The sequence below is a fragment of the Bacteroides sp. genome (genome assembly GCF_052357945.1).
GTDB lineage: Bacteria > Bacteroidota > Bacteroidia > Bacteroidales > Bacteroidaceae > Bacteroides.
In genome coordinates this window covers 1-115,343 of sequence record NZ_DAWCXD010000001.1, presented here as the reverse complement: position 1 = coordinate 115,343, position 115,343 = coordinate 1, and the positions used below count along the sequence as shown (strand labels likewise).

82 protein-coding genes, 3 tRNA genes and 1 pseudogene (1 of these 86 running past the window's edge) are annotated in these 115,343 nt (G+C 41.4%); 16 read left to right on the top strand and 70 right to left on the bottom strand.

Annotated elements, in window-relative coordinates:
• Both ACT8YW_RS00430 and ACT8YW_RS00425 read right to left on the bottom strand, forming a co-directional pair.
• Positions 1-1,939 carry the 5' portion of a glycoside hydrolase family 97 catalytic domain-containing protein gene (locus tag ACT8YW_RS00430; protein WP_444103633.1) on the bottom strand. Its footprint begins 29 nt before the window's first position, so the window shows 1,939 of its 1,968 coding nt (coding positions 1-1,939); it begins with the start codon at positions 1,937-1,939; its stop codon lies beyond the left edge, outside the window.
• Positions 1,940-2,009: 70 nt separating this feature from the next.
• Positions 2,010-2,891 carry an AraC family transcriptional regulator gene (locus tag ACT8YW_RS00425; protein ID WP_444103632.1) on the bottom strand — a complete coding sequence of 294 codons (882 nt, stop codon included), beginning with the start codon at positions 2,889-2,891 and terminating at the stop codon, positions 2,010-2,012.
• 120 nt (positions 2,892-3,011) lie between these two features.
• Between ACT8YW_RS00425 and ACT8YW_RS00420 the strand changes: the two genes are divergently transcribed.
• The 3 genes from ACT8YW_RS00420 to ACT8YW_RS00410 all read left to right on the top strand — a co-directional run bounded on the left by ACT8YW_RS00420 (position 3,012) and on the right by ACT8YW_RS00410 (position 5,967).
• A complete protein-coding gene (locus ACT8YW_RS00420; RefSeq protein WP_444103631.1) occupies positions 3,012-3,827 on the top strand; it encodes an SDR family oxidoreductase in 816 nt (271 codons plus the stop codon).
• Positions 3,828-3,856: 29 nt separating this feature from the next.
• Positions 3,857-5,044 carry a mannonate dehydratase gene (gene uxuA / locus ACT8YW_RS00415; RefSeq protein WP_444103630.1) on the top strand — a complete coding sequence of 396 codons (1,188 nt, stop codon included), beginning with the start codon at positions 3,857-3,859 and terminating at the stop codon, positions 5,042-5,044.
• Positions 5,045-5,121: 77 nt separating this feature from the next.
• The gene (locus tag ACT8YW_RS00410) at positions 5,122-5,967 is read left to right on the top strand and encodes a hypothetical protein (protein ID WP_444103629.1); all 846 of its coding nucleotides are present in this window, start codon (positions 5,122-5,124) and stop codon (positions 5,965-5,967) included.
• A 211-nt stretch (positions 5,968-6,178) separates the two neighbouring features.
• Here ACT8YW_RS00410 and ACT8YW_RS00405 read toward each other — a convergent pair whose 3' ends face one another.
• The 18 genes and pseudogenes from ACT8YW_RS00405 to ACT8YW_RS00320 form a co-directional block, all read right to left on the bottom strand.
• A complete protein-coding gene (locus tag ACT8YW_RS00405) occupies positions 6,179-7,585 on the bottom strand; it encodes a glycosyl hydrolase family 28 protein (protein WP_444103628.1) in 1,407 nt (468 codons plus the stop codon).
• A gap of 14 nt (positions 7,586-7,599) precedes the next feature.
• Complete coding sequence (locus ACT8YW_RS00400; protein ID WP_444103627.1) at positions 7,600-8,898, bottom strand: alginate lyase family protein; 1,299 nt, start codon at positions 8,896-8,898, stop codon at positions 7,600-7,602.
• 58 nt (positions 8,899-8,956) lie between these two features.
• A complete protein-coding gene (locus ACT8YW_RS00395) occupies positions 8,957-10,996 on the bottom strand; it encodes an IPT/TIG domain-containing protein (protein WP_444103626.1) in 2,040 nt (679 codons plus the stop codon).
• A 49-nt stretch (positions 10,997-11,045) separates the two neighbouring features.
• Entirely contained in the window at positions 11,046-12,239 is a 1,194-nt protein-coding gene (locus tag ACT8YW_RS00390) for a DUF5013 domain-containing protein (RefSeq protein ID WP_444103625.1), read from the bottom strand.
• A 36-nt stretch (positions 12,240-12,275) separates the two neighbouring features.
• Positions 12,276-14,072 carry a RagB/SusD family nutrient uptake outer membrane protein gene (locus ACT8YW_RS00385; RefSeq protein WP_444103624.1) on the bottom strand — a complete coding sequence of 599 codons (1,797 nt, stop codon included), beginning with the start codon at positions 14,070-14,072 and terminating at the stop codon, positions 12,276-12,278.
• A gap of 33 nt (positions 14,073-14,105) precedes the next feature.
• Positions 14,106-17,354, bottom strand: a complete 3,249-nt coding sequence (locus tag ACT8YW_RS00380) for a SusC/RagA family TonB-linked outer membrane protein (protein WP_444103623.1) — start codon at positions 17,352-17,354, stop codon at positions 14,106-14,108.
• A gap of 49 nt (positions 17,355-17,403) precedes the next feature.
• Positions 17,404-17,934 carry a sigma-70 family RNA polymerase sigma factor gene (locus ACT8YW_RS00375; protein ID WP_008774962.1) on the bottom strand — a complete coding sequence of 177 codons (531 nt, stop codon included), beginning with the start codon at positions 17,932-17,934 and terminating at the stop codon, positions 17,404-17,406.
• A gap of 237 nt (positions 17,935-18,171) precedes the next feature.
• Positions 18,172-18,546 carry a hypothetical protein gene (locus ACT8YW_RS00370; RefSeq protein ID WP_004305864.1) on the bottom strand — a complete coding sequence of 125 codons (375 nt, stop codon included), beginning with the start codon at positions 18,544-18,546 and terminating at the stop codon, positions 18,172-18,174.
• 114 nt (positions 18,547-18,660) lie between these two features.
• Positions 18,661-22,743, bottom strand: a complete 4,083-nt coding sequence (locus tag ACT8YW_RS00365; protein WP_444103622.1) for an ATP-binding protein — start codon at positions 22,741-22,743, stop codon at positions 18,661-18,663.
• Between the two features lie 59 nt (positions 22,744-22,802).
• Positions 22,803-22,940, bottom strand: a complete 138-nt coding sequence (locus ACT8YW_RS00360) for a hypothetical protein (RefSeq protein ID WP_444103621.1) — start codon at positions 22,938-22,940, stop codon at positions 22,803-22,805.
• 88 nt (positions 22,941-23,028) lie between these two features.
• Positions 23,029-23,550 (bottom strand): annotated as a pseudogene (locus ACT8YW_RS00355) (alginate lyase family protein); the annotation flags it as partial.
• Between the two features lie 447 nt (positions 23,551-23,997).
• On the bottom strand, positions 23,998-25,410 hold the full coding sequence (locus ACT8YW_RS00350; RefSeq protein ID WP_444103620.1) for a glycosyl hydrolase family 28 protein: 1,413 nt from the start codon (positions 25,408-25,410) through the stop codon (positions 23,998-24,000).
• Between the two features lie 336 nt (positions 25,411-25,746).
• Complete coding sequence (locus tag ACT8YW_RS00345) at positions 25,747-26,892, bottom strand: OprO/OprP family phosphate-selective porin (RefSeq protein WP_444103619.1); 1,146 nt, start codon at positions 26,890-26,892, stop codon at positions 25,747-25,749.
• A gap of 13 nt (positions 26,893-26,905) precedes the next feature.
• A complete protein-coding gene (locus ACT8YW_RS00340; RefSeq protein WP_444103618.1) occupies positions 26,906-28,276 on the bottom strand; it encodes a DUF5690 family protein in 1,371 nt (456 codons plus the stop codon).
• A 219-nt stretch (positions 28,277-28,495) separates the two neighbouring features.
• On the bottom strand, positions 28,496-30,862 hold the full coding sequence (locus ACT8YW_RS00335) for a hypothetical protein (protein WP_444103617.1): 2,367 nt from the start codon (positions 30,860-30,862) through the stop codon (positions 28,496-28,498).
• Between the two features lie 24 nt (positions 30,863-30,886).
• Entirely contained in the window at positions 30,887-32,920 is a 2,034-nt protein-coding gene (locus ACT8YW_RS00330; RefSeq protein ID WP_444103616.1) for a carboxypeptidase-like regulatory domain-containing protein, read from the bottom strand.
• 26 nt (positions 32,921-32,946) lie between these two features.
• Entirely contained in the window at positions 32,947-33,492 is a 546-nt protein-coding gene (locus tag ACT8YW_RS00325; RefSeq protein ID WP_004305849.1) for a DUF3575 domain-containing protein, read from the bottom strand.
• A 241-nt stretch (positions 33,493-33,733) separates the two neighbouring features.
• A complete protein-coding gene (locus ACT8YW_RS00320; RefSeq protein ID WP_444103615.1) occupies positions 33,734-36,487 on the bottom strand; it encodes a six-hairpin glycosidase in 2,754 nt (917 codons plus the stop codon).
• A gap of 163 nt (positions 36,488-36,650) precedes the next feature.
• On the opposite strand from ACT8YW_RS00320, the gene ACT8YW_RS00315 reads away from it, so the two are divergent.
• The 3 genes from ACT8YW_RS00315 to nuoE are packed head-to-tail and all read left to right on the top strand — an operon-like array spanning position 36,651 to position 40,831.
• Positions 36,651-38,558, top strand: a complete 1,908-nt coding sequence (locus ACT8YW_RS00315; RefSeq protein ID WP_087318456.1) for an NADH-quinone oxidoreductase subunit NuoF — start codon at positions 36,651-36,653, stop codon at positions 38,556-38,558.
• Between the two features lie 11 nt (positions 38,559-38,569).
• Positions 38,570-40,336, top strand: coding sequence for an NADH-dependent [FeFe] hydrogenase, group A6 (locus ACT8YW_RS00310; RefSeq protein ID WP_444103614.1), 1,767 nt, complete (start codon positions 38,570-38,572; stop codon positions 40,334-40,336).
• 18 nt (positions 40,337-40,354) lie between these two features.
• Positions 40,355-40,831, top strand: coding sequence for an NADH-quinone oxidoreductase subunit NuoE (nuoE, locus tag ACT8YW_RS00305; RefSeq protein ID WP_008021615.1), 477 nt, complete (start codon positions 40,355-40,357; stop codon positions 40,829-40,831).
• A gap of 80 nt (positions 40,832-40,911) precedes the next feature.
• Here the strand turns inward: nuoE and ACT8YW_RS00300 are convergent.
• Both ACT8YW_RS00300 and ACT8YW_RS00295 read right to left on the bottom strand, forming a co-directional pair.
• Positions 40,912-40,999: transfer RNA gene (locus ACT8YW_RS00300), tRNA-Ser, on the bottom strand.
• A gap of 78 nt (positions 41,000-41,077) precedes the next feature.
• Positions 41,078-41,162, bottom strand: a tRNA-Ser gene (locus ACT8YW_RS00295).
• 239 nt (positions 41,163-41,401) lie between these two features.
• Here ACT8YW_RS00295 and pflB point away from each other — a divergent pair.
• Positions 41,402-43,630: a formate C-acetyltransferase gene (pflB, locus tag ACT8YW_RS00290; RefSeq protein ID WP_004302311.1), complete on the top strand. Its 2,229-nt coding sequence runs from the start codon at positions 41,402-41,404 to the stop codon at positions 43,628-43,630.
• A 15-nt stretch (positions 43,631-43,645) separates the two neighbouring features.
• Positions 43,646-44,374, top strand: a complete 729-nt coding sequence (gene pflA / locus ACT8YW_RS00285; protein WP_004308786.1) for a pyruvate formate-lyase-activating protein — start codon at positions 43,646-43,648, stop codon at positions 44,372-44,374.
• Positions 44,375-44,401: 27 nt separating this feature from the next.
• On the opposite strand, the gene ACT8YW_RS00280 is transcribed toward pflA, so the two are convergent.
• Genes ACT8YW_RS00280 through ACT8YW_RS00270 form a run of 3 tightly spaced genes read right to left on the bottom strand, consistent with a single transcriptional unit; the run spans position 44,402 to position 45,523 of the window.
• Positions 44,402-44,845, bottom strand: coding sequence for an N-acetylmuramoyl-L-alanine amidase (locus tag ACT8YW_RS00280; protein WP_444103613.1), 444 nt, complete (start codon positions 44,843-44,845; stop codon positions 44,402-44,404).
• Positions 44,832-45,023, bottom strand: a complete 192-nt coding sequence (locus ACT8YW_RS00275; protein ID WP_004302306.1) for a hypothetical protein — start codon at positions 45,021-45,023, stop codon at positions 44,832-44,834. Before ACT8YW_RS00275 ends, ACT8YW_RS00280 begins: the two co-directional genes overlap by 14 nt.
• A complete protein-coding gene (locus ACT8YW_RS00270) occupies positions 45,020-45,523 on the bottom strand; it encodes an HU family DNA-binding protein (protein ID WP_004305836.1) in 504 nt (167 codons plus the stop codon). The genes ACT8YW_RS00275 and ACT8YW_RS00270 overlap by 4 nt, the downstream gene beginning before the upstream one ends.
• A gap of 193 nt (positions 45,524-45,716) precedes the next feature.
• On the opposite strand from ACT8YW_RS00270, the gene ACT8YW_RS00265 reads away from it, so the two are divergent.
• Both ACT8YW_RS00265 and ACT8YW_RS00260 read left to right on the top strand, forming a co-directional pair.
• Complete coding sequence (locus ACT8YW_RS00265) at positions 45,717-45,947, top strand: DUF4248 domain-containing protein (protein ID WP_004305834.1); 231 nt, start codon at positions 45,717-45,719, stop codon at positions 45,945-45,947.
• Positions 45,948-46,034: 87 nt separating this feature from the next.
• Positions 46,035-48,152: a BT4734/BF3469 family protein gene (locus tag ACT8YW_RS00260; protein ID WP_444103612.1), complete on the top strand. Its 2,118-nt coding sequence runs from the start codon at positions 46,035-46,037 to the stop codon at positions 48,150-48,152.
• 238 nt (positions 48,153-48,390) lie between these two features.
• Here ACT8YW_RS00260 and ACT8YW_RS00255 read toward each other — a convergent pair whose 3' ends face one another.
• From ACT8YW_RS00255 to ACT8YW_RS00180, 16 genes are all read right to left on the bottom strand, one after another.
• A complete protein-coding gene (locus ACT8YW_RS00255; RefSeq protein ID WP_004302297.1) occupies positions 48,391-48,693 on the bottom strand; it encodes a helix-turn-helix domain-containing protein in 303 nt (100 codons plus the stop codon).
• Between the two features lie 120 nt (positions 48,694-48,813).
• Complete coding sequence (locus ACT8YW_RS00250; protein WP_074556323.1) at positions 48,814-49,059, bottom strand: hypothetical protein; 246 nt, start codon at positions 49,057-49,059, stop codon at positions 48,814-48,816.
• Positions 49,060-49,067: 8 nt separating this feature from the next.
• The gene (locus ACT8YW_RS00245) at positions 49,068-49,202 is read right to left on the bottom strand and encodes a hypothetical protein (protein WP_262894169.1); all 135 of its coding nucleotides are present in this window, start codon (positions 49,200-49,202) and stop codon (positions 49,068-49,070) included.
• A 126-nt stretch (positions 49,203-49,328) separates the two neighbouring features.
• Positions 49,329-51,623 carry a leucine-rich repeat protein gene (locus ACT8YW_RS00240; protein ID WP_444103611.1) on the bottom strand — a complete coding sequence of 765 codons (2,295 nt, stop codon included), beginning with the start codon at positions 51,621-51,623 and terminating at the stop codon, positions 49,329-49,331.
• A gap of 404 nt (positions 51,624-52,027) precedes the next feature.
• On the bottom strand, positions 52,028-53,005 hold the full coding sequence (locus tag ACT8YW_RS00235; RefSeq protein ID WP_444103610.1) for a tyrosine-type recombinase/integrase: 978 nt from the start codon (positions 53,003-53,005) through the stop codon (positions 52,028-52,030).
• A 252-nt stretch (positions 53,006-53,257) separates the two neighbouring features.
• Positions 53,258-54,613: an MFS transporter gene (locus tag ACT8YW_RS00230; RefSeq protein ID WP_444103609.1), complete on the bottom strand. Its 1,356-nt coding sequence runs from the start codon at positions 54,611-54,613 to the stop codon at positions 53,258-53,260.
• 13 nt (positions 54,614-54,626) lie between these two features.
• Positions 54,627-56,141, bottom strand: coding sequence for a sulfatase (locus ACT8YW_RS00225; protein ID WP_444103608.1), 1,515 nt, complete (start codon positions 56,139-56,141; stop codon positions 54,627-54,629).
• Positions 56,142-56,229: 88 nt separating this feature from the next.
• Complete coding sequence (locus ACT8YW_RS00220) at positions 56,230-57,126, bottom strand: glycerophosphodiester phosphodiesterase family protein (RefSeq protein ID WP_302827284.1); 897 nt, start codon at positions 57,124-57,126, stop codon at positions 56,230-56,232.
• Positions 57,127-57,143: 17 nt separating this feature from the next.
• Positions 57,144-58,049, bottom strand: coding sequence for a glycerophosphodiester phosphodiesterase family protein (locus ACT8YW_RS00215; RefSeq protein ID WP_081352730.1), 906 nt, complete (start codon positions 58,047-58,049; stop codon positions 57,144-57,146).
• 12 nt (positions 58,050-58,061) lie between these two features.
• Positions 58,062-59,603: a SusD/RagB family nutrient-binding outer membrane lipoprotein gene (locus tag ACT8YW_RS00210; protein ID WP_444103607.1), complete on the bottom strand. Its 1,542-nt coding sequence runs from the start codon at positions 59,601-59,603 to the stop codon at positions 58,062-58,064.
• A gap of 18 nt (positions 59,604-59,621) precedes the next feature.
• Entirely contained in the window at positions 59,622-63,044 is a 3,423-nt protein-coding gene (locus ACT8YW_RS00205; protein ID WP_444103606.1) for a SusC/RagA family TonB-linked outer membrane protein, read from the bottom strand.
• A gap of 170 nt (positions 63,045-63,214) precedes the next feature.
• On the bottom strand, positions 63,215-64,774 hold the full coding sequence (locus ACT8YW_RS00200; RefSeq protein WP_444103605.1) for an ATP-binding protein: 1,560 nt from the start codon (positions 64,772-64,774) through the stop codon (positions 63,215-63,217).
• Positions 64,775-64,850: 76 nt separating this feature from the next.
• Complete coding sequence (locus tag ACT8YW_RS00195; RefSeq protein ID WP_444103604.1) at positions 64,851-65,810, bottom strand: FecR family protein; 960 nt, start codon at positions 65,808-65,810, stop codon at positions 64,851-64,853.
• Between the two features lie 63 nt (positions 65,811-65,873).
• On the bottom strand, positions 65,874-66,470 hold the full coding sequence (locus ACT8YW_RS00190; RefSeq protein ID WP_444103603.1) for an RNA polymerase sigma-70 factor: 597 nt from the start codon (positions 66,468-66,470) through the stop codon (positions 65,874-65,876).
• Positions 66,471-66,682: 212 nt separating this feature from the next.
• Positions 66,683-67,987: an outer membrane beta-barrel protein gene (locus ACT8YW_RS00185; protein ID WP_444103602.1), complete on the bottom strand. Its 1,305-nt coding sequence runs from the start codon at positions 67,985-67,987 to the stop codon at positions 66,683-66,685.
• Positions 67,988-67,993: 6 nt separating this feature from the next.
• Positions 67,994-68,542, bottom strand: coding sequence for an RNA polymerase sigma factor (locus ACT8YW_RS00180; protein ID WP_122138357.1), 549 nt, complete (start codon positions 68,540-68,542; stop codon positions 67,994-67,996).
• 175 nt (positions 68,543-68,717) lie between these two features.
• Between ACT8YW_RS00180 and ACT8YW_RS00175 the strand changes: the two genes are divergently transcribed.
• Complete coding sequence (locus tag ACT8YW_RS00175) at positions 68,718-69,440, top strand: NigD1/NigD2 family lipoprotein (RefSeq protein ID WP_004325420.1); 723 nt, start codon at positions 68,718-68,720, stop codon at positions 69,438-69,440.
• Positions 69,441-69,571: 131 nt separating this feature from the next.
• Here the strand turns inward: ACT8YW_RS00175 and ACT8YW_RS00170 are convergent, their stop codons facing one another.
• Complete coding sequence (locus tag ACT8YW_RS00170) at positions 69,572-70,252, bottom strand: MIP family channel protein (protein ID WP_004302280.1); 681 nt, start codon at positions 70,250-70,252, stop codon at positions 69,572-69,574.
• Positions 70,253-70,398: 146 nt separating this feature from the next.
• Positions 70,399-71,325 carry a hydrogen peroxide-inducible genes activator gene (locus tag ACT8YW_RS00165; protein ID WP_149944621.1) on the bottom strand — a complete coding sequence of 309 codons (927 nt, stop codon included), beginning with the start codon at positions 71,323-71,325 and terminating at the stop codon, positions 70,399-70,401.
• A gap of 136 nt (positions 71,326-71,461) precedes the next feature.
• Here ACT8YW_RS00165 and ACT8YW_RS00160 point away from each other — a divergent pair, with 136 nt between their 5' ends.
• Positions 71,462-71,938 carry a Dps family protein gene (locus ACT8YW_RS00160; RefSeq protein ID WP_004305814.1) on the top strand — a complete coding sequence of 159 codons (477 nt, stop codon included), beginning with the start codon at positions 71,462-71,464 and terminating at the stop codon, positions 71,936-71,938.
• 122 nt (positions 71,939-72,060) lie between these two features.
• Here ACT8YW_RS00160 and ACT8YW_RS00155 read toward each other — a convergent pair whose 3' ends face one another.
• From ACT8YW_RS00155 to ACT8YW_RS00115, 9 genes are all read right to left on the bottom strand, one after another.
• The gene (locus tag ACT8YW_RS00155) at positions 72,061-74,409 is read right to left on the bottom strand and encodes a glycoside hydrolase family 3 N-terminal domain-containing protein (protein WP_444103601.1); all 2,349 of its coding nucleotides are present in this window, start codon (positions 74,407-74,409) and stop codon (positions 72,061-72,063) included.
• A gap of 73 nt (positions 74,410-74,482) precedes the next feature.
• The gene (locus tag ACT8YW_RS00150) at positions 74,483-75,559 is read right to left on the bottom strand and encodes a DUF1573 domain-containing protein (protein ID WP_444103666.1); all 1,077 of its coding nucleotides are present in this window, start codon (positions 75,557-75,559) and stop codon (positions 74,483-74,485) included.
• 65 nt (positions 75,560-75,624) lie between these two features.
• Positions 75,625-76,899, bottom strand: coding sequence for a BT_3987 domain-containing protein (locus ACT8YW_RS00145; RefSeq protein WP_444103600.1), 1,275 nt, complete (start codon positions 76,897-76,899; stop codon positions 75,625-75,627).
• Positions 76,900-76,929: 30 nt separating this feature from the next.
• Positions 76,930-78,144, bottom strand: a complete 1,215-nt coding sequence (locus ACT8YW_RS00140) for a DUF1735 and LamG domain-containing protein (RefSeq protein WP_004325414.1) — start codon at positions 78,142-78,144, stop codon at positions 76,930-76,932.
• Positions 78,145-78,166: 22 nt separating this feature from the next.
• Positions 78,167-79,252, bottom strand: a complete 1,086-nt coding sequence (locus tag ACT8YW_RS00135) for an endo-beta-N-acetylglucosaminidase family protein (protein ID WP_008021551.1) — start codon at positions 79,250-79,252, stop codon at positions 78,167-78,169.
• Between the two features lie 24 nt (positions 79,253-79,276).
• The gene (locus ACT8YW_RS00130; protein WP_444103599.1) at positions 79,277-80,890 is read right to left on the bottom strand and encodes a SusD/RagB family nutrient-binding outer membrane lipoprotein; all 1,614 of its coding nucleotides are present in this window, start codon (positions 80,888-80,890) and stop codon (positions 79,277-79,279) included.
• Between the two features lie 24 nt (positions 80,891-80,914).
• Positions 80,915-84,208, bottom strand: a complete 3,294-nt coding sequence (locus tag ACT8YW_RS00125) for a SusC/RagA family TonB-linked outer membrane protein (RefSeq protein ID WP_444103598.1) — start codon at positions 84,206-84,208, stop codon at positions 80,915-80,917.
• Positions 84,209-84,459: 251 nt separating this feature from the next.
• Positions 84,460-85,380: a FecR family protein gene (locus ACT8YW_RS00120; protein WP_444103665.1), complete on the bottom strand. Its 921-nt coding sequence runs from the start codon at positions 85,378-85,380 to the stop codon at positions 84,460-84,462.
• Between the two features lie 94 nt (positions 85,381-85,474).
• Positions 85,475-87,466, bottom strand: coding sequence for an SUMF1/EgtB/PvdO family nonheme iron enzyme (locus ACT8YW_RS00115; protein WP_444103597.1), 1,992 nt, complete (start codon positions 87,464-87,466; stop codon positions 85,475-85,477).
• Positions 87,467-87,639: 173 nt separating this feature from the next.
• Here ACT8YW_RS00115 and ACT8YW_RS00110 point away from each other — a divergent pair, with 173 nt between their 5' ends.
• Positions 87,640-88,203, top strand: a complete 564-nt coding sequence (locus ACT8YW_RS00110; RefSeq protein ID WP_009000801.1) for an RNA polymerase sigma-70 factor — start codon at positions 87,640-87,642, stop codon at positions 88,201-88,203.
• Positions 88,204-88,786: 583 nt separating this feature from the next.
• On the opposite strand, the gene ACT8YW_RS00105 is transcribed toward ACT8YW_RS00110, so the two are convergent.
• From ACT8YW_RS00105 to ACT8YW_RS00035, 15 genes are all read right to left on the bottom strand, one after another.
• Complete coding sequence (locus tag ACT8YW_RS00105) at positions 88,787-89,923, bottom strand: AMP-binding protein (protein WP_444103596.1); 1,137 nt, start codon at positions 89,921-89,923, stop codon at positions 88,787-88,789.
• Positions 89,924-89,954: 31 nt separating this feature from the next.
• Entirely contained in the window at positions 89,955-90,980 is a 1,026-nt protein-coding gene (locus ACT8YW_RS00100) for an o-succinylbenzoate synthase (protein ID WP_008648531.1), read from the bottom strand.
• A 60-nt stretch (positions 90,981-91,040) separates the two neighbouring features.
• Entirely contained in the window at positions 91,041-91,865 is an 825-nt protein-coding gene (menB, locus tag ACT8YW_RS00095) for a 1,4-dihydroxy-2-naphthoyl-CoA synthase (RefSeq protein WP_004302264.1), read from the bottom strand.
• A gap of 3 nt (positions 91,866-91,868) precedes the next feature.
• Complete coding sequence (gene menD / locus ACT8YW_RS00090) at positions 91,869-93,536, bottom strand: 2-succinyl-5-enolpyruvyl-6-hydroxy-3-cyclohexene-1-carboxylic-acid synthase (RefSeq protein ID WP_444103595.1); 1,668 nt, start codon at positions 93,534-93,536, stop codon at positions 91,869-91,871.
• Positions 93,537-93,555: 19 nt separating this feature from the next.
• On the bottom strand, positions 93,556-94,671 hold the full coding sequence (locus ACT8YW_RS00085) for an isochorismate synthase (RefSeq protein WP_444103594.1): 1,116 nt from the start codon (positions 94,669-94,671) through the stop codon (positions 93,556-93,558).
• Positions 94,668-95,900, bottom strand: a complete 1,233-nt coding sequence (locus ACT8YW_RS00080; protein ID WP_074557721.1) for a Cof-type HAD-IIB family hydrolase — start codon at positions 95,898-95,900, stop codon at positions 94,668-94,670. The genes ACT8YW_RS00085 and ACT8YW_RS00080 overlap by 4 nt, the downstream gene beginning before the upstream one ends.
• Positions 95,901-95,984: 84 nt before the next feature.
• Entirely contained in the window at positions 95,985-96,347 is a 363-nt protein-coding gene (locus ACT8YW_RS00075; RefSeq protein WP_074638805.1) for a DUF488 domain-containing protein, read from the bottom strand.
• Between the two features lie 64 nt (positions 96,348-96,411).
• Positions 96,412-98,169, bottom strand: coding sequence for a helix-turn-helix domain-containing protein (locus ACT8YW_RS00070; protein ID WP_444103593.1), 1,758 nt, complete (start codon positions 98,167-98,169; stop codon positions 96,412-96,414).
• A gap of 154 nt (positions 98,170-98,323) precedes the next feature.
• Positions 98,324-99,091: a GNAT family N-acetyltransferase gene (locus ACT8YW_RS00065; protein ID WP_444103592.1), complete on the bottom strand. Its 768-nt coding sequence runs from the start codon at positions 99,089-99,091 to the stop codon at positions 98,324-98,326.
• A gap of 55 nt (positions 99,092-99,146) precedes the next feature.
• Positions 99,147-100,076 carry a 23S rRNA (adenine(1618)-N(6))-methyltransferase RlmF gene (gene rlmF / locus ACT8YW_RS00060; protein ID WP_074638804.1) on the bottom strand — a complete coding sequence of 310 codons (930 nt, stop codon included), beginning with the start codon at positions 100,074-100,076 and terminating at the stop codon, positions 99,147-99,149.
• 72 nt (positions 100,077-100,148) lie between these two features.
• Positions 100,149-100,799, bottom strand: coding sequence for a response regulator transcription factor (locus ACT8YW_RS00055; protein ID WP_004302256.1), 651 nt, complete (start codon positions 100,797-100,799; stop codon positions 100,149-100,151).
• A gap of 69 nt (positions 100,800-100,868) precedes the next feature.
• Positions 100,869-102,317: a SusD/RagB family nutrient-binding outer membrane lipoprotein gene (locus tag ACT8YW_RS00050; RefSeq protein WP_009000793.1), complete on the bottom strand. Its 1,449-nt coding sequence runs from the start codon at positions 102,315-102,317 to the stop codon at positions 100,869-100,871.
• 27 nt (positions 102,318-102,344) lie between these two features.
• On the bottom strand, positions 102,345-105,584 hold the full coding sequence (locus ACT8YW_RS00045) for a SusC/RagA family TonB-linked outer membrane protein (RefSeq protein ID WP_444103591.1): 3,240 nt from the start codon (positions 105,582-105,584) through the stop codon (positions 102,345-102,347).
• A gap of 134 nt (positions 105,585-105,718) precedes the next feature.
• On the bottom strand, positions 105,719-106,903 hold the full coding sequence (locus ACT8YW_RS00040; protein WP_004325403.1) for a PLP-dependent transferase: 1,185 nt from the start codon (positions 106,901-106,903) through the stop codon (positions 105,719-105,721).
• A gap of 306 nt (positions 106,904-107,209) precedes the next feature.
• Positions 107,210-107,294 (bottom strand) — tRNA-Ser (locus tag ACT8YW_RS00035).
• Between the two features lie 133 nt (positions 107,295-107,427).
• Between ACT8YW_RS00035 and ACT8YW_RS00030 the strand changes: the two genes are divergently transcribed.
• From ACT8YW_RS00030 to ACT8YW_RS00020, 3 genes are all read left to right on the top strand, one after another.
• Positions 107,428-109,929 carry an endonuclease MutS2 gene (locus tag ACT8YW_RS00030; RefSeq protein ID WP_444103590.1) on the top strand — a complete coding sequence of 834 codons (2,502 nt, stop codon included), beginning with the start codon at positions 107,428-107,430 and terminating at the stop codon, positions 109,927-109,929.
• Between the two features lie 86 nt (positions 109,930-110,015).
• Entirely contained in the window at positions 110,016-111,068 is a 1,053-nt protein-coding gene (corA, locus tag ACT8YW_RS00025) for a magnesium/cobalt transporter CorA (protein WP_004315191.1), read from the top strand.
• 19 nt (positions 111,069-111,087) lie between these two features.
• The gene (locus tag ACT8YW_RS00020) at positions 111,088-112,296 is read left to right on the top strand and encodes an L-serine ammonia-lyase (protein ID WP_444103589.1); all 1,209 of its coding nucleotides are present in this window, start codon (positions 111,088-111,090) and stop codon (positions 112,294-112,296) included.
• A gap of 64 nt (positions 112,297-112,360) precedes the next feature.
• Here ACT8YW_RS00020 and ACT8YW_RS00015 read toward each other — a convergent pair whose 3' ends face one another.
• The 3 genes from ACT8YW_RS00015 to ACT8YW_RS00005 form a co-directional block, all read right to left on the bottom strand.
• A complete protein-coding gene (locus ACT8YW_RS00015; protein WP_004315193.1) occupies positions 112,361-112,861 on the bottom strand; it encodes a PepSY-like domain-containing protein in 501 nt (166 codons plus the stop codon).
• A 37-nt stretch (positions 112,862-112,898) separates the two neighbouring features.
• Entirely contained in the window at positions 112,899-113,345 is a 447-nt protein-coding gene (locus ACT8YW_RS00010; protein ID WP_444103588.1) for a PepSY-like domain-containing protein, read from the bottom strand.
• A gap of 346 nt (positions 113,346-113,691) precedes the next feature.
• Complete coding sequence (locus tag ACT8YW_RS00005; protein ID WP_008021509.1) at positions 113,692-114,048, bottom strand: hypothetical protein; 357 nt, start codon at positions 114,046-114,048, stop codon at positions 113,692-113,694.
• Between the last annotated feature and the right edge of the window lie 1,295 nt (positions 114,049-115,343).

Sequence of the window (115,343 nt, the reverse complement as noted above, 5' to 3'; positions counted from 1 at the left end):
GAGTAAAATGCAATGCGGCTCCGCCACTTGCTTTTAGCTTCAAAACAAGCTTATCTCCGGCTTTTATCTTCTTATGAGTACTGCGTACTTTCGTTCGTGTATTCAGCTTGTCATCATCTTCGTACAGATGAAGCATATACTTCTTACCCGGTTCCAGAAAATCCGTAGTCAATGTAATTGTGCGGGCTTCCGTATTCGTCATTGCTCCTACAAACCAGTCATTCCCCGAACGACGTGCCTGAACGATATATTCACCAATCTCTCCATCTAACGCGCGGCTGTCATCCCATACACTCGGAATTGCTTTCCAAAATTCCAGTTCTTCTTCTCCCTGGTAGAATTCCGGTCTGTCATACCAAAACATAAATTGCAAAGGACTGTAATACACAGCTGCCATCGCCAACTGATGTGCTTTCGTATTCTTCACCCGGTTATTGAAATAGCAAAGCGTATAGTCTCCTGCACCTGCCAGATAGCGGGTAAAAGGAAGAGTCGTATTGTGTGTGGCATCCGGCATTTCTTCATTTCCACGAATACCCTCCTGCGTCATCAGGTTAGGATAAGTACGGCTGAAACCTGTCGGACGATATTCGTCATGAATATCTACCATCAAACCATATTCTCCACATTTACGAACTGCATCATGCAGCCAAGTACTCCAACGTTGATTACCTATCTGTACAAAACCGAACTTGATACCTTTCAATCCCCATTTTTTATACAAAGGCAACAGAGTATCCAACTGCTGCACTAATGCACGCTGATTGACATACACCATAAGTCCGATTCTTTTCGATTCGGCATATTTACACAAAGCGGGTATATCAAGGTCTTTATCAGGAGAAACAGTAGTAGCGTCCGAACTCATTTTCATTTCAGGTCCGTACCATCCTGCATCCATGTGCACATACTGAATACCACGTTCTGTCGCAAAGTCAATGGCTGCTTTTACTCTATCATATTTCAAGTCGCCCGAACGGAATACCTTCCCGGGTTTGATCCAAGAAGTATCAGCCAGCTTACAAGCCGGATTCAGATTCAAGACAATATCATTATTATTAATTAAATCAACCGGACGTTCGGCAGCCATGATTACACGCCACGGAGTGCTGTAAGGAGATATAATATCGACGCTACTATACAGGCTTGTCTCCAAAGTGGAAGGTTTCTCTGCCGATAAACGGAATTTACCACGAACATAATCCACCATTTCCGCTTCCAACAAAGCTACAGATAATCCATCAGGCAGTTTCAAGGTCAAAGGACGCTCACTCTCCTCTTTGCCCCATCCTTCCAACGGACGAAGTACACAAGGTCCTTGTGCCCAACGTTCGTAATATGCCATCGTTCCTTCAGGCATTGTGAAGCTAGTCTGCTCACCGACGATATGTAAGAAAAGTCCATTTGTCGTTTCCGGAAAATGATAGCGAAAAGCAATTCCTTCATTATAGGCACGAACAATAATGTTCATAAAGTAATTCTTACGCTTATCATAACCACCGTCCTGATTGCCATTCCCTTCTCCCTTCTTGAATTTCAAAGTCATCTCATTGTAGCAATCACGAACCTCCGCGCGTTCGCCGTATACGGGCTTCCATGTTTCATCCGCCTTTCGTTGTTCAGTCCCTGTCAACTTCAGATTTTCACACCAAAAATGACAAGTATCATTCGGAACTCCCAACGCCGATTCAAACAACTGATTTTCAATCAGAACCCCCAGTTTACTTTCTTCAATCACCGGACGATTTTTATAAGTCAAGGTATAATACATTTGTGCATTATCCTCTCTCACCGCACGTTGATAAAAGGTAAAACGATAAGCTCCATCAGGAGACGTCAGTTCCTGACGAGTTTCTGTCATCACATCTTGCGCTTTTACCAATGCTGGTATCACCAACAACAAAAGCAGAATTCTTTTCTTCATTCTATTTACGTTCATGTTTATTCATCTTTCCTATTATATACGAACGAGAAAGAAATTATACTCAAATGTTTATTGCCTGAAAAGCTCATTCCATCTGCTCTCTATATAAAGTCGGTGTCATTCCTGTCACCCTTTTAAAGATGCGGTTAAAATGTACAGGTGATTCAAATCCGCAAGTAGCACTGATTTGAGATATATTCATCATACTACTATTCAATAGTTTACAAGCATATCCGATACGCATATCAAGTACATACTCTTTAAATGTCTTTCCTGTGTTTTCTTTAAAGTATCGGCAGAAAGCGGCAGGGTTCATCGCTGTATAAGAAGCAATTTCATCCAGACCGATGGACTCGGTATAATGTTTATTCAAATAGGCAATCACCTTTTCCATTCTTTCATTACGCATAATCGAAGGGGACGGAGTATAATGAGAAGTAGTCAGATATTTCTTATGATTGCTGATAGCCATCATCTGTAGAAGTGAAAGCAACAGGATAATTTGATCTGCTCCTTTAGCAGAAGGAATCTGTTTCAATAACTTAATGATTTTCCCCGAACGGGTAATTGTGAATTTGATTCCTCTGCAAGCATCCTCCAATAAATTCCTGATAGGAATAAACTGGGAGTATTGAGAAATTGAATAATGCATAAAATCTTTCTCAAACTGAATATTGACTCCTCTTACTTTCGGTTCAGATTTTTCTTCGTTATCAGATTCTTCCCCGTCGTCCGGCGGGCTTTGCATACTATGAGGCAGTTCGGAACCGAAAAGAATCAAATCACCTTTTGAATAGGAGATAATGCTGTCACCCACCAGACAATCCCCCTCTCCCTGCTCCACATAAATAATTTCATACTCACTATGAAAATGCCACGGATACGTGAAACGCGGATATTCATAAAAGCGGGCACGGACGGGATTGGAAGTCGTAATAGTCAACTTCTCATTCATTATCTTCTTCATAAATCTCCTTTCTAAACTGCTTTTGCAAAGATAGGTAAATATCTTGCAAAAATACGCATCATAGCATGTATAAAAACCCGCTATTTTTGCATCCATTCATAAAAACATTTGATAGAAACCATGAACGAATTATTTAGTATTGCCGGTAAAGTTGCTGTTATTACCGGAGCAGGTGGTGTACTGGGCGGAAATATTGCCCAACACTTTATACAGCAGGGAGCAAAAGTTGTAGCTATTGACATTCGTCAGGAGCAACTGGACAACCGTGTGGCTGAACTTAAGCAATATGGTAACGATGTAATCGGCATCATCGGTAATGTACTTGACATCGCCAGCCTGGAGAAAGTAGCCGAAGAAGTCGTAGCCAAATGGGGAAAGATCGATATTCTATTGAACATTGCCGGTGGCAATATGCCGGGAGCCACTCTCGAACCGGATCAGCACTTCTATGATATGGACATCTCCTGCTGGGAAAAAGTGACTAACCTGAATATGAACGGTACGGTTTATCCGTCTATGATATTCGGTAAGGTAATGGCAAAACAGAAGAAAGGATGCATCATCAATGTATCTTCTATGGCTGCTTATAGCGCTATCACCCGTGTACCGGGATATTCGGCTGCAAAAACTGCAGTAGCCAACTTCACCCAATGGCTGGCAAGCGAAATGGCACTAAAATACGGTGATGGTATCCGTATAAATGCTATCGCTCCGGGATTCTTTATCGGTGACCAAAACCGTCGTGTACTAATCAACCCGGATGGTTCATTGACCGACAGAAGTAAAAAGGTGTTAGCCAAAACTCCGATGAATCGTTTCGGTAACATCAAAGAATTGAATGGTGCTGTACAATTTCTGTGCAGTGAAGCCGCTAGTTTCATAACGGGAGCTATGTTGCCTATCGATGGTGGTTTCAGTGCATTCAGCGGCGTTTAATATTTAATCTTTTAATTTATTCAAACGCTATGATGGAAAAAACATGGAGATGGTTCGGCAAGAAAGATAAAATCACCTTGCCAATGCTCCGTCAGATAGGTGTTGAAGGAATCGTCACTGCATTACACGAGGTACCAAACGGAGAGATTTGGACAGTAGAATCCATCAACGATTTAAAATCGTATATTGAATCGTATGGGTTGCGCTGGTCGGTCGTGGAAAGCCTTCCGGTTTGTGAGGCAATCAAGTATGCGGGTACGGAACGTGAACAGTTGATTGAAAATTATAAAGTAAGTCTTGCCAACCTGGGTAAATGCGGAGTGAAAACAGTCTGTTACAACTTCATGCCGGTAATCGACTGGATACGTACGGATTTACAGTACCCTTGGCCGGACGGTACCAGTTCGCTTTACTACGACCGTATTCGTTTCGCTTACTTCGACATCAAAATACTGGAACGTGAAGGAGCTGAAAAAGACTATACAGAAGAAGAACTGCATAAAGTTGCCGAACTGGACAAAGTGATTACAGATACCGAAAAGGACAATTTGATTGATACTATTATCGTCAAGACACAAGGATTTGTGAACGGTAATATCAAAGAAGGAGATAAAAACCCGGTTGCTATATTCAAACGTCTGTTAGGTTTATATAAAGACATAGACCGGGATGCTTTACGAGAGAATATGTGTTACTTCCTTTCTGCAATTATGCCTGTATGCGATGAATATGGTATCAATATGTGTGTACACCCGGATGATCCTCCATTCCAGGTTCTCGGCCTACCCCGTATTGTCACCAATGAAGAAGATATAGCCTGGTTCCTGAATGCCGTAGACAATCCGCATAATGGGCTGACTTTCTGTGCAGGCTCTCTTAGTGCAGGCGCACATAATGACACTCGTGAATTGGCGAAGAAGTTTGCAGGAAGAACCCATTTCGTTCATCTACGCAGTACAGAGGCCATGCCGGGTGGAAACTTCATCGAAAGTTCTCATCTATCAGGAAGAGGACATCTGATTGATCTCATTCGTATTTTTGAAAATGAGAATCCGGGACTTCCCATGCGCGTAGATCATGGACGAATGATGCTCGGAGATGAAGATAAAGGCTACAATGCCGGTTATTCTTTCCACGGACGTATGCTGGCTTTAGCACAGGTAGAAGGAATGATGGCTGTGGTGGATGATGAGAAACAACATAAGATAGAGTTTTAATCTTATTTTTCATCAATATACTTTGAAATACAGGAAAGGAGCTTTACTTTTGTGAAGAAATAAAAAAGAAGAATATCATGAAAGCAAAAATGACGAAGCTCTGTCTACTATTTATTCTATTATGCTCCCTTCCTGTATTTTATTCATGCAGCGACGAAGCTGACGTTTTTTACCTATATGAATACTGGGAAGTAATGCTCGACCCGGAACCTCCCATTAGTGAAACCAGTTTGTCAATCACGGGAGGAACAAAGTTGGGAATTAAGGGTGGCGTAGCTCCTTATACAGCAGAAATAGCCGATGGGCAAATTGCTACAGCTTATGTGGATGAAAACAATGATATTCAAATCAGCTCTATAAAACTGGGCAGCACGTCATTGATGGTAAAAGACGCTGATGGAAGAATCATAAAAATAGGGCTAAAGGTCGTCAACGGCAAACAATCTTTTTCAGTGAATTCTGTGGAAGCAAAAATCACAGGAATAGATGAAAGTCTGTTGGATGAACAACAAAAAGAAAAACTAGAAGCGGTCATAAAAAAGATAAAGGAGGAAGCGGGTATACAAGCTACAGGAGGAATAGCTTTCTCTTATGACCAAAAAAGTAGTGGCAAAGTGACAATTGTTACTAGTAAAGATAATACTCCGAAAATAGAAGGAAGCTTCTCCCGCTCCACATCAGAGTCAGGCACTACATTCCAAATTACAATCAATGGTAAAGAGTATGACTGCAAATTTAAACTTCCCGAACGTCCCGATACTTCAAAGAGTATCACCACACGAGAACTTGGTCCAATTCCTTATTGGTTAGTGGAAGATGTGACGGAAGATTATAAATCAGAAGTGACAGGGTTATTCGGAACGAATACCACTTCCCTGAAAATAGAACGTATTTATATAGGTTCATTCACTCCGTTACGATAGGTTTATTCCTCTTTCTATAAAATAGATGCGGCAAAAAGCACGAATAACTGTTTTTTGTCGCATCTTCCATTTAATTAAAAACGCTATACACAATAGTTTTATTAGACTTACTCTCACACTCTCACCTTTTTCTTATATCCCTTTATTCATCGTGCTTTCAAGGGTGAGAGTAAAGGTGAGAGTAAAATCAACACAATCTTTTATTTGTTAGCTACTTTATTCGTATCTTCTCTACAAAATCTTTTTTGTCTATATTCAGTTCTTTCAAAGAAGTGATCCGTTTACCGTTCAACACAATGTTTTCAAACAAAACATTCTCGATTTTCCGATTCTTATCGTAACCTTCTATCAAAGAAGGATTGATATACTTCCCCGTACATGAAATATTACGAAATGTTATGTTCTTGACACCTCTGCCGGGACCTGTATTGTATTTTTGGTTATACATCACCCGTAGATGAAACAATTGTCCTTCCTGGATATGTTCCACACGAATATCCTCAAAAGTAATATTTCGCGCAAGGTTATGGTCACCTACGTTGATAGCCATACATCCTTGATAATCACGATCGTCCTCATCATGTTCCAAGATATCGATATTCTTGAACAATATATCTTCTAAAACCTCATCTCCTGTTTTCGTATTTCCATGCGTACCGATATTGATAGGGTGAGCAATATCCGCCCATAGTGTAGAATTAAGTACACGGATATTACGAGAATCTCCATAATAATTCCAACGATGCGTATAGATGGCTATACAGTCGTCTGAATTACGAAGAAAAACATCATCAATCACTACATCCGAGCAAGACATAAAATCCAATCCATCACTCCAACCCTGATAACTGAATGATTTCAGATTCTTGATAGTAATTCCCTGTGATTGTCCACCGGAAACTGTATAGTGACGGGAGTTGACAACTGTAATTCCATCAATCAGTACATTCTTGGAGTATGCCACCGATATTCCCTGCTGTGGTTCAAGCAACATACCGTGTCCGAGAATCTTTACATTCTCTACACTGTCGCAAGTCAGGCAACCTTTCAGCACCGCTCCACCTTCCAGATAGACAGTCGTGTTGGAAGGAATACGGAAGCATTTGCCTGCCACATCTGTGGGTTCATGTATACCGGACTCAAAATACATCACATTCGGATCATTCTTATCAGGCACATTCTCAATGATCGGATTGGCAAACACATGCAGATTATTCAAACGGTCACCGTTGAACTCTACAGAGAGTTTTTGTGGTTTATCCAATGTGAACAGCAGAAAATTTCCGTCTATCTCCGGATGAATGCCTTTAGATAGTGGACGCACTACTGCTGAACGGAGTTCCCCGTTATTCTTTTGCACCAGCACTTCCACTTTACCGGAAAAATCAAACTGTACCATGGTTGCATCCGACTTGGTATCCATATCCACCTTTACATTATATTCATAAAGGTCTACCCAATCTTTTTCACCCACTTGCCGTACTTTTACTGTATAATCGTCATTGTGACGGGCATAGTAGATGCCTTGTGGCACCGGATAGATAACAATTTCTGCCTGTATAACTCCTGAAGTCATTACAAGTAAAAATGTAAGCGCTATTCTTATCAGTCTATTCATTTTAAGTTATTCATTTATTGTGCATACATCAATGTACCGAGTCCAAGTACATCATACCCGCCGGAGTTAGCATCATAATAACCGCCTCCTCCTTCTATTCCTACATATTCGGTAGCAATCTTAGTGTATTTGAGATTATCATCCGAGATGTTTTTTACCCCTTTGTAATGATAGTAAGGCAACGCCCATATTGCACGTTTTATCCATTTACCGCCACCAAGTGTTGTTTGCTCTTCCGGAATCGGATATCCCCATTGACTCTGTTTTTGCCATATATAAGTAGTATATGGTACAGTCTCATTAGTGTAATTACAACAAGCAGCATATTCGCAAGCCCGCATGAACAGATTGTCATCATAAGCAAAGAAATCGTCTCCCTGACTCCATGCCAACTGACAAATAACTCCCATCAATCCGACACACATCAACGTGTGTCCTTGGTCACGTCCACTTTCCTGCCATTGAGCAAAGTTATAGTCCGGTGCATAATCGTGATAGATAGCACGACGTAAACGTCCGTTTGTATCACCTGTCTGCAAATGGGCGATACCTTCATTATAAATATCACGACGATCGGTTACAATGCCGATAGCCATTTTAGCCGCTATATTACAAAGACACCAGTTAGCCCAATAATGTAACGCATTCGTATCGTGATGACGTTTCAGGAAATCATCATTAGCAGGATAGAACACTTTAAGCAACCAATTCTGGAACGCTGCGAAGTCCGCACGATCCCATCCTTCATAATCCCTCAATAATTCACCGGCAATAGCAAATTCATAACCATAAAGTCCTGCGGCAAGCGATAAATTCGTATTACCTGTTACACCTACACAAGTCTGTACCCACTTATTCAGATTCTCCACTGCTTTTGCCGCATATTCATCATCTTGTTCAATCTTCCAACGAAGCGCCTGCTGATATACAATAGTGGCCCCTCTGGCTGCATTCATATAATTTTCATCACCGGAAACTCCACGTTTAATCCATTCTGTAGGATAAGTATCTGCCGTCTTCTGCGAAAACTGACTTTCTACTAATAATTGATAAGCGCTAACCCAAGGCTCTTCTCCGGCAGCTTTTTTATCCTGGATACGCTGGAAGTCTTCCTCTGTATGCAACCCTTCATGCAGCATGGGTTCCGTTGACGGTTTAAGTTCAACCTGTTCCAAATTTACGTTATTATCAGGAAGAGGAATTTTATTCAAATCAGTTTCCACATTGACACCCGGAAGGTCAATGCCGTCACCACATCCTACCAAAAACAGGGTAGCGAATACCACGGCTATATAATATATCTTTTTCATCATATTTTGGGTTTAATGGTACACCGCATCTACCATTGATTATGGTGCACCCAATTATAGTTTATTGCTCTACTAACTCTAATTTGAAATTATCTATCTTAGCCCGTCCTTGTTTTACTGTAATTGTACATACAAAACCAATGACAACATCGGTAGGCTCTTCAACAGAAATATCAACTACTACATCACCCGTACCCGAAATAGAAGCGTTTGCCAGACTCTTACTTGGTATATCACTCGTATTTGCCATCTCGTTACCTTTACAAACTGCAACATAACCGGTAAAACCTCTGCCGTCATATTCATAAACGTGTGCCGTCAATTTATATTTTCCTTTTTGAAGATGAGAAGTCTGATATACCTTACCATCATTTTTAGGATTGTCAAATCCCCAATCTGTTTGTAAAGCCAAACCAGCATCACTTCCATCACCATATTTCGTTTTAAATGCCAAATCAACAGCAGCACCTCCTTCACCAGCAGTCAAGTTAGAGTTCTGAACTATCCAATAAGCAGCTTTTGCCCACTCTCCTTTTTTATGGAATCCTTTATCCCCACCTTCTTTTACATATTCAAAAGGCTGTTTATAGTTCATGAGTACATATTGAGAAATATCTCCATCCACCGGCAGAGGTTGCAATATATCACTCTCTACGGGTTGTGCAATACCTTCAAACACCATTGTTACTTTTCCACCATTGAAACCTTGCGGAACCGTTACAGTAATAGAAGTCGTAGTAATCTCTTTAACCGTAACGGGTACGGATATTCCCTCAAATGTAACTGTAACAGAATTCTTATCCGTTCCAAAACCTTTTCCTGTAAATGTTATTTCCTGTCCGGCTTTTACTAATGTGCCATAAGGATAAATATACGGTGTTTCAACAGAAGTGATTTCCGGAGTTGCCCAAACCTCAAATGTGCCTGATTCGCCCATCTCTATTTCCTTACCCTGAATGATCAGTTTAATCTTCACCGGAGCTTCAGATGAAACTCCTTTGGGAACATTCACTACGATATTACCTTTATCATTCAGTGTCACTTTATCACAAACTGTTTCTCCGAAAAAGACCTGAATATTTTCAGCTTTCGTACCAAAGTTCTGACCAATGATCGTTACTTCCGCATTAATATATCCGGCTTTCGTTGAAATGCCTGTTACTGTAGGCATCGGTAATACCGTATATTTCAACTGTGTCCCGATAGTTTCAAACGGAGTAATGACAGTAATTGTATAATCTCCGGCTTCCAACGAAGCAGGTACAGTGAGTGGAATACTCTTATCCGTCAAATTATCTGTATCTATTGCAGCTTCTACAGGTTCTCCGCCAGCTTTAGAGAAAGTTACTTTCAAAGGCTCCAACCCTTCAACAGACTTATCCAGCAATTCTTGCACAAGATTGGTTCCTGTTATTGCAAATTTACTGCCAGCAAAACCTGATGGAACCGGTTCGTCTTCCTTAGGAGTATCAAGCGTTGCATGCTTCAACACAGTGAAAGGATAAGAAGCCAAATCAATCGTTTGTTCTGCCATAATAAGTGTCATAACTCCACTGACAGCTGTCTCGGGAATTTTGGCCGTAAATTCGGTATCAGTAGGTGTACCCACAATCTCTGCCTTGTCTGTGGAAGTCCCGAAAGTCAAAGTATACAGTGTTTTAGAAGAAACAAATTCTTGTCCTTCGAAAACGATACTGGCACCCGGAAAACCATAAGAAGGTTTCACTACGCTGACACCCGGCTTACCAAGTACACGATAAACTAGATCAGTCTCCACACGTTGCCCGAAAACCTCAACGGTTATCTTTCCGTTTGTTGCCGATTCCGGCACTTTCGCAAGGATAGCATCATCGGCGCAGGAGACTACTACTGCCTCCTGGGAACCGATAAATACTTTCACATCTTCTGTTATGATACCAAAATCACTGCCACTAACGGTAAACTCATTCCCAACATATCCTTCTACGGGATCTATCTTTGTTACAGTCGCCACAGGATCAGTGTAACTCATTGGAACAATTTCTTCATTATCCTCGTCACAAGCAGCTAATGCGAAAAGCGAGAGAAAAACGGGAAACAGATAGTTATATATTTTCTTCATAATCTTAATTATATTATCACGATGAATTACTCTTTTTTCTTTTTCCACATCATTCAAGAATCAATTTCAATTCTGTCACCTTAAAGTATGAATTACCTTTAGCCAGAGAAGTCAGGAATCCAATGACAACATCCGTTGTCTCCGTCACTTCAAATGAAGGTGTTACCAACGTACCCGAATCATTCGCTGTTCCCATTTTATCATAGGCCACATAAACTCCATTTAGTTGCTCAAGATCAGCGACATTTGGTATATCACTTTCACTATCTCCTTTAGCTATCAATACGGAAATAAAGTTCCCCGCATCAGTAACTACCAATGTATATGCATAAGTAACTTCCAGTCTGTATTTACCAGGACGAAGTGTAGCAACTTGCCACATTTTCCCATTCGTATAAGCTTCTTTATCCCATCCATTCTGGAATGCTAACGTTAAGCCTTCTTCTGATTTATATTGCATTCCGGAAACAGTCGTATTGCCTTTTGCATTGAACGATGCTGCATTTTGATTCCACACTGCCGGAGTCCACCATTCACCGTTCTTCCAACTTTCATCATTTGCCTTGGCAAACGGCTGCTTATAGTTTTGAAGATAAAGCACTGTCACATCACCCTTCGAGTTAGGATTGAACATTGCACCACCTGTCATTGTATATCCGTGAATAGTCACAGTCACACTACCTGTCTGATAATCAGCAGGAGTTGTCGCAACAATAGTAGACTCATCCACCAGCTCAAATTCGGCCAGCGTTCCATTGAAACTAACAGAAATACCGGATGGATCCGTACCAAAGTTTTCACCTGTTATAGTGACCTTGTCTCCCGTATCGGCTACCCCTTCACCGTCTTCACTATCAGAAGTCACTGTAATGACACGTGGCGTAGGCAGTACTGTATAATGACCGATATTCTCCACCTTTTTATTATAAATCTGTAAAGACAGATTGCCTGTTACTGCAGTTTCCGGCACTTCCACTACCAAACGGTTATTTTTGCAATCGAGTACTTTATTGGATTGGGCTTCACCGAAGAAAACTTTCACTGCTTCAGCACGGTCACCAAAATTGGTTCCCGTAATAACTACCTGTGTAGTGACATATCCGTCCGTAGGATAAATGCTCTCCACTACTGGCACAGGATAATCATAAACTCTATACTTGGGGTCTTGCTCACAACCGGAGAAAAGTGCGGAAACACAAGCGAGTATTGCCAAGTGAAATGTATATTTGAATAAAAACTTCATATAATCTATGGTATTATACGTTAAACGATTGAATGATTAATATCCCGGATTTTGTACCAGATTTGAATTCAGGTTGATTTGATTTCTTGGAATCGCCCACAAATAATCTCCCTTAGTAAATGCGCAGTCGGATGATTTGAGGAGCACTACACAAGGTAATTTGCCTTTACCTGTTTCCACTTCTTCCGTCCCCTTCGTAAAAATAGCCGGATTGAAAGCACTGGTAGCGTTTCCGTTTTCGTCTATAAATGCCGTCGGATAGCTGGCATTACCTACTACCGCACCGCAACGAGACTCATTCAGATTCTCTTCCGCAATGCCCCAACGTTTCAGGTCGTCACAACGGAAACCTTCCATATAAAGTTCCAAAGCACGTTCACGGCGGATCTCATCCAACATTACCTGATTGACTGTCTTAGTCGCATTTGCCGGCACTCCTTCCTGAATTCGCTTTGCCAATGCATTTGTTAGGTTGGCAATTCCCGCACGGGCACGGATTTTATTTATCGACTTATTCAACTGGTCATCTGATATTTCACCATAGCGTTCCATCACAGCTTCAGCATAATTCAAGTATACTTCTGCCAACCGAAGTACCGGATAATTGGCCGATTCATCTTTACTTTGGCGTTGAATATCAGTAATAGCAAACTTGGAAACACCATACCCACAGTTCTCAACTGTCAGGCTCGTAGCATATGAACCTACATAAGAAGTCAAACGGAAATCCCGATTCTGAAATTCGTCCCCCGGATTCTTATATCCCTGAAACTTATCAGACATGCTGACCGGAAGCCCGTCAGTGCATAAAAACATATCAATCAATTTCCGGCTGGGACGCATATCCGTATAAATCACCTGATTCAAATCTACCTGTCCTTTACGCGTTTCCTGACTATATACAGAAGCGATGATAAATTCCTTGTTCGTCGCTCTTCCGGCACCGGCAGGATTACTGGCTTCTTCTTCAATATTAAACAGGTAACGATTGCTCATATTTCTCATAGCTGCAACATTGTTATAATTCCAAAGGGAATAAGCAGCATCTCCCATCACTGTTTCGGATAATTGAACGGATTCTTCCAGAAAAGCATTTACCTGATCGGAAGCCGGACCGGCAGAACCTTCAAAATCAGTAGAAGTACCATTGTACTTACGCCAGGTAGCTTCATAAAGTAACACGCGAGCCTTAAATGCCTGTGCAGCCTGTTTGCTGATTTTACCTTTGTCGGCAGAGGTTATATTCTGTTCCAACGGCAACCCTGCGATAGCCTCATCCAAATCGGAGAGAATCAAGTTGACAACCTCATAACGGCTGTTACGTTTTCCATATAACTCCGGTGAAGTCACGTCGAGAACTTTCGTAACGACAGGCACTCCGCCAAAAAACTTCAATAAGTAAAAATAATTATAGGCACGGAAGAAATGACCTTCGGCTAATTCTTTTCTAATGTCCGCTAAATTACCCGTATAGGAAGAAACAGCTCTTTCAAACATGTGATTAGTGGCACGAATATTGCCATAGCAATTACCCCAACGACTATCGTCATTAGGAATTCCCATCACACCGGTCCCCACACCATACGAATATCTGAAACAAGTAGAAAGATCGGATGCCGCATCCATGTGATCGAATATACTTCCATAGGAAGACTGCCATCCCAATAATTGCCCGTAAAGCCCGTTAGCATATTCACGGAAATGTTCCGGTGTCTTGAAATAAATCACATCTGTCTTGGCATCTAGGGGTTCCAAATCAAGGAACGTATTCACGCATGAAGAAAATCCCAATGCGCAGGTACAAATTAATATATAGTTCGTTATCTTTTTCATATCTTCTGTTCTGTATTTAATTTTCCATAGCTACTATAAAGTGATGTTCAGACCGAACGACCAAGTACGTGCAAACGGGTATCCACTGTTGTTGGAGGCTGCTCCCATTTCCGGGTCGAAACCGTCTCGAATACTGGTAGCTTCCCATAAATCATTACCAGAGAAGTAAACACGCACTTTTTCCAGTTTCACCTTGCGCGTCCATATCTGCGGCAATGTGTAGCCGACTATTAATGTTTTCAAACGGATATAGCGATTATTCTGCATCATAAAATCGTTATTCTGATAATTCCAGCGTGCGAGATTCGCATTGGTAGTCAAGCGAGGGAATTCAGCATTCGGATTGCTCTCTGTCCATGTCTTTCCCAAATATGTCGGGTTCTGATTGGCAGTACGTGTTTGAAAAGGATAAGCCATCCAGTCATTACGGATAACATACTGCTTGCCGACACCTTGGAACATTGCGTTCACATCAATACCTTTCCATGATCCTCCCAATGTGAAACCGAAAACAAAATGTGGATTGGAGTCACCGAGATATTGCAAATCGCTATTCTCATTCCCTGCACCGGAAATCTTATAATCACCATTCAAATCCAAACGTTTGGTATCACCCGGACGTAACCGGCTTGCACTTCCCGCTCCTACCCCAGTCAAATCTTCTTTACCCTCTCCATAGAGTGCATAATAGCGGTCTACTTCTGCCTGATCTTTAAAGTAACCATCTGTGCGATAAAGAAAGTACGAATTCAACGGATACCCATTCACGGCTGCATTCCAACCAGCCCCATAAGAATCTGCTCCTTCCATCTCTTTCAACAGACTCTTTGTATCACCAATATTAAAGTTGGCATAGTAAGAAAAGTCTTTAATCTGATCGCGCCATCCAATAGTGAATTCCCAACCTTTTACATTCAAATGACCACTATTCGTTTTAGGAGCTTTACCTCCTAATACACCCGGATAGGTGACATTTACCAACATACCGGTATTATCTTTTATAAAATAATCGAATGTAGCTTTCAAACGATTATCGAAAAAGTTAAGATCGATACCAAAGTTTTTCTGTGAAACTTTCTCCCAAGTACGGTCATAAGAAATTAAACCGCCAAAACCTGAAGATACCTGATTAGCAGGTATAGTTCCAAAACCGGCTGTTCCAAGAGAGACAGTAGACACATAATCGTAATCACCCAGCCCGACATCATTACCCGAACTACCGTAACTTAAACGCAACTTACCAAAAGAAAGAACAGGTTTTAAAAATTCTACAAATTGTTCTTCCGAGAATGCCCATCCCAAAGAAACGGAACCAAAGCTTTTGAAACGATAACCGGGAGCAAACTTGGAGTTTCCGTCACGACGTCCCATCAATTCAACCATATATTTTTCCGCATAGTTATAATTCAAACGGGCAATATATGAATAGGTACCATTATGAGTCTTTCCTCCACCGTTACCCTGTGTACCCGTAGCCAAATTCAAATCGTAAATTCCGACATCCTCAAACTTTTCACGGGCAGTAACAACTTTCTTAGTCACCCATTTCTCGGCATTGATGCCGAACATCGCATCTATATTATGTACTTCGGCAAATGTACGCTTATATTTCAATAACCCTGAATAGTACTGATACCGGGCATTATTTGCCTGTACCAAATATCCCGGCTGATGAGAGTCTTTAAAATTCATCACATCTTGCGGAGTACTAAGGGTTTGTGTTGTTTCATATACTAACTTCGCCGTCTGCTCGCCGAACCAATTGTAACACTGTACCGGAAGCGAATAGCGTTCTCTGCGATATTCCTCATTTTGAAATGAAGCAGTACCCTCGAAAGTGATTCCCCTCCAAATATCCACCAATGCTTTAAAATCGACACGAGTAGTCAACTTCTCTCTCTCGTCACGTCCACCATCCGTTGTAGCTGCTGCCGCATTGCGATCACCTACATTACCGAAGTTAGCGTACCATTGTCCATAGGGATTTTTTGCCGGGAAAAACGGAGCATCGTTTCCGTAAAGTGTACGGTCGATACCATGTGTGGGTGTTTCGGTATTTGTTTTAATCATACTGGCTGAAGTCTCCAGTTTGAACCAATCAGTCAATTTGATTCCGTAGTTCAAGCGCAAGTTCAACTGTTTCTGCCCGTCATAAGCAGTGGCCAGATTGGCCTGGTTATCAGCATAAGCTAATGAGATGCGGTAATCAGATTTATCCGTAGAACCTGCTACACTCAAGTTATGCTGGTAAGAATAACGGCGGGCAAACAATTCATCCAGGCGATTGGCATTACCAACGAACATCGTACCCCAATCGGCTACAGTCGACTCATAAATACCTTCAATGCCTTGAGCCATCTTCTTCAGGTTTTCTTCTCCCCAGCCCCACCAGTCATGTTCCGGCATTTCTTTATTGGCTTCCAGCCACATGGAAGCATATTCCTGCATACTGGGAGAGAAAGCCATAATACCATTGGTAGTGAAACGCATATTGAAGCCATAATCAACCGTTGTCTTGCCTTTACCTTTTTTGGTAGTTACCAAGATAACGCCATTAGCTGCTTTCGCCCCATAAATGGAAGCTGAACCGTCTTTCAAAACACTAATATTCTCAATATCATCTGAGTTTAGATTTTGGAATGACTCTGAATTCAATACAGGTACCCCATCTACAATAATCAACGGACTACCTCCATTGACAGATGTCAGACCACGAATCTGGAAATTTAAACCTTCATTACCCGGACGTGAGGAAGAACGAGTGACTACCAAACCCGGAGTGGCTCCTTGCAGAGCAGCACCGACATTGGTAATGGCACGACTTTCCAATACCTGGCTACCAATTTGTTCTACCGCCCCTGTCAACGTCGCTTTTTTCTGCGTGCCATAACCCACTACAACAACCTCGTCCAGTGCATTATTATCTTCCTTTAATACCACTTTAAAATCAGAGCGGTCATGAAGGTTAATAATCTGATCTACATATCCGATATAGCTAACTTTTATCTGTTTGGCATCAGCAGGAATATTCAGCGTAAACCGACCGTCAATATCGGTAATTACTCCTGCATTGCTTCCTACGACCACTACATTACAACCAATCAGTGGTTCACCATTCGCATCTGTCACAAGTCCTTTGATGGTGCGGCCCGTCTGGACTACCATCAAACTCTCTTCTACAGAATCATTTGCATAGAGCAATACACCGGGCGAACCACCCAGCAGCATGGCGAAAGCCAATGCGACTCCTTTTGAACATAAGAATTTGGATTTAATTTCCATAATACTATTAAATTGTTAAAGTTAATATGTGTTTTTCCGAATCTGGTATTTAACCGACTTTGGAGAATTCATTTTTCAAATAAGTACGAACCGTTTTACGAGCCAGTAATAATTGACATTCTACTGTACGGGGAGATAAGGACAGCTTTCCTGCAATGGCAGGACAAGAGAGTTCATGATTGAAACTAAGTTCATAAATCTGACGGCGTTTAACAGGAAGAGTTTCCATAACCTGGTCATGCATCTTCTTTAGTTCACGAAAATGAATGGTATCTTCTGTGGTATTCCGACTGGTGTCTTCCATCCTATTATATACATAAGCGACGAAATCTTCCTGTTTATAATAACGACGGATTTTATCGGTTACTATATTGCGAGCGATGGTAAAAAGCAAAGACCAGACTGTATCTTTGTTCACGAATGCCCTGTGTTCCCATAAGCGGACAAAGACATCCTGTGCCAAATCTTCCGCTTCATGCGGATGGCAAATGCGGATAGCGATATAGTTCTTGATATACTCCTTATATTTAAGATAGCATTCAGAGAAGAAGTCGTCAAATGTAGCTTGCTGTTTATTCATGGCATTAAATTTATCCGTTTAACGATGATACAAAAGTAGGAACAAGTTTCAAATTCAAATATCACAAAAGTAACAGATAACAAAACTATCGTAACAAGCGTGTATTTTTGCAAAAACTTCCCATTTCATCGGGATAAATCTAACCGTCACACCAATAAAAAAGGGGATGTCGTTACATTTGACGACTCCCCTGTTCTTATATTTGCATGGATGAAAGCTTTCATCCGGAAGGATTCATTATTTATTTTCCTGTGATGCCTGGAAATCCGGTATACGTTTTACGTTCGCACCTTTCATCACACCTCTTTTGATCGCTTCATTCGTATCGGTGATTTCTTTCTTCACACGTTTATAGTATTCTTTTGTCAGTCCTTTCTCTACTGCTTCCGATTCTGTTACTGCCCAAAGATACTGATAATCCATCAACATCAAATCCGGTGCCACTATTTTAAAGAAAACACTATCATTTGCAAATTTTTCACGTAAGTCTCCCAAATAGATGGTATCTGCAGGATTTACCTCCTTAACATTTGCATTATTTTTTGAACTGCTACCTCCGCAAGAAGATAACATCAAACCTCCTACCAATGAAATTAAAACTAATACTTTCATATCAACATATATTATAAAATAAAACTTTTTCTGCTCCAATGTGAACAAGATCTTACAATGATCTCACTTATTCAGCGCAAATGTAATAATTAAACTACAAACACAAACACAATGTCATTCTTTTCTTCCCGATTCCTCGGCATATTGCTTGGGAAGCATACCGAACATTTCTCTAAAACACTTCGAGAAATAGCTGGGTGAACTGAATCCTACCCGGTTCGCTATTTCAACAATCGGCAACTGACTTCCTTGTAATAATTGTGCCGCCCGTTTCAAACGGATGCTGCGAATAAAGTCTGTCGGTGTGTGTCCGGTGATGGATTGCAGCTTGCGGTAAAGGCTCATACGCACCATCCCCAGATCACCGCTCAACTCTTCTACGCCATATTCCGGATTATCCATGTTCTTCTCTATGTATTCCAGACACTTCTGTATGAGCTGTTCGTCTACTGAAGTGATGGTGATAGCACTCGGATTTACTTCTATGTTCTTACGGAATTCTTGTTTTCTCTTTTCCTGCTGCTCTATCAGCTTTTCAATGCGTACCATCAGCATATCAAAGTTGAAAGGTTTCGACATATAAGAGTCTGCTCCTACTTCATAGCTGTTAATCTTGATATCATCGGCAGTACGGGCTGTCAATAATATCACAGGTATATGGGAAGTCTGCACGTTCGTCTTGATCCGACGGCAAAGTTCGATACCGTCTACTTTCGGCATCATAATATCGCTGATAATCAGGTTCGGATTTTCCTCTATCGCTTTTCGCTCTCCTTCCTCGCCGTCTGCCGCTTCAATGATTTGATAAAAATCTTCTAACTGTTCTTTCAGGAAAGTACGGAATTCCTGATTGTCCTCCACTAACAACAGTTTCTTCAGGTTATCATCGACTGTAGATGTAGTGGTTTCTTTCTCTTTAACATCTGATGCTTCCGTTCCGATGATTTCTTCCGGCAGTTCGTCCGGTTCCGGTTTCAGGTCCATCGGCAACCAAACGGTGAATACTGATCCACGATCTATCTGACTGTCCACTTTAATACGGCCACCATGTATATTTACATATTCCCTTACCAAATGAAGTCCGATGCCACTGCCTATTTTTTCGTCCCCTTCATTTCCTACCTGATAGAAACGGTCAAAGATATAAGGAAGGTCTGATTCGGATATTCCGATTCCAGTATCAGATACGGATATTCTCACGTAGTTTCTTTCTTCTATCTCTTCTGTCGCGAGCTGTAAGTTCACTGTGCCTCCCTGCGGTGTATATTTGAAGGCGTTGGACAAGAGATTATTCACAATCTTATATACCTTATCCCGGTCGAAGAACATATAAAGCGCTCTATGTTCCGATTGGTTCACAAAGTTAAGGTGCTTCTCTACTGCCATTGGCATGAAGTTGTTATAGGCCGAAACAATAAACTCCTCCATATCGCCGTTCATCAGATGCAACCTCTCTCCTTTCATTTCCAGTTTGCGGAAATCGAGTAGCTGATTCACCAATGACAATAGGTTTTGAGCATTCTTATAGATGGTATTCAGTTGTTTTTTCATCGCATCGTCTGTCAATCGACGTATCATCATATCCAATGGTGTGATAATCAGCGTCAGCGGAGTACGGAGTTCATGGCTTATATTTGTGAAGAAACGGAATTTCATCTGATCCAGTTCTTCTTTCTGCTTCAACGCTTCCTCTTCTTGCATACGAATCATCTTCTGCCGGTTGCGGCGGTTTATTACGTAGATCAACCCGAAAATTAAGAGAATAACTAAAATTGCATAGAAAATACGAGCGGCCAGTGTATCCCAGAACGGGGGATGAATTACAATTTTGAATGCAGACTCCGGTCCCCATATCCGGTCGTTTCCGGCAGCGGACACACGGAAGATGTATTCGCCCGAAGGGAGATTATTATAGACCACACGTCCTTGTCCATTCTCAAAAAGGGTTTCCGTCCATTCTTTGTCAAATCCTTCCAGTTGGTAACGGAAAGAGGTTTGAGAAGGATTAGGGAAGTTCAGACCAGAAAACTCAAGTGTGATATAGTTCTCATCATATTTTAATTGTACTTCGTCCGAATAACTTAATGCTTTGTCAAATAAGACACGTCCGTTATATATTTCGCCCGAAACAACCGGAACATTAAACAAGCGGAATGAGGTAAACAGAGGACGATTGAGGCACTGATTATCTATCATGTTTTCTGGTGAGAAAGCGATAAAGCCGTTCATCAGCCCCAGGAAAAGCTGATTGTCCCTGGTCATTAACGAAGGGAAACTATATAAATCATCCTGACGGATTTCATCTTCCGACAGACAGCTGATTACATGAAAACTGTATTTATCTGCTCTTCTGTCTACTTTTATCTTATAAATAGAAGTGACTGTCGAAATCCATATATCATGGTTCTTATCTTCCACTACGTTCAGGATAGCTTTAGACAGACCTTCTTCTTTCCCTAATGTGTAGCTTTGCCCATTGTAAGTCAAAACGCTCAAGCCATATTGTGTAGCAAACCATAAAGTTCCCTCATGGTCTTTGAGTATCTGATTATACTTGATACTTCCCTGATTGAAAATAGAATTAGCCTGCCCGTCTTCCTCCGGTATCCATATTTTATTCGTTGCAGGATCGTAAATGTAGAGTCCGTTATCACTGCCTACGACCAACCGCGATTGATTATCTATAGCCAATGCATTGGCAACTTTATATTTCTTCAATTCCGGGAACTGTTCGGACAGCAAACTTATTTGTCCGGTCTCCGGATTAAACATCCCTACGCCACCACCGCCATATATACTAATCCACAACCTTCCCGAAGGGTCTTCAACCATGAAGCGTATATTACTATAATCCAATTCATTTTGATAATCCGTATCGGGATAATCATACGATCGTACCTTCCCATGCTCGATACAGTATAGTCCGTCGTGATATGTCCCTACCCAAATCCGTTTCTTGCTGTCTTCAAAAAGTACACGGCAATTCTTCTGACTGAATTCATGATAGAATCTGTTCATGCTTTTAGTCTCCGGTTCATAGCGATAGACACCCTGCGTAGTACCCATCAGAATTTCTCCTTTAGATGTTTCAAGCATACAACGGATTTCCTCTCCTTTCCAGTCGCCATTTATCATCTTCTTATTGTACAGCACTATTTTATTCATGCTGGGATGATAGTAACACATTCCCTGATTATAAAGTCCTATCCAAACGGAATTATTTTCCCGGTCGCAATAGATGCTTTGAATACCGTTTCGTACTGTATTACCTGATAATAAAGGAATATCCAGTGTCCGGGTTACAGAGAAATTGTGCATATCAATGACATAGAATCCATCAATAACGGTTCCTACCCATGCATTTCCACCTTTATCCACGTCCATAGAAGTAAACCATGAATAATGCCCGAGTTGGATACCCGAAATTTGATTCCATTTTTTATTATAGACATCATAATAGCCTACTCCACGATCCCACATCAGCCAAAAGTCACCATTATCGAGTATCTTCAAAACCACACGGTCATCCGGTTTCAGTTGGTCTTTCAGGAAATCAAGTTGATGCACGAAACGTTTCTTTTCTAAATCGTAGCAACGGATAGCCCCTTTCTGATGAACCATCCAACTGTATTTTCCATGACTTTCTACTCCGAGTAATCCTCCATAGTATTCCATAAACTCATCATTCCTACAAACCTGTTCGATTGACTTTGTCTCTGCATCGTACATATAGACAGAGGAACCCGGCGTCAGAAACCAACAATGTTTCTCTGAATCAATAATCAGGTCCGCCACTTTATCCTTTAAGCCGAATTGTTGAAATAAAGAATCTACATTATAGATGTACTGTTCGGTAGTCAAATCGAAGACGCGTAGGCTCTTGCGTTCTTTCATCCACAAACGTTTGTCGGCATCAATATATTGTTCGGGAATAATATGATTATATGCTATCGAATATTCGCCATGAATATTGAAAGGAAAATTTGAATAGTTCGCACCATCATACAGGCTTAATAACACAGTACTTCGCACACCGATACGGCCGTCGGGAATGGGAAAAACGCTTTTTACATAGTTATCCGGTAATCCTTCGACAACTCCAATCTGGCGGAATACATAAGGGGATTCTTGCGAGCTAATATAACCCGGATACAATAATCCCATTAGTATGATTAACAAACATATTCTAATTTTCATGGCCATCTTTTTTTGTAGTACTATTATTAAGTACGAACGAAGAATCAAATCCCCTTATCCTACTTTACTATTATTTTCTGAATTTCGAGTTTATCTCCGGCTTGCTCTATCTGTAAACGAAGTACACAAGCTCCTGCGGGAAGAGTGAGTTTTCCTATTTCTCTTTCCGTCCATTGTACGGAGCTGGGTAATTGCATGGGTTCTGTCTTTACTTCTGAATCAGAAGCTACGGACAATAAGAATTTCCTTTTGATTGATAAACAAGATAAACGGTATAATCTCCCTATATCCGGGATAGACCAACATATTTTTAAAACGTTGCTGGTCTTCTACTTTCCAACCGGAATAATCACGCATTAATTCGGCGGCATCAATTAAAAGGTAAATCTTTCCGTTATCTAATGGTCCTGTTCCACGACTACTTGTATTGGTATAATAAGAATTAGCATTCAGATATTCGACCGCTTTACGGGCATAAGCCTCATCGCCCGTCAGATGCCAAAGCAAAGCTAAGTCATGTGCCCGCCTGCCATCTACTCCGATAGTAGCATTAAAACGTCCTTCTCTGATTTGTTTTCCCCGATTGATAACTTGCGTATTGAGTGAAGAATAGGGAGATTCCTTTAATTTCAGGAAAGTAGAATAATAAGGCTCGTGTTTCGCCTTGACCATAGCTTTCATCCGGTCTAAATCACCTTGGGTATAGGTGATTCCGGGATGGATAAAGTTACGTCGTTGCGCTCGCACTCCATTTTGAATATTCCCAATCCATACAATCCCAATAATCCATATAATTTTGTTAATCATAGTGCGATTCGTTTTTTATACAAGTGATAAGCAAAGATAGTATTTAGTAATAGAAAGGAGTTCAAAGTGAATGAAACATTTACTTTGATTAGCATAAACCCGGGAATAAAACTCTTGTATTTATACTCATGGTTCTCTTCCAGACTCCTTAATTCTGATTCCAGTGCAGCTTTGCTCTCATCTATTAATAGATAAGTTATTATCTTCCTATTGCAAAGTTCTTTCCTTCTAATACTAAAGTTACTCTTATCTAATAGAAATCTATAATTGCAAGCTTTGATTATAAAAATGAAAGTTTCATTTATATAATTGCAAGTTCTAATTATATAAATGAAACTTGCATTTATAGTTTATGTTTAACCTAAAGAAAGTTTGATATTAGAAGAAAAGAAGTTTGCACCTAATACAAAGAGATTTTTCCATTCATACTTCATATACCAGATTATGCTATTTGACTGTGATATTCTTTATGTATTCATTCGTGATAAAATCATCTATATTTTTCATCTTCATGCCGTTGATAATCACATTATCGAAGATGATATTCTTGACGGAACGTTCTTTATCAAACCCTTTCAATAGAGATGGATTCTCCCCTACTCCATTATAAATGATATTCCGAAAAATAATATCTTCAATTCCCCGGCCGGGTTGCTTATCATACTTTGAATTGAAACGAACATTAATATGAAACAATCTTCCCTCCTGAATATTCTCTACACGGATATCCTCAAATAATACTTTGCGTACCAAGTTTTTATCACCGCAATCCACTGCCATACAGCCCTGATAAAGAAGATCATCTTCATCATGTTCCAGAATATCGACATTACGGACAGTTATATTCTCAAGAATCTCTCCAACCTTATCGTCCGGGTTACCGTGTCCTCCAATGTTGATCGGATGAGCAATATCCGCCCAAAGGATTGAATTCTGTAAAGTCACGTTACGACTTCCTCCGTAATAGTTCCAGCGATGGGCATAGATGGCAATACAATCATCACTGTTCCGCATAAAAACATTGTCTATTAATACGTCACTGCAACACATCAGATCTATGCCATCACTCCATCCTTTACAACTAAAAGACTTTAAATTATTGATGGTCAACCCTGTAGACTCACCACCAAATACTGTATAGTGATCTGGATTTATAACTGTAATACCGTCAATCCATATATTTTTAGAATGGGTAACTTCTATTCCACGGATCGGATGGTCGAGAATACCACGCCCGACAATGCGTACATTTTCAGCTTTGTCAATCACTAATTTAGCTTTTACAACAGCTCCGGGAGCTAAATAAACAGTAGTATTGGAAGGAATCTGTATCTGTGTATTCGGCAAATCTTTCGGACGATGGACACCCGGTCCGAAATACATTACTTTGTCACTGCTTTCAGTATAAGTTTCTGTTTCCAGAGGATTAGCAAATAAATGAAGATTATGCAAACGATCACCGTTAAACTCAATCGACAGGTATTGAGGTCTAGTGAGTGTAAAAAAGATAGCATTGTGGTTTACCGTATGTTGTATACCTATTGCTAACGGACGGATTTTCACATCCTGAATGGTGCCATTGTTCTTTTTCACCATCACTTCTACGGGACTGCCTATATCAAACTGTACCATTGAAGCAGATTGTACCCGATCCATATCTACTTGGACTTCATATTCGAATACATCTTTCCATTCACCGCCTGCTTCACGTACTTTGACTGTATAATCATCATTATGTGGCATACCAGTGTTCAATCCTTCCGGATAGGTTACTAATTGGGCATTCCCGAATGTCGAAAATGCAATAGCTATTGCTAACAAACATTTTCTTTTACCTGATAAAACTCCTACTATATTCATATCACTAAACTATGTTATATTTTAATTATTCTGTTTATTGAAGTTCTTTCTAAAACTATACTTTCTATTCCACCCAGGTTGGCAAACTGGTAACAGAAACTATAGAAAAAATAACCAATGCAAAAAATCTCCTTTATTGTCTATTACGAACAATAAAGGAGATTTACCTAGAACATTCCAGTTTTTTCTGTCTTCTTATTTTTTACTTTTTACATACGGTTCTGCATATTGAGTCGGCAGTGCTCTCGATATGTCTTTGAAACATTTAGTAAAACTAGTATACAATACACCTTCCTATTCTTTATTATAGCTTTATTCGAACGGAACTGCCAAGTACTAGAATATGAATTGAAAACGTCCCTGTACTACACTAAAGTTTGTGCTTTCGATCTCTTTGATATGCGAGCCGGGGATGAAGTAGCTATAATTCAATTTGACAGCAATGTGTTTATTGATATAGTAATTCAATCCGAAGGAGAGGTCTTTCTGTGTTCCGCCTTTTATTCCGGCATCATTCAGAGAGAGATAATTGAAACGGGCACATAGTTCGAGTGCTTTTCCTTCCGGTCTTCCGGGACAGGCTACTTCTTCGTCATACAGATAATTCTGTCCCAACAATAGCCAGGAACATTGCAGATAAGCTCCTTGTGCCGTATAGTTCTCAAAACCCTTTTCCCGTTTTACATGGGCGCGGATGTATTCACCCTGAAGAAAGAATTTATGATAGTAAATTAGCAGTTCGGTTCCTATTTTAAATTGGGATGCTGCATGATCTACATCTGCTTGTATTAATGTACGATTATCAATCGTGCTCACGCCCGGAGATTTATAAGTAAACGTATTCCTGTTCTCATCTTCGGGAAGCGTGCCGTCCGGTGTACGATGGATAGCTGCTAATCCTATATGTATCAGTTTCGCTTGCTCATAAAGTGGACGGTAAACCAAACGTCCGTCAATGGCATATCCTTGTGATGCGTTTTTCAGGTTGCTCAAATCATTATCGGTAAAGAATCCGCCACACAGATAGTAATGTTTGGTACAATAGGAATAGGCTACTCCCATACGTCGGCTATTTGTCAATGCCAGCACAGCTCCCGGAGATTGGTTGAAGCGAAGATCAAATGTACTACAAAGCATATCGAGACTGAATGGCTCATAGAATTGTCCTATCTGAATGGAACTATTCTTATAGGAATAGGTGGCAAAAGCATCTTTGATGGCTACTTTGTTTCCGGCATATCCCATTTCCAGTTTCATTCCCCAGTTCTGATAGGTAGCTTTTACACCGATGCGAAGGTCATTAAATTCCGTGCCGTTGCCAAAGTTATTCGGATTCTTCAGATACACTCCTCCATCCATTAATAGACGCCCGGTGATTTTATATTGTATGCCATCGGGCAGATTCTGTGCCGTTATCCGGGAAGTCGTTAGTATTAGAGATAGAAGGAAGGAGAATTTCAAATATAGTCCTATTATTTTCATCGTCCACCTTTTATCAAATTTGTGAAAAAGTAGTTGGCTCCATACCTTCTCCCGTAAATTTTATCCTGTTGCTCATTTCGGCTTCTTTCGCTTTCTTCAGTTGTTTCTCTTTTTTATAGCGCTGTATCAGGTAAATCATGGAGCAGGTGAAAGCAACCGTACAGATCAGTCCTACGTAACCGGATAATATATTATAAAATTCCAACCAGTTTATGTCTGCATGGGCAAATTCTTTGAACATCAAGACAAGTACAGTTCCCGTATATCCGATAAAATCAATGGTCACAATGAAGAAACCGACATTTCCTTTTATCTTGAAACAAGCGATGAAGCGGTCGAAAAAAATGCTTTGAAAACAGAGGTAGGCAATATACAGACAGAGACTTTGGACAAACAGCCAGGTGATTGCATCCAATTGCAGAGAATCATAATTGAAAGATATAAAACTCATGGTGGCTGTCCCAAGTACGACCAATCCCAGCAGGGCAACCAAAACTTTTATGTTACTTTTCACAAAGACCATCGCTCCGAATAACGCCAGAATTATTAATGTAACGACTGTATCTACCTGCGCAAACATCCATGAGGACTGTCCGTTCATATCAATAATCTTCACCAGGAAATCTTCCTTAATATCTCTAAGCACTACCAACATTAGGTTAGCTACAAACAATAATACAAGAAATGGCATAAAGTCGATGAACAGTTCTTTCCGTTGCTTGCCATTCAGAGTTACACGACTACTTTTTTGTTCTATATCTTGTGCCGTAGGTTGTGGCAAACGGGTTAAGCTATATCCCAAAAGAGCCAATAAAGGAAGTGCAAAAGCACCGATAAGTGCCGGCATCCAAAATTCGCTGACGTTCAATGTATTCATAACGAACAATCCGATGGATTTTGCCGTTCCCGAACTGATAACAATACTGATTCCTAAAAGACTGGCCAAAATATCCGTAGTGCGGCGACCTTCGATAAAACTGAAAATAACTCCCCACATACAGCCCAATGACAATCCATTGAAGAACATGGCAAACATATTATAAGGAGTGGGAAGTGCTCCGAACGCAACCAATGACAATTCCGCTACGGCAATGGAAACGAGTATAAACTTCAGGCGATTCTCTCTCTTCAATTCGGAAATCAACTTGATACCTATAAACTTGGCTATCAGATAACCTGCTATCTGAATGATAGTAACCAGTACTTTATAATCAAAGCCGAATGCTTCTATCCCGTCAAAAGTAGCAGCTGTGAAAGGTTTGCGCAATGTATAAACCAGTGAGTAAGAAAGAAGGGCTGCTCCACCTGCCCATAGAATAAAGAGGAAATCGGCTAATCTTCTGTTTGAACTTAGTTTCGATATTGCTTCAGTAATCGTTTTCATACGTTTTCGTTTTAATTTCTGGAGCAAAAGTAGAGGAGAATAGCAAGGGAGAAAATGAATTCTAAAGATTCATTTTATTCATTATCAGGTAGAAATGGAAGTAATATTAATGTAACGTTTATGTAACCGTAATTTCTTGGAAATGGAATACAAAAAGGGTTGCACAATCACTAATCCGGTATTGCGCAACCCTTTTTATTCGATTTCTTATTTTTCTTCTTATTGGAAAGTAGGCATCTTGAATCTGTACAATAATCCACCTACCATGGAAGCTACGCGGTCAGGTCTTCCCTGTTCGGAGCCATCGTATGTATCGGTACGGATACCGACTTTAGGTTCGGCATACAGATACAAAGAAGAAGCCACTTTCAGCTTTACCTGCACACCGGCATCCAGTCCCGGCACTGCTCGGAACTTACCGTAACGGCGTACCAGTCCGGCCGTAACTCCCACAAAAGGAACAACATCTATCACATGATCGGGGCTGTATCCTTTTGCCAATGTGGCCAGACTCATCATATAATCCATACCCAAACCAGCATAATGAAGATTCATCTTCGACGACGTTTTGGCCTTGTACATAATTGTTCCATTTACCCGCCATGCAGATAACGGAGTGTACCATTTACCTATGCTTCCTTTTGCTTCTACACCTGCATTCTTCACCAAATCTTTGTTGGCTACGAGCAAGCTACCCAATCCAAGTGCACCGGAGATGAAGTAACGCTTGTCATCCTGACCAAACACGCTACGATTGGCTGCTTTTGAATAAGGAACAAAGCGATAGTGGAAACCTGCATTGACTCCTACCATTACGTCTTTCTGCATAAAGCCCAGATTACCTTCAATGAATTTATCTCCATACAAGCGAATCTGCGGTTCAATGTACAAACCAAGAAAATCATTCACATGCCATAATCCCTGTATGCCTGCATTAACACCCGGTTGGAATTTATGGTCTGATTTGGAAGTATAAGCAAGATTGACACCTACCGAACCTATTAAATCAAAGGTACGATCGGGATTGTATCCACTCATGGTAGACGTTATGTTCCACAAATAATCAAGACCACCACTGACGCTGGCATGTCTAAGTTTGCCCGCTTTAACACTTCCCGGAACTACATAGTTCGTAAAGAATCCACCCGTACCCACCAGGCGCAAACCGGAATAAGGGCTCAACCACTTACCGATAGAGACAGAAGCCTGCGGACCTAAAGAACCAAGGTTTTCAAGATTCGTCTTATTCAGGAACATTTGCACACCGATTCCCGAAGTCATAAACAGATTGTCTGCGATGTGATTGCTTGAGAATCCGTTCTTCGGACGTGCCGCACGGTCAATCGTATGATAAGTCAAACCAAAATTCAACTCTCCGAGCTGATCCGTATTGCCACCTACTCCGCGACCTCCTGCATATTTCTTATTATACACATTGAAGCGAGGTTCTATAAATAAATCCACAGAACGGTTGATACGGAAACTTCCTTGCACACCGACTCCTATTCCCGGAGCATACTTGGCGGTTTTATCCACTCCTTTCGTACCTGCCAGGTTAACTCCGGCAATACCGATCAGACTAAATATTCTGTCTTCATCATATCCCCAAAGAACATTATTGATATTCAACAGATAGTCCGCATGCAGATCGACATGTTTAAAGTAGCCGCTTGCACTGCCCGAAGGGGTGTCCGAAAGTCCAACCGTCCCGGACAAACGCAGACCGGAAGAAGGACTGAACCATTTACCGATTCCGGCAGAGAACTGGGGACCTAATCCTTTAATCGTATTCTTGATTCCCGGAACTTTCAGTGTACTGATACCACCAGATAAAGAGATAAACATATGATTCAGGAAGGAACTTTTATCGAAATCATCGAAATGAATCTTAGTTCCCATCGGAGCAGCAGGCATATAGGTCAGACCTACCAGAACCGAACCAGCCATTTTATAGTTTCTCCAACTTTCCGTATACGCAAAACCGTCATTATACCATCCGATCCGCGGTTCTACAAACAAATCCAATGTAGAAGAAAGACGTACATTTCCCTGTAAACCGAGATGAGCACCGTAATAAAGCTGACCGCCGCCTTTCAAATCCGGATACTTTTCGGAACGATCGCTATTGTCGCCCACCTTAGAATAACCGGCTTCTATACCTGCAATCCCTACTAACTCAAAACAACGGTTTGCATTGTATCCGTATGCCAGGGAGGACATATTCAACAGATAGTCCAGGCTGCCGCCACCCATTTTTATTTTAGAATCGTAGATACTCGACGGCAGATAACCTAAATTCACCCCTATCCGAAGTCCATGAACCGGAGTAATCCACTTTCCCATAAAGAGATGGGCGGTCATTCCCATTCCATCCTGACTATCTCCACTTGTTAACAAGCTGTATGGCCCTATTCCGGCAGAGAAAAAGAGATGTTCATTGAATTTATTGCTCTCGAACTTTTCATTTGCAGGCCGTTTCTGTAACATATATTGCAATGCACCATAATCCTGTGCCTGTAAGGTAACAGCAAGCATCAGGAAGATTGCCACTGCTACATATTTATTGTTGATTCTGAAGATATTCATCGTTTACTCTTGTTGTATATATCATTATTTAATTTTCTGCTCTTCCGGCAGCAAGTCAATAATATCACCGTCCACCTTCGCTACTTCCAATAAGGAAGGATCAAGTTCAAGGGCCTTCTCAATGCTCATAATCGCATCACCTATTTTCTCCAGGCGGTTGGCGGCAATCGCTTTTATATAATATTCGCGGGCGGTCTCTACATCTATGGTAGAAATCTTATCCCATGCTTCCTGATTCTTCTTCATTGCCAGCAGCATCACCACCTCATTGAAAGGGCTGGTAGCCGCCACCTTTTCGAAAGCATCATTATAATAACCGGCCAATGCCTGAACAATGGCCTGCAAATCTTCAGAAACCGCTTCTTCGGGAACCAAGGTCAAGACTGAATCTGCTTTTGTATATTTCCCTTCATGCAGCAAGGCAATAGCCTGATTGGACAATAACTCCGCCGGTGCCGATTTACTGACAAACGGTTCGAGAATACGTGAATCCGGAGTATCTTTCTGTATCGTTGCCACTGCCAGTTCATTGGCTGCATACGTAAAGTTATCATAAAGTTCAAGAGCTTCCCTGCAATACTTTTCCCTTTCGTCGGGAGTTTTTGCTGTCGTAATCATACGGTAATATTCGAAACGGGTCAGTTGCTTCGGATTCTTTCTGTAAAGTTCTCTAATCTCGTCGTCCGTCAAAGAACGGAAGATTGAATAACCATACGTATATTGCACCTTTCTCAATTTAGGCAGATAAGTAGCCGCAAGTTCCTTGTAGAAAGGTTTCGATTTCAAGACCCCATTCAACCGGTAAGGAGTAGCTGCGTATTGTTTGATTAAGTCCTCTACTTCTTTAGCCAGTTCCGGCTTGGAGTTTTTTTTCAGCAATTCAGCTACCTCCTTCCAGGAGGCAACCGATGCATCCGATTTCACCTCCAACAGTTTACGTGTTTCCGGGTCCAGTTGTGCCAGTATACGTTCCAGGGCTTTATCCGTACGCAATTTTGCCAGACGAAGATTCGTCTCGTAAGAACCGTCCGGCGAAGCCACCCCCGTAATATGGAAACTCTTCAAAGAGGCATCCGGGTTCGTCTCAATACCACGTAATTCCTGATTCAATCGGTTCAGTTCCACCTGATTTTGTGGATTCTTATCATCCAGGTCGGCTTTACCTACCAGGAAGGTTAAGTTTACCTCACCTTTCGTATCCCGCAACTGCATCACGGGTTTCGGAAGGTATTTCTCGTCCGTCAGGCTGAAAGCGGAGAATTTATACTCCAAGAAGCGAAGCGGGTTGACCGTTCCGCGTGCAATGGAGAAAGAGTCACGATAAATGATATTCCGGTAATTTTCCATCGCCAGATGCACATCTGCACGGTAGTCATGTTGCAGATATTCTATATAGATAGAATCATGGTAAGCAATAATATCCCCCTTGCGTGAAGAAGTAGTTTTCACACGGATGTAATCGTGCAAAGGATCTTTATCCATATCATAATCGTACATTCGATTTTGCGTTGTATTATAAGTATCCCCGTCGAATACAACAGGACGCATCAACAGACGCTTTTTCAGTGTCACATCATAAATGGAAGGCTGCAATACCAAGCGACGATGTGAGTTAAACATCTCCTTAGGCACCGGGACACGAGTTTTCAGATGGAAATAATTACCTTTGATTTCGATGTCCGTAGGTTCCGGAATCACTTTGTCCTTCACTTTGGAAGTAATTGTAACTTCGTCCAGTTCGATGACGGCATCTTTCAATACTACATTCAGAATCTGCTTTCCTGCCACCTTCACTGTTTTGTCTTCATAACCGACACATGTAAACTTCAACGAGCCGTTTTTCTCAACCAAGACACTGTAACGACCATCCTCGTCGGACATTTCTATACGTTCGTCATTGACCGGATTCAACACATTTACATTCGGAACACTTTTTCCCTGCGGGTTTGTGATATGCCCCTGCACGCGGATCCGTTGGGCGGATACATTCATACCGACGAACATCATCGCCACGAGAAGTATACCTGTTAATCTATCACGTTTCAAATTGATTTTCATTCTCTTTTCTGACTAGCTAATGTTCGTTATCGAATAATATAAACAAAGGATACCCCCAGTTTGACAGGTGCAATGGTGGTCTTACTATCGTTGACCGCACCCGGTTTCGGAGTACCCTTATCATACTTAAACTGACGGTAGCGCAACACACCCACTCCGGCAGTTGCTTCGATGTTCCAATGATCGCCCAGCACCCATGCGTATCCATAGGTCAAACCAGCGGCGTATGCATCGCCTTTGTGATGCACATCTTTTACCATCATATCAAAATTATTCACGAAAGCGGTGATTCCAAGAAAATGACTCACCATCGGACGATTTAGCCAGTAACGAACTTCAGGCTGAAAATGCGTGAAAGTCGTTTTAAAGTTGTCTGTACTGATTGGGTTCGCAGCAATCCCCATGTTCAAGGAGACATGACTACCCAATACAAATTCTGCTTCTACATTCGGACTGGCGGTCAGCCAACCCAATGCATTTGTCTTTACAGCCACCCGTTGTGCGTGCACATGTACACCACAACATAATAACAGAAATGATAACGCAGCTATTACCCTGCGACCATTTCTCATCACATATACCATCATTTATTTCCCACTAAATATTTCCCACTAAATATTTACCCACAAAAAAAGGGCTTACTGTCCATTTTATATACTACTTGGACAGAAAGCCACAAAATTAGAAAAAATATAGTATTAAAAACGTTTAAACACGCTTTTTTTGTTTTTTATTGCAACAATTTCCATCTTAGGCCATAATATACCATACTACGGATAAGATATACAATTTTTCTTTATTACCAATGAAACATCAGATACGCAACAACATAGGCTCCGACGAAGCATCGGATTTTATCTTCTTATCGCCGATAACAACCGTACAGGGAGCAGAAGAAATAATATACCATTTCCCTTCTTTCTTTTCGAGCAATACATTAGCGGCATTGTCGGTCTGAATCATTACCCCGGGTGCAACCAATTGGGTTCCATTCCCTAAAAACAACGTCCGGTTTCCTGCATATTCATTGCTGATAACAGCATAATCCGCTTTCACTTTCATTCCTTGATAAGTAGCGGTTTGTGCAGCATCGGATAGAGAGAAGATATGATCTATACGTCCGTTTTTGCTTTTCACACAGATTCCGGCAAAATCTTCTAAACCTACTCCTTCCACATCAAAATAAGAGACGGACTGAATAGCAGACGGTTCCTTTTTTGTACTCGGTTCATATATCGAAACAAAAGGACGATTCCAAGCTTCTCCATACTGACGGGCAACAAATGTCAGCGTCGGCTGCTCCTTTATATTATAGGGCATATTCGGTGTACGGCTTAGCCCTTCGGTCATTGGCGCCAAAGCCGTAAAGACTTCACGATCCGGTTCGCCTTTCATCCAAAGATTCATGTATATATCATCGCCGTCCTTATCTTTCATATCTATGGTGAAAGTTGCCTTGACATCCTTATTGGTCGCAGCCACTTTCTTATCATATAAATAGGAATAAGCGTAAAGATGTGCGCCTGCAAAGGCGAGTTCTTCCGTAGACTGGAGATTCAGGTCGCTGCCATCTGCTGCCGTCAATGTCAAAGTCTGTCCAAGGTTGTGATAGAAGTAATCGTGCATCTTATCGCCTCCTTTCTCTTTCCGGCTGCGGAATACATCGACATAATACCCCGTCTCCGCCCCGGTAGTGACAATACTCATCATACGGGTCTGATCCGCCCTGCTTTCCGGTTCACGGAAATAAAGGTTACTGTAAGTAACGGACGTAAATGCTTTGCCCGGTTCCGCTGATGCCGGAAAACAGGAAAGCAAATCAAAAGAATGGTTACTTTTCATCACCGGATAGCTCGATATTCCATCCACACAAACTGTATTATGACTGGGGAATTGAGAATAATATTCCGCATAATCCAGTCCGCTATACAGGAAAAGCCCGATACCTGCATCCGGACCCAATACGTATCCTTTTCCGTAAAGTTCCATCGAAATGCCGTTAGCGTGCATGTGATTACCTTCACTGCCATTCAACGAAATCATCAAACTGTTGCGCGGATGCATACCGTTGCGCTGTACCAGCCATGACACATTGGGAGCATAAAACAAAGGAGAAACATAATCTTCTATCTTTCCCGGCTGCACTTTGGGATTTAGCGTCAGCGGTTTATCTTCAAAGAAAGAATTGACAGATACACGCACATTCTTCTTTTCTGTTTTATCATTTCCCAAATCCGGGTTCAGGCATTTCAATAAAGCCGTGAAATAGTTTTCCTGTTCTTTCTTCCCGTTCGCCTGTGCATTCTGTATCATACGGATAAAGAAGTTCGTACTCAAATATCCCGGATGCGTATCTCCAAAGCCACAAATCATACGGTTGGGAAACAGATATTGGGGAGTGGTTGCTACCGCTTTCGACAATACAGGCATTGCTTTCACCAAATCATATTGCAGATTCGTATCAAACTGATTCACGAAATTGGCATAATCATTGATTACCACACTGCTATATCCCGGACATTCTGCCCAAATTCCCGTATTTATATCGAAACCATAATCCGCCAATCGCGTCAGACTCCACTGGCGGATGCTGGAACGATTCATCACATAGTCGATATAATATTCACGTCCTTTTCCGTCGGCATATTCCTTATTGTCTTCCAATACCAATCCGACATTCATAATAAACCGTGCCTGTAGCAAATTCCAATTATTATGAGGCACACCATTCGCAATGATATTATCCGCCCATTTCTTAAAAGCTCCGGCGTAGATTTCCATTTTATCCGGGTAATTGGCCTTTAGGTAATTATATAGAAAATCATATAAAGGGACAGCGATATGGAGTGCGTCTTCATGGATGACTTCGAAAGAAGTCAATCCTACCAATGTTTGCTGATGGCCGTGATTCAGGTCGATGGGCACGTTTCTATAATAAATGCCTGTCATATATGTATCAAAGACCCCTGCGGCAAGTTTAGCAAATTTCTCTTCATCCGTCATCCAATAAAGGAAAGCGGCATCACGGGCAATTCCCAGGATTTCGCAGTTCAGGCTTTCAATATTCCGGCCTGTTTTGGATGGGTGTACACTCTCCATAGGACGGTCAGGAAGTGCATTATTGCAGAAAGTGACATTCCCGTCCTCATCATCATAAGGAACGACATCCGCCAATTTGGGACGGCCGTGGGTAGCAGCTGTGCCACGGGTTCCCGTGTAGCGCACAGTGGGATAAGGAGCTCTTTCACCACCTGCATGGTCGAACGTTTCACCTTTCACATATACTTCCGTGGCATGAGACTTCCAGTACATTGCCAAACGAGACAGCAACCACGCCGGTTCAGCATCCGTCAGGTTCGTATATACTTCCGTCCGTTCCTTCAATTTATTGAAAACATCTTTCGCCCATTCTTCTTTTTTAATCAGCTTCCATGTTTCCTGCTTTCCCACCGGAGTAGTCAGTACCCGCGGATGTGTCTGCGGCATCTTTTCCGGCAAAGGAATCTCTTGTCCGGATGCGCTGTTCAGAAAGGATAGAAAACATAGTCCAAGTAAAATTCGTCTCATACTTCAATTTTCTTTTTTTAGGTTTGATACCTATTAAATACGAAGATAGAGATTTATTTACCTAAATCCTCCGTCAAAGAACAATTTTATTTGTACGAGACTACGCTGTTATTTCAAACAAAGAATTATATTTGCAAAAAACCGACTAACAATTCTGATACTTATGAAAATTTTATCTATCCATGATTTGGCAACAATCAGGAAGAGAGCAGAGCACAATCTTTCATTGCGCGAAGAAAGTAATGAAAAGGTGACTGAAAAGTGTTACGGACTGGCATCCGGTGCGCAACATCTTCAGATTCTGATCTGCGGTGGTACAGGCTGTAAGGCATCTTCCAGCCAGGGTATTACAGACAATCTTCTAAAAGCCATCCAAAAGAACGAAATCACCGACAAAGTAGAAGTCATCACCGTAGGCTGTTTCGGCTTCTGTGAAAAAGGTCCTATCGTGAAAATTATCCCCGATAATACCTTTTACACCCAAGTCACTCCCGAAGATGCGGAAGAAATCATCAACGAGCATATCATCGGAGGACGAAGAATCGAACGGTTGCTGTATGTAGATCCCAAAACGGAACATACCGTCAGCGACTCCAAGCACATGGATTTCTACCGGAAACAACTCCGCATCGCATTGCGTAACTGTGGTTTTATCGATCCCGAAAATATTGAAGAGTATATCGCCCGTGAAGGATACTTTGCATTGGCCGATTGCCTGCTTAACAAAAAGCCGACGGACGTTATTGATATTATCAAACGTTCGGGACTTCGCGGACGTGGTGGTGGCGGTTTCCCGACGGGACTGAAATGGGAATTTGCCAACAAGCAACAGTCAGATGTCAAATACGTGGTTTGTAACGCCGACGAAGGAGATCCCGGTGCATTCATGGACCGTTCCATTATGGAGGGCGACCCACATTCGATTGTAGAAGCGATGTGTGTCTGCGGTTATTCCATCGGGTCCACCAAAGGATTAGTATATATCCGTGCAGAATATCCGCTAGCTATCAACCGACTGAAAACAGCTATCAATCAGGCACGCGAATACGGATTACTGGGAGATCATATCTTAGGAACAGATTTCAGTTTCGACATAGAAATACGATACGGAGCCGGAGCTTTTGTCTGCGGAGAAGAAACTGCCCTTATTCATTCGATGGAAGGAAAACGGGGAGAGCCGACTCTGAAACCTCCCTTCCCTGCCGAATCCGGTTATCTGGGAAAACCAACCAATGTAAATAATGTGGAAACACTTGCCAATATTCCCATTATTCTAACCAAAGGAGCCGACTGGTTTGCAACGATTGGCACAGAACGTTCCAAAGGAACCAAAGTGTTTGCTCTTGCCGGAAAGATTAATAATGTAGGGCTGATCGAAGTGCCGATGGGAACTACTCTTCGGGAAGTAATCTACGAAATCGGAGGAGGCATCAAAGGCGGAAAGAAATTCAAAGCTGTACAAACAGGAGGACCGTCAGGCGGCTGTCTGACAGAAAAACATCTGGACACTCCCATTGACTTTGACAACCTTCTCTCGGCCGGTTCCATGATGGGTTCAGGAGGGATGATTGTCATGGATGAGGACGACTGCATGGTATCCGTAGCCCGCTTTTATCTGGATTTTACAGTGGAAGAGTCCTGTGGGAAATGCACACCTTGCCGCATTGGAAACAAACGTCTGCTGGAACTACTGAACAAGATTACGGAAGGAAAAGGTACAGAAAAAGACCTGGACACACTTGCCACTTTGGGACAAGTCATCAAAGATACGGCCCTCTGCGGACTGGGACAAACCTCTCCGAATCCTGTTTTATCCACATTGGATAACTTCTACGATGAATATATGGAACACGTGCGGGATAAGACTTGTCGTTCCAAGCAATGTAAATCACTATTAACGTATACCATCAGTCCGGAACGTTGCATTGGTTGTCATCTATGCGCTAAAAACTGTCCGGCGGATGCTATCAGCGGGCTGGTGCGCAAGCCACATGTCATTGCTCCCGATAAATGTATCAAATGCGGCATGTGTATGGCACGCTGCAAATTCAACGCTATTCTTGTCTGCTAAAATCGATTACTATGGAAGATAAACAAATCACCCTCCAGATAGACGGTCATTTCATCACCGTCCCCGAAGGAAGTACCATCCTTGAAGCTGCCACGAAAATCGGCATCAACATACCTACTTTGTGTCACATCGACCTGAAAGGCACCTGCATAAAGAACAATCCTGCTTCCTGCCGCATCTGCGTAGTCGAGGTAATAGGACGCCGCAATCTAGCTCCTGCCTGCGCTACCCGTTGCACGGAAGGAATGATAGTGAAAACCAGTACGCTACGTGTGATGAACGCACGCAAAGTGGTAGCCGAACTTATCCTGTCGGATCATCCCAACGACTGTCTCACCTGCCCCAAATGTGGCAATTGCGAACTTCAGACATTAGCGCTACGCTTTAATATCCGCGAAATGCCTTTCAATGGAGGCGAGCTCTCTCCCCGCAAGCGGGAAATCACTGCCTCCATCGTGCGCAACATGGATAAATGTATTTTCTGTCGCCGCTGCGAAAGTGTCTGTAACGATGTTCAGACAGTCGGTGCGCTCGGTGCCATCCGTCGCGGATTCAACACAACGATAGCCCCTGCCTTTGACCGGATGATGACGGAAAGCGAATGTACCTATTGCGGACAATGCGTAGCTGTCTGTCCGGTGGGTGCACTGACCGAACGCGATTATACGAATCGCCTGCTCGACGACTTAGCTAACCCGGATAAAGTGGTGATTGTGCAAACAGCCCCTGCCGTACGTGCTGCCCTGGGCGAAGAATTCGGTTTTCCTCCCGGCACACTGGTAACCGGAAAAATGGTTTATGCCCTGCGTGAACTGGGATTCGACTATGTATTCGATACTGACTTTGCCGCCGACCTCACCATCATGGAAGAAGGATCGGAAATACTAAACCGTCTGACGCGCTATCTCAACGGAGATAAGTCCGTACGGTTACCTATCCTGACCTCCTGCTGTCCGGCATGGGTGAACTTCTTCGAACATCACTTCCCGGATATGCTAGACATTCCATCCACCGCCCGTTCACCACAACAGATGTTCGGTTCTATCGCCAAATCCTATTGGGCGGAAAAGATGGGAATTCCCAGAGAAAAGTTGGTAGTCGTATCCATCATGCCCTGTCTGGCAAAGAAGTACGAGTGTGCCCGCGATGAATTTAAAATGAACGGTATTCCCGACGTAGATTATTCTATTTCCACCCGCGAACTGGCACGACTGATTAAACGCGCCAATATCGGCTTCCCGCTGGTACTGGACAGCCCGTTTGACAACCCTATGGGTGAATCGACCGGTGCCGGCGTTATTTTCGGTACAACAGGTGGTGTAATGGAAGCTGCCCTCCGTTCTGTTTATGAAATCTATACCGGAGAATCTCTGAAAAATGTAAACCTCGAACAAGTACGCGGACTTAACGGTGTCCGACGTGCTACCATCAACCTAAACGGATTTGAATTAAAAGTAGGCATCGCACACGGACTAGGCAACGCCCGCCATCTACTGGAAGATATACGGAACGGGCACAACGAATATCATGTAATCGAAATTATGGCTTGCCCCGGAGGTTGCATCGGAGGAGGCGGACAGCCGTTGCATCACGGCAACTCGGAAATATTGTATGCACGCGCCAACGCACTCTACCGCGAAGACGCCAACAAACCTTTGCGCAAATCGCACGAGAATCCGTACATCAAGACCTTGTACGAGGAATATCTCGGCAAACCACTAGGCGAGATATCGGAAACGCTATTGCACACGCACTATTTCAACAAATCTATGGATTAACTTTAAACGAAGAGTATTATGTCAGATATAAAACTAGCCTGCGATGTGGCAGAACAAGTCCGAACGATTTGCGACAAGCACGGAAACAACCCGGGCGAACTAATCAATATTTTGCACGAAGCGCAACACCTGCACGGCTACCTGCCCGAAGAGATGCAACGCATCATCGCTTCCAAACTCAATATCCCCGTATCGAAAGTATATGGAGTGGTCACCTTCTATACCTTCTTCACCATGACCCCGAAAGGGAAACATCCCATCTCCGTCTGCATGGGTACGGCATGTTACGTGCGCGGCTCCGAGAAGTTGCTCGAAGAATTCAAGCGCGTACTAGGCATCGAAGTCGGCGAAACCACACCGGATGGAAAATTCTCATTGGACTGCCTGCGCTGCGTAGGCGCCTGCGGACTGGCTCCGGTAGTGATGATTGGCGAGAAAGTGTACGGAAGATTGCAACCGATAGATGTGAAGAAGATTATCGAGGAGTTGGAATAAATGTCCGGAATAAAAAAGTGGCTGCTTTGAAAAATCAAGGCAGCCGCTTTCAAACATTTTTTTAACAACAAACAAAAAAGCGGAGAGAACGAGATTCGAACTCGTGATACCCTTTAGGGGTATACACGCTTTCCAGGCGTGCCTCTTCAACCACTCGAGCACCTCTCCTTATTTATCAATAAAGAAACAGACAATGGAAATATATTTTCCACAAAAGAAATAGCAGCTTAAAAGCTGCTATCCTAGCGGAGAGACAGGGATTCGAACCCCGGGTACCTCGCAGTACAACGGTTTTCAAGACCGCCGCAATCGACCACTCTGCCACCTCTCCAAAACTTCCTTTTCAGAAGTGCTTTTCGTTAAAAGCGGTGCAAAGGTACGAACTTTTTTTAAACATGCAAGAGTTTCCACGAAAAAAAATTGGGGAAGATTTCCAAAGAATAGCAATATCTAGGTATTTTATGTTGAAAAGCATAAAATAGAGCATATTTATGCTGATTATATGAAAATACGTTGTAACTTTGTGCGCTCTAAAGAAAAGGATAACTACAACCTCTAATTTTATCATTTATGGAATTAAACAAGATCTTTAAAGACGGTCTTTGGAGCACAGAAATCAACGTAAGAGATTTCGTTAGTCACAACATCACTCCGTATTACGGAGATGCTTCTTTCCTCGAAGGACCTACCGAACGCACTAAAGCTGTATGGAATCGCTGCCTCGAAGCACTGGCAGAAGAAAGAGCCAATAACGGAGTACGCTCACTGGATAATGTCACCGTCTCAACCATCACTTCTCATAAAGCCGGATATATCGACAAAGAAAACGAACTGATCGTCGGTCTGCAAACAGACGAACTTCTGAAACGTGCAATCAAACCTTTCGGAGGTATCAACGTGGTGAGCAAAGCCTGCCACGAAAACGGCGTGGAAGTGGACGACCGTGTAAAAGATATATTCACTCACTACCGCAAGACGCACAATGACGGAGTATTTGACGTATATACCGAAGAAATCCGTTCGTTCCGTTCTCTGGGATTCCTCACCGGACTTCCTGACAACTATGCCCGCGGACGTATCATCGGCGACTACCGCCGTATGGCTCTCTATGGTATCGACCGACTGATTGAGGCAAAAAAAGAAGACTTGCGTAACCTTACCGGTCCGATGACCGATGCCCGCATCCGCCTGCGCGAAGAAGTGGCAGAGCAAATCAAGGCATTGAAGGACATGAAGGTAATGGGCGAATACTACGGACTCGACTTGAGCCGTCCTGCCTACACCGCACAAGAAGCAGTACAATGGGTATACATGGCTTACCTTGCTGCCGTAAAAGAACAAGACGGTGCTGCCATGTCACTGGGTAACGTCTCTTCGTTCCTCGACATTTATATGGAATATGAATTGAGCAAAGGAACCATCACAGAATCTTTCGCACAGGAACTGATCGACCAGTTTGTCATCAAACTGCGTATGGTGCGCCACCTGCGTATGCAATCTTACAACGACATCTTTGCCGGCGACCCGACATGGGTAACCGAATCTCTGGGCGGACGCCTCAACGACGGACGCACGAAGGTGACAAAGACTTCTTTCCGTTTCCTGCAAACACTCTACAACCTCGGCCCTTCACCGGAACCGAACCTGACTGTATTGTGGAGCCCGGAACTGCCGGAAGGATTCAAAGAATTCTGCGCAAAAGTATCTATCGACACTTCTTCCATCCAATATGAAAACGACGACCTGATGCGTGAAGTGCGCCAGTCTGACGACTACGGAATCGCGTGCTGCGTATCTTATCAGGAAATCGGAAAACAAATCCAATTCTTCGGCGCACGTTGCAACCTGGCAAAAGCCCTGTTGCTTGCCATCAATGGTGGACGCTGCGAAAACACCGGTACGGTAATGGTGAAAAATATCCCCGTACTAACCAGCGACACACTGAACTTCGAAGAAGTAATGAGCAACTACAAGAAGGTATTGACAGAAATCGCCCGTGTTTACAACGAAGCAATGAACATCATCCATTATATGCATGATAAGTATTACTACGAAAAAGCTCAAATGGCTCTTGTAGATACCAACCCGCGCATCAACCTTGCTTACGGTGTAGCCGGACTTTCTATCGCCCTCGATTCACTGTCGGCTATCAAATATGCGAAAGTGACTGCACGCCGCAATGACATCGGTCTGACAGAAGGTTTCGATATTCAAGGCGAATTCCCTTGCTTCGGTAATGACAACGACAAGGTAGACCACCTGGGTGTTGACCTGGTCTATTTCTTCAGCGAAGAATTGAAGAAACTTCCGGTTTACAAGAATGCCCGTCCTACTCTGTCTTTGCTCACCATCACTTCCAACGTGATGTATGGCAAGAAAACAGGTGCTACTCCCGACGGACGCGCCAAAGGTGTCGCTTTTGCTCCGGGAGCCAACCCTATGCACGGACGTGACAAGAACGGTGCTATCGCCTCTTTGAGTTCCGTAGCGAAATTGCGTTACCGCGACTCACAAGACGGTATCAGCAACACCTTCTCCATCGTTCCGAAATCACTGGGAGCTACTGAAGAAGATCGCGTAGAAAATCTGGTGACAATGATGGATGGTTACTTCACCAAAGGCGCTCACCACTTGAACGTAAATGTGCTGAACCGTGAGATGCTTTACGACGCAATGGAGCATCCGGAAAAATATCCGCAGCTTACAATCCGTGTTTCCGGTTATGCCGTAAACTTCGTGAAGTTGAGCCGCGAACATCAATTGGAAGTAATCAGCCGTAGCTTCCACGAACGTATGTAATCAGATCTACTCAATATGACGATAAACGTACATTCATACGAAAGTATGGGAACATTCGACGGGCCGGGCTTACGGCTCGTCGTTTTTCTTCAAGGATGCAATTTCCGCTGCCTATATTGCGCCAACCCTGACACAATAGCCGGAAAAGGAGGCACACCTACCCCACCGGAAGAAATCGTCCGCATGGCTATGAGCCAACGTCCTTTTTTCGGGAAACGCGGAGGAGTCACTTTCTCCGGAGGAGAACCTACGTTTCAGGCCAAAGCACTAGTCCCTTTAGTGCGTGAACTGAAAGAAAAGGGAATACATGTATGCATAGACAGCAACGGCGGTATCTGGAACGAAGAAGTAGAAGAACTTTTCAAACTGACGGATCTTGTATTGCTGGATATTAAAGAGTTCAATCCGGCACGCCATCAAGCACTGACCGGAAGAAGTAACGAGCAAACCATCCGCACGGCAGCATGGCTGGAAGAAAACGAGAAACCTTTCTGGCTGCGTTATGTATTAGTGCCCGGATACAGCGATTTCGAGGAAGACATCCGCCGTTTAGGAGAGGCTCTGGGAAAATATAAAATGGTGCAACGAGTGGAAATCCTGCCTTATCATACATTAGGCGTACATAAGTATGAAGCAATGGAGCAGGAATACAAGCTGAAAGACGTAAAAGAAAATACCCCCGAACAACTTGAAAAAGCCGCGGAGGTATTTAAAGAGTATTTCACTACTGTGGTGGTCAATTAACCACCACAGTAATAAATAGGATAAAAATCACCATGTCTCTGCTTTCACCTCAAAACAGGGACACTCTTTGATCCGTTCCCAGGGGTCTACAATTCCATTATAATTAGTGTCAGGGCTCAAGTCCCGGTGACCGACCACCTTTGCATCCGGATAACGCTGCTGCAACTCACTTACCAGACGATGTATCGCCTCTTTCTGGCGAGAAGTACGTGTATCTGCTGCCTTTCCGTTCTCATCCAGCCCGCCTTCATAGCACACCCCTAAACTAATCGCATTAAAACCGCGTGCATGAGCACCCACCGTATCTTCATCCCTCATCGGTTCTATCTGTCCCGACTTGCGGATATAATAATGATACCCCCAACACGAAAAGCCCCGAAAGCGATGGGCAGTGTCCACATCCTTCGCCGTGAAGTCGCGATCGACACGGGTAGCAGAGCAGTGAATCACAATCAGACTAATCTTTCTCATCGTCCTTCTCCCTTTCCGTCGTTTTCACATTACACACTTCCTTATGGGTAGCATTGAAGCGCACCTCTCTCACAATTCTGTTCCGCTTTCTTTTTCCGAAGAAAGGCACAAGGAACATGATTACATCCAAAATCTTAGTTACAATTTCTTTCATTTGATCTAATATTAAAGTTATCATGCTGCCGGATCCGGAGCTTCTCCGCTTCCACCACCGTCTGAACCGCCACCGGAACCTTTGTCATCGTCTTCTCCTTCATTGCCGCTACCGCCCGTTTGGGCCACCGCACGCGTCGTTACCTGCTGGTAGCTAAGAATCTTCGTGATGTCCGCCAACGTCTTTCCGGGACGAAAAATAATATGGGCAGCCGTAATCAGCGAACTTGAAAACTCCTTGACCGACACAGCTCCTTCACTGTTCAACCCGATCTGCAAACTACCCAAATCACCCAGCCGGACTATTCTTCCCGCTTTCAACGCACGCTTCGCCTCATAAAGAATACCCGAAATGGCGGCACGCACATCTGTCTCCGTACAGGTAGACCGACTGGTGATTCCTTCGCACAACTCTTCAAAATCCAACTCTCCCGAAGCCTGTGCCTGCGCGTAATACTTGGCCGACTCATCCTTTTTGGCAGGATTCTTGCGCGGCACTACTGAATAAGTTACTGTCATTGCCATAATAAAATAATTTTAAATTTTCATACATTTCGAACGCGTTCCTTATTTGTTAACGACATAAAGATAACACATTTTTCACCCTCCGGATTCCCCAACGAAGTTTCCTGATATTCTATGAATAATAATGACGTTATTCTTTTAATAAGCCATTAATTTTCAGTAACTTTATAGCATAAACCAAATACCATTCATCATGTATTATCCGGATCAGCCGTTTCATATCCGCACTTATAAAAAGTCGGAACTAGCTCATCTTTACAACCCCAACGTATGCCTTAAAGTAGCCTTACAAATACTACGTCGTTGGATTGTCTACAACCTTCCGCTCCTGCAAGAACTCGAACAAGAAGGCTATCGTGCCCGCAACCGCCTTCTCTCTCCCCGGCAAGTGGCAACGATCATACGCTATTTGGGAGAACCCTAGGAACTTAATCAAAAAAACGAAAAGTTCCATTCTATTATTTTACAAACAAATTTCTTTGCAACCGCAAATTAAAAAGAACAAACCAACATGGATCATTTTACCATCTTTCAAGACTTTTACCGCGTCATAGCCGAAATGACAGAAGAAGAAATCGTATCGGCCATCAGCAACGGCACATACCGGGAAACAGTGGAGGACGTGCGCCGAATCTTCGCGGAACAAGGCGAGAAAGCAGCCAACGAAAAGAAAATAGAACTACCGGAAATCACCTTTTCAGCCAACTATCGGGGAGGACGTTCAAACGCAACTCTCGTCAAGTATCTGGGATACATCGTGGTAGACATCGACCATCAGACACAGGAAGCATTGGCACGCATCCTCGCACTGGCAAAAAAGTGTGCCCACACCCGCATCGCTTTCATCAGTCCCAAAGGAATGGGACTGAAAATCGTGGTACGTGTATGCCGGACGGACGGGACATTGCCCGAAACGATTCAGGAAATTGAAGATTTCCATCATGCCGCTTATCACAAAATCGCTTCCTTTTATGCCCAGCTCTGCGGAGTTGAGGTCGACACTTCCGGACAGGATGTCAGCCGCACTTGCCTGTTCTCTTACGATCCGGATATTTATTTCAATCCCGATGCCACAGCTGTCATCGTGGAACAGCCACCGATGTTCTTCAAGTCTCAAAAGAAGAAAAGGGCATCCGGCAAAAAGAAAAAGACGACAGCACCAGACAACAATCCCCTCACCGAACAAGTGGCACTCAACTACCATTCCTCGCACGCTTCCTTAATGGTGACTCTGAACTATTATCACAATAAATCCGAAAAGTACGTCACCGGCAACCGGAACAACTACCTGCATTGCCTGGCTTGTATGTACAATCGCTACGGCGTCCCCCAGGAAGAGGCGGCAGCTTTTATCAAGAGCCAGTTCACCGATCTTCCCGAGGATGAAATGGACGCACTGATCGGGAGTGCTTACGGACACAACGAGGAATTCGACACCCGCAAGCTGAATAGTACGCAGAAGCGAATGTTACAGATTGAGCAACATATCAAAGAAAATTATGATACACGCTACAACGAGGTACTTCATATCATGGAATATCGCAGAAGGAAAACGGACACAGAGCAACCGGAACCTTTCCATATTCTCGACGAAATGATGGAAAACAGCATTTGGATGGAGATGAACGAACTAGGCTATTCGTGCACCGTCAAGACGATTCAGAATCTGATCTACTCCGACTTCAGCATCACCTACCATCCTATTCGCGAGTATTTAGACTCGCTGCCTGAATGGGACGGAACGGATTATATCGGTATCCTTGCCAACAGCGTGCATACTAGTCACCAGAAATTTTGGGTAGAATGTCTGGAACGTTATCTGGTGGGAATGTGCGCTGCCGCCACACAAGATGATGTGGTGAACCATACTGTTTTGTTGCTTTGCAGCGAAATACAGAACATCGGAAAGACTACGTTTATCAACAACCTGCTGCCGCCCGAATTGCGCGCCTATCTTTCTACCGGTCTTATCAACCCGAACAACAAGGATGATCTGGCCAAAATAGCGCAGGCGATGCTTATCAATCTGGATGAGTTTGAAGGGATGAACGGACGGGAACTGAATATCTTCAAGGATTTAGTCACCCGCAAAGTAATCAGTATCCGCCTGCCATACGCGCGGCGTTCGCAGAACTTTCCTCACACGGCTTCTTTTGCCGGCACATGCAATTATCAGGAAGTGCTTCACGACACCACAGGTAACCGCCGTTTTCTCTGCTTTCATGTCAACTCGATGGAGTTTATCAAAATAAACTACGCGCAGTTGTATGCACAAATCAAGTATCTACTCAACAAGCCGGGGTATCAGTATTGGTTCACCCAGTCGGAAAACTCACGGATTGAAGAAAACAACGAGGATTTCATTTTCCACTCACCGGAAGAAGAACTGGTGTTGACACATATCCGCAAACCGGAACGTTTCGAAAAGGTGCATTATCTGACGGTCACTGAAATTGCGGAATTGATTCGCGAACGGACGGGGTATCAATATTCTCACGGAACCAAAGCCCAACTAGGAAAAGTGATGTCCAAACACGGCTTCGAATTTCATAAGGGAAAAAACGGGAGAAGATACACTGTATTCATTATTGATACAGAACAGGTGAAATCAAACAGGCTATATGAATAAGATTTCATCTCCTTCGCACGCAAAAAGGTGAGGGTTGGTGAGGGTACTTTTGCAACTTTTCATTTTTATATTTCTTATTTCTATTCTTCTATTTTCTTCTAAAAAAAAATACGAATGTTAGAAATTTACCCTCACCTACCCTCACCTTTTCCTTTTTCTTCCTCAAAAAAACGGTGGGAAATTTGAAAAAGATAACTGTCTTTTTCAAATTTCCCACCATGTTTTTTTTAATCGCTTCTTATAAAGACATCGAAAATTCGATCCTACAACCTAACGCATTCATGATGCGATAGAAGGTAGAAACCTTAGGTTCTGTCTGACCACTTTCCACTCTTGAAATATAAGAACGGTCGGAACCGATACGTCGGGCTAACTCTGCTTGAGTAATCTTAGCCTTTTTCCTTGCGTCTTCGATAATTTGCCCGGTGTAGAAAGCATACGCTTTTTCTTCTGCTTCCGCACGTTCGGGAGTACCTTCTGCTCCAAATTTCGCATCAAGAACAGCGTCATAATCTACTATTTGATGATTGTTTATTTGCATAATATTCCTCCTTTATTTTTAATGCTTTATCTATTTCAGTACGGATCTTACGTTTCTTTTCCATATTGCAAATACACGAATTGTTGTTCAACTATACAACAATCGTCTTTTTATTTTATATTATTTTTCCTCAAATTCTCCGGCACGCTTTTTCTTCTCATAAGACACCAGCGTCTCTACACTAAGCGTTTTCCCATTCTTAGGGCTTATCACATCTACAACGCTTGCTAACGCACGAAAAGTCTGTTCGCAATTTGCTATTCCGTCATACGTCAACCTACCCTGATTGATGGCATCGAGCACAACAGAGACATATTGCTTCGGATTTCCCCGATACTCGATGATGACAGGCGTGAGATGCGACATCTCTCGAGTCAGTTGACTGACGATTCTTTTTTTTGGTCGAGCAGATCCATTAATTTTTCACTATGCACATTGATTTGTGCGGTTACTTCACGAAGTTCATTTTTCAATGAACAAAACAATTCATCATTACATGAATTTTCCATAAAACTTTTCATTTAATTGATTATAAAAAAGCCATTCCGGAAACAGGCAGAAGACTGCAACGATTCCGGAACGGCAAAGATAGATATATGTTCAAATAATTGATACAAAAAGTCAGGCCTAATTATCTACAAGTTTCCTATTGAGTCAAAATAACTGTTCCATAAAGTGTAATCGGCTGTTGATGGAGTATACGCTGTACGACCCGTTTTGTATTCAGGGTCAAATGTTTGCGCACCGATAGTCGGAGCTGTCAGAGCCTTAGAGTAAACCTGCTTCAATTTTGCACACTGCCAGAAAGCATAGTTTCCTACAGAAGTCACACTGGCAGGTAATGTTATTCCTGCCACGGGACATGTCGTGAACGCCCATTCTCCTATTGTTTGCAAATTTTCGGGTAAAGTTATGGCAGAAAGCTTCCCACAATGAGCAAAAAGATTCTCTGGTATAGTCGTAACGGCTGTCTTCGACATATCAACAGCCAACAGGCTAGTGCAGTCCTGAAATGCTCCATTATCCAAAGTTGTCAATGAAGAGGGAAGCGTAAGATATCCTCCTGTCGTCTCTCCTTCCAAATGGGTACAATAACCAAATGCGCGTTCCTGAATCTCCGTAATACCATCATGAAAGATCACAGATCCTAAACTTTTGCACTCATCAAATGTATTGTTGCGAATCACAGTTACACCAACGGGAATCTTTACATTTTTCAAAGAATAACAACGAGTGAACACCCCTTGTCCTATCGAAGTGACTCTGTCATGCATTATTATCCGTTCCAGTTTGCTACATTCCTGAAATGCGAAATCAGGGATTTCGGTTACAGTTGAAGGAATACGAATCGATACGACACCGCAACCGTAGAATGTAGAAGCCGAAAGTTCACGGAGCCCTTCGTTAAGAGTAATAGTTTCCAAGCTTTCGCACCCCTGGAACAACCAGCGTCCCAGAGTCTGCACACTTCCCGGGATATTGATGGTTCCCAAAGCGGTGCAATTCATAAATGCCGAATCGTAGATGGTTTCCATTTTCTCGCCTACACGAAGGTTGCGCAGACTTACACAGTTTTCAAAAGTCCATTTCCCAATGCTTAGGGCGTTCTCCGTATCAATCGTTTCCAATGCGCGACAATTGGCAAATGCGGCTTCTTCAATCGCGGTAACAGTAGCTGGAAGAATAACTCGTTTGAGAGTGGTATTCGCGGTTTGAGGGTTATAAAACGCCAGTCCACGGTTGGGCATGACAGTCAGATCGGTCATTGACAAGTCTAATACTTCCAATACGTTCAATGATTGCCTGATATATGCGAAGTCGTCCGCGTTCATGCTGCCTTTAATAGCGAGGTTGCGTACAGAGCCATCCGTAACAACAGTATTCAAGTTTCCTGCCGTACTTTCCACAATCACACCATCAAAATATTTTACAGGTCGGGTAACGGCAAACTCTTTGCCGTTTTTATCGGTAATGGTTGCTTTGAGCAAGGCGGTTGCCGAAAGTTTGATATTGGCAGGCGCGGTGATCGTTACTTTGGCACTCCCTGCAATGACAGTACCAGATGCAAAGCTCGGTTTAGTGACTTGCACGCCCCATATTTCCTGCGTGGCGACAGAGCGGGTTTGAATATCCATACCTGTTCCGCTTTCATTGGTCACAGTTGCTGTGATAGCCGTATAATCTTCTTCTTTTAGAGTGGACGGTAAAATCAGCGTAATCGAATTATCGGTTGCCGAAGCATAAAATACTTCATAGCTGTCAAAACCGATGGTTACAAAAGTAGTCTTAGGCAGTGTAATTTTAGTCACTCCGTCTGCCAATGTGAATATAACATTTTCCGGGTCGCTCTGATAGTCAATGCCGTTTTCTGCAAAAATGGCATCGCCCTGCTCTCCTGTCACGGGTACTTTCTGACCATTATTGAGCATCCATTGGTCATCTATCTTCCAGTAAAACTGACCTTCAAATTCTGCGACACTCAATATGGGGGAATTGCCTGTCGTACGAATCTTATTTCCTGCGGCATCCTTCATCCATACCGATTCTGCATCACCAATCTTCACCGTCCAATAGTAGTTTTCATCCGTGTCCTGCTTTACGCCGATAACGGGAGTAACGCCATCTGCGCCTTTCTCTCCGTTCCGGATGGTGACAGGATTACTTTTACTGAAAGAAATAGTGTAACCCACTTCTTTTGAATTTTCCACAATTGGCGTAACTCCCGTCACGTAGTCGTTTTGCTCTAATGCAGTGACAAGCCCTTGCAATGCACAAATTTGTGTGTTTGCCGTGTTACACCAAGTTTCCAGTGTTTCAACTCTCGATTTGAGGTCTGTTACATCTTTTTGTAGCTGGACAAGTTCGCCGTCATCACACCCGATAATCATTACTGCTAAAAGCAGCATAAAACAGAAATTGATTCTTTTCATACTTCACTTTGTTTTGTTATTAAATAAGTTATTACCCATACAAACCGTTTAATTACTTGCTAAGTAACGGAAATGAATCTTACGACTAGAACAGGGCGCTGTACACCGGTAATCATGTCATTTGTTGTAATCCTCATCAAGGAATATACACAAGAAGAGTTTATCTGCACCAAAGTGAAGGAAAGCGGATAGAGGAGAATTTTGTGTTTTTCGCAACTCAATCTATATTCAATATGCAATAAGTAGTTTTTCTGGCAGTATGCTTATGGTCTTTTTTGTTTGTAGATAAGAAATCAATAAAAAGAAGATAAATTTCTCAATATATTTCATATATTTGTCGAATCCTAATTCATTTCCGTTACTTAGCAAGTAACATCTTTATTTAATTACATAGTGCTATTGTGTCAACTATTCCAAAGCCTTTGATTTCCTTTGAATACGTAATCAAATATTATCTTGTTGGCTTTATTAAGTTTTTCGTTCTCAAAACGTTTCAAATAAGTACGTGTCACTTCGAGAGAAGAATGTCCCAAACCTTCAGAAATAACTTCTTCTGGTATTTCACAATATTTCGCCAATGTCGCCCACGTATGACGGGCTGTATAAGAACTGACGTTTGCCCCAATATTGCAAAACATCGCCAAACGGGAAAGATTATAGTTGAAATGACGAAGTTGCCGACGATATTCGTGATATGCTTCTTCTCCTCTGCTTCTCCAGTCGAGCAAGTCTAGTAAATAAAGAGAAGATAAATCCTTACTACGATAACGCTGAATGATCGCCATCGCTTCCGATGAGACTTGGATAGTCAATTCTGTACCCGTCTTTTGGCGACGAAAATGCAGGAAATATTGCCCTCTTTGATTTTTATTCAGCTCTTTGGTTTTCAGATGAATCAAATCTGCAAACCCGATACCCTGCAGCAATAACATTAACGTCAACAGATCACGTGCCTGCTGTAATCCCCCGAAGTTATTCAGCTTCTTTTTATCTGCTGTTTTTATCTCCATATCAATCAATTCACGCATCTCTCCGGCTTCTAACGCCAGTTTCTTCTCGGACGTCACTCCGGTAAACACATTATGGAACAGGCGAAATTCACCTTCTATAATCTCTTCATCCACAGCTCGGTTGTAAACGGCACGCAAAGCACGGAAATAAGTAGAAATAGTATTCCAACTCCGTTTATTATCAAGCAAGTATCGCTCGAAACGCTTCATTTCAGCCTTGTCAAATATACTAAAGGGTATATTATCCTTCCCTCTGTATTTATGAAAAGCTTTCAAAGCATATCCATAAATATAAGCTGTGCCATAACGTTCTTCACTCTTCAGCCCTTCAATAATCCGACTCATGTAATGAGTAAAACTTTCTGTTTTCATAATTCAATATTTAGAGTTTATAATCTTCTTTGTTGGCAGAAATAGGACTCCCGCTACAAAGAGAAAAAAGAAACAGAAAAAAAGGCTAAATCGGATATGAAACATTGCCTAAATTGGCGTTTTTTAAGATGTATTTGAATCTAAAAAAGAACCCAAGGAATGCTATCTAAAAAAAGCCATTTTGGAAGAATCGAAATCTATCTCTCCAAAATGGCTGAACACCTACTGAAAAATATCGTAATTCTACCTTAATTACTCATTTTCTTTTGATTTTGCATTCCAAACCAACAAAGCAAAGAGAACAGACAACAATGCCGCACCAATCCAAAACCAATTGATATAGGTAAAATCATAAACATCAACGCCATTTTGAACAGTCTTTTGCCCTTCTATTAGTACACCGCTCATCACATCCTGCAATCCGGCTCCGATATAACTGGCGATACCAACCACCCCCAAAGCAGCACCCGACGCATTGCGAGGAGCAATATCCACTGCCATCAAACCACCCAGAAAACAGATCAAAACTCCGATACCTAAACCGAAAAGTACCATTGCCAACACGTCTATCCAAAAATGTACGCCCGGAACCAAGAGAAACAAACAAAGTGCTATTACATTCATCAACCCAAATACTAAAGCTGGAATATTACGACTGCCGGAAAACATTTTATCGGAAATGATACCGGAAAATACCGTTCCAATGATCCCACAGATAGAACTGATTGATATTATAAAACTGGCATCCAGCGTAGAATATCCCTTTTGAGCTTCCAGATAGAAAACACCCCAACTATTTACCGCATAGCGGCTAATATACATAAATGCACTGGACAGAGCCAAAATCCAAATTGCAGGATTCTTCAAGACAGCCTTTTGTGCTTTGTTGAAATCTTCCGTTTGTTTACCAGACAAAGAATGGGAATCCACAGATGAAGAATTTTTGTTCAACAAGAATCCCTGACTCTGTGGCGTATCACGCATAAAGACAAGCATCATAAAGAAACCTAATATCCCAATAATGCCAGCTCCAATCATCCCATACCTCCATCCCATCCAACTGACTAATAAGGCTATGGAAATAAAGGTTAATGCTTCACCCAAATTATGACTAGCAGACCAAAAGCCGTAAAAAGTTCCCCGTTCTTTACTACTGTACCACCGAGTGAGCGAAACCACTCCGGATGCCGCTCCCATTGACTGAAACCAACCATTCAATCCCCAAAGTAAGACAAAAGCATAAAAGGAGCTAGTGAAACCTAAACATAAATTTATCAAAGCGGAACACAATAACCCGGTAGACATAAAACGCCGTACACTGCTACGGTCGGCAAGAAAACCATTCGTCAACTTACCCACTGCATACACAAAAAACAGACAAGAACCGATGATTCCTAATTGAGTCTCGGAAAAGACTCCTTCCTCTACAATCGGCTTGCGCACTACGTTCATGCTAAGGCGACAAACATAGTAAATGCCATATCCGGTAGTAGCCGACAAAAATGTAGCCCAACGGATGCGCTTAAAGCGGGAAGAACGTTCGGAATCAACCTCTCCACTAGCTAGCGGAGAAGAAATTTTGTAGAAATTCAGCAGCTTCTTTATCATAAATACTATTCTATTATTGTTTACAAGTCGTGCACAAAGGATTCTTAGTCGGCATTGTTGCATTAACTTCAATACGCCAATGATGCAGTTTATTTAAAAGTTCGTCAGTTAACACTTTATTCTGTTCTGCAAGGTTATTGCGTTCGGATATGTCTTTAGACAAATCATACAACTCAACTGTACCAGTATCATAAAATTCAATCAATTTATAATTATTCCAACGAATGGCCCCCGAAGGTCTGCCACCCTGATTGGAATAATGAGGAAAATGCCAATAGACAGCATCCCTATCCAAATGTTCTTTTTTATCCTGCAACAAAGCTAGGAAAGATATACCATCCAAATGTTGTTGTGGCTGCATTTTGCTATTTGTCATTTCTAAAATTGTAGGATAATAATCGGTAGAAGTTATTACTTCATCGCAAATAGTAGCAGGAATCGTAACTCCCAGCATACGTATTATCAGAGGTTCACGAATACCACCTTCATAAGTAAATCCTTTTCCACCCCGCAATGGACGGTTGGAAGTTGGCGAGCCTTCAGAAGTAGCAAGACCTCCATTGTCCGAAGTAAAAATCAAAATAGTATTATCATAAAGTTTCAAGCGCTTCAACTCATTTATTATTCGCCCAATATTCTCGTCCATACTGGCGAGCATAGCAGCATATACGGCGTTGCTATGTACAAGCCTTTCATGATGAGAAGCATCTTGATAAGGTTGCATAGACTTCCATGCCGGATTCTCATCAAAAGTACGGCAAGTGTCCAAGTTCATCCGTAAAGCCTTTTCTTCAAAATATTTCACTTTATCCGGTTTCGCCAACAATGGAGTGTGCACCTGATAAAAAGGCAGATTGATAAAGAAAGGAGCATCTTTGAATTGACGTATGATACGGATACATTCATCACCCAACCGGTCCGTCAGATATTCTCCCTCCGGCCCATCTTTCAAATAAGGGTTATGATAGGGTGAAAAATATCCTCCTTTACCCGGACCACCTTTATTACAACCGGCTATATTTATATCATATCCCTGATATTGGGGATAGGTCAATGAGTCTATCGAACAGTTCCATTTACCAATATGAGCTGTCTGATAGCCTTCTTGCTTCAATGCTTCACCAATAGTCAATTCTTCCAAAGGCATATTTTGCACAAAATCGATCGGGAGTACCGGACAATATTCTTCAATCTGTTTTTTTCTTGAAGGAATGGAATAGCCACCGGGAATATAATCAGTCAAATGCAAACGTGCCGGATATTTTCCCGTTTGAAAAGATGCACGTGTAGGCGAGCTTACCGGACAAGCAGCATAAGCGTTCGTAAAACGGACACCTTCTTTAGCCAGTTGGTCTAAATTGGGTGTCTCATAAAAACGACTGCCATAACATGACAAATCCGTCCACCCCAAGTCGTCCGCTAAGATGAAAATAACATTCGGACGAACTTTCTCCTTATGCTGTGATTGGCAGGATACCAGCACTGTTGAAATCAAAACTGCTCCTGACAATATCAAATTTTCTTTCATGTATCGTTATTTTTTTAAGTATAAAACAGGCTTTTCCGAACTATAAAGCCCGGAATAAGCCTATATAAAAATAAATGCAAATTTACTATTAGTCGTGTAGTTTCCTGCTTCGCAAATAGTCAAGCAGATATTGAGGGCGGTCGGTTTGTATGATTCTTGCCCCAAGTGTATCGATAAGATATCCATAGCCGTCATCTGGATTCTTTAAGGACATATCATCATCATGCCCGCCAGCCATTGTATCCCAAAGGGTGTTGTACCAAATTAATGCCCGGCCGTCAAGAGACGATTTCAATTTGACTGGAAGCGGATTTGAATCTTTGACAAAAAGCAATTCAAAAGCGACTGGTTGCATATCTTTAATAAAAGTTTCAATCTGCTGTTCCGCACCATGAGTATCCAAATTGACAATAGGCATATAGATAACATCATTCAAATAATCACCAAACTGCTTTTTTACTTCTTCGGCAGATTTGTTTCCTTTCATAATGATTTGTTTAGTCGTTCCCGTCTTTTTCATCAATGCATATACCTGCTCAAAGTAGCGGTCGGCTTTATCTAAATTCAACATGATTTTACCCTTAGCATGCAGTAGAGCTTCTTCAAGTGTCGGTACATTATGAATGGTACGAATTGCACAACCGTTCTTCAGTTTCAGTTTGCGTATAGAATCCAATGTAACTTCGGCTATTTTCCCTTTTCCCGTAGATGTACGGTCTAATGTGGGGTCATGCATTAGTATCAACTGTCCGTCTTTAGTACGCTGCACATCCAATTCGACAATATCCACGCCCATTTTTATAGCATTATCTATCGCCTCCAATGAATTCTCCGGAAAATTACGCCAATCTCCACGATGAGAGGCAACTATAACTGTGCTTTGGTCACGATTCAGCAGCTTCTCGCGTATCAAACTTACTCTATCCTGCGAATAGAGTTGAACTGCTGCCAATACAGCAACTACGATTAATATAAGTTTTTTCATCTCGTTTATGTGTTAGTTTATCTTCTTCCTATTTTCTTCAGGTATGCATCCAACAGGAACGGATGGTCACTGAATATTATATTGGCTCCTTTTTTCAGTAACCAGCCATAACTGTTCTCCGGATCGTCCATCGCCATTTCATCATCATGTCCACCATTAAAGTCCGCCCACAATGAATTGTACCAAATGCGGAATCCTCTATCTTTTATTTCTTTAGCCCGGTCTATCACAGGAAAATCATCTCTTGTGAAAGAAAGACTAATAACAGATGTCTCAATATTATCCATAAAATCATCCAGTTTCTCATCATCACCTTCTCCCTTGCAAACTAATACTGGAATATAATTTACTCCGTCCAACAGTTTACCATAAGTCTGGGCTACATGCTTGCTATCTGTCGTTCCACGCAAAATTATTTGTTCCAGGCATCCCTGTTTTTTCGCAACCTCTATCACTTTTTCTTTGATGGGCTGCCATTTGTCTACTTGAATTAAAATTTTACCTTTAGCTAATTCCAACACTTCTTCAAAAGTAGGTATTCTTTGGCGAGTAATCACCCCGATAGGACTTTTTAGTTTTAAATCTTTCAATTCCGTCCAAGTATAATCAGACACTTTACCGGTTCCCGTTGTTGTACGGTCTATCGTCTGGTCATGCATCATGACTATGACGCTGTCTTTTGTCATTTGCACATCAATTTCAATGCCGTCAAATCCGGCATCAATACAGCTCTTATACGCTTGAAGTGAATTCTCCGGAGCATTCCGCCAATCACCACGATGAGCAAAAATCATCACATAGTCAGATTTACCGCCATCTTTCAAAGTATTCAAAAGAAAATCCAACCGATTTTGAGCATGAGTGGAGAAAACTCCACTCACAAAAAGCATAAATGCTATAATTGTAAAATATTTAGTATTCATAATGTTTATTTCTTATTTTATATCCCACCAAACACGTGTAGTTATCTTATCTTCACCACCAAGTAATTTCAATCCATTCTGATATTCTGATTTATTTTTAGTGATTTCGTCCTCCGGATATAAATAACGAGCCGGAAGTTGATTCACTCCTATTGTTTCATCATCTGTATGTATGCGGTCGTAAAGATGCGGACGACCGGTACGGCGTATATCAGCATACATCTCTAACGAATTGTAAGGGAACAGAGCCAACCATTTTTGTAACGCAATCTGTTCCAACTGTTCGGACTCGTCGGCAGATAATTTAACGGGGAACTGATTCATTGCCGGAGTATTAAAATAGCCCCCCGGAGCCATCGGCAATTTATCGGAAGTTATGTAAGCCGTAATAGCCTCATCCGGGATTCCCCATGTTTTCATAGCACATTCAATGCCTTTCTTATATAATGCTTCAACAGTTCCACCCATATTCCATCCTTTAATCACTCCTTCCGCTCTCAAGAAATAACTTTCAGCCGCATTCATAACCATTAGCGGCTCCGTATTTTTAGAATCGGAGTCAGAAAAACGCGAACCCAACAAGGATAATGTATTTTTTGCATGTTCTGCAAGTCCCATTTCAATAGAATTCATACCATTGCGTGCACCTCTATAATTGCTATTATATGTCTCGTCAACAGGCTTATTGAAGAATACGGGCAAACGCGGGTCATCGTAACCGACCAATATACTTTGCATTGCCTCACTCATGTAAGTTTCTCCCCAAGCAGAAAGCCAACCATAAGGAGTGGTTGATGAGGAAGTAGCTATAAGGAAAGCATCATCATCGGCATTTTCCATCAGTCCGGCCTCTACCGCTTCTTCTGCATATTTTTTAGCATCGGCAAAGCTTATATCCGAAATTCTCATAGCTAAACGTAATTTCAAAGAGTTAGCGAACCGATACCATTTTTCTACACTTCCACTATATATTTGGTCGTCTGTACCAAATGCATTCGCTGTTCTGTTTTGAGCCAATACCGTAATAGCCGTATTCAAATCCACAAACATCTGTTTATAAACTTCCTCCTGTGAATCATATTTCACGCTTACCTGGGCATTATTTGCATCAGAATAAGGCATTGGCCCATATAAATCGGCTACGCGATGAGATATTTGCACTTTCCAAACTAAAGCAACCGCATGTGCCACAGGTAATGTGTTTTCGGTCATTTCAAGTACGGTTTCCAATTGCGGAAGCGCTTTCAGATAGTATGTAGCCCATGCTCTTCTTGAGAATTTATCGGGAGCGGCAAATCTATCCGACTGGAAAGACGGGGTTACATTCGTGAAATACTGAACGTACAAGTTGGACATAACCGAACTTACTAGTTCAAACTCATAACGGTCGGCATACATTCCCCAATATTGTGAATATGCAAAAGCTGCACCAACGTGCGACATCCCAAGCTCCGGAAGTTTCGTATCATCTTTATTCAAATCTTCGAAATCGGAGCATCCCCATAAAGTTACCACGGTCAGCAACAATAAATATAGATAGTTTATTTTCTTCATAATTCTAAAGTTTATTCATTAAAAAGATACGTTCAGATTAATACCAAATGAGCGGGTGGAAGGCAAAGCAAAAGCTTCCAACGCCTGATTATTTCCTGTACCTACCGTCATTTCCGGATCAAAGATTCCGGCCTTACTTTGTAGGTAACAAAGATTCTTCCCATAGATTCCTAAGGATAATCCGGTGAAAGGCAATTTACCTAATACTGATTTAGGGAAAGAATAGGAAAGTGAGATTTCTTTCAGACGAATGAAAGATGCATCATATACAAATACTTCACCCACCGGATTGTTACGACCTCCTAAAGTGGTCCACAATGTTTCTGCGTTGATTTCTTTCGTATTCCTCTCTCCACTATCCAATACTCCAGGAAATACAATACCACCCTCACGTCCGGCTAAAGTACGTGCAGTAGAACCATACCCACTCAAAACTGCGTCTGTGAAAGATACAATTTTACCTCCCTGTTTAGTATCTATCAAGACATTCAATGATAAGTTCTTATATCTGAATGTATTTGACCAGCCACCTGTCCAGTCAGGATTTGCATTGCCTACTTTCACTGTTTTCTTAGAGGTCAATTTTGGCAATCCGTTTGTTCCCACCAGTATCTCACCGGCATCATTACGCTGAAATCCACGTACGTAAATATCACCAAAGGATCCTCCTTCTTCAGCAACAACATTCGCTATGAAATCTTCAGAGCCTAAAGTTATTGTCTTTACGTCTTCTGTCAATTCTTTTATTGTATTAGTATTCTTGCTGAAGTTGAATTGAGTAATCCAAGAGAAAGCTTTTGTTTCTATCGGGGTACCATATAGTTTGATTTCAACGCCTTTATTTTGTACCTTGCCTGCATTTATAAAACGGTTCTGATAACCGGAAGCCAAAGGCATGGGTATAGAAATCAACTGGTTAGTAGTGTTTGAGTTATAATAAGAAAAGTCCAGTCCCAAACGGTCACCAAAGAAGCGAACATCAACACCCATTTCAAACGAACCGGTTTTTTCCGGTTTCAAGTCTACAGCAGGCAATTTACTTGACTTGTATACATATCCATTATTTCCTCCTGCAATATACGAATAGGTCTGATTGATAATAAAAGGGTCTGTATCATTACCCACTTGTGCATAAGATGCTCTCACTTTAGCAAAGTTGAACCATTCGGGCATCTTGATTATATCACTCAATACAGCCGACAATCCTACCGATGGATAGAAATAAGAGAAACTCGACTTTGGCAGAGTGGACGACCAGTCATTACGACCTGTCACATCCAAGGTAAGGAATCCTTTATAAGTTACTTGTGCAAAACCATAAAATGAGTTCAGTTTACGACGGAATAAAGAATTGTCTCCCACCAAATTCTTTGCGTTGGATTGTGAGAATAAGTTTTCCGCCAGTAACTCTGTGTTTGAATAGCTGCTTCCTTTTCGATTTTGATAGAAGGTGCTTCCACCAAAGTTTACGTCAAAAGTCCAATCCTCACTCAAGGTTTTGGCATAAGTCAACAAGAAGTCATTGTTCCATTCAAAAGAGTCATAGGAATCTAATATATAATCGCCGTTCGGTGCTCTCTGATAGGTATCATTATATAATTTGAATTCACCAGAATCGTGATAATAATCTACACTGGAACGTAGCATTAAGCTCAATCCTTCGAGTATAGTCCATTTTACAGAACCCATTGCCAATATTTTATTACGCTCGTCTGACCGTACATTGCGATTAACAACCCAATATGGATTCTGAGAAAGGTCTGCGCCACCCGGCAGCCAATGATGTTGCAATGTCTTTATCGTGCCTCCTGTACTTACATATTCGTATGTTTTAGCATCATCCAACACGATATTTCTCGGCATGGTATAAATCTGACGCACAGGGTTGAAAATATTCTCTCCCGTCCAAGGTTTACCTTTTACCTTTTGGTTCATATAGTTGATTTTTGCATCGACTTCTATACTCTTACTTAGTTTCGAATTCAAACGTAAAGAAGCGGAAGCACGATTCAAACGGTTTTGAGGTACAATTCCCGTTGCATAATCATGGTTCAGAGAAAAACGGGCTTGTGTCTCTTCCGTCCCGGTGGATACCCCAACTGAATTAGACCAATTGATACCTGTATTAAAGAAATCTTTTACATTGTTGGGTTGGGGAGTTAAAGCGTATTCCTTATCTCCGGCATAATTAGGATTGTTAGACCAATGCTCTACCATCTGACCTTCCATCTTAGGACCAAAATTATATAAAGTGTTTTTATTATATTGTCCTCCCGAACCTTGTGCATATTCATCTTGCAGGTCTAACATTATATTGGGAGAATCTATTGAGAAAGAAGATGAATAGGTGACACCTAATCCTTGTCCCGCAGTTCCTTTTTTGGTAGTTATAATAATTACGCCATTACTAGCACGTGAACCGTACAAAGCTGCCGCCGATGCTCCTTTCAAGACATTAATCGATTCGATATCAGCAGGATTGATAGAAGAGATACCGTCTCCTGAATCAAATCCTCCCGTTAGTGCCTTGCCATCCGAACCCTGCGAACGAGTGGTGGAAGATGTATTATCAATAGGTACACCGTCGACAACAATCAATGCCTGATTGTTACCACTAATAGAACGATTTCCACGTAATGAAATCTTAGAAGAACCTCCTAAACCGGAAGATACTTTACTAATATCCAAACCTGCTACTTTACCGGAAAGAGAATTGACAACATTCAAGTCACGTACCTGCTCCAATTCTTTTCCGGCAACTGCTTGTGTGGCATATGATAAGTTTTTCTCTTTACGGGAAATACCGAGTGCTGTAACAACTACTTCATCCAACACCTTACTGTCCTCTTTCAGAGTAATTTGAGCTAAATCTTTACTGTTTGAAGCACTAAACTCTACCGGTTGATAACCAATATATGAAATAGATATCATCGCATTCTCTGGTACATTGTCAAGTTTGTACTTTCCATCGAAATCTGTTATTGTCCCCATAGTAGTGCCTTTCACCAAGACGCTAGCCCCAATAATAGGTTCGCCTTTTTCATCGACTATCGTTCCCATTACTTTTCTAGTAGTTTGATTCTTCTGAAGTTTACGAATCAAAACAATTACATTTTCTTGTTCTTTCTTGTAAGTCAGGTCCATTCCTGCCAGAATTTTGTTCATGAGCTGTTCAATAGTTGCATTCTGCACATCCAACGAAACTTTCTGATTTAATTCAGGAAGATTCTCATTGTAGAAAAATTTGTAACTACTTACCTGCTCAATCTTCTTTAAGGATGCTCTTAAAGAAAGATCCTTCACGTTTACCGTAACTTGAGAATAGGTGGTAAAAGAAATACTTAAAAACAATACTAACCAGATAGCCCGTAATGTTCTCCGGTTCTTACTTCTCCCTTTCAACGTTTCAGGGAGTTTTTCAAAGGTTTTTCTGTTTTTCATATATCAAAACTTTTAAGTTGTTTGATAGATATACAGACTGCTATATTCGCTCGTCCAATCGCCTATCAGACTTTAACTCTCGTTAACTTATTTAAATTAGAGAATAAAAAAGCCATTCCAAAGAAGCGGGCTCCGGAATGGCTCTATTCTATATTTTACTCAATAAACGATTATATTACTTTGTACTCACCAATATTACGTTCTTCAGCATTAAAGGAAACTCCCACTTTTACTAGCCCACGTCCGTCTGTCCGGTAAGGTAACAAATATCCTTTTTCATCTATTTGTTTCAGAGCTTCGTCAACAGTTCCTTCCAGTTTAAACTCAAAAACATAAATACGGTCTTTCGTTTTCACCACGGCATCGGCACGACCTTTTGCGCTACGGACTTCTGCATCTACATATTGTCCCATCAACTTAAAGACGAGATAAAAGATAACCTGATAATGCCGTTCGGTCTTTGTGTTCAATTCGTAGGGAATGTCGGCAAAGAATGATTTCATACGTTCCATAAAGGAATGAACGTCGCCCGACTGAAGTTCACGGACAAACTTAACTGCATTAAAATCCGTTTCATCAGAAGAGATGGGTGTATAATAGGGGATCAGGAATTTAAGAAAGCCATATTTTACCTCATCATTCGGAAAACCTAGCGTATATAGGTTCAATGATTTATCAAAGTTTTTAATTGTCAGATAACCACTTTGGTAGATCATCGGAAGGGGATTCTTTGTCTCTGCACGGTATTCGGCAAATCCGGAACTTCCTACTTCCAAGCCATCTATCAGCAAACGTAAATCATAATCACTTTGTTTCAGCAGGTCTACAAGATAGGTAGGAGTACCGGTCTGGAACCAGTAATTATCAAACATTAATCCATCAAAGACATTGAGGACACTGAAGGGGTTAAACAATCCATCTTCGCTATATGTAAAGTGATAGCCATCGTACATCGCCGTCATTTTATCGACAGTATCTTCAAAAGACATCTCCTGCACTTCTGCCAACCGCTCCAACTCGGGAGTAAATGTGGATACTAACTCCTTTTTAGTAATACCACAAATATTGGCGTATGGAATTTTCATACTTATATCATTCAGCTGATTCAAATCACTGAACACACTTACTTGGGCAAATTTTGTGACTCCTGTCAAGAATATAAACCGAAGATAGCGGTCGGAACTTTTCAGTACACCATAAAAGGCTTTCAGAATACGACGGTATTCATCCAACAGGTTCTCATCTAAAAGGGCTTGCAGCAAAGGTTTATCATACTCATCAACCAATACCACAACTCCTTTTCCTGTTTTCAGGTAGGCTTGCTCAATGATATAACTAAAACGTTCTTCAGGACTACGGTCTTTCTTCTCATCACCATATACGGCTTCCCATTTCTCCAAATACTGGTTTAGCATGGCGACCAAATCTGCCGCCGTCTCATATTTCTTCGCATTCAAATCAAGATGCAGAACCGGATATTGCTCCCACTTCGTCTCTAACTTTTCAATTGCCAAGCCTTCAAAAAGGTCTTTACGACCCTGAAAGTAGGCTTCAAAAGTGGAAATTAGCAGACTTTTGCCAAAACGACGGGGACGACTAAGAAAATAAGGCACTTTAGTAGCTGCTATCTGATATATAATGGCTGTTTTATCCACATACAAACACCCCTCTGCACGCATCTTTTCAAATGTCTGTATCCCTATCGGCAATTTACGTTCCAATGTATTCATTGCATCTTCAAATTAGTGTACCACAAATATAGACGTTATTCGATGAATAAACAAAGATACTCTATGAAAGTTCCACTTATTTCTCTTTCAAAACAATCACCGAACCGTCCATTTCATAATAGAAAGGTGAAGTAAGCATCAGGATATTCAATGCATTCTGTATGCCACCTCCCGGAATGGTTCCGGTGAAATATTCATTAGGTAGTTTATTGGAGTCGAAACGAATCTCTACGTCATAGATGCGTGAAAGGGTTTTCATTATATTTTCCAAAGATTCTTTCTCAAAATAGATATTTCCTTTCGTCCATTCAATGTAGTCACTCGGGTGTACTTGAGTGGCTGTTATCTTATGAGTGGCTTTATTATATTCTATTTTGTCGCCGGGCTTCATGATATGCGACATTTTCTGCGCATAGACCCCTACTTTTCCTTCCAAAAGAACGACTGTCACGTCTTTGGCATCTTCATAGGCAGATACATTAAAAGAAGTACCGAGTACTTTCACTTCCAAATCGCCTACCTGTACAATAAAGGCGCGCTTTTCATCATGAGCTACTTTGAAATAGGCTTCACCATTCAGTTGCACACGACGCACATTTTCTCCGAAGTTAGTCAGATAGCTTAATTGCGAAGCAGAATTGAGAACGACATTCGTTCCGTCCGGCAATTCGATGGTTGCTTTATCTCCTTTGCCCGCTTTCACAATAAAGGGTGTTTCTGCCGTTGGAGAAGAATCTAAAAGATAGTAAGTGAAGAAAGCGACACAGACAGGTAATAAAATTGCAGCAACCCATTTCCAAGGGATGATACGGAGGGTTCGCACTTTCTTTCCCAAAGTCTCTTCTTTTATCCGGGCAAAAAGTTTATCACGCAACACCGGATTCATGGAGGAATCCGATCTCTCAAACTCTTGTTCCCACCAGTCGTGCAACTGACGGTCATTCTTTATCCAGTCTGACAGTTCTTTTATCTCGACATCCGTGATCGTTTCTTCGAAATATTTTTCAATTAGCTCTTTATAATATGTCTTATCCATCTTTTCACTTATTTACAAGTATACACTTTCATCCTACTTCCCATCCAAAAACAAGTATTACTATTACATTTCATTAACAAAAAAGGCTAACAAAAGGGTAATTACCTTATCATAATGCTTCATCAACTGTTCACGCATAAATTTCACAGCCAAAGATAATTGGGTAGCAACCGTACTTTCGGAAATCCCCATGATTTCGGCTATTTCTTTATTTGTGTAATTCTGTCTTTTGCTCAAAATGAATATTTTCTTCCGTTGCGCAGGCAGTTCTCCGGCAAGAGAATCGATATACTCATTCAAAAAGCGCAGATCAATATTCTCTTCTGTCTGTGAATCACGGTCTACACTACTTTTCATGAGATATTCATTGTAAACATACTCTACGGTCTGACGCTGGTACATATTCATCAATAAGTTTTTGGCAATGGTACAGAGAAAAGAGATAAACGAGGAAGCCGGGTCTACTTTTTCACGCACTTCCCATATACGAATGAAAGTGGATTGCACCACTTCTTCGGCCATATATTGATTGCCGGAAGAGAGTCGCATAATGAAATTGTACAGTTTGCCACTATACATATTATACAATCTTTCGAATGCCTGAAAGGAACCGCCTTTTAAGTCGATTAATAAATGTTTTTCATCTGTAGAATCTACCATATCTTAGAATTTTGCAACAAAGGTATGCAGCCATAGTTCATAAACAGGTGACAATATTATTAATATTTTCTCAATTATCCGACTTTTCTGAAGAAAAAGATAGTAAATAGCAAATAGTAACGCTATCCGGTCAGGATAATGACGCTATCCAATCGGGATAGTGACGGTATCCGAACCGGATGGCGTTACTATATGTAGTGAAGTAGTTCGTACTAATAAGTCAGACGAACACCTGCTTGTATGTTGAAGTTAAACGGATTCTCTTTACGTATAGTCTGTATATCGGAGCCATCATTGAAATAATAAGCAACACCCGGTTCCACGTAAATACCCAAACGTTTCGTTGCATTGATCTGCGCACCTACGCCACCGGATACCGAGAACTGCAAAGGCTTCACTGTTTCTTTTTCAGAACCTAGCTTTCCATAAACACATTTTTCAACCATACCTCCACCGGAAACATAAAGAGTGACAAGTTTCTTATCCAGGAAGTTCCAGTTGGCACGCAACGGAATACCGACATAGTGTAGTTTCTGCTCTATCTGTTGTTCCTCACCTGCCAGTTTTGCATCCGAAGAAAGCAGCGTATAAGTCAGTCCTGTCTCAAGAGAGAATCCTTTAGCCAAACCTTTACGAACGGACAATCCGAAAGAAATAGGCTGATGATGTTTAATGTCAACCACCTGTTTGGCCTGACGCAGGTAAGGTACTCCATCTTCGAAAACCAATGTTTGGTCATTAGGAATCGTCTCCATCAGACCGTTGGAAACTGAAAGCATACTCACACGGGACATATAAGCATGAGATCCGGCACCTACTTCTGTCGAAGCACCTCCTGAATTTCCTACCGAAAGTCCCATTGACCATGTTCCCTTTTGAGAAGATCTTTTTTCTGTCGGAATATGAAGTTTGTCTTTACCGGAGGGGCGACGCGGTCTGTTATTCAATCGCTCTGTATCTTGTGACTGTCCCTGACTGACATTTGTATTTTCTGCCTGCTTCGGTTCATCTTTTACATTTTCAGTTTCTCCCTTCCCTTTTACATTCTTATCTTCCTCACTCAAAGAGTCCTCTCCATTTCCTGTTGAAGGTCCATTTTCATTACCGATTCCTAATGGATCTACACCTGTTTTCTGCTCCGTATGATTCCTGTCGACTTTCGCCAAACGATCTTCGCGAGTTACCGGTCGTAAGACAGGTTCCACAGCAGTTCCCTGCATATCCGGTTGTTGCACACCCGGCAATGCATCGGGCGTAGAAGCCAATGCCGGAGTTTGTATATGGCGTATTTCATCCGCAGCGGGTGTCCCTAGAAAATACAGACTTACTGACGAAACGACAGCTAATATTATAATAGCTGCAGCAGCCATCATCCATTTTCGATAAGGATATATTTTCTTCTCCACAGGAGGCATAAGTTCTTTCTCCAGTTGTTCCCAACCGGAAGCAGGCGCCGGCTCGGAATAATCCGCGAGCTTCTCCTTCAACTTATTCATCCATAATTCTTTCTCTTCCATCTCTATCTATCCATTATGCGTTATCCATTCTTTTACTCTTTTTGCTAATACACTCTTCGCACGAAACAGTTGCGAAGCCGAAGATTTTTCATTGATACCTAATACCTGTGCGATTTCTTTATGCGATTTGTCTTCAAATGTATAAAGATTGAACACAGTACGATAGCCGGCGGGTAATTCTTCAATAAACTGCATCAACACATTTTGTGGTATCGCTTCTACATCGGAAGCATCCGGCTCTTCATATTCTTCGGGCAACTCTTCCAAAGGTGTCGACTGATTAATTACATCATTTTTCCGAAGATACTGTAAAGCTGTGTTGACCATCACCCGTTCCATCCAGGCTCGCAAGGAGCCTTCACCCCTCCAGGTGAACTTATCGAACGAATCGAATATCTTTAAAAAACCGTCGTGAAGCAGATCCTGGGCTGTATCCCGGTCGCCGGTATAACGTAGACAGATGCCAAGCATACGCCCCGCATACTGTTCATACAGTTCCTTGCGGGCCCGGTTATTACCCAGCCTACATTGTTCCGACAACTCTATTTCTTCCATTCTCTTATACACGTGTTTATCTTATAAATGCAGCAAAGATAGAAATACTGCACAGAGAGAACAACTCTTTTATCACTTTTGTTTCTTTAACAGATCCGAATGCAATATTTTCTATCCTCTTGCATTTTCACTACAGAAAACATAAATATTATAAAATCTAAAACCTAGTAAGTATATGAAGAAATTTAAATTCATTGCCTTTATCTTTGCTATTATGACTACCATGCCGATTCTCCAGTCATGCTTGGACGACGATGATAATTCGTCCGATCTTCTGGCTATCAGCACCATCAATATGATTAGCCAGGATAGCAAGGAATTTTATTTCACTTTGGATGACGGGAAAAAGATGTATCCCAGCAACTCACAAGGATGGAACAATGAAGATTGGGTGGAAGGACAACGAGCTTTTGTGATATTCAACGAGCTGGAAGAGCCTGTAAATGGATACGACCTTAATATTCAGGTGAAAGGTATCAATCCAATCTTAACCAAAGACATCGTCACAATGGGTGAAGATGACAACGACGAAGAGAAAATCGGAGATGATAAGATCAACACGACTTATATGTGGATCAATAAGGATAATAAATATCTGACGATTGAATTCCAATATTACGGAACACATAGTGAAGATAAAAAACATTTCCTGAATCTGGTGATTAATGACAAAGAAGAGACTGCTCCCACTGCTGACGAAGGCAATGCGGAGGACGAATATATCAATCTGGAATTCCGTCATAACAGTGAAGGAGATGATCCTCAACGTTTGGGTGAAGGATATGTGTCTTTCAAACTGGATAAGATTAAAGACCGGATGGAGGGGAAAAAGGGACTAAGAATTCGTGTCAACACCATTTATGGCGGGCCGAAAACTTATGAAGTGAAATTTCCTTAGACGACTAATCTAATGTGAACATGCGAAACACACTCTTTTTTAATATAATATATTAATTACGCAAAAGAGGGCGGTAGTTGTGAAACTGCCGCCCTTTTACTTTCTTCTTTATATTCTTTCTTCTAAAAGAGTTATTTCTTATCTCCCAGATAATTCCAAACAACTGCACTCAATGCAGCTCCTACAAATGGAGCAATGATGAACAGCCACAACTGCGACAATGCTTCTCCTCCTTGGAATAATGCCGGAGCAATACTACGTGCCGGGTTTACAGAAGTCCCTGTGATAGGAATACATACAATATGTACCAATACAAGAGTCAAACCGATGGCAAGTCCTGCCAGATTGCCTGCTCCCTTCTTCGGATCGGTAGAGCCGAGCACTACCAATACAAATATGAAAGTAAATACTGCTTCCGCAATAAATGCCTGCAACATTTCTCCATCACCAAAACCATTCGAACCTGTCGCTGTAGGCCCGTCATGAGCACCGGTAGAAACTAAAGCAAAAAGAATAGCCGAACCGATAATAGCTCCGATTACCTGGAAAATCATATACATACCTGCATCTTTTCCATTCATACGACCAGTCAAAAACACTCCTAATGTAATAGCAGGATTAATGTGACATCCCGAAATACCTCCGATAGCATACGCCATCGCTACTACGGATAAACCAAAGGCTAAAGCTACGCCGATTGTTCCCACACCAGCACCTACTGTATCAGCCAAACCACCAGCAAAGACGGCGCTACCACATCCCATAAGAACGAGCACCATCGTTCCAATCATTTCTGCAATGTACTTTTTCATAGTAATTAATATTGTTTTTGTTTACTTTCCAAAAATAAGCAATTCAGACTAGAAATCAAAACATATCCGTATTATTATAACGCAACTTTGCTACATTTTTTACAGAAAGAGATTGTTCTCGATGGAAAAAGGGATTCCCTAATGTGCTATAACAAACATTGTATGGACTGTAAAGAAAGCATTTCCTTGGGAACCGCCGCCTTTATTTCCTCTTTCAGGACGCATAAGAGACTGTGGCGAATAAAATCTTTATTTGTTACCAGTACCACTTGCCGTGTAGGTCGGGGAATGGCAAACGGACGTACCAACTGCCGCTGTTCTTCCGTCAATTGCATCACTGCCAATTCGGGAATAAAAGTGATTCCTTTTCCACTTTCTACCATTCGCATAAAGGTTTCCATACTCCCCAAATGATAGGCCATCTGATTAACCTTCACAGCCTCCATCTGACAGAAACGGACGAGTTGATCGCGAAAGCAGTGTCCTTCGTCCAAAAGCCAAAGATGTTCGCCTGTTATATCAGAAGTGCGGATCATATCATGCTTGAAAGAGGATTCTTTTCGTGACACATAAGCGTAAAATTGCTCATAGAAAAGAGTTTCTTCTGTCAAGAACGTATCTTCCAGTTTACTGGCAATAATTCCCGCATCCAAATCTCCGGCATGCAAAGCCTGCTGAATATCCTGTGTCTTCATTTCCGTGACACGAATATCCAGTTCGGGATATTTTTCCATTAGTTGAGGAAAAAAGCGAGGAAGCAGATAGGGAGCGATAGTAGGCAATACCCCCAAGCGAAATACGCCTGACAATGACTGTTTATCTTCACTGATTATTTCTTTCACTTGAGCTGCCTGCGCCAGAATCACGCGAGCCTGGTCTATCACTTTCTGTCCGATGGCTGTCGGACAAACGGGCTGTACTGTCCTATCGAACAACTTTACTCCCAGTTCATCTTCCAGTTTCTGAATCATTGCACTCAAAGTAGGCTGCGTCACACGACAATATTCAGCTGCCCGTGCGAAATGCCTGAACTGGTCTACAGCCAGTATATACTCTAATTGTTGTATCGTCATCTATCAAATCTTATTAAGTTATAGATTTCATCTATGCAAAGATAGAAATTTTCAGTTTGACAGCAAGCATTTTACGCCTTATCTTTGCAGTACAGAAAAAAAGAAAATAAGTATAAATCATTAAAAATAGAAGAATATGAAAACTTTAGAATTTATCAAATTGAACGAATCGGGAGCAAACAACGTAGTAGCATCTTTGCAACAACTATTAGCAGACTTCCAAGTGTATTACACCAATCTTCGCGGTTTCCACTGGAATATCAAGGGACATAATTTCTTTGTACTCCACAGTCAATTCGAAAAGATGTATGATGACACGGCTGAAAAGGTGGATGAAATCGCAGAACGTATCTTGATGCTGGGTGGTACTCCTGCCAATAAATTCAGCGATTATCTAAAAGTAGCAAATGTGAATGAAGTGGATAAGGTAAGCAACGGAGACGAAGCATTGAATAATATCCTTCAGTCTATCAGCTATCTGATTGGTGAAGAACGTAAGATCTTATCTATCGCTTCTCAAGCCGGAGACGAAGTAACCGTTTCGATGATGAGCGATTATCTGAAAGAACAGGAAAAATTGGTTTGGATGTTGGTTGCTTATAATAGCAAGTAATTAAAATAAAAGGTTTAGGTTTTAGGTGAGAAAGAGAGGATATTTCCGCAAAAGGAATATTCTCTCTTTTTTATTAAGAGAAAACGAAACAGGAAATCTCTTAATATAGATATTAATAAAAATTACTCCACTAAAATAACATTCTGCAACCTAATATCATTAGAAGCGGCACCAATCATAAGATGGAAATTTCCAGACTCTACTACTTTCTTCAAAGTATAGTTAACCAAGAAAAAGTCCTCCTCTGTCAAAACAAAAGTAACTTTTTTCTCTTCTCCTTTTTTCAAATGGAAACGTTCAAAATGTTTCAACTGTTTCATCGGCTGAACAACTGATGCATATTCATCTCTCATATAAAGTTGTGATACTTCTTCGCCATCATACTTCCCTGTATTCTTTACTTTAAATGAGACTTCAAAACAACGAGCAGATTTCTGCACTACCTGCAAATCAGAATATTCAAAAGTGGTATAACTCATCCCATAACCAAAGCTATATAACGGAGAAGATGACACTTCCACATAATCATGATTCCGAGGAGCTTTCTGATTATAATAAACCGGAATCTGACCTACAGAACGCGGAACGGAGATTGGCAAACGTCCGGAAGGATTATAATCTCCAAAGAGAACATCCGCTATGGCATTTCCACCCTCCTGCCCCGGATAGTAAGCAGTCAGTAGTGCATCAGCATATTCCGAAGCCCAATTCTTTTCTAAAGGACGACCTTCAATATAAACGACAATCAAAGGCTTACCTGTCTTTTGCAAAGATTCCAATAGTTCTTGTTGTCTACCAAGTAAGGATAAACTGGCACGGTCAAATCCTTCTCCACACTCCATATCATTTACACTACCCTCTTCAGCTACAGCCGCACCTGTTTCTTTATAGCTCGTTTTAAAATCACGGGCACTGGAACCACCCACAACCACAATTACAACTTCGGAGCGACGGGCAGCTTCAATTGCTTGTTCTATCTCATTCACTGTAGTATCACGAATAGCACAGCCTCGTACATATTCCACACGAGAAGGAGATAATTTTGTTATAATTCCATCAAGAACAGTTTTCACATTACTATCTTCCTGCGGAGCTGTATAGTCCCCTAACATATTATATCGATTGTCAGCATTAGGGCCAATTACCGCCACCTTATTTATCGTCTTGCTTAAAGGAAGAATTGAATTCTCATTTTTGAGAAGTGTTATGGAAGACTGTGCGATTTTACGTGCCAGTTCGATATGTTCTTTACGGCGTACTGTTTTAGCAGCAATTTTCGGATCCACATAAGGATGCTCAAACAAGCCCATCTCAAACTTCATCCGTAACACCCGGCAGACAGCCGTATCAATCACAGTCTTATCCATTTGTCCGGATTGAACCGCATGACAAAGGTTGGTATAAGCATCCCCACCCAAGTCAACATCAACGCCAGCCGTTACAGATTGTATGGCTGCATTCTCTTTAGTTAGAGCAACAAAGTGGCTTTCGTGAATCCCTTCAATACTATATAAATCGGAAACTACAAAGCCACAAAACTTCCATTCATTACGCAAGAGTTGAGTCAGCAAATAATGGTTCGACGTACAAGGTATCCCATCTATCGAATTGTATGAAGTCATTACAGACAATGCCCCTGAATCTATTGCCTTACGAAAAGGAGGAAGAAAATTCTGATGCAAATCACGAATACCGACTGAAGCATAATTACCATTCTGTCCACCCTCCGGCACAGCGTATGCCAGAAAATGTTTCAAGGTAGCTATGGTAGCGTATTTTTGTGATAGATTACCTCCACCTAAACCGTCAACCATAGACGCCCCTAAAATGCCACTCAACACAGGATCCTCACCAAATGTTTCTTCCACGCGGGACCAACGGGGATCACGGGTCAGATCAAGTACGGGACCGTAACTAATATGCCCACCTTGGGAACGAATTTCTTTAGCGATAACTTGACCAACTTCTTTTACTAATTCCGGCGACCAGGTAGCCGCCATTCCGATACCCGTAGGAAAAACTGTAGCACCAATTGCCATGTGCCCATGAGGGGCTTCTTCCGCTAAAAACATCGGAATTCCCAGACGGGTATTCTCCATCACATACTTTTGCAATGCATTTCCGGCTTTCGCTGACAATTCTGGATTTAAGCCATTAGCCAATGTTTTCTTTGTCCAGGGATCAGCACGATAAGTTGCCCAAAGCATTCCGGCATTTCTTTCTTTAATCAATTGCTTGAACTTTCCGGAAGGATGAACCTCACTGCCATGGATTTCATACATTTCCCAACCTAAAGGACAAAGTAACTGACCGACCTTTTCTTCCAGAGTCATACGGGAAAGTAAATCTGAAAGTCTTATATCTATTGACAAACTGGGATCTTTGTAAGCAGGTAACGAGGGAGAGGATTGAGTAAACCCCAAAGTACATACCATCTGTACCATCACCAAAATATACAATCGTTTTATCATAATGTTATATACAGTAAAATGACTCAATTAATTTATAGTGTATTTCTAATCTTTCAAATAGAGATATTCAACCCTACTTACCCATTTCTCCCTCAAATATAACTGTATGTACAGGCTGATGAGTATCATTTGTTATCAACTTGACCTTTGCATCCAATAGATGGTTTGAAGATGATACATTTAATTCAAACAGAACCTCCAAACACTCATTTTGCTTCAAAACCTTTTCACCCCGGATATTAGTAGAAACAAATTCCGGACATTCTATTTTGCGGATAATAAGAGGATTCGCCCCTTCATTAGTAACTTTAACTTTTCTCTGAATACGCTTTTTTAATGAGATATTCCCCAAATTAAAATAAGACTGTGAACACTTCATCCGGGGAGCAGTTGCCGTGCTTACTTTTCTCATATCATCAATCACTGTACCAAAGATTTGTATAGGAGAACTGTGTACGGAATTGGCACTAATAATAATCTTATCTTTAAATGTACCGTAAAAGCCTTTTAAAGGAGAAGCTGTTATTTTTATAGTCGCACAAGATCGACCTTGAAGAGATGATGGCATAGATATCGACAAACATCCACTCTTATCCAACAGCGAGTATGACAACCTGACTATTTTATCCGATCGGTTATAGATTCTAATTTCCAATTGTTTTGGCCTCCCATTATGCTGTAACAGATCATAAGATAGAGCCATTCGGTCTGCCAGAATATCTGATGATAAAGAATAAGGATATTCATCCTCTATACGATTCATTGTATTTATCGTACCTTTTACCCAAAGAGTATTGACACTTTGCCCTGAATTAGAAACAACCCTTATACTCTTAGAGAAAAAGTTTGTTCGCCCTTTAGGATCGAAAGTTACGGTAATAATGCCTGTATGCCCTGGTTTTACAGATTGTTTACTATAAACAGGAATGGCACACCCACAAGTTGAAATCACTTCTTCAATCACAACAGGAGAAGTATGTATATTAGTAAAATGAAAAGTATGACTCACTTTGCCTCCTACTTCCTGAATATTACCAAAATTCCAAGTAGTAGTATCAAAACGTAATACAGTTTTTCCCTGTTGTTGAGCACATACGCCAACAAAAGAGCACAGTAAAACGATCAAAGCTGACATAAAACGTTTCATCATCATTTCTTTAAGTTAATATTGGGAGTTACGTAAAAACACAATAACTCCCAATATAAAATCACATTTTAATTATTTTGAGGCAAATCATTGAATTCTGCATTCCAAATGATATTTGCCGAAGCAGGGAAAGTTAAATCACGCCCATTGCCCGAACTGTCCTTCAATGTATTTCCTTCTCCTTCATCCAATTTCCAATAGCCATATAAGTCCGACGAAGATGGAGAAGTTATTGTACGCAAGTTAGCTTTTACTTCTTCCGCCGTCAGACACTTCTTCCACATACGAATATCAGAAATCAGACCATCAAAATACATACTTGAACTTGTATTACCAAACTGAATACCAGTCAACGTATATCCCACCTTGAATCTTTGAGAAGAGGATGGTCCCCAACGTTTAGTAGGTTTTGCTGAAGCAACTTCCTCACCGTTAATATATAAACGATAAGCAACCTCAGTATTCTGGCCCGTTTTTGTTCCGTCACAAGTAATAGTCAACCTAACCCATTGATTAGCCGGCAACGTTATATTTTGATTAGCCAATGTCAAGTCACATTGACGATTACCAATATTAGACGCTCCCGTTGCACCAGTTACACGTAGTTCACAACCACTAAAAACCTCATTATTATTGTTGGTATCCTTACCACGCCATGTACCTATATAATTAGTTCCACTGTGCCAATTATATGGATATACAAGCATTTCAAACGTATGTGTATTATCTTCAATCGTAACTACTTCATCATTTGCGAAACTTAACGTACGATACATATCCGTTGAATAAGAACTCATATTCAATCCCGGTATATAATCCAATTCCCCATCAATGCTAATCGTAAAATAAGAAACAGAACGAGTGTCCGTTACAAATTGTCCTACACACGTTTCATCTATTGTTGCAACAATAGGAAGCAAATATTCTTCACCTTCCACCAAACCGAACAATGATGAAAACTTAACTGATAAGGAATTGGATTCTTGCTGTCCTGCCTTCACTATCGCATTTTTAGCTTGCAACTCATAGACAAAAGCGGGCATCATCTTATAAGACGTGTTATTTGCAGCGTTATAAGCCTCTACCATACTTTCGTCCACGGCAATGTCACACAATAAAGTAGTAGCAGTAGGTTTATCCAGTTTGATAGTATAATCATAAACATAGCTTCCTGCATCCAGTATCTCCCTATAATCAATAGAAACAGGTCCTGCCTCCGACTGTGGCATCTCTATTGTCGGCAATTCAATAAAATCATTGTCATCATCCGAACAAGATGTGAATCCTACTCCTCCCAATAAAACAAGCAAAAGGAGAGTTAATCTATTTATATTGTTTTTCATTATCATACAGTCTATTCATTTATTATTACCTTATTCAAGACATTTATTCGTATCATCATAAGTCCAGTCAATCGTGATTCCATTCTTATAACTGATATCACGCTTTGACGGAGATAAATCATAGAAAGTAGTTCCTTCTCCTTCATTCATTCTCCAATAAGACACAAGCCCATTGGTAGAAGGGTCTACCCCACATACATTTGCTTTAATTTCACGAGCAGACAAAGGACGAGTCCAAAGACGCATCTCACTCAAACGACCATAAAACAATTGTGAAGATTGATAACCTTTTGAAGGCATACCGATCTGTACTCCATAAAGCGCATATTCATACGGAGCAACTGTCATTGAGTTATCTTTCTCTCCATTGATATACAATGTCAACGTACTGCCGTCATTTACCAAGGCAACAGCATACCAGGTATTTAAAGCAAAGCGAGTATTCGATGACATTTTACCCTGTTTAGTTGTTACATGCAACTGGTTCGGTTCATCCGTTCCTTCACCAAAACGAAGCAGGTTCTGGTCACATTTAAAGCCTCCATCATCAATCGCTCCCCCTTCTACAGATGCTTCACTACCTCCAAATGAGCAAACACGGGTAGTACCGGAAGCTCCGGAAGAACGGAATTTAGTGGCGTAAATCTTCACTTCCCATGTATAAGTAGGCAAAGAAGGAATAGGATCCGGAAGCAAAAATTGATAAGCCATAGAAGCCTGTCCTACATACGGAGCATGGAAACGCAATGTTCGAGATACTTTCAGGAAAATAGTACGCCCTGCTTCTATAATATCCAAATCTCCCGTCGCACTTTTTATGGTAACCGGTATCAAATAAACACGTCCCGGAACAAATTCCGAATCATCGGCAATTGAAAGAGAGGCAGCAGAAGAAATTGCCTGTCCTGCTGAAATAGTAACCTCCGGATTTTCAAATGTATATGATTTATCCGGAATGGGATAATAATTGGTTCCCATTTCCTCATTATAAGTATCAACCAGACTTGCATCAACAGCCAGATTCACCTGAATATCCGATTCAACGCGAGAAGTTGAAGTCACAGAAACAGCATACGCAGATGGAAATCCATCAATGGCGAACTTTACCAATCTATCCGAAGATGTTCCGGTCATTAACAACCCGTCACCTTTTTGAGCGGCTTCCTGGCATCCCTGCAGCATAAAAGAAGCTATTCCTATCAAAGCAGCTCCCCATATCTTTTTTATATTATTCAATGTTTTCATACCTTGCATACAAATTTAAAATTCATCCATTTTCTTCTTCCGTTTCTTGTTTAGTAGACTGTTGTACAGGCTTTCCGGCAGGATTTTGTTCCTGAATACCACGTCGAAGGCTATAATAAGGAATAGCGGCTTTCTCTTTATCACCTATAGCCTGATTAGCAGGACGAGTGGTATTGTATTCATATTCAAAATAATATCCGCCGAATCCGCCTTTTCGTCCTTGTGTAGGATTCCAGCGTGCCATACCTATTACAGAATAGATTGGATTGCCCCATGAATCTACTTTATTTCCATCGGCTTCCGTAAATTCGACTCCACCATTCTGCCAGTACCATCCCATTTGTTCCGTAGCAACGAACTTTTCAGGAGGACACCAGCTGCTAAGCTGGTCAAATTTAGATTGCAAACTTTGAGCACTACCGGTGGTGTAACATTGTCGTACAAAATAATCGACATAAGGTTCTGTTTCCTTAGGAGGCAGCTGATTATAGAAGTCAACAATTAATAATTTGCCTGTACCCGATTGAGGACCGAAATAATTTCCCAATACCTTTATAAACTTTGTAAAGTTATCATTTTGCAACCAGTCGCCTTCCGGTTCGTAGTCCAAGTCCAAACCATCCAGATCGTTACGCAACACACATCTCACAAGATGTAAAGCATAAGCCTCGATACCTGCGTCGGTTTTAGGAAACTCCGTACTTCCAATACGGCAAATCGTACACATCACAACGCGAGTCCCCTTTACTGCACGGATATAATTCATTTCCTCATAAGCAGTCGGCAAATAACGCTCGTTATAATAACTAGTTTCTACATAAGCCGGATTGTTGGAAGGAATACCTGACCACAGACTGACGATGTCCAGACTATCCGGTAAACCAGTGAAATGAAGTCCCTGCGAAGGAGATGCTTCTGAAGTATAACCGGCATACCAGCCGAAACAAATAGCATGATCTGTTTTCTTATATTCACGCAGGTTCTGATAATATTCTTCATTATAAGTATTAGCCGCCTGTATAACTTCCGGTTCAATATCCGTATCACAACCACTCACAACAAATGTCAAGAGATAGGTGAACAAAAAATATACATAATTTCTTTTCATATTCTGCATTATTTAAGTAACCAATTATTTATTAGGCACATCCCACCACAATCTGACACCCGGGTTATCTACGCCACCTAAAAGTGTGATGCCTTTATCCAACTCTGTTCTATTCGTATTATATTCCGATTCCGGATAAGGTAATCTGCGGATTTGTATATTTGTGTCTACAGAACCTCCGGAACTTTCGTTCACAACAACCGGAAATACTTTCGGGTAACCGGTACGGCGGAACTCTGTCCATGCCTCTTGTCCCACCGGATAAAGAGCAATGTACTTTTGAGTAATGATTTGTTCCAGATTTGTTTTAAAATCTCCCGATTCATCCCAAGCGATAGAAACAGTACCCAAAGCATCCATGGAATGAGATGATGTCACCGGATCCTCATAATTGGCAGGCACATATCCACCCGCCGCAGTTCTTGCCAGATACGCGTCAGCTCCTGATACACCATGTTCATCAAAAGACATTCTTATTCCATCTTCATAATACTTTTTAGCATCGGCATTCGTTCCCCAACGCAAAGCATATTCCGCCAACAAGAAATATGATTCGGATGAACGCATCCACACTACATTGGAAGTAACAGTTGCCTGTGGTTCGGCAAAGATTCCTGTTATATATTTATCCTTACTTACGTCCTTTGACATTCCGGCTCTTATACCCCGATATTTTCCACCCGTACCTGCCTCGAAGTAAGCAGAAAGTCGTGGATCCTGATAACCATTCATGTATGAATCCAGCGTCGCTCCCATACAAATATCATCCCATCCTTTCAGAATATACAGAGGACTTTCATAAGTCGCTATCGGAGTAATATGCTGAAGTTCTGCTAAATCAGACTTCACATTCATCAATCCATAACTATTGCCAATAGCCAGTTGGGCTTCACTTTTTGCCTTTGTTTCATCCACATAGGCAAGATGCAATGCAAGACGCAAACGAAGTGAATTGGCAAACTTTATCCAAGATGTAACATCACCGTTGAACACACAATCCCATGATGACAAAACTTTACTTCCGGATGCAGCATAACTATCCAAGTTATTGATAGCTCCATCCAATTCTTCAAAGAATCTGTAATAAACATCCTTTTGCGAATCATAAGGCACTTCTTTTGAAACTCCAAAATTCAAATAAGGAATAGGCCCATAGGTATCTGTCACACGATGCATTGCCGCTACTTTCAGAATCTGCGCCATAGAAAACCGGGGATCTTCGTCATTGTTAATCGCTTTTCTTATTTCACGCCAGGCATTCATAGTCGTCAGGTAATTGGTAGTGAACATATCACCATACCAACTTCTTTTATCCCAATTGTAACGACCGGCAGAATTGATACTGGGAGCAGGAAAACCAAAATAGCCGACATAGCCATCTCCACCCATCACTTCCACAGTCTGATATCTGTCCGAACCGATATTAAGTCCCGGTTGTGCTACCACCAGTACGTTCTGCTCCATCTGTAAAAGAAGAGAACCAGTTCTCACATTATCCCAATCCGTCATCTCGTCGGTTGCTTCATTAGGATTGGTATTGTACTCCAGAAAATTCTTCGTACAACCTACATTTATCATGATTACTCCAAGGAGTAAGTAGTAGTTCCTTACTTTAAAAAACTTACGTATGTTCATCATTATTTTTTTTTAAAGGTTATCCAATTAGAAAGAAATCTTTGCAGAAAATCCCATCGATCTCAAACTCGGTTGCATGAAATAGTCCATACCCTGGTTATAAGTACCTGTACTTGCAGTAGATTCCGGGTCAAATGGAGCCTTACAATACAGCATCCATAAATTACGTCCTACAAAGGAGACATTCAATCCAGAAATCCATTTACACCATTTATTGATCGGAATATCATATCCCAATGTCAATTCTCCCAAACGAACATTAGTCATACTATATACATACATAGAACCTACATAACCTGTACCATTAGCTCCGATAGTCTGATACCATGTCTGGGCATCAATCATCTGGCCGTTTACTTTCACGCCACCATTATCCCGTGCTTCTGCCGATGTCTTAGACACTCCATAATAGTCCATTACAGCTTGAGTGGCAGAAACTCCGATACCGCCTACACGGGCATTCAACATAAATCCGAGGCTGATTCCTTTCCAATTAAATTCATTTCTCCAGCTAAGAGTATATTTCGGATTGGTATTACCGGCATAGACATAATTATTCTTATCTGTTTCCAATGCACCTGTCATTGAATTCATCCAGATATGTCCATGCTCATCAGTTCTCATTGTATTAACATAAACATCTCCCATAGAGCCCCCTACTGTTAGCCGTTGTTTGGCACCGCCTAACGAATAGACATCCATTTCGTCGAGATGTACTGTCACTCCCAACTCTTCATTTGTATATTCAGGGAGTAATTGGTCAATGCGGTTTCTGTTGAGCGACCATAGTAAAGTGGTTTTCCAATCTACAGGCCCTATATTCTGTTTAAAGCCAAGAGCTAACTCAATACCTTTATTCGTTACTTTACCTGCATTTACATATAGTTTAGAATATCCGGTTGTTGTAGAAATTTCCGGACTGAAGAGCTGATTCTCCGTATATGTCTTATAAGCTGTCACGTCCAGTGTCAGTTTATTATCAAACAGACCTAAATTAAATCCTCCTTCCCATGAATGAGTTCTCTCCGGTTTAAGGTCTTTTATCGGGAAATAAGAAGTGGTATTCAATCCTCCCAACACTGCGTAAGTAGTGATAGCCCTGAATCTTTCCGGTGCATTACCCACCTCACTATATGAAAGGCGAACCTTTGCATAAGAAAGAATGTTAGATTTCATTGTAAACATATTAGTCAGAATTGCTGAAGCACCGATAGAAGGATATAATATGGAAGAATGGTTTGTTCCTGCCAAAGCAGATATCCAGTCATTACGTAACGAACCGTCTACATAAACCATGCCCTTATATCCTAATGAGAATGTTCCGAATAAAGAATTGGTACGGTCGTGATAGTTCGTATTTTTATAGGTTAATTTACCGGAAACGTTCGCATTGTTAGAAGTAAACAGATTAGGAATGGTCAGTAATCCTCCTCCAAAATTAAGCTCCTTATAATCCAAATCCAATAAACTGGCACCTAAAGATGCTGTCAAATTCCATGTGTCGTGATAGAAATATTTATTGATATTCAACATAGCATCCGCATATATCTGACTGGTATTCTTGTTCGATTGCACGTATGCTCCTTTATCCGAGTTTTCAGCAATCACATTCAAAGTGGAAGCATACATTTTCTTTTCCGAGTTGATAGTTTCCTTATCCAGTTTCACGCGTCCGGAAACATTCAACCAATCTGTTATCGTATATTTTAGTGAACCGCTTGCCAGAAAACGGTCTTTCTTGTTGGTATACATATTCCGGTTCGTAATCCAGTAAGGATTCTGCATGGATAATCCATTTTCTTTCAATGGCCAGAACTGTGTTTTAATGTTACGGTCTACATCATATCGTTCATAATACTGATATTTCGAGAAATCATCACCGCGCGGAAATAAATAAACGGGAACCAATGGATTTGCATACTCTCCTTGCGACAACATATTCTGTTCCTTTACATTAGAATACATAAAACTTAAATCCATCGTCAGTTTATCATTCAGCATAGAGGTAGTGTTACGAACAGAGAAATTATATCTGTCCAAGTCATTATTCTGAATGATACCCCGGGCATTCACAGCACCTACAGATACATAGGTTTGATTTTTTTGTGTCCCTGTAGTCAGACTTACAGTGTTTGCTACATTGTAACCTGTCTGGAAAAAATCTTTAACTTCATAATCGGTAGGAGATGACAATTTAGATGCCCAACTATACCACTCTCCTGTTTCCGAACCATACGTATTCTGGAATTCCGGCAATCGGAATGGTGAATAGAAGGTTGAATTATTACTGTAAGTCAATCTGGTTTTATCTACAGCCCCCTTCTTCGTTGTGATAAGTACCACACCATTGGCAGCAGCCGAACCGTATAGTGCAGCGGCGGCCGATCCGCTAAGTACTGAAATTGATTCTATATCATCAGCGTTGAAGTTAGCCAATCCGTCACCGGATTGTCCGGCACCCGTATACTGATCGTCGGGTTGTTCACCAGATATATTAGCCAAAGGAACTCCATCTACTACATATAGAGCGTTGTTATTACCGGATATAGACTTCGTACCACGCATTACCACACGGGCACCACCTCCAATACCGGATGAACTTGCATTGATATTCACACCCGCTACCTTACCGGCAAGACTGCTCATCACATTCATATCTTTCGCCTTTGCCACTTCATCGCCGCCAATCTGCTGCACATTGTATGTCAAAGACTTAGTTTCGCGTTTAATGCCCAAAGCCGTTACAACAACCTCATTCAAGACTTTTGTATCTTCCGTCATCACAATGGAAAGCGATTTATTATCTGTAACCTTCACCTCTTGAGAAGCATATCCAATATAAGAGATCTCCAATACCGCTCCCTTTTTAGCTTGAATCTGAAAGTTTCCGTCGAAATCTGTAATAGCACCGGTAGTTGTTCCTTTTACTTTCACATTCACTCCGATCAAAGGTTCTCCTTTTGTATCTTTCACTGTACCTTTTACCTGAATAGTCGGATCTTGCTCTGTTACATTCAATTTATTGGTAGACAAGATAATCTGCTTATCAACCACTGTATAAGTAATGTTGGTTCCTTTAAATACCTCATCAAGAATATCCAGTATCTTACCTGAATTGTTTCTCACAGAAACAATACGGTTCTTCTGAATTGTTTTATCATTATAAAGGAAAACATAGTCGGACGTCTCCTCTATTTTATTCAGTACCTGTTCTACAGATACATTGTTCATTGAAATGGCAACCCGCGTTCGCTGGGCATAGCCATCTTCGGCAGAAAGTTGTAATACTACTGCGAAAAGTAGTGCTAGACTAATCCTCATAACTAAAGGAAGTTTTAGATTTAAAGCATATTTAGGACATAATGCTGTAAATGAATGATTTTTTTTCATACATTTGTGGCTAACTAAAGTTTATTACTAAATGAACTATGGTTTGATTCCGGCTAGTGTTTGCGAGACCTTGTACCGTGAATCTGGAAAATTCGGAGGAAGACAGCTGTTGGTAGCAGCTTTCTTCCTTTCTTTTATTCTCTTGTGTTATTCCATGGGCTTTTATTTTAAGGGTTACTACTCTAATATAAATCTACTCTAATTTTAGTCTTTGATAATGTATCATCTGCCTGTTGTTGCGATTCTTCAATTTTCCATTTTAAATCGGCAGACCTGGCCAGATAATCCAATATCTGCGACAGAGTTTCAGTCCGGAAAGTAGCCCGGTACTTATATTCTTTTCCAGACCTATTGTTAAACTGAATTTCTACATTGAAATGTCGTTCCAGACGCTTCAGGATTTCTTCTAATGAAGCATTTCTGAAAATTAGTTTTCCATCTTTCCAAGCTATCTTTCCATAGACATCCACTTTATTTTTTTTCGACTTTTGACTCTGTTTATCGTAAAGCAACTGTTCTCCAGGAGCCAATACAATTGTTTCCTGATTAGGGGTTATCACATTTACCTTACCTTTTTCCAATACTGTTTCTATATAATTATCATCCTCATAAGCAGCTACATTAAATTTGGTACCATAAACATATACGCTCAAGCCATTCGGAGTATTTACATAGAAAGGACGATCTTTGTCTGCCTGCACTTCGAAATATGCTTCACCCTTCAACTCTACCAACCGGTTGTCTTTCTTGAAAGTGGTAGGATAACGCAATGTACTACCTGCATTCAACCATACTACAGAATGATCCGGAAGTTCATAACGTATGACAGAACCGGTAGCAGTTACCACCTCTGCATATTTTTCGTCGGTTTCTGTTCCACTAAAATATAAATATCCCAAAACCAGAGAAGAGAGAAATAAAGGTATAGTCAGAAATGCTGCATAACGCATCAGTTGATTATACATATTCTTTCTTCTATTAGTTTTTATTTTGGCTTGTGCTTGATAATAGGCACCCAATACATCAATGGATTCCATTTCTTTAATATCATCTCCCAATGCTTGTGCTTTACGGAGCAATGATTCCGGACTCATATTTTCCATATTTTCTTTCAAAATCTTATCTTTTAATTGTAATTACACTTATAATACAACTGAAGCAATTGGAAAAGGACAGCAAAAACAAACTTTTTTTATTTTATTTTTTGAGCCATGCCAAATTGAAGCGATAATGCAATCGGCTACTAAGGATATGAACCACATTATCAGGAGTTTGTGTTCCTGCAAGATAACCACGTGGTTCAGCATGATTTTCATCCATTTCGAAATATCCCGTCCATGCTCCACCGTTTAAAAAGCGATATTCACCGTCCGTCAGTAGTTTTCTTACCGGCCATGTTTTTCCCTCATCATAGGAAAGAGCCGCATACATGCCATATCCTTTCTTCACATTTCCATTTTTATCCTTAAATTCCAGACCACGTTCTTCCAAAGGCGTACGTTGCGGATGGTCTGTAAAAGAAACCAATAGCAAAGGTCCTTCATTCAGTCTCATTAAAACAAGACGCTGACCTCCGTCAATAGGAGGGAGTTCGCTTGCTACATATTTCCAGGTCTTTCCCATATCATCTGATATACTCATTGGCATTCGGAGCTTTCCTTCTTTATTCCGTATGCTATTACCACGCCCCATAGCCATCAAACTTCCATTTCCTAATTGTACAATTCCCGCATGGATACCTGCGATTGTACTTCCCGTTCCTCCTTCTTTGAAATCCGGCAAAGGAGCGCCATCCCAAGGATCGCACCATGTTTTTCCTCCATCTTTACTGATTTGAACAGCTGCCCCATCATGACTGCCAGGACCCGCATCACAGGCTTGAACCAGCCATCCCTCACGTGTGCGAATCGTACCAGCTATTACCTGATGACGTTTGGTATGTTCGGGAGCTATCAGTTTAGGAGTGCTCCATGAAGCACCGTTATCTGTACTGGTACGTAGTACCATTGCGAGATTCTGCCAGTCACCCGATGCTTCTACTCCATTGATATGATACAATTTTCCTTTCCCGTCATTGAGCAAAGCGCTTCCTGTCATATTCCGATCCGGAACCTTAAAGAATAAAGAAGCCACATCCCAATCAGTATGCCCGGCACGCAAGCGGGAACCGAGTACTACCATCCCTCTCCCATTCTCTTCATTTGCAGAAAACCATATTGCCAGCAAATCTCCATTATCACACCACGTAACTGCAGGCTGATGATTATGTAGATAAAATGGGGTATTCGAATCACATGCCGGACGTACCACAAATGGTATCGGAGGCAAAAACATCGGTGTGATAGCAGATACTTTCTTCCATTTTATAGATGTATTTTCTACAGACTTCTGATTGAACGGGATAGGCGCAGATGTTCCCGATACATTCAAACGAGTATCGGCTTCCACAATTCTAAATCCGGTTTGGGAATGTTTATCTTCCGGGAGCATAGCCAGTCGATTGGCACTTCGCAAGTATTTCTCCGGGGTGTGATGACTCCCTCCTCGAGTGACCCGAAACTCTCCTGTCAATGGTCCTGCCGGGTCTTTCTGCTTTTCTGCGGAATAAGGAGCATACCAATCCAAGCACCATTCTTCCACATTTCCATGCATATCATAAAGCCCGAATGTATTAGGAGGAGTCTGGGCTACTTTTAAAGATACCGGATCAAAGTCACGAACCACTTTTTGATTCCGATGATAAACTGCAGGTAACCCGTCTCCTGTAGAAAATAGTGTGTATGTGCCTGCCCGACAAGCATATTCCCATTCCGCTTCTGTTGGCAAACGATAGTTTCTGCCTTCTTTCCGGCTAAGCCATTCACAAAAGGCAACAGCATCGGAATAACTTACATTGACGACTGCTTCATCATCTTCCAGCGAAACACCGTTTTTTCCTCGTAATGCCCGATGTTCCGGACGGAATGATTCATATTGTGCATTCGTTATTTCAGTAATTCCCATACGAAACGGGCGAGAAATTACTACCTGATGGATAGGAGCCTCATCAAAATCTTCGCCTAATCCGTCACTTCCCATATAAAAACTTCCGGCAGGTATTTCAACCATCGGAATAAAAGACTTGGAAACTTCTTGAGAATGTATTGGCAAACAAAAGGTTATAGCCAATAAAAAAAACTTGTTTTTCATATTTTAATCCTGTTTATATATAATACAATCAACCTATATACAAAAGGACAGTCTTATCTGATTATTTTCTATTCATTAGGGGTGAAAGCAAAAAAAAGAATCGAAAATGAGGCTTTGATAATTATCTTATTATATATTTGCAACGAAATGAAAAACTACAGAACCTCAAAATAATGAAAATATCTTTTTCTAAACAGACTAAAGAACGGGCTTTCAAACAACTTTATGAGGAGTATTATGCCCCATTTTGTTTGTATGCAAAAAGGTTTGTTGATGATAAAGAAACACGTGAAGACATCGTTTCGGATGTATTCACCTCATTATGGGATAAACTGGATACTGATTCTTTTGATCTTCAATCGAACACTGCATTAGCTTACATCAAAATATGTGTAAAAAATAGCTGCCTGAATTTCCTGAAACATCAGGAATATGAATGGAGCTATGCGGAAAATATACAGAAGAAAGCTCCTGTCTATGAAACAGAACCGGATAGTATATATACTCTTGATGAGCTATACAGAATGTTGTATGAGACATTAAACAAACTTCCCGAAAACTATCGAACCGTCTTTATAAAAAGCTTCTTTGAAGGCAAAACGCATGTAGAAATTGCAGAAGAGATGAATCTTAGTGTGAAATCTATCAACCGTTACAAGCAAAAGACAATGGAACTATTACGTAATGAACTGAAAGACTATCTGCCATTGTTACTTTTGTTATTCCATCACGCATAACAGCCACTCCTAATCAACACATACAAACTATTACTTGTCCGTCCGGAAAGTATTAATAATAAAGTTGCTATTGCCTAATAGCAAACTTCCAATCCTTTATATATAAAGCTGCTTTCGACTAATCATAAACTATAAATGCAAGCTTCGTTTTTATAATCAAAGGTTGCATTTATAAAAATGAAACTTGCATTTATATAATCAAAGCTTGCAATTATAGCTTATAATAGGTGAAAAACAAGTTTACTATTAACCCCAAACAAGTTTATCTATAATGAAGAATAACTTTGCTATTAATGATTTAGGCGTAAAATAGCAGTAGATTGTTATACAACTGCTATGAGAAATAACGAGAATGAGTATGAGAAATGCCAACTTTTAGGGATAAATCACAGGAAAAGTATGAGAAATGCCAACTTTTAAAAGTATTTCTCATATTCTATTACATTATGTTTCAACAGGTTGACTTATATTCATGAGAATATGAGAAATAGAATTGCCAAATCGCTTATGGGAGGCTGAATTCAAGTTGTAAATGCGACACCTCCTTGTTTTACAAGTTCACTAGTTTTACCGGAAACCTCAACTACATTATTGCATCATCATGTAGTTCTATGGATGGGAACTGATGCGAATGGGAAAGGTATGATGCTGCCAAAGCGCGACATCCGACACGATCAATTTTGCCGTTTTCCGTCTGTGGAATAAATTCTGTAATAAAAATATGTTTGGGACGATAATATGGTTCCAATGTTGCCTGCAACTTATTTTCTATCTCCCTTGTGTCCAATTGTCCCACTATCAATAAGGTTACAGCCTGCCCTAAACGCTGATCCGGAACTGAAGTAATGACAAAGGACACAGGAATAAACGGGCGAAGTAACTTCTCCATCTCCTCTGCTTGAATCTTAATTCCGCCACTGTTAATCACATTGTCTTTCCGGCCTAGAATCATAAAACTTCCATCGGGATAGATACGTGCAATGTCATTGGTCTGCAATGTTTCGTCACATACCAAAGGGGCATCAATGATTAATGTATTCTCTGCGGATAAAGACAATTTTACTGAAGAAAATGGATAATAATGTTCTGAAGCCGATGCTCCGTTCAGACGACGAAGGGCAATATGCGACAAGGTTTCAGTCATGCCATAAGTGGAGTAAACGGCAGTCGGAAGATGATCTATCTCCGTTTCCAGAGCCTCATCAACGGCTCCGCCTCCTATAATCAGAATATCCGTTTGTTTTAATCGCTCTTTTTCTTCGGGAACCTGCAACGTGTTATAAACTTGCAATGGGACCATTGCCACAAATCTCAAAGATTCTTTTATATCCGCCAACGGATGACCGGAAGCAGGACGAACAATCAGATTCAAACCTGCAACCAATGAACGTACAACCACCATCATTGCACCGATATAACGAAGATTCATACATAATAATGCCGACTCACCTTTCTTCAAATTCAGAAATTCACAAGTCAGACGCGCACTTTGCATCATTTGATCCTTGCGTACCATCAGTTCTTTAGGTGTACCCGTGGAACCCGATGTATGAACCGTGATGACAGGAGAGTCATTAAACCATTCGTTCAGGAAAAGATATAAATCCCAATAAGCAGGAGAATGAGCTTCTGCTCCTCCTGCTATCAGTTGGCTTATATCTTCAAAAGTGTATTCTTTTCCTTCCAGTAGCAAGCGCTGTTGTTGTCGATCGAATATCATCAGAATATCCTTTAAATACCACTAAATACCATCATTTACAAAACCACAGGCAATCTTTTCTGATTTCAAGAGGTACTTCTATATTGTCCGTAAAGAGCATACCCGTTCCCAGTCCTTGTGGTAGTGGATTATTGAATGTTGCACACCAATGGGCGATAGCGTTCAAACCAATGTTGGACTCCAAAGCGGAAGTGATCCACCAGCCGATATGTTGCTTTTCCGCTTCCATAATCCATTCATCCCCTCCACATATTCCTCCGTGAAGGGATGGTTTAATGATGATATATTGCGGACGGATGGTTGCCAGCAGTTTCTTTTTTTCTTCCAGCGTGTTGCATCCTATCAGCTCTTCATCCAATGCTACTGGCAACGGAGATTCAGAAGTGAGCCGAGCCATTTCTTCCCATTGTCCGGCACGAATCGGCTGTTCGATAGAATGTAAATCAAATTCTGACAGACGTTTCAGTTTTTCCATTGCATCACCCGGAGAGAAAGCACCGTTTGCATCTACACGCAACTCTATTTCTTTAGAAGAGAAATGGGTACGAATATGACGTAGTAATGCCAATTCTTTTTCAAAGTCGATAGCGCCAATCTTTAGTTTGACGCAACGGAATCCGGCTTCCATCTTTTTCTCGATCTGGGATAACATGTTTTCAAAATCTCCCATCCAGATCAGGCCGTTGATTGGAATCCCTACCTCTCCACGTGAAAAAGCCGTATCGGACAAAGCCCAACTCCCTGCAAAGAAATGCCAGATAGCCGTTTCCAAGCCAAATAAGATGGAAGGATACTTGCATAGACCATCTTTATCCAATTTTCCCTGTTCTTCCTCTACTTGCCGGCAAGTTCTTATTAATATATCTTCGTAATCAGGGAGATCATCACAACTTAATGCAGGCAAAGGCGCGCACTCTCCAATTCCCACTCTACCCGGAAAATCAGGAGAAGTAAAGTGAAGATACCAGACTTTTCGTGTAGTATATGTTCCCCGGGAAGTTCCCGCGGGTTGCTTGAAATGAAGCAACCGGGGAATAATATCTATCTTACAATCCATAATGAATATCTTTTCAATCTGCTAATTACTGCACAATCAGTCCTTCATTAGCCTATTATTTTAAGGGAATTTCGGATATTGTTTGAAGTTCGGTTTACGTTTCTCCAGAAATGCATTCTTTCCTTCCTGTGCTTCATCCGTCAGGTAATAAAGTAATGTTGCGTCACCTGCCAACTCCTGAATGCCTGCCTGACCGTCCAATTCGGCATTCAATCCCGCTTTAATCATGCGCAAAGCCAACGGACTAAGTAACATCATTTCTTCCGCCCATTGCACGTATTCATCTTCCAGCTGTTCCAAAGGTACTACCTTATTCACTAATCCCATATCCAATGCTTCCTGTGCATTATACTTCCGGCAAAGGAACCAAATTTCACGTGCTTTCTTCTGTCCTACCACACGTGCCAGATAAGATGCACCGAATCCGGCATCAAAGCTACCCACGCGAGGACCTGTCTGACCGAAAATAGCATTTTCCGAAGCAATGGATAAATCGCATACCACGTGGAGCACGTGTCCGCCACCAATGGCAAAGCCGTTCACGGCAGCAATCACAGGTTTCGGAATACTACGGATTTGCTTTTGTACATCCAATACGCTCAAACGAGGCACACCGTCTTTCCCGATATATCCGCCACGTCCTTTCACATTCTGGTCGCCTCCCGAACAGAATGCCTTATCACCGGCTCCAGTAATTACAATCACATCAATATCCGCTTCTTCACGGCAAATGCGCAATGCATCACTCATTTCGGCAGTGGTAGTCGGAGTAAATGCATTCCGATAACGTTCACGGTTGATTGTGATACGGGCAATTCCATTATAATAATCAAAAAGAATATCGTCGTATTCTCTGATGGTTGTCCACTCTCTTTGTGTTGGCATAATTTATTTTTGTTTTAATTGATGATAATAATTCTTCAACATACGTGCATCCTTGTTTTTGTTGGTAAACACTTCCAGGAGCACAGGTTGTTCCATAGTTTCCGGCTGGGTGAAAGTCTTCATTGCTTCAGCCAGCTCTTCATCATTTTGCGCTTGTAGATAAAGGAAGCCACGTTCCTCTGCCCAGCCTTTGGCTGACGTTTTATGAACTGCTGCAATAAATTTATGTGAGGTGCCCGACATATCCAATCCCGGTAAAGTATGGAAAATCTCTCCTCCTCCATTATTTAATAAAAGGATACGCAGGTTGGAACGGACGTTGATATTCCACAATGCATTCATATCATAGAAGAAACTTAGGTCTCCGATAGCTATGAAATTCAGTTTGTCGGAAGCTGCCGCATAACCGACAGCGGTAGACAACGATCCTTCAATACCACTTGTTCCCCGATTGCAACAAACTTCAATCGTGGAAGGAATCGAATATAGTTGTGCATAACGAACTACCGAACTGTTTGCCAGATGCAATGCACAGGACTCCGGCAAGGCTTTCAATAATGTACCGACAGCCAACATCTCCGAATAGGCAAAATCCGGTTCGGAGATAATCTTACAATAATTCTCCCATACACGGGGATAGTCAGGAGTCCGGTTATCCAGCAGACTGGCGATCTTCTCCAGAAATTCAAACGGGTCCATCTCGATCACTGTAGTCAATGAGCCGTATAGATCGACAATCTCACCCTCCGGCGATACGTGCCAATGCTCTTTAGGCGGATGCTGACGGAGAAACTTCTTCAATCGTTTGGAAACCACATGTCCTCCATAAGTAATCAGCAATTCGGGCACCATCTGGTCTATCTTCTCTTCGGGCATGGCATAAAGTGCCGCATCGAAATTCTTTACCGGAATACCGGGAACTGTCTGATTGCCGATATGTTCCGTCAACCAGGCAAAATGTTTATATAATAACTTGATATATCTTTTTTCAAACAGATAGATAAGGTTCATCTGACCGATGATAATCATACGCTTCTGATATTTATTCATCCGGTCGACCAGATCATTATAATCACGGTCATAGACGTTCAATCCCTGATAACGAGTTATCACACGCACTTCCGGGAGCGTATCTACCGTGAACTGAAACAGTGGTTCGGAAATAGGAACATTGATATGCACCGGCCCTTTTCCATGATGATTCGTCTCCAGCAAGGCTTCATTCACCAGGCGATTGCAATACCATTCATCTTCTTCCGTATGAATCTCCGGAAGATTGACCGACTTCTTTACCAGCGTTTGAAACACACCCGGTTGCGGCACTGTCTGTCCATCCATCTGTCCGATCCAGGCAGCGGGACGGTCTGCTGAAATGACAACTAAAGGAACATTCTGATAAAATGCTTCGGCTACAGCCGGATGAAGATTTAATAATGCAGTACCGGAAGTGCAGCACACAGCAGCAGGCTTACCACCATTCAACGCAAGACCAATGGCAAAATAACCGGCACTCCGTTCATCCGTCACTGCATAACAGGTGAAGTTCGGATGATTAGACAAAGTATGTACGATGGGCGTATTACGACTACCCGGACACAACACAACCTTAGTAATCCCGTGCGCCTCGAGCAACGCAACCAACTGGAGTATGTTCTTCTTGTCTGTATACATGATGATAATTATTAGTAGTTTATGATTTTAAAGGAGGCGTTGCAATAAGCCGTTTGATGGTTTGCAACTTCTTTTCCGTTTCCAGCCATTCGTCATTCAATTCCGAAGAAGCCAGTAGTCCACCGCCGGCATAAAGAGTCAGTTGTTCATCTTCAATATGCATACAGCGCAGATTCACATAGATGTCAGTTCGCCCTTCCGGGTCCAGCCAGCCGATAAAGCCGGAATAATAGCGGCGGTCGTAACCTTCGTTCTGCAATATAAACCGATAGGCTTCTTCTTTCGGTAAACCGCATACGGCAGGTGTCGGGTGCAACACTTTCAAGAGATCTCCCAAACCTTTGTTATCTTTCAAAGAAAACCGGAAATCTGTTTTCAAATGTGACAAAGCACCTGCATAAGCCGGATAAGGCCCGTTCTCCGTAGAATGAATGCCCAACGAAAGGAGTTGGCGACGAATGTAAGAAGCGACATAATCCTGCTCTTTTCGATTCTTTTCATCCCATATTTGGGGCAGTTTACCATCTTGCAAAGGCTGTGTCCCGGCCAACGCTACCGTATTCCATTCATCTTTTTCACCCGATAAAATGATTTCAGGAGTGCTTCCCAGCCAGATACCAGTTTGCGGAGTGTAGCACAAGTATATATATGAATGAATATAACGCCTGCACGCTGCACGAAATATAGATAAAGGAGAAAAACCGGATACCTTATCAATAGTAAGATGACGTGAAAGTACTAATTTATCAAAAGTATTGTCACGCAAAGCATTTATAAAGGTATGAAAGCAGGAGGCATATTCCTCCGTAGAAGAAGTCAGGAACGATTCTTGTCCTTGCATCCGCAAAGCGACTTCCCGTTCTTCTGCCGTATCATTGTCAATCGGCAAAGGTTGCCCCCACTGATCGGGTTGAATCAATACGACAGGACACGTCTCACTCACCTGAAACGGAGCGATGACAAATCCTCTCTGTCCATTCAGTTCTTTCAGATCGTATATCAGACGTACCGCTCCTTCCGCCTGTGTCAACAGACGGGGAACTTTCTCCCCGGGAATACGGTAAACAGCAAACGGCTGCTTCCGCTGAATAAATGCATCAATAGTTGTCAAATTACTTATTTCTTCGTCGGTCATCTCTTTTTCATCACACTGTTGACTACGCGTATGGAAGACACCAGTTTATTCGTTGAAGTAAACACGTCTACATTCCATACATGGGATGAGCGTCCCTTATGTACGATTGTTCCCACCGCACGCACTGTGTCTCCTTCATGTGCGGAGGATATATGATTGCCACTGACCTGCATTCCGACAATAATCTCATCCGGTTGGCAAAGAATCATCGAGCCGAGTCCGGCAACTGTTTCTGCCAGTGCAAGAGTGGCTCCGCCATGTAAAATGCCAAAAGGCTGGCGGGTACGATGGTCTACCGGCATGGTTGCTTCCACACGGTCTTCATCGGCATACGTATATTGGATACCCAGGTTTCCCATCAGTGCATGGCGGGCCTGTGCATTCAGTTGGTCAAGGGGGATTTCGGCTGCACGCACTTCGGCAATGATAGCCTTTTCTACCGCAACAGCCACTCCGTCTTCCTCATTGGAAGCCGTCACATAATCGGCACAAACTTTCACGGAATCTTGTGAATGTCCCATAGCTACTCCTAGTCCTGCCAGTTGAATCATTGTCACATCACACACACCGTCTCCAATAGCAATCACTTCATCACGCTTCACATTCAATACTTCCAGCAAAGCTCCCAAAGAATTGGCTTTATCAATGGAGCAAGGAACTACTTCCAGAAAATAAGGTTCTGAACGGAATACGTCCAACGCTCCATTCAGTCTTCTTTTCCAATGATCTTCCAGTCCCACCAGCGCTTCTTCGTCGTCGCTGACCAGCATACATTTGCAAGGAGCAAAGTCGACGGCTGCAGAAAATTCTTCTTCCTTGATTATTTGCAGGTTATTCAACCGGGCTTCGTTACAGATATGTTCATTTTCTGGAGAATCTGTTATGATCGTATCATCATGATAAGTGAATATGGCAAAGCCATTTTTGCGGGCTTTCTTTTCCAGATAAGGCAACATTTCGGGATTGATCCTGCGTTCAAACAGAATCTCGCCATTTTGTGCATTGATTATCTGACAGCCATTATAGGAAAGAATAAAACCTCCATAGTTTCCAAGTTCGAGCATCTTAGCCAGTGGCATTAAGCCATAAGTCGGTCTGCCGGATGCCAATACGATACGTACTCCCATTTGTTGAACTTTCAACAAAGCGGCCAATGTACGTTTGCTAATTTCTTTCGCATCATTGAGGAGCGTTCCGTCTACATCAAGAACTAATAATTTATACTTCATGATTACACGATTTTGATTTAGATTACAAAGGTAGGAAATTGAGTGAACGACAGAAAGCGTAAACAGATAAAAATTACTTTAATTTCACTCTTTCAGACGCATTTCCAGATAATCGCGAAGGATTCGGGCATGATTATACACAGGTTCTTTAGAAGCATAAAGTAAAGTGACCACAGGATGGGGTTTGATAAGAATTAGAAAATCAGTCATTGCAGGAGAAGCATCCAGCTCTTTTTGATACTGCGTGACGAAATCTCCCCAATGTCCGGGAATATCTTCATGAAACCACTTACGTAATGTAGGGGATGGTGTTATGTCTTTTGCCCAATAATCGTATTTCAACCATTCTTTCTTCATTCCGCGTGGCCATAATTTATCTACCAACACCCGGTATCCATCTGTTTCTGAAAAATCTTCGTAAACCCTCTTTATCCTTACCTGTATCATTTCCATTAATATTTAGTTATCAATAGATAAACCGGGAAAAACGAAAATTGTTTAGTAGAACTATTTAATTCCTCAATGTGTCCTGCGCTTTTTTAAATTCATAAGGAGTCATTCCTGTCTTTTTCTTAAAAAGGTTATATAAAATTGGAGCGCTATTAAATCCGGACTCATCAGCGATGGCACGTATAGTATAGTTAGGATATTTTTTCATTAGTTTAATCGCATAATTAATGCGCAGTCCGTTGATGTACCCATTGAAATTAGTTCCGGTGCATTCTCTTATCATCCGGGCAAAACGTGCATTATTCAGATGTACAATCTGTGCCAAATCTTCTCTTGAGAGCTCTGGAGAGAGATATAGCTGTTTCTGAACGACTGTATGATTTAATTCCTGGAATATTTTCTTGTTCTCCTCTTCTTCCCCACTTTCTTTGTCTGTTTCGTCCAAAAGTTCATCCTGTTCCTCTGGAGAAATCAATTCAGGTTCCAGTTCTGATGAAACCTCCTGTTCCTCGTACACTTCCAATAACTGATTACCATCTTTTTTATTGGCAAATTTCTCGTTTATCAGTTTGGCAAGCATCCTGTTTTTATACTCGATTATATGGTTGAAACGCCACAAACGCCAAAGTATAAACAGGGTCAGCACTACAATACACGCCAAAAAGCAGAGTGAAACATTCCTTATTTTTAGCTGTGAGGCTTGCTCGGCGATGTATTCTTCTTTTTCGGAAGCACCGTACATCGCGTTCAATTCTAATGCAGCATTTTTCCTGTCGTTACTGTTAATGCTATCCGTTATCGCAATGATGGTTTCACGTATTTCTGCGGCTTCTTTATAACGATTCAGACCCCAATATGCTTGCACTTCCTTATTAAGTACAGCAAGATATTGAGCGTTCAAGGTATCTCGTTGTGTCCTCAACAGTTCTTTAAAGTCCTTACTGTTGTCTAGTACTTTCTCATATTGTTTGGAAAGAATCAAATAAGGAATCGAATACATCTTGCCATCCGGAGTATGAGATTCTTTCATTGCCAGATATTTTTGATAATATCCTTCTGCTTGCGCATATTTCTTTTCTAAATAAGAGATATAGGCCAATTTTGCATATAAATAACTATATTGACCATCAATGTAACCTTCGGGAACCTCCGGTACTTTCTCTAATTTTTTAAGAAGTTTTTCGCGTTCATAAGCAAGAGCCAAAGCTTCATCAATACGGGAATCTGTCATTAAGAATCCCATCTCTGTTCCATAATAATAGGAAAGCAGCATCATTTCTCTCACATCCTTTGACCCACGCAGTAATTCAATCGTACGGTCAAAATAATTATACGCCTCATCTTTCAATGACAACCTCCAATTATTCTCCCCTATGCAAAAAAGTAATCTGGCTTCCGCCTCTCTGTCTTTCAGCTTTTGCGCCTGCACAATTCCATTGAGAGCATATTGCATACTCTCATTATATTTACTCATTAAAGATGAAAGTTCAGCCAAATAAACCGTCATCTTCAACATGTGCTTGGGTTCTCTTTGAGAGATAGAATCAAGCAAGTATGACTTCCTTGCATACATAAAAGCTAGTTTATTCATATACATATTACGATATGACAAACTGCGCAATTCATTAATCAGACGCAGAGGGAAGGCTCTTCTGGATTCTGCCTCATCCAATAACTGTAAAGCACGTTTGGGGTTGGATATATAAATATCTCTGATATATTTTTCTGTATATAAAGAGTCATTATTTATAATTTTATCAGCCCTCGAAAATTGATTGTGTACAAATAGAAGCACAAAAATACATACCCAAAAACGCATAAAACTCTTAATCGTGTTTAATCATTAATGATCCAAAGGTATGTATTTTCTATAGAACGTACAGACACAATTTAAATTTGCAAAATAAAAATAAGAAACATTAGCTAAACATATTAGAGATGTAACGTGGTTCCAAATCAGCTATTCATCTGAATTACAGCCCCAACGCTTTACCCAATCGCCCTTCAAGGCACACACTTAAGTCAGTTGTTACAAACTTCCCATTATAAAAAAGAGTAAATATAGTAGCCGGAGTAGGTGCGTTTTGCGCCTGTTCCATACTTTCTAATTCAATTATTCTCAATGGAATATCTTTGCTCTCAGCGGCACTGACTAAAGAACCGCGAACGTGAAACTCCGTAAACGGGCAGCGATGGGTATAATAAACGACTATTCCATCCTTATCCGGACACTCACCGCTCAACACGTAATCATTAAAAGAAGGATCAGGAGCAGCCGGGTTTAGTTTCAAACTTAAAAGGCTGAATCCGTAAGGGAGTTTTTCTATTGTTTGGAAACCTTGTCGCAACAGCCATTTCGTGTCACTCATAAAATGAAATTTAGAAGTGCCCACCACTGTGACAAGCCCATCTTTCCCCTGCGATTTTGCATCATCAATGGCAGACTGCAATAATGCCTTACCATGTCCGCAACCTTTATATTTACCTGACACCCAGAAACAGTTTATCATCAGATAATTGGGAGCATTCACCGGAACCCATGCTTTTTCAGCAGGACCGTATTCGATAAACACTTTTGCCCGTTCATCAATACGTCTGAACACATAGCCGTTATCGAACTCTTTCTTCAGCCATTCTTTTTTGAGTTCATAACTATCCTTGCATTTCTTATCTGAAAAAGCACAGCATATATGTTCGTTTGCAATATTCTCCTTTGTCAAAGTGATGTAATTGTTTTCCATAATATTCTATTTAATTAATAGGTTAAACAAATAACAGTTCGATATTCACTCATTGTTATGAGTTGGTAGAAAATCGCCAAGCTAATATCCTGCTACTTTTAGTTCCCTGCTGCATTCGAATAACTTTATATTCGGACACATTCACCGATTTTAATTTAGCATATAACTTTTCCAGATTTTTTTCTTTAGAAACCAAACTCGTAAACCATCCGCAGTTCTTCTGATATTTTTGGCTCTCGGAAATCATATTCAATAAGAAACGTACTTCTCCGCCCTCGCACCAAAGTTCATTCGCACTCCCGCCGAAATTTAGCTGCACTTTATTTATCTTCGTACCTTTCAGACTGCTTAATTTGCGTAACGTTCCGTCTTCCGCCTCTTCACGCGAACTATGAAACGGAGGATTGCATATTGTCACATCAAAATACTCATCAGGCATAATAATTCCATCGAAAATCTTCTTACTATCTTTCTGAAGTCGCAAGTCAATCTTATGAGCCAACACAGGGTTGCAAGTCACTATCTTTCGTGCATTTTCTATCGAAACCGGATCAATATCAGTACCAACGAAGGTCCATCCATATTCAGTGTGTCCTATGATCGGATAAATGCAATTTGCACCTACCCCAATATCCAGACATCTACATTTAGACTTCTGTCCATTAGCATCTCCTGCCGGTAAATCCGGTGTTGTTCCGTTCGGCTGGATAAGATCGGCAATATAATGAATGTAATCCGCCCTTCCGGGAATAGGCGGACACAAATATTGCTTCGGTATGTCCCAATACCGGATGCCATAATAAGTTACCAATAATGCTTTGTTCAAAGCCTTCACCGCTTGCGGATTAAAAAAGTTTATAGTTTGTATTCCGAGGGGATTGAGCGATACGAATCTCTTTAATGGAGGATAATTTTCCATCAACAATGGAAAATCATACTGACCATTGTGCTTATTTCTTATATGTAACTCACCTTTTTTTGCCATGCGGGCAAAGATACAGAGAATTTTCCTGCCTACAAATTCTTCTTAACTCTTATCCTAACACTCTTCTGAATATCATATATAATATTCTACCATTTCAATCAGCCCGGCGCGTAAAGTATACTTAGTTGCTTCATATACATTATTCACACCCAACTTCCGGAAAATATTCTTTTTGTGGGTGATAATAGTATGAATGCTTGAGGTTCTTTCCAATGCTATTTCTTTCACAGATTTCCCATGTGCTATCAATTTAAGAATGTCAATCTCTGTAACAGTCAAAACAGAATGAATTTCCGGTTTGTCGGAACCGATTATCAATAAATTGGTTATCTGATGACAAAGAAATCGTTCCCCGTGTGCTGTACACATCAATGCAGAATGAATTTCCTCACCGGAGTTCTCTTTCAAAATCATACCAATATTCCTTTCTATACTCATCCTACGAATAAAGTCTTCGCTCAATTCATTGGAAAACAATATCCAACGAACTCTCGGAAAACGTTTTTCTATAATAAGAAACTCTTCTATACCATTGATGTCAAACAGTGTATAGTCAAGTATAACGACACTGTCATTACATTCTACCAATGCAAGCATGAGCTCTTTCTTGTCTGTCACATCTATCATGCGACATCCACTGAATATAGCGGAAATATATCCATGCATTCCCATTCTGGTTATATCCTGATTATCTGCTATGATAAATGTAATGTCAGTGTTCATTGTTATTCTGATTTTTAAATTCAACGGATATTTTTCAAACGCATATTGCAGCCCGGAGACACGGAGGTATCATCGTTCTTTATTAGCTACATCAAACCACAAACGGGTAGTAATCTCATCTGCTCCCTGATGGGATATGGCAATCTGATACTGCTTACCATTCAGTGATTGTTCCGTTACGGGATAAAAAAAGCGACGAGGTAACTCTCCGGAACCCAAAACGGAATCGGGACCAGGGATAAGCTGGGGATAACCGAGCCTGCGCCAGTCAGTGAAAGCATCGGGTCCCTGTCCATAATAAGCGATCCACTTCTGCCAGCCGATAGATTCATACCAATGTGCGGCGTCGAACCGAATTGCCTCCTGCTGTAAATAGGAATCGATTATACGATTGTCTATAATGCCAAACTGATTCAATGAAGCAGTAATAGCTTCGCGGTAGAGCGTTTCCGCATCAGCCGTTATCCAGCCGCGTGCAGCGGATTCTGCAAAGATAAACAAGACCTCGGCATACGTATAAAATACAGCCGGAGAGCTATCTTTCAAAAAATAAGTACCGGGACGGGAAACTTTATTAAATCCCTGATTATTAGCGGCATCAGCAGATAAGGAATTGGCAGCTCCTACATAGTTTTTCACACTTTCGTCTTGAGGTAGCTGGGCTAAAATTCCAATTCTCGGATCATTCCATTCATTCAGTTTATCAATCAACGTTTTTGATACCCGCTGATCATCACGTGAATTGAAAGCAGATGCCCATGGATTCCATTGTGGTGAAGAAGTAAAAACAAAACGGGCTATAGCATCATTGCTATCTATTACACTGTTACGATTATCCCAAAGGGAAGCAATAACCCGACGCGCTGTATCCTCATCCCGGTCAGCTAATTCAAGGGCGATACGTAGCCGTAGGGAGTTGGCCAATTGTTTCCAGCGGGTAATATCATTTCCGTAAATCAAATCCCCTTCTACCGTTCCTCCTGTGGTAGAAAGCAACTGGTCAGCAGCAATCAACTCCTCCAAAAGCCCGCGCAAAACAGTCTCTTGCGAATCATAAGAGGGTGTTACACTTTGTGCATATTCACTGTATGGTATATTTCCATACAGATTGGTCAGCAACAGGTAAACCCACGAACGCCACACTGTAGCTATCCCTCGATAATTATCATTTCCGAGTTCCGAACTGATAATAGCATTCAAGTCAGTTATTAGCGTTGCATAGCCGGTGTCCCACGTAGTGGTAAAGCTACCATTATCCACATTATAGCAATCTGGCTCTGTATATTGTATTTTAGCCCAATGTTGCACCCACAACAGAGTCGAATTATAGTTCGTACTACTTCCCCAATAAAGATTGGCGGCATGATACTGTGCAGCGGCAAGTAAATAAGCCGGCTGTGGATTTTCAGTGGCATTGGGGTTGCGGTTGATATCAGTCAATTCATCATCACACGATGATAGAGAAATGGCAACCACTTGTACCCATATTATATATAAAAAATATATTCTTCTTTTCATCTTATCCTATTATTTAAAGGTTCACATTTAGAATTTCACGGAAAGGTTCACACCAAAGGAACGTGTTGTAGGCAATGAATAGGCTTCTACTCCTTGTGCATTTCCAGTAGTCAAAGCCGATTCCGGATCTATATTAGGGACGCTCTTATAAATAGTCCACAAGTTACGTCCCGTCAGTGTAACGGAAGCTTCTTGCAAATGCAGTTTCTGCGTCCACAAGCGAGGTAGACGGTAACTCAAAGCGACTTCTCGTAGTTTCACGTAAGAAGCATCATATACATTAGCTTCAGCAATACTGTAAATACGATGGTAGTATTTCTCGGCAGATACAACCTCTTCGTTCTTAGAACCACTTTCCGTCACTCCTTCTACCATAATGCCATCCTGATACACACGGGTGGATTGCCCATTGACCTGGGCATAGTAAAGTCCATCAGAGGATACGGAATAAGAAGGAGATTCTGGTAATCGTACATTGTTACCCATGGCGTCAGTATAATACCACAAGCCACCGTGCTCGGCATCCCGGCCCGATAATGTGTTAGCTAATACACCGGTATATTTTCCAGTTTTATTAGTGTTGGAAAAAATAGAACCACCTACACTTGCATCTATCAGAAAAGAAAGACTTAACGAACGATAACTGAAAGTGTTACTGATACCGCCTGTCCAGTCGGGCGTAAACTTCCCCAACGTTTTATTAGTGGTCGAAATCTTAGGCAGACCGTTAGCATCCACCACAACGTTTCCATTAGCATCACGCACGTATGAAGTGCCGAACAGGGTTCCATAAGCTTCGCCCACTGAAGCCAGTATCTGAATACCAGACGAGTAGAGCTGGTAACTCGTAATCAAACCTTCATCATCCAATTTGACAACCTTGCTGCTGTTGGCACCATAATTCAAATCCAGATTCCAACGAAACCCTTTCGATGTTTGTATAGGAACAGCGCCCAATTGTATTTCATAGCCACGATTACGGATATGTCCGGCATTACGCACCTGCGACGTGTACCCACTGGCAGCAGTAGTAGCTAGTTTCAATATTTGATTACGACTATCGGTCTTATAGTAAGTGAAATCCAAGTATAGGCGATTGTCCCAAAAAGCCGCCTCGAAACCAGCTTCTATAGATGACGTATTCTCCGGTTTTAGATTCGGATTCATACCAATGGTAGAAGAACTTTGAAGTGGATTCCCATTGAAAGCTGTTTCTGAAGTAAAGACCGTTGCCAATTGATAAGGATTGGCATCTGCTCCCACTTGAGACCATCCTCCACGTATTTTTAGGTAGTTAACTGCTTTACTTCTCCACCCGAAAGCTTCAGAAAGCAACACACTAGCCGTCACCGAAGGATAGAAATAAGAATTGTTGTCCACAGGTAGTGTAGACGACCAATCGTTCCGTCCTGTTATATTCAAGAAAGCCCAACGACGGTAATCCAGTTGTATGGAACCGTAAAGACCATATTGCCGTAAACGGTAGAAATCATTGGACGAAGTGAGCGGATCACGCGAGTTAGTCAATGTATAAAGATCAGCAACCGCCAAACGGGGAACAGCCTGATAATTATTCTCATATTGTTTGTTACGTACATTAAAACCCAGAAGAGCGTCAATTCCCCAATTTTTATTCAACTGTTTGATATAAGTCGCCAATACTTCTGTGTTATTCTCTTTCACCGTATAGGCATCTTCAGCATAACTGCCGTAAGGCGAACCGGCACCTGCACTCCCCCATTTTACTTTGGATTTCCTCCGGTCATTATACCAGTCGGTACTAGTACGGAAACGCACATTCAACCCATCTGTCAGACGGAATTCGGCATGCAGATCACCTATCAGACGATGACGTTCCTGACTCTGTGTATTATAAGAAGCACTCCAAAAAGGATTGTCGTAATAGCTTGAATTCCAGTTGCGAGTATAGTCCGCCTTCAATGAGTTCGTATCCACTTGACGTCCGAACCACAAGAACTGAAGCATAGGACTGTTAGAACGTACGTTACTACCCGAGGGGGTAGCTGACCCCGGTAAACTGGGAGCTGTATAAACGATGTAATTGGCCGTAGCTCCCACCACAATCCATTTTGCCAGATGGTAATCCGTATTTAAGCTGATATTCGTCTTATTAGTTCCAGCATCAGGAACGATACTGACTTGTTTTTCGTAGTTATATCCTACACGGAACTGGTATTTGTCGTCTCCACGGGCAATAGAAATACCGTTGTTTGTAGAAATACCCATGCGAAAATAATCGCGTACATTGTTGGGATGGGATACCCAAGGAGTAGCCACACGATTACCGTCAGCGTCCAATGGGCTATCGAACTGAGGAATCAACAAACCAATATCAAGACGTGGCCCCCAGCTTTCGTCTACCCCATCATTCACACCTGCACCCTTGCCATCTACATAACTGAACCGTCCCCCTGCCCCTTGTCCAAAAAGATTTTGAAACTCCGGCAAGGTAGCAACAAAAGAGACTTGCGTGGAAGAATGTAATGTAATCCCTATCCCTTTCTGCCTTTTGTCTCCTCCCTTAGTAGTGATGACAATAGCACCGTGAGCAGCACGCGCACCATAAAGGGCAGCGGCATTCGGACCTTTCAATACAGTAAGTGTTTTTATGTCTTCCGGATTCAGGTCTGCTATTGCATTTTTAAAATCACGTCCGCTGGAACGTGCATTAAGCTGCGAATTATCCACTGGGATTCCATCCACAATAAAAAGCGGTTGATTCTCACCTGCAATAGAAGTTTCACCACGAATAACAATGCGACTGGAACCAACATCTCCTTGTGTATTGGTAATACGCACACCGGCTATCTTACCACTCAACGAATTTAACAGATTATTATCTTTCCCTTGCACCAAAGCATCCTGTTTTACTTCCTGTGCCGTATAGCCCAATGCCTTTTTCTCGCGTGAAATACCCAAAGCCGTTACTACTACCTCATCCAGCAGATGCGTATCACTCTTCAGTGTTACCGATACCTGTGGTGCAATAGCTACCTCTTTTGCCATCAGACTAATGTAAGAGATTAGCAGCCGGGTGGCTGATGGCGGGAGTCCACTCAGTTCAAATCTCCCGTTGACATCAGTTACGGTACCCAATGCAGTTCCTTTTACTATAACTGAGGCACCGATAACCGGCTCCCCATCTTCTTCTGTGGTGACGATGCCCCGCACTGTTGTCACCTGTGCTGCCCCTTGTATCACTCCTATTGCAAGAGCAAGCAAAAATAAATGAATCCTTTTACCCATTATTGTTTACTGTTAAAATGATGGGGCAAAGGTATTAGATATATACAAACTGATAAATCCCGTATGAATGGCATTTTATATACCATATTTGCGGTATATTTACAGTTTCGTATATGACTTTTGGATTTTTGCTTCTAATCCTTTTTATTATCCAAAGCCTGTCTGACATCGTCAAACAGATCATCCACATCCTCCAAACCAATTGAGAAACGGATAGTCGTATCCAACACATCCATGTCCTGTCGCTGTTTATCAGTAAACGGTCCAAAAATAGTACTTGCAGGATGAATAGCAAGCGTCTTATTGTCAAACAAGTTAGTAGCGCGACGTATCAATTTCAGTCGGTTGATGAAAGCAAAGCATGCCTCTTTACTTTCCAGGTCTATCGTAATCATAGCACCGGCAGTCGGACCAAACTGTCTTTGTGCCAAAGCATAGTATGGATTATCCTTCAGCCCCACATAATTCACACGTTTGACAGCAGATAATATGCGAAGCTTACCAGCCAACATAGCGGCATTGGCAGACTGTATCCGATATCGCGCGTCCAATGTTTCCAATCCGATAGTATGCATATAGGCCACATGAGGAGTCATATAAGCTCCCAGATTGAGTAACATCTCTGTACGCATACGTTTACCGAATCCCGGACATGTACCATAATCAATTACTAAACCACCAATGGAAGTGGCTCCCCCTGATAAATATTTGGTACTGGAAACCACTTCAATATCTACCCCTAAGCTATGTGAATCGAATTCTGTGAAAGGAATAAGCGTAGTATCAACGATGAGAGGAATTCCCCTTTCATGAACTATCCGTGAGAGCGCCTGTAAATCCGCCACTTCCATCTGCGGATTGGTGATAATCTCCATATAAATGCAGCAGGTATTACTGTCTACTGCTTTCTCTACTGCTCCAATGTCTGTCAAATCACACAATCTAGGTTCCACCCCGAAGCGGGACAATGTACCAGCAATAAACGAATAAGTATTACCAAACAAATGACGCGATGTAACTATATTCTTTCCTGCAGCTGCAATTGAAAATAATGTATTACTAATAGCCGCCATACCGGAATTGAGGGCTATGACTTCTGCTGCCCCCGTAAGTTCCTTCACCTTATTCTCAAAAAAAGTCACTGTGGGATTCATCACTCTGGAGTAATCCGGAGCATCTGTCCGCCCGCAAAAAGCATCAGCCATGTCATCGGCATTGTCAAATTCATAAGCCGCTGTATGGTAAACCGGCATACTGATAGAATTGTAAGCATCTCTTCTTTGGAACTGCGTATGAATCGCTTGGGTCTGTTTTTTCATCATTCTATTCATTAATATTATAACTATCAAATCTCGTACAATAAGAACAAAGGTAGATATAAAAACTGAAATCTGACAGTAGATAAAAACAGATATTTAACTGATAATAAGCATTTTGGAATAATATTCTTTAAACCGATAAATTCAATCTAAAAAAAGAGTGTTTATTCTAAAATAAACAGTTCAAATAGTGTTATTTTCTATTTCAACAGAAACCGCCCCTTTTTATGCTTATCTTATTCACATACACAAAATAAAAAATCCCCGTAAAGTACTACTTTACAGGGATTTATCTATTAATTGAAGCGGAGAGACAGGGATTCGAACCCCGGGTACCTCGCAGTACAACGGTTTTCAAGACCGCCGCAATCGACCACTCTGCCACCTCTCCAAAACTCCTTTATCAGAAGTGCTTTTCGTTGAAAGCGGTGCAAAGATACGAATCATTTTTAAATCTGCAAACATTCTGATATTTTTTTCGCGAATTAATCGTATTTTTGCAGTTCATTAGTAAGAACAGAAATATGATATACCCTCAAAACTTTGAGCAAAAGATAGGATTCGACCAGATCAGACAGTTACTAAAAGATAAGTGTCTTAGCACTTTAGGCGAAGAAAGAGTCACAGACATGACCTTTTCCGAACAACATGAAGAAGTAGAGGAGAAATTAAACCAGGTAACAGAGTTTGTCCGTATCATTCAGGAAGAAGACGGATTTCCCGATCAATTTTTCTTTGATGTCCGCCCTTCACTAAAGCGAGTGCGGATAGAAGGAATGTATCTGGACGAGCAAGAACTATTCGACCTGCGCCGTTCGTTAGAAACCATCCGTGACATTGTACGCTTTCTCCATCGAAATGAAGATGAAGAAGAGAACGACACCCCCTACCCCAGTCTGAAACGACTGGCAGGAGATATAGCCGTTTTCCCTCAACTGATAGGAAAAATAGACGGCATCCTTAACAAATATGGAAAAATCAAGGATAATGCTTCCACCGAATTAGCCCGTATACGTCGCGAGCTTGCCAGTACGATGGGAAATATTTCCCGCTCGTTAAACAGCATCCTGCGCAGCGCACAATCCGAAGGATACGTAGATAAAGACGTAGCTCCCACCATGCGTGACGGACGTTTGGTGATCCCCGTCGCACCCGGACTCAAACGAAAAATCAAAGGTATTGTACACGATGAATCCGCCAGCGGAAAAACAGTGTTTATAGAACCGGCAGAAGTCGTAGAAGCCAACAACCGTATTCGTGAACTCGAAGGCGACGAACGACGCGAAATCATTCGCATCCTTACCGAGTTTTCAAACGTGCTCCGTCCGTCCATCCCGGAAATTCTTCAATCATACGAATTTCTGGCAGAAATAGATTTTATCCGCGCGAAAAGCTATTTCGCCATACAGACCAATAGTCTGAAACCCGCCATAGAGAATGAGCAACTACTGGACTGGACAATGGCTGTGCATCCTTTATTACAACTTTCACTTGCCAAACACGGAAAGAAAGTCGTACCACTGGATATAGAACTGAATCAAAAACAACGTATTCTTATTATATCCGGTCCGAATGCCGGAGGTAAGTCCGTCTGCCTCAAAACAGTCGGTTTACTGCAATATATGTTGCAATGCGGTATGCTCATTCCCTTGCACGAACGCAGTCACGCCGGTATATTCAGCAGCATCTTTATCGATATTGGTGATGAGCAATCTATTGAAGACGATTTGAGTACCTACTCTTCTCACCTGACCAATATGAAAATCATGATGAAGAGTTGCAACGAACGAAGCCTCATCCTGATTGACGAGTTCGGTGGAGGTACGGAACCGCAAATTGGAGGTGCTATTGCTGAAGCCGTCCTGAAACGTTTCAACCAGAAAGGAACATTCGGAGTCATCACCACCCACTACCAGAATCTGAAACATTTTGCCGAAGATCATGAAGGAGTAGTGAACGGAGCCATGCTTTACGACCGCCATCTCATGCAAGCACTTTTCCAGCTACAAATCGGAAATCCCGGAAGTTCGTTTGCCGTAGAAATCGCACGAAAAATCGGATTGCCGGAAGATGTCATTGCAGATGCTTCGGAAATCGTAGGAAGTGAATATATCAATGCCGACAAATACCTTCAGGACATCGTGCGCGACAAGCGTTACTGGGAAGGAAAACGTCAAACTATCCGTCAACGGGAAAAGCACATGGAAGAAACCATTGCCCGCTACCAAACGGAAATGGAAGAGTTGCAGAAATCACGGAAAGAGATCATCCGGCAAGCAAAAGAAGAAGCAGAACGAATGCTTCAGGAATCCAATGCACGCATTGAAAACACAATACGCACAATCAAGGAAGCACAAGCTGAAAAGGAAAAGACACGCCAGGCACGTCAGGAACTGACAGACTTCCGTACTTCTTTAGATGCGCTGGCTTCTAAAGAGCATGAAGAGAAGATTGCACAGAAAATGAAGAAATTAAAGGAGAAACAAGAACGGAAGAAAAATAAGAAAAACGAACCGAAAGCCGCAGTCTCTTCCCCGTCAAGTGCTCCTAAAGTAGTGCCGATTGCAGTAGGTGAAAATGTAAAAATCAAAGGACAGACAAGTGTCGGCCAAGTGATGGAAATCAATGGTAAAAATGCGACCGTTGCTTTTGGAAGCATAAAAACGACCGTAAAAATAGACCGTTTGGAACGTACTAATAATGCACCCAAGACGGAAGGAATCGCCAAAAGCACCTTTGTCAGTAGCCAGACACACGATCAGATGTACGAAAAGAAGCTTAGTTTCAAACAGGACATCGATGTGCGTGGAATGCGTGGAGACGAAGCTCTGCAAGCGGTCACCTATTTTATTGATGACGCCATATTAGTCGGCATGGACCGTGTACGCATCCTTCACGGCACAGGAACGGGAATACTTCGTACATTAATCCGCCAGTATCTGGCCACTGTACCGGGAGTGAGCCACTATGCAGACGAACATGTGCAGTTTGGCGGTGCCGGAATCACAGTAGTCGATTTTGACTAACCTGTAAACAAAACGTCCAAAGAACTTGTTCTCATTTAGAAAACCACTACCTTTGTTACAGTGGTTTTCTAAAACGAGAATAAAGCATGAAGAATAATCTGTTAAGCGAAAAGCTTATTTACACAGGAGACAGTCTTACTCCTACCCACTTACATCTTTGTACTTACAATGCTACCGAGATGCAGGAAAGCGCCAACGACACCTTTCAAGCCATCAAGGGAACACTGAACAGCGATCGGATCAATTGGCTACAAATACACGGAATGAAAGATACGGAGACTATCCGTGAAATTTGCAGTCATTTTGAAATAGACTTCCTAGTCCTGCAAGATATACTGAATGCGGATCATCCTACCAAGATAGAAGAGCATGACAAATACATCGTCCTAATCTTAAAAATATTCTACCCCAACGAACATAAAGAAGAAGACGAACTGGACGAGTTGCTCCAACAGCAAGTTTGTCTTATTCTAGGTAATAACTACGTACTTACTTTCCTCGAAAAAGAAACCGACTTCTTCGATGATGTCAGTTCCGCTCTGCGCAATGATGTCCTGAAGATACGCAGCCGCCAGACTGATTATCTACTTAGCGTGCTGCTCAACAGCATCATGGGAAACTATATTTCAACAATCTCTTCCATTGATGACGCACTCGAAGATTTGGAAGAAGAACTGCTCACCATCACCAGTGGTGATGACATCGGAATTCAGATTCAGGCATTACGACGCCAATATATGCTGATGAAAAAATCCATCCTTCCACTAAAAGAACAATATATCAAGTTACTACGGGCAGAAAACCTGCTCATTCACAAAGTGAACCGTGCCTTTTTCAATGATGTAAACGACCACTTGCAATTTGTATTACAGACCATTGAGATCTGCCGGGAAACTCTTTCCTCATTAGTCGATCTGTACATCTCCAACAATGATTTACGTATGAACGACATCATGAAGAGGTTAACCATCGTATCCACCATCTTTATCCCTTTGACATTTCTGGTCGGAGTATGGGGAATGAATTACAAATGGATGCCCGAGCTCGAATGGCAATACGGGTATTTATTTGCCTGGATTGTAATGGCAATTATCGGTATTATTGTATATTTGTACTTCAGAAAAAAGAAATGGTATTAACAAAAACACATCATCAGTCATGAAATCGATAAAAGAGCTATATAGAATAGGCACAGGACCTTCCAGTAGCCACACTATGGGACCGCGTAAAGCTGCCGAAATGTTTCTGGAACGTCATCCGGATGCTGCATCTTTTAAAGTAACCCTTTACGGCAGTTTAGCTGCTACAGGCAAAGGACACATGACGGATGTAGCCATTATAGACACTTTGCAACCCACTGCCCCGGTAGAAATTGTGTGGCAGCCCAAAGTCTTTCTACCGTTCCATCCGAACGGAATGACATTTGCGGCTTTGGATAGCAACGATAAAGTGCAGGAGAATTGGACTGTTTATAGCATCGGTGGTGGTGCACTAGCAGAAAATAATGACAATCCAACCATCGAAAGCCCCGATGTATATGGTATGGAAAACATGACTGAAATACTCCAATGGTGTGAAGATACCGGAAAAAGTTATTGGGAATACGTAAAGGAATGTGAGGAAGAAGATATATGGGACTACCTGGCTGAAGTATGGGCTACCATGAAAGATGCCATTCACCGTGGACTCGAAGCAGAGGGCGTACTACCCGGACCACTAAATCTCCGGCGGAAAGCTTCCACTTATTACATACGTGCTACCGGATACAAACAATCCCTGCAATCCAGAGGGCTCGTCTTCTCTTATGCTTTAGCCGTAAGTGAAGAAAATGCTTCCGGTGGCAAAATAGTAACCGCTCCTACCTGTGGCTCCTGCGGAGTCATGCCCGCCGTACTTTATCATCTTCAAAAAAGCCGTGACTTTAGCGATATACGCATTTTACGTGCGTTAGCCACTGCCGGTTTGTTTGGCAACATCGTCAAATTCAACGCATCCATTTCCGGAGCAGAAGTAGGTTGTCAGGGAGAAGTAGGTGTTGCCTGCGCAATGGCTTCGGCTGCCGCCAATCAATTGTTCGGGGGCAGCCCTGCACAAATTGAGTATGCAGCAGAAATGGGCTTGGAACACCATCTGGGAATGACTTGCGACCCGGTATGCGGATTGGTACAAATTCCCTGCATCGAACGAAATGCATACGCCGCCGCACGTGCGCTGGATGCTAATCTTTATTCAGCTTTTACCGATGGCATGCACCGTGTCTCTTTCGACAAAGTAGTGCAAGTGATGAAACAGACCGGACATGACCTACCGTCACTCTATAAAGAAACAAGTGAAGGAGGATTGGCCAAGGATTACAAACAAATGTAATTATAAAAAGCAACGGACCATTCCTTTTATAGAAATAGTCCGTTGTCATTTTTATGATTAAAAATTATTCAGTTGGCGGCCAATTCGTATCATCTCCGTTACTGATATCTTTCTCATGTATCAATCCACCATCCTGCGTGAAATAAAGCGAGTAGCGCTGGCTACCTTGTTTCACCTGAATCACAGATTCCATCGGATTCTGTGGAAATGTCAACACATATACATCTGTCACTACCCACGCGTTATATTTAGAATCTATAAAAGCCGTATAAACAGCCGGCACCAACTGATCAATACTGTTCAGTTCATTTTCTGTCATCACCCAGTTGGCATTAGCATCAAACCAGACTTCCAATTCATCATTGCTCACCCAACAGTCAGCTACATAATAAGCACCTTTCATCTCCCATTCTATATTCTGGGCAGCCGGATATACCTGTTTCAAGGCCTCCGTAATATTACTGGGCGGAACAAAAGTATCATCATCGTCATTATCACATGCGCCGAAAGAAAGGGCAGTCATAAGCAACACTACTGCCCATGCGCTAAACTTAAATCTCCACATAGTTATCTTCTTGTTTAGGTCTATTTACTGCAACTTGTTAATCATCAGCCTTGATAAATTTTCCTTTCTTATCAAATTTGAAAGAAAGCCCGGTAGACAATTCAATCTCATACCCTTTGCGGTCACGTTCCACTTTTGTCACTCCTTCATTCACAAAATTATGCGCTTTCAGGTAGTTGACAGCAAATCCCGGAACAATACTAACAGGAACAGTTTGTCCTTTCTTAGCACTTACCTCTTCCCAGTTTCCTTTACTGTCAAAATCAATTTCCGTACCATCCATCAATACCACTTCATACTTGGTAGATTCCATCATATCCTTATCAATTTTGATATGGGCAACCTGTGGTTTTGTAAAATTACTATTGATAAAATTACGTGCCGGAAGCGGCAACTGATTCATGTCTTTAGTTATCACATCTTTTGCGAATGAAAACTGCACGGCTACCAGAGCCAGTACAAGTAGAGATCGAAATTTCTTCATAATCGTTATTCTTTTAGCGTTAATACTATACTTTATTCTATGCTACAAATAACGATACAGATTCCGGAAAGATTTAGGAATATTATGAGTTTGCTCTTTTTTTGTATTCTTTAACCATCTATTCTATTTTCCACTCCCCTATGGTACAACGTTCCCTTAAAACGCAATATACCAACGATCCTCACAGACAGTTGGTATATTTCACATATAGATACATATCAGTTTTTACACCGATACGAGGGTCAAGTTAAAAATATACCGCTGTACGATTTCTAACCTGCAAAATGTAGGGATTTCATGAGTTTATCATGAATCTAGGGACCTACATATTTCTTCATTTCAACATTTATCTTATACCATCCCAATGCATTACTACCACCCACTCTTTCGGTTGGTAAGTTCCGTGAAAACGGTGCGGAATCGTAGCAACCACCAAATCACAATTGGAAGCTAATACGGTTCTTAATTCCTTTAGCAACATATCCATTCGAACAATTAAATGAAGATACTTCATCATACACCGTATCACCCGTACATACTGATAAATGCACATATCCTCTCCCCGTCTTATCTCACTCAGTGTATTGGGAGAAATAGCAAATTCGCTGGAAAAGAAACTGTTACTGAAAATACGATCCGTTCCCATTAAAGCCAATACCAAATTGCTTAAAAACTCGTATGGTTTCTGTTTTTCTTTTGCCATGTCATTCTATGATTAATAATTTATAATATTTCAGTTTTTATTACTTTATCAAATATTGTCCACATAGGGAAACAATTAGCGATCCACTGCTAAAATCAACTGTCACTGACACTATTCACAAAAAAGCATATTACGTGAGCTTCCTGCATTTTTTCGAGCACACAAATTTTCGTCCCTAAAAAAGCAACGAGAGTTTATCTACTGGATACAAGCAAGTTATAAATCTCACACACCTCTTCTTTCCCCCACCAACGTGCCCTCCTTTCAAAAGGACAAAAGGACAAAAATCCCCTATGGTACTATAAAAATTCCAATGCCAACGACGAAGCCTATTAGTTGGGAAAGGAATTCCAGAAAGGAGCTCCTTTATTTCCCCGAAATTCGTACAATAATCTTACCTTATTGTCGAATGATTGTATTATTGAAGGCGAAAGCAAACGCGAACAAGATATCGCTCTTCTTTCCAAGCACGGTCCTTTCACTAAATAATCCTTACAATATACGTAATTTCGTTCAAGAGTTGACCAAGCATTTCATGACAGACAAAACGATTCAGGTTGGCGCAAAACACGATTTCAACATTCGTAAGGTAACACGTCTACAAAATCATTTAACATAATAAATATCAGCAATATACCTCATGATTCTTATACTAAGATGAATAAAAACAGTCATATATGTCCTTTTTGTCCTTTTGTCCTTTTGGAGAGTCGGAAAAACATCGGAAGATTTGAAAAAAACATCTCAATGATTGAAATCAAACATTGGGATATTTCGATACAAATCTCCCAATGTTTTTTCTTTATATTTGTGTGTCTAAATACATCACTATACGTAAAATTAGGAAATATCAACGATCTTCACAGACAGTTGATATAGTGGGAAATTCACATCGGCTTTAACCTCCGATGTCAGGGCGTAGATCAGAAATGTACCGTCGTACGATTTCCAATCCACAATGTAGGAGAATCATGCTGTAAACAGCATGAAGCTAGGGACCTACATTTTTTCATCTCACATACGAAACACTCACGTGTTTATTACATCTCAACATTTTCAACATTTATTTTATACCATATCTTTTTCTTGGATAAATCGTTTTATCATACGTATTATCATTAGCATTATTAACTAATATTTCATTGGAGGATATTATTGTAATACTAATTTATATACATCTATTACCTGTTTTGCTATTACATCCCAATTATATAAACTCATATCGTAATCTATCCGACGCAGCCCTTGTTACATCTTCTCTTCTAGTTTTTCTTTTATCTGTTCTACATCCACTA

Excerpts from the sequence above, each read along its gene's own strand:
- ACT8YW_RS00235 (WP_444103610.1), bottom strand. The coding sequence starts at position 53,005 with ATGAAAACAGAAAGTTTTACTCATTACATGAGTCGGATTATTGAAGGG.
- ACT8YW_RS00265 (WP_004305834.1), top strand. The coding sequence starts at position 45,717 with ATGTATTATCCGGATCAGCCGTTTCATATCCGCACTTATAAAAAGTCG.
- ACT8YW_RS00120 (WP_444103665.1), bottom strand. The coding sequence starts at position 85,380 with ATGGAAAATATGAGTCCGGAATCATTGCTCCGTAAAGCACAAGCATTG.
- ACT8YW_RS00205 (WP_444103606.1), bottom strand. The coding sequence starts at position 63,044 with ATGAAAAACAGAAAAACCTTTGAAAAACTCCCTGAAACGTTGAAAGGG.
- ACT8YW_RS00375 (WP_008774962.1), bottom strand. The coding sequence starts at position 17,934 with ATGAATAAACAGCAAGCTACATTTGACGACTTCTTCTCTGAATGCTAT.
- ACT8YW_RS00360 (WP_444103621.1), bottom strand. The coding sequence starts at position 22,940 with ATGCAATTACCCAGCTCCGTACAATGGACGGAAAGAGAAATAGGAAAA.
- ACT8YW_RS00320 (WP_444103615.1), bottom strand. The coding sequence starts at position 36,487 with ATGAGACGAATTTTACTTGGACTATGTTTTCTATCCTTTCTGAACAGC.
- ACT8YW_RS00400 (WP_444103627.1), bottom strand. The coding sequence starts at position 8,898 with ATGATGAAAAAGATATATTATATAGCCGTGGTATTCGCTACCCTGTTT.
- ACT8YW_RS00225 (WP_444103608.1), bottom strand. The coding sequence starts at position 56,141 with ATGAAAGAAAATTTGATATTGTCAGGAGCAGTTTTGATTTCAACAGTG.
- ACT8YW_RS00085 (WP_444103594.1), bottom strand. The coding sequence starts at position 94,671 with ATGACCGACGAAGAAATAAGTAATTTGACAACTATTGATGCATTTATT.
- ACT8YW_RS00140 (WP_004325414.1), bottom strand. The coding sequence starts at position 78,144 with ATGAAAACATTGAATAATATAAAAAAGATATGGGGAGCTGCTTTGATA.
- pflA (WP_004308786.1), top strand. The coding sequence starts at position 43,646 with ATGACGATAAACGTACATTCATACGAAAGTATGGGAACATTCGACGGG.
- ACT8YW_RS00175 (WP_004325420.1), top strand. The coding sequence starts at position 68,718 with ATGAAGAAATTTAAATTCATTGCCTTTATCTTTGCTATTATGACTACC.
- ACT8YW_RS00270 (WP_004305836.1), bottom strand. The coding sequence starts at position 45,523 with ATGGCAATGACAGTAACTTATTCAGTAGTGCCGCGCAAGAATCCTGCC.
- ACT8YW_RS00220 (WP_302827284.1), bottom strand. The coding sequence starts at position 57,126 with ATGAAAAAACTTATATTAATCGTAGTTGCTGTATTGGCAGCAGTTCAA.
- ACT8YW_RS00155 (WP_444103601.1), bottom strand. The coding sequence starts at position 74,409 with ATGATAAAACGATTGTATATTTTGGTGATGGTACAGATGGTATGTACT.
- ACT8YW_RS00330 (WP_444103616.1), bottom strand. The coding sequence starts at position 32,920 with ATGAAAATCAATTTGAAACGTGATAGATTAACAGGTATACTTCTCGTG.
- ACT8YW_RS00100 (WP_008648531.1), bottom strand. The coding sequence starts at position 90,980 with ATGGATTGTAAGATAGATATTATTCCCCGGTTGCTTCATTTCAAGCAA.
- ACT8YW_RS00150 (WP_444103666.1), bottom strand. The coding sequence starts at position 75,559 with ATGATGAAACGTTTTATGTCAGCTTTGATCGTTTTACTGTGCTCTTTT.
- ACT8YW_RS00340 (WP_444103618.1), bottom strand. The coding sequence starts at position 28,276 with ATGAAAACGATTACTGAAGCAATATCGAAACTAAGTTCAAACAGAAGA.
- ACT8YW_RS00010 (WP_444103588.1), bottom strand. The coding sequence starts at position 113,345 with ATGAAGAAATTTCGATCTCTACTTGTACTGGCTCTGGTAGCCGTGCAG.
- menB (WP_004302264.1), bottom strand. The coding sequence starts at position 91,865 with ATGCCAACACAAAGAGAGTGGACAACCATCAGAGAATACGACGATATT.
- ACT8YW_RS00385 (WP_444103624.1), bottom strand. The coding sequence starts at position 14,072 with ATGAAAAAGATAACGAACTATATATTAATTTGTACCTGCGCATTGGGA.
- ACT8YW_RS00130 (WP_444103599.1), bottom strand. The coding sequence starts at position 80,890 with ATGATGAACATACGTAAGTTTTTTAAAGTAAGGAACTACTACTTACTC.
- ACT8YW_RS00280 (WP_444103613.1), bottom strand. The coding sequence starts at position 44,845 with ATGAGAAAGATTAGTCTGATTGTGATTCACTGCTCTGCTACCCGTGTC.
- ACT8YW_RS00395 (WP_444103626.1), bottom strand. The coding sequence starts at position 10,996 with ATGAAGAAAATATATAACTATCTGTTTCCCGTTTTTCTCTCGCTTTTC.
- ACT8YW_RS00245 (WP_262894169.1), bottom strand. The coding sequence starts at position 49,202 with ATGGAAAATTCATGTAATGATGAATTGTTTTGTTCATTGAAAAATGAA.
- ACT8YW_RS00255 (WP_004302297.1), bottom strand. The coding sequence starts at position 48,693 with ATGCAAATAAACAATCATCAAATAGTAGATTATGACGCTGTTCTTGAT.
- nuoE (WP_008021615.1), top strand. The coding sequence starts at position 40,355 with ATGTCAGATATAAAACTAGCCTGCGATGTGGCAGAACAAGTCCGAACG.
- ACT8YW_RS00425 (WP_444103632.1), bottom strand. The coding sequence starts at position 2,891 with ATGAAGAAGATAATGAATGAGAAGTTGACTATTACGACTTCCAATCCC.
- ACT8YW_RS00210 (WP_444103607.1), bottom strand. The coding sequence starts at position 59,603 with ATGAAGAAAATAAACTATCTATATTTATTGTTGCTGACCGTGGTAACT.
- ACT8YW_RS00040 (WP_004325403.1), bottom strand. The coding sequence starts at position 106,903 with ATGAAAAAACAGACCCAAGCGATTCATACGCAGTTCCAAAGAAGAGAT.
- ACT8YW_RS00180 (WP_122138357.1), bottom strand. The coding sequence starts at position 68,542 with ATGGAAGAAATAGAGTTGTCGGAACAATGTAGGCTGGGTAATAACCGG.
- ACT8YW_RS00215 (WP_081352730.1), bottom strand. The coding sequence starts at position 58,049 with ATGAATACTAAATATTTTACAATTATAGCATTTATGCTTTTTGTGAGT.
- ACT8YW_RS00405 (WP_444103628.1), bottom strand. The coding sequence starts at position 7,585 with ATGAATAGACTGATAAGAATAGCGCTTACATTTTTACTTGTAATGACT.
- ACT8YW_RS00350 (WP_444103620.1), bottom strand. The coding sequence starts at position 25,410 with ATGAATATAGTAGGAGTTTTATCAGGTAAAAGAAAATGTTTGTTAGCA.
- ACT8YW_RS00070 (WP_444103593.1), bottom strand. The coding sequence starts at position 98,169 with ATGCGTTTTTGGGTATGTATTTTTGTGCTTCTATTTGTACACAATCAA.
- ACT8YW_RS00380 (WP_444103623.1), bottom strand. The coding sequence starts at position 17,354 with ATGGAAATTAAATCCAAATTCTTATGTTCAAAAGGAGTCGCATTGGCT.
- menD (WP_444103595.1), bottom strand. The coding sequence starts at position 93,536 with ATGTATACAGACAAGAAGAACATACTCCAGTTGGTTGCGTTGCTCGAG.
- ACT8YW_RS00345 (WP_444103619.1), bottom strand. The coding sequence starts at position 26,892 with ATGAAAATAATAGGACTATATTTGAAATTCTCCTTCCTTCTATCTCTA.
- ACT8YW_RS00335 (WP_444103617.1), bottom strand. The coding sequence starts at position 30,862 with ATGAATATCTTCAGAATCAACAATAAATATGTAGCAGTGGCAATCTTC.
- ACT8YW_RS00145 (WP_444103600.1), bottom strand. The coding sequence starts at position 76,899 with ATGAAAAACAATATAAATAGATTAACTCTCCTTTTGCTTGTTTTATTG.
- ACT8YW_RS00325 (WP_004305849.1), bottom strand. The coding sequence starts at position 33,492 with ATGAGAAATGGTCGCAGGGTAATAGCTGCGTTATCATTTCTGTTATTA.
- ACT8YW_RS00165 (WP_149944621.1), bottom strand. The coding sequence starts at position 71,325 with ATGACGATACAACAATTAGAGTATATACTGGCTGTAGACCAGTTCAGG.
- ACT8YW_RS00310 (WP_444103614.1), top strand. The coding sequence starts at position 38,570 with ATGGAAGATAAACAAATCACCCTCCAGATAGACGGTCATTTCATCACC.
- ACT8YW_RS00105 (WP_444103596.1), bottom strand. The coding sequence starts at position 89,923 with ATGATATTCGATCGACAACAACAGCGCTTGCTACTGGAAGGAAAAGAA.
- ACT8YW_RS00005 (WP_008021509.1), bottom strand. The coding sequence starts at position 114,048 with ATGGCAAAAGAAAAACAGAAACCATACGAGTTTTTAAGCAATTTGGTA.
- ACT8YW_RS00260 (WP_444103612.1), top strand. The coding sequence starts at position 46,035 with ATGGATCATTTTACCATCTTTCAAGACTTTTACCGCGTCATAGCCGAA.
- ACT8YW_RS00160 (WP_004305814.1), top strand. The coding sequence starts at position 71,462 with ATGAAAACTTTAGAATTTATCAAATTGAACGAATCGGGAGCAAACAAC.
- ACT8YW_RS00055 (WP_004302256.1), bottom strand. The coding sequence starts at position 100,799 with ATGAACACTGACATTACATTTATCATAGCAGATAATCAGGATATAACC.
- ACT8YW_RS00240 (WP_444103611.1), bottom strand. The coding sequence starts at position 51,623 with ATGAAAAGAATCAATTTCTGTTTTATGCTGCTTTTAGCAGTAATGATT.
- ACT8YW_RS00110 (WP_009000801.1), top strand. The coding sequence starts at position 87,640 with ATGAAAATATCTTTTTCTAAACAGACTAAAGAACGGGCTTTCAAACAA.
- ACT8YW_RS00250 (WP_074556323.1), bottom strand. The coding sequence starts at position 49,059 with ATGTCGCATCTCACGCCTGTCATCATCGAGTATCGGGGAAATCCGAAG.
- ACT8YW_RS00045 (WP_444103591.1), bottom strand. The coding sequence starts at position 105,584 with ATGGGTAAAAGGATTCATTTATTTTTGCTTGCTCTTGCAATAGGAGTG.
- ACT8YW_RS00065 (WP_444103592.1), bottom strand. The coding sequence starts at position 99,091 with ATGGAAAACAATTACATCACTTTGACAAAGGAGAATATTGCAAACGAA.
- ACT8YW_RS00135 (WP_008021551.1), bottom strand. The coding sequence starts at position 79,252 with ATGAAAAGAAATTATGTATATTTTTTGTTCACCTATCTCTTGACATTT.
- pflB (WP_004302311.1), top strand. The coding sequence starts at position 41,402 with ATGGAATTAAACAAGATCTTTAAAGACGGTCTTTGGAGCACAGAAATC.
- ACT8YW_RS00275 (WP_004302306.1), bottom strand. The coding sequence starts at position 45,023 with ATGATAACTTTAATATTAGATCAAATGAAAGAAATTGTAACTAAGATT.
- ACT8YW_RS00185 (WP_444103602.1), bottom strand. The coding sequence starts at position 67,987 with ATGGAAGAGAAAGAATTATGGATGAATAAGTTGAAGGAGAAGCTCGCG.
- rlmF (WP_074638804.1), bottom strand. The coding sequence starts at position 100,076 with ATGGCAAAAAAAGGTGAGTTACATATAAGAAATAAGCACAATGGTCAG.
- ACT8YW_RS00190 (WP_444103603.1), bottom strand. The coding sequence starts at position 66,470 with ATGGTAGATTCTACAGATGAAAAACATTTATTAATCGACTTAAAAGGC.
- ACT8YW_RS00170 (WP_004302280.1), bottom strand. The coding sequence starts at position 70,252 with ATGAAAAAGTACATTGCAGAAATGATTGGAACGATGGTGCTCGTTCTT.
- uxuA (WP_444103630.1), top strand. The coding sequence starts at position 3,857 with ATGATGGAAAAAACATGGAGATGGTTCGGCAAGAAAGATAAAATCACC.
- ACT8YW_RS00390 (WP_444103625.1), bottom strand. The coding sequence starts at position 12,239 with ATGAAGTTTTTATTCAAATATACATTTCACTTGGCAATACTCGCTTGT.
- ACT8YW_RS00200 (WP_444103605.1), bottom strand. The coding sequence starts at position 64,774 with ATGAATACATTGGAACGTAAATTGCCGATAGGGATACAGACATTTGAA.
- ACT8YW_RS00315 (WP_087318456.1), top strand. The coding sequence starts at position 36,651 with ATGAAAATTTTATCTATCCATGATTTGGCAACAATCAGGAAGAGAGCA.
- corA (WP_004315191.1), top strand. The coding sequence starts at position 110,016 with ATGAAGAATAATCTGTTAAGCGAAAAGCTTATTTACACAGGAGACAGT.
- ACT8YW_RS00020 (WP_444103589.1), top strand. The coding sequence starts at position 111,088 with ATGAAATCGATAAAAGAGCTATATAGAATAGGCACAGGACCTTCCAGT.
- ACT8YW_RS00125 (WP_444103598.1), bottom strand. The coding sequence starts at position 84,208 with ATGAGGATTAGTCTAGCACTACTTTTCGCAGTAGTATTACAACTTTCT.
- ACT8YW_RS00230 (WP_444103609.1), bottom strand. The coding sequence starts at position 54,613 with ATGATAAAGAAGCTGCTGAATTTCTACAAAATTTCTTCTCCGCTAGCT.
- ACT8YW_RS00365 (WP_444103622.1), bottom strand. The coding sequence starts at position 22,743 with ATGAAAATTAGAATATGTTTGTTAATCATACTAATGGGATTATTGTAT.
- ACT8YW_RS00080 (WP_074557721.1), bottom strand. The coding sequence starts at position 95,900 with ATGAAGTATAAATTATTAGTTCTTGATGTAGACGGAACGCTCCTCAAT.
- ACT8YW_RS00050 (WP_009000793.1), bottom strand. The coding sequence starts at position 102,317 with ATGAAAAGAAGAATATATTTTTTATATATAATATGGGTACAAGTGGTT.
- ACT8YW_RS00015 (WP_004315193.1), bottom strand. The coding sequence starts at position 112,861 with ATGTGGAGATTTAAGTTTAGCGCATGGGCAGTAGTGTTGCTTATGACT.
- ACT8YW_RS00370 (WP_004305864.1), bottom strand. The coding sequence starts at position 18,546 with ATGAAAGTATTAGTTTTAATTTCATTGGTAGGAGGTTTGATGTTATCT.
- ACT8YW_RS00195 (WP_444103604.1), bottom strand. The coding sequence starts at position 65,810 with ATGGATAAGACATATTATAAAGAGCTAATTGAAAAATATTTCGAAGAA.
- ACT8YW_RS00075 (WP_074638805.1), bottom strand. The coding sequence starts at position 96,347 with ATGATACAGGTAAGGATAAAGAGGGTTTACGAAGATTTTTCAGAAACA.
- ACT8YW_RS00410 (WP_444103629.1), top strand. The coding sequence starts at position 5,122 with ATGAAAGCAAAAATGACGAAGCTCTGTCTACTATTTATTCTATTATGC.
- ACT8YW_RS00420 (WP_444103631.1), top strand. The coding sequence starts at position 3,012 with ATGAACGAATTATTTAGTATTGCCGGTAAAGTTGCTGTTATTACCGGA.
- ACT8YW_RS00115 (WP_444103597.1), bottom strand. The coding sequence starts at position 87,466 with ATGAAAAACAAGTTTTTTTTATTGGCTATAACCTTTTGTTTGCCAATA.
- ACT8YW_RS00030 (WP_444103590.1), top strand. The coding sequence starts at position 107,428 with ATGATATACCCTCAAAACTTTGAGCAAAAGATAGGATTCGACCAGATC.